The organism is Nicoliella lavandulae (genome assembly GCF_037546185.1).
Lineage (GTDB): Bacteria > Bacillota > Bacilli > Lactobacillales > Lactobacillaceae > Nicoliella > Nicoliella lavandulae.
Map to the genome: position 1 here is coordinate 519,043 of NZ_JAWMWH010000001.1, position 115,343 is coordinate 634,385.

General features: G+C 38.5%; 88 protein-coding genes, 2 tRNA genes and 3 rRNA genes (2 of these 93 only partly in view). 54 read left to right on the top strand and 39 right to left on the bottom strand.

Annotation, left to right across the window (positions count from 1 at the left end):
• Together R4146_RS02415 and R4146_RS02420 are read right to left on the bottom strand one after the other, a co-directional pair.
• Window positions 1-898, bottom strand: the 5' portion of a protein-coding gene (locus tag R4146_RS02415; RefSeq protein ID WP_339959860.1) for an NCS2 family permease. It extends 413 nt beyond the left edge of the window; the window shows 898 of its 1,311 coding nt (coding positions 1-898); the start codon lies at window positions 896-898; its stop codon lies beyond the left edge, outside the window.
• Window positions 899-1,000: 102 nt separating this feature from the next.
• On the bottom strand, window positions 1,001-1,954 hold the full coding sequence (locus R4146_RS02420; protein WP_339959861.1) for an aldo/keto reductase: 954 nt from the start codon (window positions 1,952-1,954) through the stop codon (window positions 1,001-1,003).
• A gap of 161 nt (window positions 1,955-2,115) precedes the next feature.
• Between R4146_RS02420 and R4146_RS02425 the strand changes: the two genes are divergently transcribed.
• Genes R4146_RS02425 through R4146_RS02445 form a run of 5 tightly spaced genes read left to right on the top strand, consistent with a single transcriptional unit; the run spans window position 2,116 to window position 10,914 of the window.
• Entirely contained in the window at window positions 2,116-2,697 is a 582-nt protein-coding gene (locus tag R4146_RS02425) for an NAD(P)H-binding protein (protein WP_339959862.1), read from the top strand.
• On the top strand, window positions 2,697-3,047 hold the full coding sequence (locus tag R4146_RS02430) for a hypothetical protein (RefSeq protein WP_339959863.1): 351 nt from the start codon (window positions 2,697-2,699) through the stop codon (window positions 3,045-3,047). The genes R4146_RS02425 and R4146_RS02430 overlap by 1 nt, the downstream gene beginning before the upstream one ends.
• Before the next feature lie 51 nt (window positions 3,048-3,098).
• Window positions 3,099-6,689, top strand: a complete 3,591-nt coding sequence (locus tag R4146_RS02435; RefSeq protein WP_339959864.1) for a PD-(D/E)XK nuclease family protein — start codon at window positions 3,099-3,101, stop codon at window positions 6,687-6,689.
• A complete protein-coding gene (gene addA / locus R4146_RS02440; RefSeq protein WP_339959865.1) occupies window positions 6,676-10,455 on the top strand; it encodes a helicase-exonuclease AddAB subunit AddA in 3,780 nt (1,259 codons plus the stop codon). The genes R4146_RS02435 and addA overlap by 14 nt, the downstream gene beginning before the upstream one ends.
• Window positions 10,456-10,458: 3 nt before the next feature.
• On the top strand, window positions 10,459-10,914 hold the full coding sequence (locus tag R4146_RS02445) for a hypothetical protein (protein ID WP_339959866.1): 456 nt from the start codon (window positions 10,459-10,461) through the stop codon (window positions 10,912-10,914).
• Window positions 10,915-10,952: 38 nt separating this feature from the next.
• Here R4146_RS02445 and R4146_RS02450 read toward each other — a convergent pair whose 3' ends face one another.
• Entirely contained in the window at window positions 10,953-11,504 is a 552-nt protein-coding gene (locus tag R4146_RS02450) for a biotin transporter BioY (RefSeq protein WP_339959867.1), read from the bottom strand.
• Between the two features lie 101 nt (window positions 11,505-11,605).
• The gene (locus tag R4146_RS02455; protein WP_339959868.1) at window positions 11,606-12,571 is read right to left on the bottom strand and encodes a biotin--[acetyl-CoA-carboxylase] ligase; all 966 of its coding nucleotides are present in this window, start codon (window positions 12,569-12,571) and stop codon (window positions 11,606-11,608) included.
• A gap of 123 nt (window positions 12,572-12,694) precedes the next feature.
• Between R4146_RS02455 and R4146_RS02460 the strand changes: the two genes are divergently transcribed.
• Together R4146_RS02460 and R4146_RS02465 are read left to right on the top strand one after the other, a co-directional pair.
• Complete coding sequence (locus R4146_RS02460; protein WP_339959869.1) at window positions 12,695-14,152, top strand: sucrose-6-phosphate hydrolase; 1,458 nt, start codon at window positions 12,695-12,697, stop codon at window positions 14,150-14,152.
• 179 nt (window positions 14,153-14,331) lie between these two features.
• On the top strand, window positions 14,332-15,303 hold the full coding sequence (locus R4146_RS02465) for an AEC family transporter (protein ID WP_339959870.1): 972 nt from the start codon (window positions 14,332-14,334) through the stop codon (window positions 15,301-15,303).
• 53 nt (window positions 15,304-15,356) lie between these two features.
• Here R4146_RS02465 and R4146_RS02470 read toward each other — a convergent pair whose 3' ends face one another.
• The 5 genes from R4146_RS02470 to R4146_RS02490 form a co-directional block, all read right to left on the bottom strand.
• The gene (locus R4146_RS02470) at window positions 15,357-15,548 is read right to left on the bottom strand and encodes a hypothetical protein (protein ID WP_339959871.1); all 192 of its coding nucleotides are present in this window, start codon (window positions 15,546-15,548) and stop codon (window positions 15,357-15,359) included.
• 11 nt (window positions 15,549-15,559) lie between these two features.
• The gene (locus R4146_RS02475; RefSeq protein WP_339959872.1) at window positions 15,560-16,546 is read right to left on the bottom strand and encodes a Ppx/GppA phosphatase family protein; all 987 of its coding nucleotides are present in this window, start codon (window positions 16,544-16,546) and stop codon (window positions 15,560-15,562) included.
• Window positions 16,547-16,549: 3 nt separating this feature from the next.
• Window positions 16,550-18,694 carry an RNA degradosome polyphosphate kinase gene (locus R4146_RS02480; protein ID WP_339960641.1) on the bottom strand — a complete coding sequence of 715 codons (2,145 nt, stop codon included), beginning with the start codon at window positions 18,692-18,694 and terminating at the stop codon, window positions 16,550-16,552.
• A complete protein-coding gene (locus R4146_RS02485; protein ID WP_339959873.1) occupies window positions 18,682-20,220 on the bottom strand; it encodes a Ppx/GppA phosphatase family protein in 1,539 nt (512 codons plus the stop codon). Before R4146_RS02485 ends, R4146_RS02480 begins: the two co-directional genes overlap by 13 nt.
• Before the next feature lie 124 nt (window positions 20,221-20,344).
• Window positions 20,345-21,514, bottom strand: a complete 1,170-nt coding sequence (locus R4146_RS02490) for an acetyl-CoA C-acetyltransferase (RefSeq protein WP_339959874.1) — start codon at window positions 21,512-21,514, stop codon at window positions 20,345-20,347.
• A 462-nt stretch (window positions 21,515-21,976) separates the two neighbouring features.
• On the opposite strand from R4146_RS02490, the gene R4146_RS02495 reads away from it, so the two are divergent.
• From R4146_RS02495 to R4146_RS02520, 6 genes are all read left to right on the top strand, one after another.
• Window positions 21,977-23,552, top strand: a 16S ribosomal RNA gene (locus R4146_RS02495).
• Between the two features lie 87 nt (window positions 23,553-23,639).
• Window positions 23,640-23,713 (top strand) — tRNA-Ile (locus tag R4146_RS02500).
• 33 nt (window positions 23,714-23,746) lie between these two features.
• Window positions 23,747-23,819: transfer RNA gene (locus tag R4146_RS02505), tRNA-Ala, on the top strand.
• A gap of 172 nt (window positions 23,820-23,991) precedes the next feature.
• Window positions 23,992-26,906: ribosomal RNA gene (locus R4146_RS02510) — 23S ribosomal RNA — on the top strand.
• A 71-nt stretch (window positions 26,907-26,977) separates the two neighbouring features.
• Window positions 26,978-27,094 (top strand): 5S ribosomal RNA (gene rrf / locus R4146_RS02515).
• Together the 16S, 23S and 5S rRNA genes with 2 tRNA genes alongside form the textbook arrangement of a ribosomal RNA operon.
• A gap of 145 nt (window positions 27,095-27,239) precedes the next feature.
• Window positions 27,240-28,514 carry a dicarboxylate/amino acid:cation symporter gene (locus R4146_RS02520; protein ID WP_339959875.1) on the top strand — a complete coding sequence of 425 codons (1,275 nt, stop codon included), beginning with the start codon at window positions 27,240-27,242 and terminating at the stop codon, window positions 28,512-28,514.
• Between the two features lie 613 nt (window positions 28,515-29,127).
• On the opposite strand, the gene R4146_RS02525 is transcribed toward R4146_RS02520, so the two are convergent.
• From R4146_RS02525 to zwf, 3 genes are all read right to left on the bottom strand, one after another.
• Entirely contained in the window at window positions 29,128-30,672 is a 1,545-nt protein-coding gene (locus R4146_RS02525) for a multicopper oxidase family protein (RefSeq protein WP_339959876.1), read from the bottom strand.
• Between the two features lie 166 nt (window positions 30,673-30,838).
• Entirely contained in the window at window positions 30,839-32,263 is a 1,425-nt protein-coding gene (gene gnd / locus R4146_RS02530; protein WP_339959877.1) for an NADP-dependent phosphogluconate dehydrogenase, read from the bottom strand.
• A 127-nt stretch (window positions 32,264-32,390) separates the two neighbouring features.
• Window positions 32,391-33,866 carry a glucose-6-phosphate dehydrogenase gene (gene zwf, locus R4146_RS02535; protein WP_339959878.1) on the bottom strand — a complete coding sequence of 492 codons (1,476 nt, stop codon included), beginning with the start codon at window positions 33,864-33,866 and terminating at the stop codon, window positions 32,391-32,393.
• A gap of 286 nt (window positions 33,867-34,152) precedes the next feature.
• Here zwf and R4146_RS02540 point away from each other — a divergent pair, with 286 nt between their 5' ends.
• From R4146_RS02540 to R4146_RS02550, 3 genes are all read left to right on the top strand, one after another.
• On the top strand, window positions 34,153-34,953 hold the full coding sequence (locus R4146_RS02540; RefSeq protein WP_339959879.1) for an Ig-like domain-containing protein: 801 nt from the start codon (window positions 34,153-34,155) through the stop codon (window positions 34,951-34,953).
• 99 nt (window positions 34,954-35,052) lie between these two features.
• Window positions 35,053-36,225, top strand: a complete 1,173-nt coding sequence (locus R4146_RS02545; protein ID WP_339959880.1) for an MDR family MFS transporter — start codon at window positions 35,053-35,055, stop codon at window positions 36,223-36,225.
• A gap of 64 nt (window positions 36,226-36,289) precedes the next feature.
• Window positions 36,290-37,525, top strand: a complete 1,236-nt coding sequence (locus tag R4146_RS02550) for a zinc ribbon domain-containing protein (protein WP_339959881.1) — start codon at window positions 36,290-36,292, stop codon at window positions 37,523-37,525.
• Window positions 37,526-37,548: 23 nt separating this feature from the next.
• Here the strand turns inward: R4146_RS02550 and nrdI are convergent, their stop codons facing one another.
• Together nrdI and R4146_RS02560 are read right to left on the bottom strand one after the other, a co-directional pair.
• Window positions 37,549-38,010 carry a class Ib ribonucleoside-diphosphate reductase assembly flavoprotein NrdI gene (gene nrdI / locus R4146_RS02555; RefSeq protein ID WP_339959882.1) on the bottom strand — a complete coding sequence of 154 codons (462 nt, stop codon included), beginning with the start codon at window positions 38,008-38,010 and terminating at the stop codon, window positions 37,549-37,551.
• 79 nt (window positions 38,011-38,089) lie between these two features.
• Entirely contained in the window at window positions 38,090-39,460 is a 1,371-nt protein-coding gene (locus R4146_RS02560) for a hemolysin family protein (RefSeq protein ID WP_339959883.1), read from the bottom strand.
• A 243-nt stretch (window positions 39,461-39,703) separates the two neighbouring features.
• Here R4146_RS02560 and R4146_RS02565 point away from each other — a divergent pair, with 243 nt between their 5' ends.
• Together R4146_RS02565 and R4146_RS02570 are read left to right on the top strand one after the other, a co-directional pair.
• Window positions 39,704-40,933: an ammonium transporter gene (locus R4146_RS02565; RefSeq protein WP_339959884.1), complete on the top strand. Its 1,230-nt coding sequence runs from the start codon at window positions 39,704-39,706 to the stop codon at window positions 40,931-40,933.
• A gap of 100 nt (window positions 40,934-41,033) precedes the next feature.
• Window positions 41,034-41,348, top strand: a complete 315-nt coding sequence (locus R4146_RS02570) for a SemiSWEET family transporter (protein WP_339959885.1) — start codon at window positions 41,034-41,036, stop codon at window positions 41,346-41,348.
• A gap of 72 nt (window positions 41,349-41,420) precedes the next feature.
• Here R4146_RS02570 and R4146_RS02575 read toward each other — a convergent pair whose 3' ends face one another.
• Window positions 41,421-42,269, bottom strand: a complete 849-nt coding sequence (locus tag R4146_RS02575) for an aldo/keto reductase (protein ID WP_339959886.1) — start codon at window positions 42,267-42,269, stop codon at window positions 41,421-41,423.
• Window positions 42,270-42,397: 128 nt separating this feature from the next.
• On the opposite strand from R4146_RS02575, the gene R4146_RS02580 reads away from it, so the two are divergent.
• Both R4146_RS02580 and R4146_RS02585 read left to right on the top strand, forming a co-directional pair.
• Window positions 42,398-44,731 (top strand): HAD-IC family P-type ATPase, encoded by a 2,334-nt coding sequence (locus tag R4146_RS02580; RefSeq protein ID WP_339959887.1) that lies wholly within the window; start codon window positions 42,398-42,400, stop codon window positions 44,729-44,731.
• A gap of 135 nt (window positions 44,732-44,866) precedes the next feature.
• A complete protein-coding gene (locus R4146_RS02585) occupies window positions 44,867-45,505 on the top strand; it encodes an HD domain-containing protein (protein WP_339959888.1) in 639 nt (212 codons plus the stop codon).
• Here the strand turns inward: R4146_RS02585 and R4146_RS02590 are convergent.
• Together R4146_RS02590 and ybaK are read right to left on the bottom strand one after the other, a co-directional pair.
• On the bottom strand, window positions 45,502-46,254 hold the full coding sequence (locus R4146_RS02590) for a zinc metalloprotease (protein ID WP_339959889.1): 753 nt from the start codon (window positions 46,252-46,254) through the stop codon (window positions 45,502-45,504). The genes R4146_RS02585 and R4146_RS02590 overlap by 4 nt on opposite strands.
• A 2-nt stretch (window positions 46,255-46,256) precedes the next feature.
• Window positions 46,257-46,757, bottom strand: a complete 501-nt coding sequence (gene ybaK / locus R4146_RS02595) for a Cys-tRNA(Pro) deacylase (RefSeq protein ID WP_339959890.1) — start codon at window positions 46,755-46,757, stop codon at window positions 46,257-46,259.
• 117 nt (window positions 46,758-46,874) lie between these two features.
• Here ybaK and R4146_RS02600 point away from each other — a divergent pair, with 117 nt between their 5' ends.
• Both R4146_RS02600 and R4146_RS02605 read left to right on the top strand, forming a co-directional pair.
• Window positions 46,875-47,597 carry a GntR family transcriptional regulator gene (locus R4146_RS02600; protein ID WP_339959891.1) on the top strand — a complete coding sequence of 241 codons (723 nt, stop codon included), beginning with the start codon at window positions 46,875-46,877 and terminating at the stop codon, window positions 47,595-47,597.
• A gap of 230 nt (window positions 47,598-47,827) precedes the next feature.
• A complete protein-coding gene (locus tag R4146_RS02605) occupies window positions 47,828-50,224 on the top strand; it encodes a phosphoketolase family protein (RefSeq protein ID WP_339959892.1) in 2,397 nt (798 codons plus the stop codon).
• Between the two features lie 69 nt (window positions 50,225-50,293).
• On the opposite strand, the gene R4146_RS02610 is transcribed toward R4146_RS02605, so the two are convergent.
• Window positions 50,294-51,169, bottom strand: a complete 876-nt coding sequence (locus R4146_RS02610) for an RluA family pseudouridine synthase (protein ID WP_373695331.1) — start codon at window positions 51,167-51,169, stop codon at window positions 50,294-50,296.
• 100 nt (window positions 51,170-51,269) lie between these two features.
• Here R4146_RS02610 and R4146_RS02615 point away from each other — a divergent pair, with 100 nt between their 5' ends.
• Both R4146_RS02615 and R4146_RS02620 read left to right on the top strand, forming a co-directional pair.
• Window positions 51,270-51,671, top strand: a complete 402-nt coding sequence (locus tag R4146_RS02615; RefSeq protein WP_339959894.1) for a hypothetical protein — start codon at window positions 51,270-51,272, stop codon at window positions 51,669-51,671.
• Between the two features lie 18 nt (window positions 51,672-51,689).
• Window positions 51,690-52,172 (top strand): hypothetical protein, encoded by a 483-nt coding sequence (locus tag R4146_RS02620; protein ID WP_339959895.1) that lies wholly within the window; start codon window positions 51,690-51,692, stop codon window positions 52,170-52,172.
• A gap of 34 nt (window positions 52,173-52,206) precedes the next feature.
• On the opposite strand, the gene R4146_RS02625 is transcribed toward R4146_RS02620, so the two are convergent.
• Window positions 52,207-53,049 carry an SAM-dependent methyltransferase gene (locus R4146_RS02625; RefSeq protein ID WP_339960642.1) on the bottom strand — a complete coding sequence of 281 codons (843 nt, stop codon included), beginning with the start codon at window positions 53,047-53,049 and terminating at the stop codon, window positions 52,207-52,209.
• 13 nt (window positions 53,050-53,062) lie between these two features.
• Entirely contained in the window at window positions 53,063-53,503 is a 441-nt protein-coding gene (locus R4146_RS02630; protein WP_339959896.1) for a helix-turn-helix domain-containing protein, read from the bottom strand.
• Window positions 53,504-53,640: 137 nt separating this feature from the next.
• Between R4146_RS02630 and R4146_RS02635 the strand changes: the two genes are divergently transcribed.
• Entirely contained in the window at window positions 53,641-54,321 is a 681-nt protein-coding gene (locus R4146_RS02635) for a type 1 glutamine amidotransferase (protein ID WP_339959897.1), read from the top strand.
• Window positions 54,322-54,372: 51 nt separating this feature from the next.
• A complete protein-coding gene (rny, locus tag R4146_RS02640; RefSeq protein WP_339959898.1) occupies window positions 54,373-55,974 on the top strand; it encodes a ribonuclease Y in 1,602 nt (533 codons plus the stop codon).
• Between the two features lie 33 nt (window positions 55,975-56,007).
• Here the strand turns inward: rny and R4146_RS02645 are convergent, their stop codons facing one another.
• A complete protein-coding gene (locus R4146_RS02645; RefSeq protein ID WP_339959899.1) occupies window positions 56,008-57,561 on the bottom strand; it encodes a bifunctional metallophosphatase/5'-nucleotidase in 1,554 nt (517 codons plus the stop codon).
• Window positions 57,562-57,837: 276 nt separating this feature from the next.
• Here R4146_RS02645 and spx point away from each other — a divergent pair, with 276 nt between their 5' ends.
• Together spx and R4146_RS02655 are read left to right on the top strand one after the other, a co-directional pair.
• Window positions 57,838-58,236: a transcriptional regulator Spx gene (gene spx / locus R4146_RS02650; RefSeq protein ID WP_339959900.1), complete on the top strand. Its 399-nt coding sequence runs from the start codon at window positions 57,838-57,840 to the stop codon at window positions 58,234-58,236.
• A 71-nt stretch (window positions 58,237-58,307) separates the two neighbouring features.
• Entirely contained in the window at window positions 58,308-59,111 is an 804-nt protein-coding gene (locus R4146_RS02655) for a Cof-type HAD-IIB family hydrolase (RefSeq protein ID WP_339959901.1), read from the top strand.
• Between the two features lie 41 nt (window positions 59,112-59,152).
• On the opposite strand, the gene R4146_RS02660 is transcribed toward R4146_RS02655, so the two are convergent.
• Window positions 59,153-60,115, bottom strand: coding sequence for a nucleoside hydrolase (locus tag R4146_RS02660; RefSeq protein ID WP_339959903.1), 963 nt, complete (start codon window positions 60,113-60,115; stop codon window positions 59,153-59,155).
• A 118-nt stretch (window positions 60,116-60,233) separates the two neighbouring features.
• Between R4146_RS02660 and R4146_RS02665 the strand changes: the two genes are divergently transcribed.
• Window positions 60,234-61,268: a PrsW family intramembrane metalloprotease gene (locus R4146_RS02665; protein WP_339959904.1), complete on the top strand. Its 1,035-nt coding sequence runs from the start codon at window positions 60,234-60,236 to the stop codon at window positions 61,266-61,268.
• A 48-nt stretch (window positions 61,269-61,316) separates the two neighbouring features.
• Here R4146_RS02665 and R4146_RS02670 read toward each other — a convergent pair whose 3' ends face one another.
• Both R4146_RS02670 and R4146_RS02675 read right to left on the bottom strand, forming a co-directional pair.
• Window positions 61,317-61,583, bottom strand: coding sequence for a hypothetical protein (locus tag R4146_RS02670; protein WP_339959905.1), 267 nt, complete (start codon window positions 61,581-61,583; stop codon window positions 61,317-61,319).
• 113 nt (window positions 61,584-61,696) lie between these two features.
• Window positions 61,697-62,491: an alpha/beta fold hydrolase gene (locus tag R4146_RS02675; RefSeq protein ID WP_339959906.1), complete on the bottom strand. Its 795-nt coding sequence runs from the start codon at window positions 62,489-62,491 to the stop codon at window positions 61,697-61,699.
• A gap of 101 nt (window positions 62,492-62,592) precedes the next feature.
• Between R4146_RS02675 and R4146_RS02680 the strand changes: the two genes are divergently transcribed.
• A complete protein-coding gene (locus R4146_RS02680) occupies window positions 62,593-63,582 on the top strand; it encodes an NAD(P)/FAD-dependent oxidoreductase (RefSeq protein WP_339959907.1) in 990 nt (329 codons plus the stop codon).
• Here R4146_RS02680 and R4146_RS02685 read toward each other — a convergent pair whose 3' ends face one another.
• The gene (locus tag R4146_RS02685; protein WP_339960643.1) at window positions 63,583-64,377 is read right to left on the bottom strand and encodes a potassium channel family protein; all 795 of its coding nucleotides are present in this window, start codon (window positions 64,375-64,377) and stop codon (window positions 63,583-63,585) included.
• A gap of 20 nt (window positions 64,378-64,397) precedes the next feature.
• Entirely contained in the window at window positions 64,398-66,533 is a 2,136-nt protein-coding gene (locus R4146_RS02690; RefSeq protein WP_373695332.1) for an LTA synthase family protein, read from the bottom strand.
• Between the two features lie 185 nt (window positions 66,534-66,718).
• Between R4146_RS02690 and R4146_RS02695 the strand changes: the two genes are divergently transcribed.
• Both R4146_RS02695 and R4146_RS02700 read left to right on the top strand, forming a co-directional pair.
• A complete protein-coding gene (locus R4146_RS02695; RefSeq protein WP_339959909.1) occupies window positions 66,719-67,003 on the top strand; it encodes a hypothetical protein in 285 nt (94 codons plus the stop codon).
• A 35-nt stretch (window positions 67,004-67,038) separates the two neighbouring features.
• Window positions 67,039-67,692 carry a histidine phosphatase family protein gene (locus R4146_RS02700; protein WP_339959910.1) on the top strand — a complete coding sequence of 218 codons (654 nt, stop codon included), beginning with the start codon at window positions 67,039-67,041 and terminating at the stop codon, window positions 67,690-67,692.
• A 68-nt stretch (window positions 67,693-67,760) separates the two neighbouring features.
• Here R4146_RS02700 and R4146_RS02705 read toward each other — a convergent pair whose 3' ends face one another.
• Window positions 67,761-68,231 carry a C40 family peptidase gene (locus tag R4146_RS02705; protein ID WP_339959911.1) on the bottom strand — a complete coding sequence of 157 codons (471 nt, stop codon included), beginning with the start codon at window positions 68,229-68,231 and terminating at the stop codon, window positions 67,761-67,763.
• Between the two features lie 238 nt (window positions 68,232-68,469).
• Between R4146_RS02705 and R4146_RS02710 the strand changes: the two genes are divergently transcribed.
• The gene (locus R4146_RS02710) at window positions 68,470-68,922 is read left to right on the top strand and encodes a MerR family transcriptional regulator (RefSeq protein WP_339959912.1); all 453 of its coding nucleotides are present in this window, start codon (window positions 68,470-68,472) and stop codon (window positions 68,920-68,922) included.
• Between the two features lie 53 nt (window positions 68,923-68,975).
• Here the strand turns inward: R4146_RS02710 and R4146_RS02715 are convergent, their stop codons facing one another.
• Together R4146_RS02715 and R4146_RS02720 are read right to left on the bottom strand one after the other, a co-directional pair.
• Window positions 68,976-71,672: an MMPL family transporter gene (locus R4146_RS02715; RefSeq protein ID WP_339959913.1), complete on the bottom strand. Its 2,697-nt coding sequence runs from the start codon at window positions 71,670-71,672 to the stop codon at window positions 68,976-68,978.
• Window positions 71,673-71,700: 28 nt separating this feature from the next.
• Entirely contained in the window at window positions 71,701-72,609 is a 909-nt protein-coding gene (locus R4146_RS02720) for a magnesium transporter CorA family protein (protein ID WP_339959914.1), read from the bottom strand.
• A gap of 180 nt (window positions 72,610-72,789) precedes the next feature.
• On the opposite strand from R4146_RS02720, the gene R4146_RS02725 reads away from it, so the two are divergent.
• The 4 genes from R4146_RS02725 (at window position 72,790) to nhaC (ending at window position 76,321) form a co-directional block, all read left to right on the top strand.
• Window positions 72,790-73,473 carry a glycoside hydrolase family 73 protein gene (locus R4146_RS02725; protein ID WP_339959915.1) on the top strand — a complete coding sequence of 228 codons (684 nt, stop codon included), beginning with the start codon at window positions 72,790-72,792 and terminating at the stop codon, window positions 73,471-73,473.
• Window positions 73,474-73,548: 75 nt separating this feature from the next.
• Entirely contained in the window at window positions 73,549-74,310 is a 762-nt protein-coding gene (locus tag R4146_RS02730; RefSeq protein WP_339959916.1) for a TerC family protein, read from the top strand.
• Complete coding sequence (gene trxA, locus R4146_RS02735; protein ID WP_339959917.1) at window positions 74,300-74,623, top strand: thioredoxin; 324 nt, start codon at window positions 74,300-74,302, stop codon at window positions 74,621-74,623. The genes R4146_RS02730 and trxA overlap by 11 nt, the downstream gene beginning before the upstream one ends.
• A gap of 312 nt (window positions 74,624-74,935) precedes the next feature.
• Entirely contained in the window at window positions 74,936-76,321 is a 1,386-nt protein-coding gene (nhaC, locus tag R4146_RS02740; protein ID WP_339959918.1) for a Na+/H+ antiporter NhaC, read from the top strand.
• A gap of 58 nt (window positions 76,322-76,379) precedes the next feature.
• Here nhaC and adhP read toward each other — a convergent pair whose 3' ends face one another.
• Complete coding sequence (gene adhP / locus R4146_RS02745; protein WP_339959919.1) at window positions 76,380-77,396, bottom strand: alcohol dehydrogenase AdhP; 1,017 nt, start codon at window positions 77,394-77,396, stop codon at window positions 76,380-76,382.
• Between the two features lie 585 nt (window positions 77,397-77,981).
• Between adhP and apf the strand changes: the two genes are divergently transcribed.
• Window positions 77,982-78,611, top strand: a complete 630-nt coding sequence (gene apf / locus R4146_RS08935; protein ID WP_507237301.1) for an aggregation-promoting factor — start codon at window positions 77,982-77,984, stop codon at window positions 78,609-78,611.
• 153 nt (window positions 78,612-78,764) lie between these two features.
• The gene (locus R4146_RS02755) at window positions 78,765-79,619 is read left to right on the top strand and encodes an NAD(P)H-binding protein (RefSeq protein ID WP_339959920.1); all 855 of its coding nucleotides are present in this window, start codon (window positions 78,765-78,767) and stop codon (window positions 79,617-79,619) included.
• Between the two features lie 63 nt (window positions 79,620-79,682).
• Here the strand turns inward: R4146_RS02755 and R4146_RS02760 are convergent, their stop codons facing one another.
• Window positions 79,683-80,633, bottom strand: a complete 951-nt coding sequence (locus R4146_RS02760) for a GMP reductase (RefSeq protein ID WP_339959921.1) — start codon at window positions 80,631-80,633, stop codon at window positions 79,683-79,685.
• A 44-nt stretch (window positions 80,634-80,677) separates the two neighbouring features.
• Window positions 80,678-81,973, bottom strand: a complete 1,296-nt coding sequence (locus R4146_RS02765; RefSeq protein WP_339959922.1) for an adenylosuccinate synthase — start codon at window positions 81,971-81,973, stop codon at window positions 80,678-80,680.
• Between the two features lie 229 nt (window positions 81,974-82,202).
• Here R4146_RS02765 and purB point away from each other — a divergent pair, with 229 nt between their 5' ends.
• The 3 genes from purB to R4146_RS02780 all read left to right on the top strand — a co-directional run bounded on the left by purB (window position 82,203) and on the right by R4146_RS02780 (window position 88,091).
• Complete coding sequence (gene purB / locus R4146_RS02770) at window positions 82,203-83,501, top strand: adenylosuccinate lyase (RefSeq protein ID WP_339959923.1); 1,299 nt, start codon at window positions 82,203-82,205, stop codon at window positions 83,499-83,501.
• Window positions 83,502-84,057: 556 nt separating this feature from the next.
• Window positions 84,058-86,061 (top strand): glycoside hydrolase family 68 protein, encoded by a 2,004-nt coding sequence (locus tag R4146_RS02775; protein ID WP_339959924.1) that lies wholly within the window; start codon window positions 84,058-84,060, stop codon window positions 86,059-86,061.
• A 20-nt stretch (window positions 86,062-86,081) separates the two neighbouring features.
• On the top strand, window positions 86,082-88,091 hold the full coding sequence (locus R4146_RS02780; protein WP_339959925.1) for a glycoside hydrolase family protein: 2,010 nt from the start codon (window positions 86,082-86,084) through the stop codon (window positions 88,089-88,091).
• Between the two features lie 37 nt (window positions 88,092-88,128).
• Here R4146_RS02780 and R4146_RS02785 read toward each other — a convergent pair whose 3' ends face one another.
• Window positions 88,129-89,067, bottom strand: coding sequence for an alpha/beta hydrolase (locus R4146_RS02785; protein ID WP_339959926.1), 939 nt, complete (start codon window positions 89,065-89,067; stop codon window positions 88,129-88,131).
• 23 nt (window positions 89,068-89,090) lie between these two features.
• Entirely contained in the window at window positions 89,091-89,870 is a 780-nt protein-coding gene (locus tag R4146_RS02790) for a tyrosine-protein phosphatase (RefSeq protein WP_339959927.1), read from the bottom strand.
• A 180-nt stretch (window positions 89,871-90,050) separates the two neighbouring features.
• On the opposite strand from R4146_RS02790, the gene R4146_RS02795 reads away from it, so the two are divergent.
• The 4 genes from R4146_RS02795 to R4146_RS02810 all read left to right on the top strand — a co-directional run bounded on the left by R4146_RS02795 (window position 90,051) and on the right by R4146_RS02810 (window position 92,744).
• The gene (locus R4146_RS02795; RefSeq protein ID WP_339959928.1) at window positions 90,051-90,647 is read left to right on the top strand and encodes a TetR/AcrR family transcriptional regulator; all 597 of its coding nucleotides are present in this window, start codon (window positions 90,051-90,053) and stop codon (window positions 90,645-90,647) included.
• Between the two features lies 1 nt (window position 90,648).
• Entirely contained in the window at window positions 90,649-91,716 is a 1,068-nt protein-coding gene (locus R4146_RS02800) for an ABC transporter permease (protein ID WP_339959929.1), read from the top strand.
• A gap of 2 nt (window positions 91,717-91,718) precedes the next feature.
• Window positions 91,719-92,414, top strand: a complete 696-nt coding sequence (locus tag R4146_RS02805) for an ABC transporter ATP-binding protein (protein ID WP_339959930.1) — start codon at window positions 91,719-91,721, stop codon at window positions 92,412-92,414.
• Between the two features lie 81 nt (window positions 92,415-92,495).
• Window positions 92,496-92,744 (top strand): hypothetical protein, encoded by a 249-nt coding sequence (locus R4146_RS02810; protein ID WP_339959931.1) that lies wholly within the window; start codon window positions 92,496-92,498, stop codon window positions 92,742-92,744.
• A gap of 37 nt (window positions 92,745-92,781) precedes the next feature.
• Here the strand turns inward: R4146_RS02810 and R4146_RS02815 are convergent, their stop codons facing one another.
• Both R4146_RS02815 and rlmD read right to left on the bottom strand, forming a co-directional pair.
• On the bottom strand, window positions 92,782-93,168 hold the full coding sequence (locus R4146_RS02815) for a hypothetical protein (protein WP_339959932.1): 387 nt from the start codon (window positions 93,166-93,168) through the stop codon (window positions 92,782-92,784).
• Window positions 93,169-93,240: 72 nt separating this feature from the next.
• Window positions 93,241-94,638 (bottom strand): 23S rRNA (uracil(1939)-C(5))-methyltransferase RlmD, encoded by a 1,398-nt coding sequence (gene rlmD, locus R4146_RS02820; protein WP_339959933.1) that lies wholly within the window; start codon window positions 94,636-94,638, stop codon window positions 93,241-93,243.
• 133 nt (window positions 94,639-94,771) lie between these two features.
• Here rlmD and R4146_RS02825 point away from each other — a divergent pair, with 133 nt between their 5' ends.
• Window positions 94,772-96,895, top strand: coding sequence for a hypothetical protein (locus tag R4146_RS02825; RefSeq protein ID WP_339959934.1), 2,124 nt, complete (start codon window positions 94,772-94,774; stop codon window positions 96,893-96,895).
• A gap of 57 nt (window positions 96,896-96,952) precedes the next feature.
• Here the strand turns inward: R4146_RS02825 and R4146_RS02830 are convergent, their stop codons facing one another.
• Window positions 96,953-97,396 (bottom strand): GNAT family N-acetyltransferase, encoded by a 444-nt coding sequence (locus R4146_RS02830; protein ID WP_339959935.1) that lies wholly within the window; start codon window positions 97,394-97,396, stop codon window positions 96,953-96,955.
• 269 nt (window positions 97,397-97,665) lie between these two features.
• On the opposite strand from R4146_RS02830, the gene R4146_RS02835 reads away from it, so the two are divergent.
• Complete coding sequence (locus R4146_RS02835; protein WP_339959936.1) at window positions 97,666-99,609, top strand: ABC transporter ATP-binding protein/permease; 1,944 nt, start codon at window positions 97,666-97,668, stop codon at window positions 99,607-99,609.
• Window positions 99,610-99,651: 42 nt separating this feature from the next.
• Here R4146_RS02835 and R4146_RS02840 read toward each other — a convergent pair whose 3' ends face one another.
• Window positions 99,652-100,545 carry a LysR family transcriptional regulator gene (locus R4146_RS02840; RefSeq protein WP_339959937.1) on the bottom strand — a complete coding sequence of 298 codons (894 nt, stop codon included), beginning with the start codon at window positions 100,543-100,545 and terminating at the stop codon, window positions 99,652-99,654.
• A gap of 12 nt (window positions 100,546-100,557) precedes the next feature.
• Window positions 100,558-101,166: an SGNH/GDSL hydrolase family protein gene (locus R4146_RS02845; RefSeq protein ID WP_339959938.1), complete on the bottom strand. Its 609-nt coding sequence runs from the start codon at window positions 101,164-101,166 to the stop codon at window positions 100,558-100,560.
• Between the two features lie 244 nt (window positions 101,167-101,410).
• Between R4146_RS02845 and R4146_RS02850 the strand changes: the two genes are divergently transcribed.
• From R4146_RS02850 to R4146_RS02875, 6 genes are all read left to right on the top strand, one after another.
• Window positions 101,411-102,241 carry an alkaline phosphatase family protein gene (locus R4146_RS02850; protein ID WP_339959939.1) on the top strand — a complete coding sequence of 277 codons (831 nt, stop codon included), beginning with the start codon at window positions 101,411-101,413 and terminating at the stop codon, window positions 102,239-102,241.
• Between the two features lie 103 nt (window positions 102,242-102,344).
• Complete coding sequence (locus tag R4146_RS02855) at window positions 102,345-103,598, top strand: NupC/NupG family nucleoside CNT transporter (protein WP_339959940.1); 1,254 nt, start codon at window positions 102,345-102,347, stop codon at window positions 103,596-103,598.
• A 134-nt stretch (window positions 103,599-103,732) separates the two neighbouring features.
• Window positions 103,733-106,366: a glycoside hydrolase family 70 protein gene (locus tag R4146_RS02860; RefSeq protein ID WP_339959941.1), complete on the top strand. Its 2,634-nt coding sequence runs from the start codon at window positions 103,733-103,735 to the stop codon at window positions 106,364-106,366.
• Window positions 106,367-106,379: 13 nt separating this feature from the next.
• Window positions 106,380-113,810 carry a glycoside hydrolase family 70 protein gene (locus tag R4146_RS02865; RefSeq protein WP_339959942.1) on the top strand — a complete coding sequence of 2,477 codons (7,431 nt, stop codon included), beginning with the start codon at window positions 106,380-106,382 and terminating at the stop codon, window positions 113,808-113,810.
• 335 nt (window positions 113,811-114,145) lie between these two features.
• Entirely contained in the window at window positions 114,146-114,874 is a 729-nt protein-coding gene (gene rsmG / locus R4146_RS02870) for a 16S rRNA (guanine(527)-N(7))-methyltransferase RsmG (protein ID WP_339959943.1), read from the top strand.
• Between the two features lie 14 nt (window positions 114,875-114,888).
• Window positions 114,889-115,343, top strand: partial view of a ParA family protein gene (locus R4146_RS02875; protein WP_339959944.1) — the 5' portion only. The gene runs 325 nt beyond the window's last position; only the first 455 of its 780 coding nucleotides appear in the window; the start codon lies at window positions 114,889-114,891; its stop codon lies off the right edge, out of view.

Here is a 115,343-nt window from a genome sequence, read left to right on the forward strand (position 1 = left end):
ATAGTGAACCGGCTACCATACCAGTTGAATCAGCAAGCAATGCGCCCCCAACTCTTGGAATCTTGTTGTCCTTGATAAAACCAGCTTGTTGAGCTAACCCAACTAAGGTTCCGGCAGTATCGAAGAAACTAACTAATAAGAACGTCAATACAACGATTACTAATTGAGCTGAGTTGATATCAGTAATATGTTTAACTGATTCTAAGAAGATGGGTTTGATACTTGGCACTGATGATACCCATTGACCAGGTACTGGAATTAAATGAGTTACCATCCCCAAGATGGCGGTTACGACCATTCCAATAAAGATTGAAGCTGGAATTCGTGCGGACATTAATACTAACGTCAATACTAATCCAATGATGGTCAACCAAGTGGTTCCAACATGGAACGAACCTAGTTCAACTAGGGTACTCTTACTAGCGGTGATGATACCCCCTTGGTTAAGACCAAGAAAGGCAATGAATAAACCAATCCCACCACTAATGGCACTCTTGAGGTCATTTGGAATTGCATCGATGATGATTTCACGAATCTTAAATAACGTTAAGATCAAGAAAATCAAAGAAGCAATGAATACACCAGCTAACGCTGTTTGCCAAGGAACCTTCATTCCAACACAGACAGAGTAAGCAAAGAATGCATTCATCCCTAAACTAGTGGATAGGGCGATTGGATAATTAGCAATCATTCCCATTAAGAAACAACCAATGGCCGTTGCCAAGGCCGTCGCGGTAAAGACAGCTCCTTTATCCATTCCAGATGCACTCAAGACGTTTGGGTTTACGAATAAGATGTAAACCATCGTAACGAACGTAGTCAGACCAGCAATTGATTCAGTCTTAAAGTTGGTCCCTAATTCGTCAAAGTGAAAAAAGTTAGCTATTTTAGCTCCCATTATAGGCACTCCTTAATAAATATTCGGTTTTTATAAAAAATACAAACGCTATCTTAACATATTCTTAAAAAAATAGCAATTTGACGAACAATATTTTATTGGTTAGGCCTTAAATGCAGCAAAAGCTTGATCAATCTTATCGTATTCAGCATCGGTTAGTGTGACGTCCATTGCCTTCGCGTTACTTGCCACTTGTTCTGGTTGCTTAGCACCTGGGATAACGACTGAGATATTCGGATTCTTGATGTACCATGCTAAGACCAATTGAGCTAACGTAATTTGTTTTTGGTCCGCTAATGGCTTAATTTGGTCAATTGCAGCTAAAATTTTCTTAAACCGATCCCCTTGGAAATCAGGATTTTTACTCCGAGAATCATTTTCAGGAAAATGATCGTTAGTTTGATCGTATTTACCAGTAAGGAGACCAGAAGCAAGTGGAAAGTATGGTACAAAGGAAATATCGTGTTCCTTTAGGTATGGGAATAATTCAGTTTCAGCTTCTCGATGAACAAGGTTGTAACGGTCTTCCACAATATCTACTAGGTCATCTTGGTTGGCTTCCTTTAATTGGTCCAATGAGAAGTTCGAAACCCCAATGGCCTTGATGACGCCTTCAACCTTTAATTCGTTCAATGCCTTGATAGCTTCGTTCTTGGGTGTGTGGTCATCTGGAAAATGAATGTAGAAGATATCAATGTAGTTGGTATGCAAGCGTTTCAAGCTATCGTATACAGCTTGTTTAAGGAACTTAGGGTCGTTGTTCAACTTGATTTGACCGTTAACGACTTCTTGAGCCCCCTTAGTAGCAATGGCGAAACTACCTCGATCATAGCCTTGGATCGCTTTACCCACTAGTTCTTCGGAGTGACCAAGGCCATACATGAATGCGGTATCGATTAATTTAATTCCTGAATCCAAAGCGCTCTTTACTACTTCGATTCCAGTTTCATCGTTTAAATTGGGGAATAAATTAGTTCCCCCTACGGCATTCGCACCTAAGCCAAGTGGCGTACTTAAGACTCCTGATTTACCGATTTGCACATTTTGTTCCTTCATAATGACAACCTCCGTTAAATAAATTTGATACTATCCTTATTATCACGCAAATAAATAATTTTTAAAAATATTTTGATATTGAAGTCGATAGTTAAATGTTGGTCGTAAATTATGTATAATAATAGTAGTAAAACCAAATTAGTTATTGGAGGGGGATTGAATTGAAAACAGTTTTAGTACTAGGTAGTCAAAAGCCAATCGCACGACTAGCAATTCAGTTGCTTAACCAACGGGATGTCCGAGTGGTAGAATTAGATGATGAAGCAGTGGATTTAACTTACGAAAAGACCTATCTACCAATGATTAAAGATGTTAATGTGATTATTTCGTTCTTAGGACCATTGGACGTTGATTTAGCATTTGAAGGATTATTTGATGCAATTCGTGCCACGAATGTTCAAATTGAAGCCTTTGTGATTTTATCAACGGCCGGCATTGATAACGAAGTTGTTGGTAAATTGCACTATCAAGACGTTGATAATGTTCGCGAATACTTTAATCAACAACGATATGCAATCAAGGTTGTCGATGAAGCTGAAATTCCATACACGGTGTTACGCCCAGTTACAATGGTTAATCAAGACTCAACTCCGGTAACGATTTATGATGAAGGTCAATCAATGCCAGCGGGGACTGTTTCACGTGAAACAGTTGCGGAAATTGCAGTGGCTGCTGCCGTTGATGGCAAGTATAAAAACCAGTCCATTGGATTGGTCCAAACTAAAACAGAGGTGAATGAATAATGAACCAAGAACAATTAGATCAAGTCAAAGCACAATTAGAAAAAGCACAACAAGTATCCCATTTTGTAATTTTTGAAACTAAGGATCCCGATTCTGATGACGTGGTTCGGATGATTACGGATTACAACGCATTCCAAAACATGAAGCAAGCTCGGAAGCGAGATATTCCAATGAAGATCATTCGTGATTTTATTCCAATTACGGATGCCATGGCACGTTGGGCAGTAGCCGAACACGATGCTGCTACTGCTAGCATGGGGAATAACCCGAACTTAGATGAATTAGTTCAAACTATGGATGAACGCATTAACGAAGTATTAATTGAAAATAAAATTGAACCAAACAAATAGTCATTGACCGGTCGTCAATGACTTTTTACATACTAAAAAGGAGCGCTGTAAATGGCATTGCAATTTATCTTGGGACCAGCTGGTAAGGATCACGCCCAAACGTTAATCAAACACCTACGCACGAATTTTGATCAACATCCCAATGATCAATTTTTTTATCTAGTCCCCAATCACATTAAGTTTGAATCAGAAGTAAAGACCCTCTCACGGCTAAACCCGAACCAAGATGGCATCTATGCGCAAACCAACGTCCAGGTATTCTCACTAACGCGACTAGCATGGTACTTTTTAAGTCATGAAGCTGCATATCAGATTCCACGGTTAAGCTCTGCTGGGGTCAACATGTTAATTTATCAAATCATCACTGAACACCAAGCTGAACTAACCGTTTTTCGCGGCGAAAGTGGGCAACCTGGATTTATCAATCAAATTGCTAGCCAAATTGCTGAAATGGAAGCCGGACAAGTGACCGTTGATGACTTAGAAGTGATTTATGATGATAACCATGACCACTTAAACGCTAATTTGCGTGATAAATTGCATGATTTTATCGTTATTTATCAAGCCTTTGAAGCTGCGACCCAGGGCCGATTCATTCACCAAAATGATACGTTGAAGATGCTATGTGGTTATTTAGCTGACCATGATTTATCGCATATGCACTTTTACATTAGTGGTTTTTCTCAATTAACCGCCCAAGAACGGGAATTAGTAATGGTCTTAGTAAAACGCGCTGCCAACGTGGTGATTGATTTGAATTTAGACCGTCCTGCCGCTAAGCAGGAGCCAGATGAACCCAATTTATTCTTTCAATCAGCGCATCTATACCATCAGTTATATCAATTTGCCCGCGATAACCAAGTGCCCATCATGACCGACTTATATGCTGATCAAGATCGAGTTAACGCTGATTTATTAGCACTAGGCCGCTATTGGAACCAATCGACGGGGTTAAACCCCATCCAGCCTAGTCAACTACAAGATCCAGATGCAATTCAAGTGTTAAAAGCAGATAATTACTATTCAGAACTAGCATCGGTGGCGATTAAAATTCGGCAGCTGGTCGCTAGTGGGCAATACCATTACCGTGATATTTTGGTGATGACACGGCATTTGGATAAGTACCAAAATATTATTCAACCGATTTTTAATATGCAACAAATTCCATACTTTAACGATGTGCAGCAATCAATGATTGACCATCCGCTGGTTCAATTGATCGATGCATTATTTAAAATTGCGCCAGAAGGAGCGCGGCGGACGTATCGGTATGATGACGTGATGCGGTTGTTAAAAACAGAACTGTTAATTCCGCGGGATGCTGAGGGAAACTTCATGGATCTACAAGAATTCCGTGATGATTTAGCGTTAACGGAAAACGTGATTCTAAAGAATGGGTATGAAGGACGAAAGTGGCTTCAAGATGATGATTGGCAATATGTATGGTTGAACGAAAGTGACTTTGGGATTAAGTCGCAACCAGACGAAGTTATTGATACTAAGATCAATCGCATTCGCCACTACGTAAAGGATATCCTGCCACCATTTTTCAAACGGATGCAACGGGCTAAGACCGTAGCGGAAGGTGCAAAAGTGCTTTATCAATTCTTAGTTGACCAAGGCGTGGTAGCACGAATGCAACAGTGGCGGGATGCCGCAGTTGATTCCGGTGACCTCTCACAAGCGGCCCAGCCAGAACAAGTATGGCAGACCTTTTGTGATTTATTAGATGATTTCGTAACCATTTTGGGGGATCATCAACATTTTAAATCTGATGATTTTTTGGCCCTATTGAAGGCGGGATTCGAAGGCGCTAATTATTCTCAAATTCCATCCACCTTAGATCAAGTGACCATCTCAGAAAGTGGAATCGTTCAGATGCCCGACTATCGGGTCGTTTTTATGGTTGGCTCAACGGATGATGTAATGCCAGATCGAGTTACTAATGATGATTTATTTAATGATAGTGACCGCGATGATTTGACCCAGTATTTCAATGCTGATCAATACTTGCGGGATAATAGTGAGACTCAAATGGCCAATGATCCATACTTAAATTACTTAGCATTTATGACGGGCAGTGAGCGCTTGATTTTTTCGTATTGTTTAGCCAACGATAGTGATAGTGAGACCGGGGTTAAACTTTCACCATACGTTGCCAGAATTCAAAATCACTTTAACATTGATGAGTACCACTATGTGGATACCCCGAATGCGAGTTCGGAAGCGGTTATGGATTATGTAGGGACTAAGCGCACCACGTTACGCCACTTAGTCCAAGCGAGTTATGATAATCAATACCATCAACATCCATTAGCTAAGCACTGGCGGTTTATCTATCAGGAATTAGTAGGCACGAATGATGAACTAAAGGCGCTAACTGAAAAGTTATTGGGTGGGTTAGATTATAATAATACGCCAACTAAGTTAAATGCTGATATTATCACTGGATTATATGGAGATACGATTAACACCTCCATTTCACAACTAGAACAATTTTACGCGAACCCATATGAATACTTCCTAAAGTATGGGCTGAAACTACGGGAACGCGATGTCTTTGAACTATCACCAGCTAGTACTGGTGAATTTTTCCATGCTGCATTAGACCTAATGGTCAAGCGGATGCGTGAAGAACACATTGACATTAGTAAATTGGATGAACAAGCATTGAATGAATTTGTGAATGAAGTCGCCACCCAAATCTTGGATGATCCCGATAATTTCCAATATGCTATTTTACAAAGTTCTTATCGCATGGGCTATTTAAAACAACAATTGATTAAAACGGTTAAGCGCATGGCATTGACAATGCACTGGCAAAGCCAACGGACGCCAATGCGGCCGCGGCAAACGGAAATTTCGTTCGGCCAAAACGGGCAAACGAATAACTTAGCGCCGTTGACGTTTGATGTTTCAGATCAAATTGTGATTCCAGGCTTGCATAAGATTAATGTTCGCGGGCGAATTGATCGAATTGATACAATGGACACTGATGATAAGCGGTACTTAGAGTTAGTTGACTATAAATCAGGTGATAAGAAGATTGACTTTGGCCGGGTTTATGATGGGACATCGATGCAATTAATTACCTATTTAGATGTAATCAAGCATAACTTAGACCGATTTAATGCCGACCAAAAGGCTGAGTTAGCAGGAGCCCTATACTTCCACGTCTTTAATCCGAAACTATCAGCTAAGGATATCGGTTCTGCCGGGTTAAAAGCAGCGATGATGAAAAAACAAAAGTATAGCGGAATTTTAGTTGATGATGCTGAGTTAATTAAATTAATTGATCAAGGAATGCAAGCAGGGGATAGTTCCTTAGTTTATCCAATCGGCTTGAAGAAGGATAATCAGCTGAACCGTTATAGTAAGGTGATTCAGCCGGCTGACCTAGATTTAATTTTGCAACATACTGAGCGTTTAATTCAATCAGCGGGAATCAAAATATTTAGTGGAAATGTTGATTTAACGCCGGTTAAGGAACAAAACTTTACCGCATTACAATATTCACCATATAAGTCAATCATGCAATTTGATCCGTTGTTAACTGAAAATAACTATCGCAACGTCCAGTCAATGGATATGCAAACGGTAATTAAAAAGCTAAAGGAGGAACGGGAAAATGGACTACACTAAAGCACAGTCTGACGCGGTTTATGGTAACTTTGCGGGCAACGTGTTGGTATCAGCATCAGCTGGCTCTGGAAAAACGCGGGTGCTAGTCGATCGGGTGATCAACAAGTTGATTCATGGTGAAACCATTGATCAAATGCTGATTGTGACGTTTACACGGGCAGCAGCCAAGGAAATGAAGGACCGGATTTTGGTGGCATTGCAGGAACAAGTGCGAAAAACTAGCGATAAGCAACTAAAAAATCACCTCAACTTACAGATTCGTAAACTGCCGGTCGCAGACATTAGTACGCTAGATTCCTTCTGTCAAAAAATGGTGCAACGTTACTACTACATCATTAATTTAGACCCTGATTTTCGGATTCTAACGGACCGCACGGAAACGGAAATGCTGCGGGATTTAGTATGGGATAATGTGCGTGAAGATGAGTATGCTGATGACCAAGATGGGCGCTTTGCCCAGTTAACAGAGAACTTCTCTGATGACCGTTCTGATGATGGATTAACGGATTTAGTTTACCATCTCTATGACTATGCAAATGTTAATCGCGATCCCAAAGCATGGCTGGAAAACCTGCCAACGTTGTATCAAATTAACGACACAATTGTGAACAGTCCATTTTATCAACACCATTTAAAGCCCACCCTAGTGGATCAGTTGAATCAAGCTCGGTTGAATTTTCAAGCGGCATTCGATTTTGCGAATGAACATCAATTAGAAAAAGAAATGGCGTTTGAAAGCGATGAAGTTAAACTCGTTAATGATTTGATTGCCGCCCTTGATACGGATTCATGGGATGATTTACGCAAGCGGTTTGCCACCAAGCTAAATAAATTCCCCAGTGTTAAACGGGGGGCAGAGCCGTTAGAAAAACAACTGCATAATCAAGTTAAAGACCTAAGAGAAATGGGGAAGAAAAAACTAGGCACAATTTCAGATAATTATTTTGCGAACGATGAAGCGACCAATGTGGCCACCATGCGGGCTTCAGAACAGTTGATCGAGAAGCTAGTCACGGTAGTGCAAACGTTCAGTCAGAAGTACCAAGAACTAAAGCGAACGCGTCACGTAATGGAATTCATCGACATCGAGCATGCGGCTTATGATATTTTTACCCATCCTAATAGCGAAAAGAGCGTTCAAGCAGAGCTACAAAAGCAATACGCCGAAATTATGGTGGATGAGTATCAGGATAATAACCGGCTGCAAGATGCAATTTTAACTACAATTGCCCGGCGGGATGCTGATGGTGCAACGCAAAATATGTTTATGGTTGGGGATGTGAAGCAATCAATTTATCGGTTTCGACTAGCGGCCCCCGAGATGTTTTTAAATCGGATGGACCACTATCAATTAGCCGACAACGATGATTGCGATATCTTGTTAAAAGAAAATTTCCGTTCCATGCCTAACATTGACCACTTCGTGAATTTAATTTTTAATCAGATCATGAGTAGATCCGTGGGAAAGATTGAGTACCAGGATGATAATAATTTAGTTGCCGGAGCGAAATATTATCCAGCTGATTTACCATCCAACGTCAATATTTTGTTGTACCGTAATCAAAATGACCAAGCTGCTGATGATCAAGAACCAGTCGATGAACAATTTCAAATTGAAGATAGTGCCCACGGCCAAGTTGAACTAGTGGCCCAAAAGATTAAACAATTAATAAAGCAGGGGCAAATGATTTTTGACCGGCACTTAGGCAAATTACGGCCAATGAAGTATTCTGACGTTGCGTTAATTTCAGCCACACGGAACAACAACCTAGTAATCTCTGATGTTTTTTCAAGACACTCGATTCCAGTAACCATTAATGGGACCCAAAGCTATTTTAAGACCACTGAAATTCAAATCATGATGGCATTATTGACGATTATTGATAACCCGTATCAAGACATTCCACTGGTTGCGGTGCTGCGGTCACCCATCGTGGGGTTGAACGAAAATCAGCTGGCCTATCTGCGGATTAATTCGAAGACGGGTGATTACTATCAAGCGGTGCAAAATTTTATCAAACAGTATCCAACACAACAACCGACTGAATTTGGGAACCAGGTATTTGCTAGGGTCAACCGGTTCTTGGAACAACTAGTGCGGTTTAGAGATATTGCACAACAAAAAGAGTTGGTCAGCTTAATTTGGTCCATTTATGAAACGACTGGCTTTTTAGACTATGTCGGGGGGATGCCAGCTGGAAAACAACGCCAAGCGAACCTGCATGCGCTATACGACCGAGCAGCCCAGTATGAAAAGAGTAGCTTTAAAGGGTTATTCCAATTCATTCGGTTTATCGAACGGATGCAAGATGGTGATAATGATTTAGCCGAACCAGCAACGAATCCCGATGATGACACCGTTTCAGTCATGACTATTCATGGAAGTAAGGGATTGGAATATCCAGTTGTATTCCTGTTGGATGCGAACCATCAATTTAACCTGCAGGATTCAAAGGGTGAATACGTCCTAGATGATCAACTCGGCCTCGGGATTACCTACTTTAATTCGGCTAACCGAGAAAAAGTGGACACCTTACAAAAGCAAATCGTTAAAACCAGTATTGATAATGCCACGTTAGATGAAGAAATGCGGAAACTATACGTTGCTTTAACGCGGACTGAACAACAATTATTTATTGTTGGGGCGATTAAGGATGCCAAACATAGTGATGAAGATATCATTGAAACATGGGGGAATAAAGCCACCCAAAGTAACCAGTTATTATTGGATCCAGCTTTACGGCGTAGCGCTAAGAGCTATCTGGACTGGATTTTACCAGCAGTGGCTCGGCATCCCAAAATGCAATCGGTATTTACTAGCATCGATGCCTTAAAAGCGTTAGCTGATGATCCTACCCAGTTGACGCTTCGTTTCTACCATCCAGATGATTTATTACTAAATCTGCCTGAATCAGCACCCACTAAGGACCATGCTTATATTGACCAGTTAAGCGCTTCACTTGATACGGATTTAAATGTTGATGATGCCGATCAAATTAAAGCACTCATGAACTATGAATATCCCAACCAAGTTGCTACAACAACGACTGCCTATCAAGCGGTTTCTGAAATCAAGCGGGTCTTCGATGATCCTGATGCAGTGCAGATGGGGCAATTCGAAGGGTTGGACGACAGTGACCGGCAACGCAATCGATACGTTGCTGCTGACTTTGCCCAACCAGAATTCTTACAGACAGTGGCAAAACCACAACCAGCAGAGATTGGGACGGCGACGCATTTAGTTTTACAACAACTAGCACTAACGACGCCACCGACCAAGGATACGATTGATGCTAAGATTGCAGAGTTAGTGGCTGATCACATCATTACTGAAGGGGTAGCCAATCAAATTAACCGGTCAGCAATTTTAAAGTTCTTTGCCAGTCAATTAGGCCAATTAATTTTACAACATCCAAACCAACTCCATCGCGAAGCGCCATTTTCACTAATTATGGACGCCAACAAGCTATTTAAGGGCTTTAGTCCGAATGCAACTGAACAAATTCTGATTCATGGGATTATTGATGGATATTTAAATTTAGATGATGAAGTGGTATTATTCGATTATAAAACTGACTACGTGGGTTCCCGTAACCAAGATCAACAGGTTGCCAAATTAGTGGATAAGTATCAAGGCCAAATAAACTTATATGCATTAGCCCTAAGTCGGATTTTAAATCGACCGGTGACCAAGCGGTTCTTATACCTACTTTCAATCGATCGATTAGTACCGATTCATGATTCAAAGACCACTGAGGAGGAATAGTTCGTGTTATTTTATTTAATTTTGTTGTCATTAGCATTTGTATGCCCCATCATTGCGATAGTAGTATTTGCACTGCTAGCCATGAAGTATTTTCAATTGACCAGGGCCCTTAAGATCAAGGCGCAACGGTTACCAATGGATGATAATCAGTATCAAAAGTGGGCGTGGATTCAACTAGTACTATTAATTTTATTAATAGTTGGCCTCACATTTGTGAAGCTTAGTGGCACATTTGGGTTAATTATCATTGGATTGCTAGTGGTGATTGAAGTGGCCGTGGCCATTAAAACCTACTTAACGGTTGATCCATCCCTAGTTGATTGGGATGCATTACATGATCGCTATGCATTAGCAGATGACGATTTAGAAATGCTGGTTGAAAAACGAGCAATGATGGTCAGAGCAATCGTGATATTAATTATGTTCCTTAGCATTTCACAGACCCTAGTTCGAATCTAAAAAAGACATCGCCGTAAGTCGGCGATGTCTTTTTTACGTTAGTTATTAATGGGAATGATTTTGCGCAACCGTTTAGCAACCGTTACCGCGATAATAATTTTGATGACGTCTCCTGGAATGAAAAGGAGATTAGCTGAAAGTGCAGTACTAAATGGCATGTGACTTTGCACGGCTAGCCAGCTGCATGCAATTAGGTAAATAAAAACGATCCCGACCACTAGCGTTACAGCCGTGGTTGAGAACCAGTTTAGTGGCCGCCCTAAGATTCGCTGGGTCAGTTGAGTTAACCCGGCTAACACGCTGGGGGTAAGTAGCCATGCTAGTAAATAACCACCGGTGGGACCTAAGAATACTGCTAGGCCACCGCGAAAGCCTGATAAAATGGGGAGTCCAATGGCAGCTAAAAATAAGAAGATGGCAATGGTGATGGTTCCCTTTTTACCACCTAATAATAGACTAGCAAGAATAATCCCAAAGTTTTGGAGAACGATTGGGACGGGGATAATGCCAATTGGAATCCCAGGAATGGCCCCCAAGACGATTAGTAGGGCAATCATTAATGCAATTTGCGTTAAATTTTTGTTTTTCATAGTTCCTCCACGAAGTAGTTAACCATTATTTATATAACAGTTAACTATTATACATAAGGTTAACCATAAAAGCAAAAACGGTTAACCACCTGTAAAAGTGATTAACCGTGATTTAATCTGACCTTGGTAACTTCACCGGTCATGACGTGATGGCGCTTGCCATCATTAGTTTTTAAAACTAGTGCTCCATTATCATCAATGGTTTCAACTATGCCGACCAAGGGCGCGTGATTAGTGCTAATGGTGACTTCGTGGCCAATAACAACCGATAATTTGCGGTATTCATCCATGCGCTTACCATCTTGATAGTGGGGATATTCAGCTAGAAATTGGTTAATAATATCCGCAGCAATTTGGTTACGGTCTATTTGCTGGGAGCTAATGGAGCCGACCGGTTGATTAATGGACGCTGGAAATTCAGCGGTCTGCAGGTTGATACCAATGCCAACAATGATGGCAGATGGCTGCATCAACTCAACGTTCATAATGGATTCAGTCATGATGCCGGCCACCTTATTGCCATTGACCCAGATGTCGTTGATCCACTTTAATTTAAAATCAGTGGTGGGATAACTCTGCTTAAGTGCATTGACCACGGCGACTGCGGTGGTGGTGGTTAATAGACCGGGGTTTAGAGGATGATCGTGATTAACCGGCACGGCGATGGTCATGTATAACCCAGAATTAGCTGGTGAGTAGAATTGCCGGCCCCGTCGACCATAACCAGCGGTTTGTTGATTAGCGATTACTACAATCGGATGGTCAATAATCCGTTGGTTAACCAAGTCTTTAGCATATTTGTTCGTGGAATCCACGGTGGATAGGCATTCGATGTCAATGGGGGTGTGAACAAGATGCTTAATGTTATCAGCATTCAAATTTAAGCTACCTAAGTACCGATAGCCTAGGTTGTGCTTCCCCTCGATTTGGTGTCCAGCAGCCTTCAAGGCGTTAATGCGTTTCCATACCATGGTCCGACTAACTGCTAATTTTTCGGCTAATTGGTTTCCTGATAACCATTCATTTTGATGATTTAAGAATATTTTTAATAATTCGTGATGCGGCATGATAAGCCCTCTTTGTAAGTTTTAATTACCATTATCCTATCATATTTATATGATTACTAGGGACTTAAAGTATAATTATGGTAAAATATAATTAAATTTATTTTTTATAAAGGAGCTTAAAACATGGATAAAGAATACTGGACAACAGAACGTCTCAATCGTTTATATAAAGATTGGCCAGCTGAAACCATCGATAACTTAAAAGCTAAGATTGCTAAGTCTGACTGGCGGATGGGGTATCACATTCAAACAGAAACTGGTTTGTTAAATGATCCCAATGGCTTTTCATATTTCAATGGACAATGGCACTTATTTTATCAAGCATTTCCCTTTGGGGGCATTCACGGCTTAAAGAGCTGGACGCACTTAGTATCGGATGACTTAGTACATTGGTCAAATACTCACAAACCAATGGTACCTGATAACGAATACGACCGGCATGGTTGTTATTCCGGATCAGCAATTAACGTTGATGACAAGTTATTCCTCATGTACACCGGAAACGTTTGGGAAAAGATGAATGAAGTTCGTCACCCATACCAAGTCGGCGCATGGATGGATAAGGAAAACAACATTACTAAGTTAGACCAGCCATTGATTGCGAACCCACCTAAGGGGGTTACCGGGCACTTCCGTGATCCACAAGTTATCAAACATGGTGATTATTACTATGCCTTTCTAGGGGCGCAAACCACTGATAAACAAGGTGAAATTGTTGTTTACCGTTCTAATCATGTTGACCGTGATTGGGAATTCTACAGCAAACTTGATATTGGCAACGATAACTTGGGCTACATGGCTGAATGTCCAAACCTATTATTTGTTGATGGGCATCCAGTATTGATCTTCTGTCCACAAGGAGCCGATAAAGATTCCTTTAGCTATGATAATGTGCATCCAAATGCCTACATTATCGCTGATGATATTAATTGGGACACTATGAAATTAGTTAACCCTTCTAAGATGCGTCAATTGGATGAAGGATTTGATTTCTATGCGACCCAAGGATTGAATGCGCCTGATGGTCGGGCATTGATCTCAGCTTGGTTAGGGCTTCCAGATACCACTTATCCTTCAGATGATGAAGGCTGGGAAGGTGGCTTATCCTTAGTTCGTGAATTACGAGTAGTTGATGGAAATTTAGTTCAACAACCCGTTCAAGAAACGAAGTCATTATTCTTGGATACTGAAAGCACGTTCAATGGGATGGAATTACCTAAGCAAAGCCTAATTGAATTCGATGTTAATCATGATAGTGATAATCAAATCGCAATTACTTCTGGCAACACCCACTTAGTAATTGATATTGATAACGATTGCCAAAAACTAACGCTACATCGGAAAGACGTTGAAAACGATGGTAAGGATGAAACCAGAAGCATTCGTTTAAATGATGGTAAGATTAACAACTGTCATCTATACTTTGATAACACTGTTTTTGAATTATTCATTAACGATGGTTACCAAACAATGACTGGCTTCTTCTTCCATGAAGATACGCACCTAAACTTAAATTGGACCGATGTTGAAGACATTAAAGTTACTAAATTAGCAAATATTAATGCTCCTGAAACTAAATAAATAACTGCTAACAAAAAATAAGCACCCGTAATGATTGATAAATCAATGATTATTGGGTGCTTATAATTTTTATTTATTAATGAGTGATGCTTTGACTATACCGCAATGATGGAATTATAGTATTCGAAAGTGGTTTAAGAATACCTTAATAATTTTATTTTAATAGGAGGTTGAATTTAATGGGTGTCTTATGGAGCTCGATTCAAAGTGTCCTAGTTGTGGTATTAATCATGGCATTAGGATACATTTTAAGAAACACTGGTTGGTTCGCCGATTCATTTGGAAAAAACATTTCCAAGTTTATTAAGAATATTGCGCTACCAGCTTCCATCTTTGTGTCAGTTTTAACGCGATTAACTCGGGATAAACTAATTAGCTTCTCCAGTTATTTAATTTGGGGAATTGTCTCGGTGGTAATTGGTTACATTATTTCGTTTATTCTGGTCAAAGTCTTAAAAGTACGGCCAGGCCGGCGGGGAATTTTTATTAATGCGATCGTCAATGCGAATACCATTTTCATCGGATTACCATTGAACATTGCGTTGTTTGGAAACGATAGTATGACTTACTTCTTGGTCTACTACATTATTAACACGGTTTCCACTTGGGCCTTTGGGGTCTTCTTGATTAGTAACGATGATCCAACTAAGCAGGATCAACCAAAGGGACATAACAAGATTAACTGGAAGCAAGTTCTTCCAATGCCATTAGTTGGTTTTATCGTGGCATTAGTCTTCTTGTTATTAAATATCCCAATTTTACAAATTAACTTTATTTCCCAATCATTAACCTATGTGGGGAACTTAGTAACGCCACTATCACTAATCTATATCGGAATTGTGTTAGCCGATGCCGGATTGAAGAGTATTAACTTCGATCGGGATACCGTGGTTGCATTATTAGGGCGGTTCGTATTATCACCAGTCGTTATGATTATCTTGATGATGATTGCTAAGGACTATGCTAACGTGCCAGCAATGTTATCACAAACCATGATTGTGCAAGCTGCGACCCCGATGCTAGCCGTATTGCCGGTGTTAGCTTCTGAATCACATGGGGATGTGAAGTACGCTACGAACATCGTAACGACTTCAACGGTATTGTTTATTGTAGTTGTTCCGATCTTAATGACGATTATTCAATACATCTAATTTAATTAAAAAAGCCATCCATACGCCTTAAGCGGCGTTGGATGGCTTTTTATTTATGATAGTCTAGTAACGGTAATTAGCATGTATAACATGATCAAGCCTACCACCATTAGGGGCGCGGTGAACTTCGTTAATATTTGTTTATGCTTATAAATTAAATAACCAATTAACGAAAGGACCACGATTAGGCCGACAACGTACATAATAATTAGCTTAACTTGAACGTCAAAATCTGAAGCAATCATCATATCACTTCCTATTCATCAGATTCAGGGGCTTCGAAGTTTTCCAAGTTAATTGAAGTTGATTTGCCATTGTTTCTTAACTCAGAAATGTGTTCGTATAGGACTCCGAACCGGAGGCCTTGTTTAGAAAAAATCATCCGGTCAGAATTGAGGCGCCAGATAAGCGACATTGCTGGTGCCAGACCACCAACGATAATGTCAGCCCGTTCTTTAGAAAGGCCGGGGATGTTCTTACGTTCTTCTAGGGTGGAGTCAATGATCTTTAAGAAGATATCCTTAACTTCTTGAGCACTAAGGTGGAATCCATGGATATCATCCCAATGTTTTCGATCTGGATCGTTTCGGCGCTTGATTTTAGCTAGCGTCCGGTTAGAACCACCTAACCCAATGATGGGTAGGTTAGTGCCCCGGTATAGCCACCAAATGTTATTGTAGATTTCATTTAATTGGTCAAATACCTTATACATTTGACCTGCAGAAGGGCGATCTTCAATGACGTCGGATTCGGATAGGGTCACGGAACCAATCGGAAGACTAATTAAGTTGATGATCCGCTTATTTTGCACCAAGATTAATTCAGTACTAGCGCCACCGGTATCCATGATGATTCCGTTAACGATGGGAAGTGAATTAATGACTCCTAGGTAGTCATAGTAAGCTTCCTTTGTTCCAGGAATCACTTCTAAATCAATGCCGGTTTCAGCCTTTACTTCCGCTAAGAAATCTTTTTGGTTGGTCGCCATTCTAGTGGCAGCCGTGGCAACTGCTTTTACGGTTACGTTTGGAAGGTCTTCAAAGTTCTCCTTAAACGACTTAAGTGCATTGATCGTCCGATCGATTGCTGGTTGTTTAAGGACTTTTTCTGGCCCCATATTTTCAGAGAGGCGGACGGCTTCTTTACGTTCAACCACGTTTTCAAAAGTTCCGTCATCCATGATCTTAGTTACGGCAAGCCGAGCCGAGTTAGATCCTAAATCAATTACAGCGTAATGTTCCATAAATTAATGCTTCCTTTCGTTCTGGTTGCGAATCGGTGTAAACTTATTAGCCTTCTTAGGCTTTACCTTGGGAAAATCATGATTAAATAGCTTATCGGCAATTTTCTTTCGGTGTTCAATTAAGAATGATTGAGCATTTAGCCGTTGCTTGTTTTCATGGTGGATGTGATGCCAAGTATCGTCAGGGTGTAATTGACGAGTCTTTACATTATCACGCCACATGATATTAAAGATGTGAATAATGTGTTCACGAATATCATTTTGTAAAACTGGGAAGAGGAGTTCGACCCGCCGGCTTAAATTCCGCTTCATTAAATCAGCACTGGATAGGAAGACCTTTTCTTCACCATCCGCATAGAAGTAATAGATCCGGCTGTGTTCAAGTAATTGACCAACAATGGAGTGGACAGTGATGTTATCACTAACGCCCTTGATGCCAACCCGAAGGTTACAAATGCCCCGTACGATTAGGTTGATCTTAACCCCAGCGGCACTAGCTTCATAGAGCTTTTTAATCATTGCGGTATCAGAAAGCGAATTCATCTTCATTTGAATGAATCCCTTTTTACCAGCCTGCACGTTTTTAATTTCTTCATCTATTTTTTCCATTAAATGGTTACGAATTCCATATGGTGAGATGGTAAGCTCATTAAAGTAAGGTGGTTCTGAAAATCCAGATAACATATTAAAGATGTTAGTGGCATCCACACCCATTTCTTGGTTATCAGTGAAGATTCCCATATCTGTATATAATTTGGCGGTTAAGTCGTTATAATTACCAGTTCCCATGTGCATGTAACGCTTGATTCCATCAGCTTCTTTTCTCACGATTAGGGTTAGTTTACAGTGGACCTTTAGACCAACTAATCCATAGATAACGTGACAACCAGCCCGTTCCAATTCATCAGCCCAGTGCAGGTTATTAGCTTCATCGAAGCGAGCCTTTAATTCAACCAATGCCGTGACTTGTTTACCGTTTTGAGCAGCCCGTTTCAATGATTTAATAATTGGTGAATTAGGTGAAACTCGGTATAGCGTCATCTTAATGGCTAACGTATCTGGATCGTTTGCTGCTTGATCGATGAAGTTTAGCACGGGAGCGAAGGAATCGTAGGGATGGTGCACAAAAACATCACTCTTACTAATGGCTTCGAACATGGTTTCATCCTGGAGTGGTTTAGGTAGGTATGGCGTAAACTTCTTGAATAATAAGTCTTGATGACCACTCACTTGTTTAATTAGCTTATTAACTAATGTTAGGTCAATTGGCCCCCTTACCACATATAAGGCATCGTCATTTAATTTATATTCATCGACTAAGCGGTTGCGAAGTTGATTGTTCATCCCCGATTCAATTTCGAGCCGCATTACTTGTCCACGTTCCCGTTCTCTTAACTCATGCTTGATTTCACGCATTAAATCAGAGGTATCTTCGTCAGCTTCGATATCCATGTCCCGCGTTACTCTGAAACATGCCATATCATGTGCCGTGTAGCCCACGAATAATTCGCCGATGAAGTATTTGATAACTTCTTCTAATAGGATGAAATCATTATCAGCGTTCGGCAGCTTAATTACTCTTGGAAATACTTCTGGCACTTGCACCGTTGCAAATGATTCTTGACTCGTATTACCATGCTTAGTAATGATCAATGCAATATTCAACGTGTTATTTGCAATGAATGGAAATGGTCTGGAAACATCGACAGCAAGGGGCGTCAGCACTGGATATAACTTTTGGTGAAAATAGTCATCCAAGAATTCCATTTGTTGGTCGTTAACTTGATTGATCTTTAACAGATTAATGGATTGGTCCTTTAGCTTAGGTAGAATCTTGTCAAACAAGAGGTCATATTGATGATTAACTAGTTGGTGGGCCTTTTTAGCAACCCCTGCCAATTGTTGGGCGGGCGTTAAGCCAGCAGCATCTGGTTTTTCATAGTTGACGGAGACCATCTTATGGAGTGAAGCAACCCGGATGTTGAAGAATTCGTCAAGGTTACTTTGGGTAATACCGAGGAACCGAAGTCGTTCTAATAGTGGATTGCCACTATCATTTGCTTCTTCTAGGACCCGTGAGTCGAAGTCAATCCAACTTAGTTCACGACTATTAAAGTATTTTGGATTATCGAACTTCATAGTTTTAATCTTCCTTTCAATTTAGGTTTTACACCAAATACGGATTCAAAGAATGCACCCTTACGAAGGAAATTATTCTTTTCCAGCGAAATATCTTGGTCTGCCGTAGCATTAATCGTAATTTGCGTGGGGTCATCGGTATCCACGTCAATTGATTTGATCTTTTGCTTCCGGCTTGCATCGAGTGCATCTGCAATGCGCAGAATCGAGGCTAGTTTCATGATACGCATTCGGCGATCGAGACTTAGATTATCAAGCCGCTTTAAGGCCGATGAGGTGGCTTTGTGACTGTGATATCTAGAAATGGCTGCCACCATGCGGAGTTCAGATTCAGAAAGGCCTAATATTTCAGAGTTCTTAATGATGTATTCAGAGTGAACATAGTGATTATGATTATTAATGAACGAACCCACGTCATCAACGATGGTCGCAATCTCTAGTAATAACCGATCCCGTTTGCCTAGCCCATGTAGGTATTGTAAGTCATCAAATAGTTGTAAGCCAAAGTGTTCAACGAACTGTTGGTGCTTGGGTTCGACTTTGTATTGCTTAGCAAGGTTGTTAGCAGAAATCAAAATCTGGCGATTTAGAATTTGCTCTTTCCCATTACCATGGCTACTTGCGATGAGGTCATAGCTAAGACCATCAATAAACTTAAGGTCTGAAACCCACATGTGTTTGATGCTAAAGTTTTTCAATAGTTCTCTTAAAAGCATCATTAATGGTAGCAATTGTGGCACGTCTGATTCATCGATGTCATATTTCTTCGTTAATAATTGATTGTTGCTAGCTTTAACCATTTTGAAGATGTCATTGAACTCATCAATTGAAATCTTTAGTGTTTTATGCAAATCACTAATTAATGGTTTGATAATGGATACTGATGATCCCATTAGCACGACATTTTCAATTGCTTCAATATTTGGCAGGAGTCGAATGAAGTCAACGAGTCGACTGTCAACATAATCGCGTAAAATAGCAGCATAGTTAGGCGCCGTTTCCTTAATATCACGCATTACTTCATACACCCGTAGCGGACCTAACTTTAAGGTCCTAGAAGAAGTGAACTTACCGTGTTTATAAGCAATCAGTTCGACACTTCCTGAACTAATATCAATTAACAAGGTGTTCTTTTGGGTGATTTTATCGAAGTCTTTTAAATAAGTATTAGTCGCTAGATTGCGATAAAGCGCTTCTTGGCTTTGACTAATCCATTTAATATCAAAATGACTACGTTCTTCCAATTGTTCACGAACGAATTCTGAATTCTTGGCTTCATGGAATGCATGAGTGGCGTAGAATTGGTAGTTTTTAACTTGATATTCATCAAGTAGGTTTTGAATTACGCCCAGGGCAATTGCAATTTCATTAACGGTGTCACTATGGACGACCCGTTCTGAAAAGACATCTTCCCCGAGGTCAATATCGTAACGAGTATTCTCAACAATTTCTGAATGTTCAATATCAATTACTTGAACATAGATATTTTGAGCTCCCATTACAATTATGGCGGAAAAATTATTATTGATTGGCATGCAGATAATCACCTCGCAAAAAATTTACCAAGCACTGTTACTAATTTAATTTTACCATGCAAAAAGTCGACTTAACAGCAACAAAAGGGACAAAAAAACCACTTGGCAAAGTGGTTTTAATTCTTTATTGAACTTCGATGTCCATGGCCATTCCCATTCCGCCACCGATGCACAATGTAGCTAGTCCACGATGCTGATGGTTTCGTTTTAAATTGTTGATTAGGGTCACTACGATTCGAGATCCTGAATCACCTAAGGGATGTCCTAAGGCAATGGCACCACCCGTTAAGTTAACTCGATTAATATCAATGTTTAAGTTATTGATGATTGGCAGTGCTTGGGCGGCAAACGCTTCGTTTAGTTCTACTTGTTCGAAGTCATCAATCTGAATGCCGGATTGGTCGGTCAAAGCTTTGATGGCTTTGTAAGGGGCGTATCCCATCATGTTTGGATCAATGCCTGCTTCACGGTATCCTTTAATGGTAGCAAGTGGCGTAATCCCAAGTTGATTGGCTTTGGATTTAGTCATTAGAATTAATGCAGATGCACCATCATTTAAACTAGCCGCGTTCCCAGCAGTAACGGTGCCGTCCTTTTTGAAAGCAGGTCTGAGCCGACTTAATTTTTCAAGTGTTGTATCACGACGGACGCTTTCATCGGTAGTCATCATTGATCCATCTGATAATGGTACGGGAGTGATTTCATCATCAAAGTAGTTTTGGTCCTGGGCGTCAATTGCTTTAGCGTATGAATGGAATGCAAATTGATCCTGTTGTTCACGAGTAATGTTGAATTGATTAGCAACGTTTTCTGCAGTAAGCCCCATTGGTTGATTGGAAAATGCATCTTGGAGCGCATCAACTAAGATGGTATCTTCTAGTTCAACTGAACCGAGTTTATTACCAAAGCGAATTGAACGATTAATGAATGGAGCGTTGGACATACTTTCTGTTCCACCCACTACTACGATTTCAGCGTCACCCATCGCAATTGCTGCTTGTCCGGAACGAATGGCACGTAATCCGGATCCACATACTTGATTAACGGTGAAGGCAGTATTTGTATTTGGAATTCCTGCGTTGATTTCAATTTGACGTGCGATGTTTTGTCCAGCGCCGGCCGATAATACGTTCCCGAAAATGACTTGATCGATTTGAGTTGGATCAAGGTGGGCTTGTTCGATCACTGATTTAGTAACGATGGTTCCTAAATCAACAGCTGATAGTTTACTTAAAGCACCACCAAATTTTCCAATAGGGGTTCTAGTGGCACTTGCAATAACGATCTCTTCCATTAAAGATTCTCCTTTGATTGTTAATTAATTTCTATAGTATACCTTATTTTGAATGGTTAAATATAAATTCAAGAATAAGTTTGCAAAAAGTTAATTTGAAGAATATAATAGTAAAAATAATTTAATTACAGTTCATTTCAAAATAAATTAAAAAAAGTTGTTGACTTATTTTGAAGTAGTTGGTATTATATTAATCGTTGTCAATTTGGTAAACGCAAACGCGTTACTTAAGTTGCTTCGAAAATTTAATTTTAAAAAGTTGTTGACATTGAGTTATCAATTTGTTATTATTAAATAGTTATCGTTACGAACGACACACTCAAGTAGATCTTTGAAAACTGAACAAAATTATGACAAAGATGTGTAAGGAACTTCATAATTAATTATGAAGACAAAATCTTATGCGAAGTCAATTCGCTTAAAAGTAACAATATTAGAAGAGCTAAGTTAAGCTTTTCATCTTAAGATGAGAGTTTGATCCTGGCTCAGGACGAACGTTGGCGGCGTGCCTAATACATGCAAGTCGAACGAGTTTCCGTTAATGATAGTTGATGCTTGCATTAACTTGACTTAACATCGAAACGAGTGGCGAACTGGTGAGTAACACGTAGATAACTTGCCCTAAAGCGGGGGATAACATTTGGAAACAAGTGCTAATACCGCATAACAACAAAAACCGCATGGTTTTTGTTTGAAAGATGCGTTTGCATCACTTTAGGATGGATCTGCGGCGTATTAGCTTGTTGGTGGGGTAATGGCCTACCAAGGCAATGATACGTAGCCGACCTGAGAGGGTAATCGGCCACAATGGGACTGAGACACGGCCCATACTCCTACGGGAGGCAGCAGTAGGGAATCTTCCACAATGGACGCAAGTCTGATGGAGCAACGCCGCGTGAGTGAAGAAGGGTTTCGGCTCGTAAAACTCTGTTGTTAAAGAAGAACGGGTATGATAGGAAATGATCATATCGTGACGGTATTTAACCAGAAAGTCACGGCTAACTACGTGCCAGCAGCCGCGGTAATACGTAGGTGGCAAACGTTGTCCGGATTTATTGGGCGTAAAGCGAGCGCAGGCGGTTTCTTAAGTCTGATGTGAAAGCCTTCGGCTTAACCGAAGAAGTGCATCGGAAACTGGGAAACTTGAGTGCAGAAGAGGACAGTGGAACTCCATGTGTAGCGGTGAAATGCGTAGATATATGGAAGAACACCAGTGGCGAAGGCGGCTGTCTGGTCTGTAACTGACGCTGAGGCTCGAAAGCATGGGTAGCAAACAGGATTAGATACCCTGGTAGTCCATGCCGTAAACGATGAATGCTAGGTGTTAGAGGGTTTCCGCCCTTTAGTGCCGCAGCTAACGCATTAAGCATTCCGCCTGGGGAGTACGACCGCAAGGTTGAAACTCAAAGGAATTGACGGGGACCCGCACAAGTGGTGGAGCATGTGGTTTAATTCGATGCTACGCGAAGAACCTTACCAGGCCTTGACATCTCCTGCAAAGCTAAGAGATTAGCCGTTCCCTTCGGGGACAGGATGACAGGTGGTGCATGGTTGTCGTCAGCTCGTGTCGTGAGATGTTGGGTTAAGTCCCGCAACGAGCGCAACCCCTATTATTAGTTGCCAGCATTAAGTTGGGCACTCTAGTGAGACTGCCGGTGACAAACCGGAGGAAGGTGGGGACGACGTCAAATCATCATGCCCCTTATGGCCTGGGCTACACACGTGCTACAATGGACGGTACAACGAGTCGCAAAACCGCGAGGTTAAGCTAATCTCTTAAAGCCGTTCTCAGTTCGGATTGTAGGCTGCAACTCGCCTACATGAAGTTGGAATCACTAGTAATCGTGGATCAGCATGCCACGGTGAATACGTTCCCGGGTCTTGTACACACCGCCCGTCACACCATGAGAGTTAGTAATACCCAAAGTCGGTGTAGTAACCTCTTTTGAGGAGCAAGCCGCCTAAGGTAGGACTGATGATTAGGGTGAAGTCGTAACAAGGTAGCCGTAGGAGAACCTGCGGCTGGATCACCTCCTTTCTAAGGAATAATTCGGAACCTTATACAGTCATAGTTTTGTTTAGTTTTGAGAGGTCTACTTCTCAAACTATAGAACCACGCTTCTTTGGGCCTATAGCTCAGTTGGTGAGAGCGCACGCCTGATAAGCGTGAGGTCGATGGTTCGAGTCCATTTAGGCCCATTGCTAATCTTAGTGATTAGATTTAAATGGTATGGGGAATTAGCTCAGCTGGGAGAGCACCTGCTTTGCAAGCAGGAGGTCAGCGGTTCGATCCCGCTATTCTCCATTGACACGTAAGTGTCATAATACTTGGTTCTTTGAAAACTAGATAATATTTTAATTTTTCCAAATTGAATTGTATTAAATACAATTTCAACCGAGAACACCGCGTTATTTTGAGTTTTTTAAATAGTTTATTCGTATTTACTCAATTAACCAAATACCACTTCGTGGTAATAGGTTAAGTTATTAAGGGCGCATGGTGGATGCCTTGGTACTAGGAGCCGATGAAGGACGGGACTAACGCCGATATGCTTCGGGGAGCTGTACGTAAGCTTTGATCCGGAGATTTCCGAATGGGGAAACCCAATAATCTTTATCGATTATTACTTAATGACGAATTCATACTCATTAAGAGGCAGACGTGGGGAACTGAAACATCTAAGTACCCACAGGAAGAGAAAGAAAATTCGATTCCCTCAGTAGCGGCGAGCGAACGGGGATCAGCCCAAACCATTGAGTTTACTCGATGGGGTTGTAGGACTGAACATTTGAGTTACCAAAGGATTAGATAGTCGAAAGATCTGGGAAGTTCTGCGACACAAGGTGATAGCCCTGTAGACGAAATCTAATCCCCTCAGTTCAGGATCCTGAGTACGGCAATACACGTGAAACGTTGCCGGAATCCGGGAGGACCATCTCCCAAGGCTAAATACTCCCTAGTGACCGATAGTGAACCAGTACCGTGAGGGAAAGGTGAAAAGCACCCCGGAAGGGGAGTGAAATAGTTCCTGAAACCATGTGCCTACAAGCAGTTAGAGCCCGTTAATGGGTGATAGCGTGCCTCTTGCAGAATGAACCGGCGAGTTATGATAACATGCAAGGTTAAGACGAAAAATCGGAGCCGTAGCGAAAGCGAGTCTGAATAGGGCGTTTTAGTATGTTGTGATAGACCCGAAACCAGGTGATCTACCCATGTCCAGGCTGAAAGTGTGGTAAAACACACCGGAGGGCCGAACCCGTGTACGTTGAAAAGTGCTGGGATGAGGTGTGGGTAGCGGTGAAATTCCAAACGAACTTGGAGATAGCTGGTTCTCTCCGAAATAGCTTTAGGGTTAGCCTTGGAGTCGAGAATCATGGAGGTAGAGCACTGTTTGGATGAGGGGCCCGTCTTGGGTTACTGAATTCAGATAAACTCCGAATGCCATTGATTTATATCCAGGAGTCAGACGATGAGTGATAAGATCCACCGTCGAAAGGGGAACAGCCCAGACCACCAATTAAGGTCCCTAAATATATGCTGAGTGGAAAAGGATGTGGAGTTGCATAGACAACTAGGATGTTGGCTCAGAAGCAGCCACCATTTAAAGAGTGCGTAATAGCTCACTAGTCGAGTGATCCTGCGCCGAAAATTTACCGGGGCTAAGCATATTACCGAGATTGTGGACGTAACTTTGTTACGTGATAGGAGAGCGTTCTAAGGGCAATGAAGTCAGACCGTAAGGACTGGTGGAGCGCTTAGAAGTGAGAATGCCGGTATGAGTAGCGAAAGATCAGTGAGAATCTGATCCACCGAATGACTAAGGTTTCCTGGGGAAGGCTCGTCCTCCCAGGGTTAGTCGGGACCTAAGCCGAGGCTGAGAAGCGTAGGCGATGGATAACAGGTTGAGATTCCTGTACTAGTTAACTATGTTTGAACGATGGAAGGACGTAGGAGGCTAAACGTAGCATCCTGTTGGATATGGATGTTCAAGCACTAAGTCAGGTATTGAGTCAAATGCTTAATACCGGGTTGACAAGGTGTGATGAGGACCGAAATTTAGTAGGGAAGTCGTTGACGTCACACTACCGAGAAAAGTTTCTAGTTAGTAGTTAACTACCCGTACCGCAAACCGACACAGGTAGTCGAGGAGAGTATCCTAAGGTGAGCGAGTGAACTCTCGTTAAGGAACTCGGCAAAATGACCCCGTAACTTCGGGAGAAGGGGTGCTGCACTATGTGCAGCCGCAGTGAAAAAGCTCAGGCGACTGTTTATCAAAAACACAGGTTTCTGCAAAATCGTAAGATGAAGTATAGGGGCTGACGCCTGCCCGGTGCTGGAAGGTTAAGTGGATGAGTTAGCTTCGGCGAAGCTCAGAAACGAAGCCCCAGTAAACGGCGGCCGTAACTATAACGGTCCTAAGGTAGCGAAATTCCTTGTCGGGTAAGTTCCGACCCGCACGAAAGGCGTAACGATCTGAGCACTGTCTCAACGAGAGACTCGGTGAAATTGAGATACCTGTGAAGAAGCAGGTTACCCGCGACAGGACGGAAAGACCCCATGGAGCTTTACTGTAACTTGATATTGGGTGTTTGTATAGCTTGTACAGGATAGGTAGGAGCCATAGAAGTCGGAACGCTAGTTTCGATGGAGGCATTGGTGGGATACTACCCTCGCTGTATGAACACTCTAACCCGCACCACTCATCGTGGTGGGAGACAGTGTCTGGTTGGCAGTTTGACTGGGGCGGTCGCCTCCTAAACAGTAACGGAGGCGCCCAAAGGTTCCCTCAGAATGGTTGGAAATCATTCGACGAGTGTAAAGGCAGAAGGGAGCTTGACTGCGAGACATACAGGTCGAGCAGGGACGAAAGTCGGGCTTAGTGATCCGGTGGTACCGTATGGAAGGGCCATCGCTCAACGGATAAAAGCTACCCTGGGGATAACAGGCTTATCTCCCCCAAGAGTTCACATCGACGGGGAGGTTTGGCACCTCGATGTCGGCTCATCGCATCCTGGGGCTGTAGTTGGTCCCAAGGGTTGGGCTGTTCGCCCATTAAAGCGGTACGCGAGCTGGGTTCAGAACGTCGTGAGACAGTTCGGTCCCTATCCGTCGCGGGCGTAGGAAATTTGAGAGGAGCTGCTCTTAGTACGAGAGGACCGGAGTGGACATACCGCTGGTGTACCAGTTGTGCCGCCAGGCGCATCGCTGGGTAGCTATGTATGGATGAGATAAACGCTGAAAGCATCTAAGTGTGAAACCCACCTCGAGATGAGATTTCCCATTCCTTTATGGAAGTAAGACCCCTGAGAGATGATCAGGTAAATAGGTTGGAAGTGGAAGTGCAGTGATGCATGGAGCGGACCAATACTAATCGGTCGAGGACTTAACCAAGTAAGGTAGTTCTCACGGAAGAATAAAATATTATCTAGTTTTGAGAGAACGAAGTTCTCACAGTTAAATAGTGTGGTGATGATTGCCAGAAGGATACACCTGTTCCCATGTCGAACACAGCAGTTAAGCTTCTGTACGCCAAAAGTAGTTGGGGGATCGCCCCCTGCGAGGATAGGACGTTGCCACGCCAATAATGACCTTCGTATTTGATACGAGGGTCTTTTTGCATATAAAAGTAAGTAATGATGAATAACCATGCTAAATTATGATAGAATGGAGTATGAATCATTTATAAATATCCAAATGGATACATAATATGAGAAGAGGATTAGTATGAAAAGATTTAAGTTAACAATTGGTTGGCAAATCATGATTGGTCTGGTATTAGGAATCATATTAGGAATCGTATTCTATCAAAATAAAACTGCGATTACTGCAATGTCTAATATTGGAACTATGTTCATTAATTTAATTCAAATGATTGTGTTACCAATTGTATTATCATGTTTAACTGTTGGAATTGCTAGCATTGGTGATATCAAGAAGTTAGGACGAATTGGTGGAAAAACCATTGTTTACTTCGAAGTAATGACTACCATTGCAATTGCATTGGGGTTATTAGTTGCTAATTTAGCTCATCCTGGTGACTTTATTAATATTCATGCATTAAAGGGTGAAGATATTAGTAAGTATGTTTCTACCGCTAATGCCGCAAAAGAAAGTGGTGGTTGGGGTACTATTATGAACTTAATCCCAACAAACATTTTCAAGTCACTAAGTGATGGTAATATGATGCCAGTAATTGTGTTCTCAGTCTTCTTTGGATTAGGAACCGCCGCTATTGGTGAACGAGGTAAGATCATCGTTGATTTCCTAACGGCAGTTTCTGAAGTAATGTTTAAAGTAACCAATTGGGTAATGAGTTTAGCGCCAATCGGGGTATGTGCATTGATTGGTGCTACATTAGCTCAAATGGGAGTGGGAGCACTTGCGCCACTTAGTTACTTTGTATTCTTAGCATATGCAACGATGGTTGTATTTATCATTGTCTTTATGGGCATTGCTGCTAGAATCTTTGGATTCAGTTTGAAGAACTTATTATGGGTAATTAAAGATGAAATTGTGCTAGCTTTTTCAACTGCTAGTTCTGAAGCAACATTGCCACGTTTGATTGATAAGATGCAACGGTTTGGGGTTAGCAAATCAATTGTGTCATTTGTAATTCCAACCGGATACACATTTAACTTAGATGGATCTGCAATTTATCAATCATTAGCCGTGATTTTCTTAGCCCAAGCTTACAATATTCACCTATCAATTGGTCAACAGGTAATGGTCTTATTGGTATTGGTAATTACTTCTAAAGGAATGGCTGGGGTACCAGGAGCATCATTTGTGGTACTATTAGCAACTGTTTCAACCGTTGGAATTCCAGTAACTGGACTCGCATTTATTGCCGGAATTGATCGGATTGTTGATATGGGTAGAACTGCGGTTAACGTGGTTGGAAATTCATTAGCTACGGTAATTATTGGTAAATCAGAAAAAGAATTTAATGCTGATCAATCAAGACAATATGTTAGAGAGTTTTTACCTAATTCAAAATAAAGTAAAAAAACGTCTATGAATAATAACATTCATAGGCGTTTTTATTATATAAAAATAGCGTCCTCAGTAACTATTACTAAGAACGCTATTTTAGTGGGCCAATGATGGCCATTAATCATCAGATTTAAATGTCGAATTTATACTTAAATATGACTTAATTATAATTAGAATGTTGTTCAGTACCTCCCCAAGTGGTTCCCCACGAAGTAAAGCATCATAAGCAACTTGATTACCTTTTCAATTATAAGTACGTCAATACCTGGAATAATTGAAGATACCGAGATAATCAACAACAACTAATTTTCCTATATTACACGCTTCAAAATTATTTTAACCAACGATTGCTTGGTATCAACTTTCTCAAAGTGAAAAAGATTTATTAGATTAAAATAATTCATAATTAGTTTTACGGGAAAATCGGTCGTCATTAATTATCTACCATGAAAACTCCTTGGTGATTTACTAAATGACTGCAATTTTCCCATCATCGACTCACTCGTCGCTCCAGGATCAAATGTTAATTCTGTCATTTTTGCCACCTCCGATATGTTATCTTCTTCTGTTCCATACATTATAAATTTTATGCTAATTCTAAATGATTGTCAAACAATTATTACATTTTCATGTTCATTTTATGATATGATTCCATCCCACCAAGATGTAAATCTTCCATCTTTACGCCACGTTCCTTAGCAAAGGCACTCATTAATGTGTGATGATCCATTAATGGTTGGGGAAGTTCATCTGGATGTTTAGGATCAGGAACTTCGTATTGAAGCATCATTCCACCATCTTCGTGTTCAATGATGTGGCAGTGGTACATAAAGACTCCAACACATGGGAACCATACTTTCAATCGAACCGTTTCACCAGGTTGAACTTCAACGGTATCCTTTAGACCTAGTTCGTTAGGGTAAGGGGCCTTGCCGTTACGAGAAATAACTTTAAATACACAACCGTGCATATGGTAAGGATGTAACATACCGCCTTCCATATCATTAGAGTTAGTAACGTCCCAATATTCAACATTATTAAGCTTCGTCTTGGTATCAATTCTGCTCATATCGAACTTCTTACCGTTAATTTCAACTGATTCATCCATTCCAGACATTACAATCTTACGGATTGGAGCATCTGGCGTTACTTCAGGATCTGGTAGGGTATCAGTTAATGTTTCTGGAATTTGAGAATCATCCTTAGCAAATTCATGAATTCTGAAATGAACGATTGGCGTATCGTCTGAGTACAATACGACTTCATCACCAGGCTTGTACTTGCCAAAATCAACCACAATTTCCATTCTTTCAGCACATCCAATTAACAACTTGGTGAAGTCTACTGGATGGGGAAGAAGGCTGCCATCACCCGCAATTTGCGTGAATTTTAAATCATCACTAAAGTGGAGACGCCATTCACGACGGTTAGCACCATCTAAGATTCTAAATCTTACCTTTTGGGTCGTAACATCAAAATAAGGATTAATGGTTCCGTTAATCATTGCAGTTGGTCCCATTACACCATCAGGATCATAATCAGATTGATAATCCCATTGGTTATCTTCATGGAAACGACGGTCTTGAAGAATCAATGGAATATCATCGACACCATAGTTACGTGGTAATGGTAATTTAGCTTCTTCTTCATCTTTAACTACGACTGCGGTTGCAAGCCCATGCCAAACTTGTTCAGCGGTAGATGGACATGGATGAGCGTGCATCCAAAGGGTAGCAGCTGGTTGATCAATATCAAAATCAATATGCTTAGTTTCGCCAGGATAAACTGGAGTGTGACAACCACCATCGGCAACTCCTGGGATTACTGAACCATGCCAGTGATAAGTCGTTAGTTCTGGTAATTCATTTTTTAAAGTGATATGGATATGCTTACCACGTTTAAAAATAATGGTCTTACCAAGGAGGGGCGCATTGTATCCCCAAGTTTTAGTCTTACGACCAGGCATTAATTGGACTTCACCAGTTCTTGAAACAACTGTGTAGTAAATATCAGTGTCAGTTTCCTTATCAGGAGCGAGAATTTCTGGAATGTTTAATTTTTGTTGTGGTACGTCAGGAGCGACTAACGGAACGTAGCCACCATCTTGGGTATCATAATCTTCTTGGTTGTAAAAATAATCAGTAAATAGTTGTCTTTCACTCATTTTGATCATCCTTTCGATTATTATCAACTTTAATGATACGCTACTAATTATGATAATCAACTTATAATGCTTATAATTTAATAAAAAATTTAGGTTAGCAGAAATTTAGTTTATAAAAAAGAAGAAACCAAAAAATGGTTTCTTCTTGAAAATTAAATGTTTAATTTTATTGTTCTTTGTACCATGGGTAATGGAAAGTACCTGGACGGTCAACACGCTTGTAAGTGTGAGCACCGAAGTAGTCACGTTGAGCTTGTAACAAGTTAGCTGGAAGAACTTCAGTTCTGTATGAATCGTAGTATGCGATTGCAGCTGAAAGGGTAGGTACTGGAATACCAACCTTAGTAGCAAGGGCAACAACTTCACGAGCAGAATCTTGGTACTTCTTAGCAATGTCAGTGAAGTAAGGGTCTAATAATAAGTTAGTTAACTTAGGATCCTTTTCAAAGGCATCAGTAATGTTTTGTAAGAATTGTGCACGAATGATACAACCTTCACGCCAGATTTGAGCTAATTGACCAAACTTAAGGTCCCAGTCGTATTCTTCGGAAGCGAAACGTAATTGTTCGAAACCTTGTGCGTAACTCATAACCTTACCAAAGTATAGGGCTTCACGTACCTTTTCAACAAGTTCTTTCTTGTCGAAGTCAACAGTAAGTGATGGCTTAGGTAATACCTTAGAAGCAGCAACTCTTTCATCCTTAAGCATGGAGATGAAACGAGCATAAACTGATTCAGTAATAACTGATTGTGGAACACCAAGAGCTAATGCATCTTCTGAACTCCACTTACCAGTACCCTTGTTAGCACCTTCATCTAAGATTAAGTCAACGATAGGCTTACCTGAACCAAGGTCATCCTTACGGCTTAAGATATCACCAGTGATATCGATTAAGTAACTGTTAAGTTCACCCTTGTTCCATTCCTTAAAGATGTTGGAAAGTTCATCAACATCGATTCCAGCAACCCGACGTAAAATGTCGTAACTTTCATCGATTAATTGTTCATCACCGTATTCAATACCGTTATGAACCATCTTTACGTAGTGACCAGCACCGTTAGGTCCGATGTAAGCAACACATGGCTTGCCATCTTCAGCCTTAGCAGCAATCTTTTCTAAGATTGGGGCAACTAAGTCATAAGCTGACTTTTGACCACCAGGCATTAATGATGGACCGTGTAATGCACCAAGTTCACCACCAGAAACACCCATACCGATAAAGTTAATACCGGACTTGTCTAAACGAGCGTTACGAGCCATAGTATCGTGGAAGTTAGTGTTACCACCATCAATTAAAACATCACCCTTGTCAAGCAATGGTAATAATTCATCGATAACAGCGTCAGTAGCCTTACCAGCTTTAACCATGATAAGAATCCGACGAGGAGTTTCAAGTGATTTAACGAAGTCTTCTACAGAGTAACTTGGAACTAACTTCTTGTCACTGTGATCCTTCATAACAGTTTCTGTTTTTTCTGCAGTACGGTTGTAGATACCTACAGTGTAGCCGCGGCTTTCAATGTTAAGGGCAAGGTTTTTACCCATAACAGCCATCCCAACAACACCAATATTTGCTTTTTGATCAGCCATTGAAATAAACCTTCCTTTATAAAAGAGTAATCTAATAGTACATTCATACTTTAGATAGAATTATTTATTTAAATACACTTCTATTTTAACATTTAGTGCATTAAAAGTGAATTAATTATACGAAACCTTAATCTTGAGCTCTGAATGCCCACTTACGACCAGAACGAGCTAATAAATCATCAGCTGCCTTAGGACCCATTGATCCTGGAGTGTAGTTAGGGAAATCAGGCTTAGTAGTGTTCCAAACCTTTTCGATTTGGTCAACGAATTTCCAAGCTTGAGCAACTTCAGCCCAACTAGCAAAGTTAGTGTGGTCACCCTTCATGGCATCATTGATCAACCGTTCGTATGGAAGTGGAACTTCCTTCATTTCTTCGGTGGTTAAGTCGTGAGTAAATTGGAAACTGTCAGTAGTGTAACCTTGACCAACGTGTTTCTTGTTTAACTTCATTTCAAAACCAGAATCTGGTTCGATCTTAATTGAAATGCGGTTTGGCACTAATTGAGGATCAGTACCATTAGCACGAGCAAAGTCATCCAAAGCAGGTTGCTTGAAGACAACATCAATTCGAGCGAACTTATCAGCTAGTAGCTTACCAGTCCGAACATAGAAAGGTACGCCAGCCCAACGGTTATTTTCAAATTCTAACTTACCGGCAACAAAAGTTTCGGTATTAGAATCTTCTGGAACATTGTCTTCATGACGGTAATCCTTTTGGTTATCAGCAGCACCATATTGGCCACGAACGAAGTTTTCAGCAACTTCGTCTTCATTATAAATATGAAGGGCTTGTAATGCCTTTACCTTTTGAGCACGGATTTCAACGTCCTTGTACTTATTAGGTTCATCCATTGCTAGTAGACTAACAATTTGCATGATGTGGTTTTGCACCATATCACGAAGGGCACCAGAAGTATCGTAGTATCCAGCTCGTTCACCAACCCCCATGTTTTCAGCAAGGGTTACTTGAACGTTATCGATAAATTTATTGTTCCATACGGATTCGATCATTGGGTTTCCAAAACGTAGGGCAGCAATGTTTTGAACCATTTCCTTACCTAAGTAGTGGTCAATTCTGAAGACTTGGTCTTCACTAAATGCTGCACTTAATGAATTGTTCAATGCTTCAGCAGATTCGAAGTCATGACCAAATGGCTTTTCAATGATTAAGCGGTTGAAGCCGTTTTCTGAAAAGACTTGTTGTTCCTTCAAGTTATTAGCAACCAAGCTGAAGAAGCGAGGGGCTAATGAAATGTAGAAAATACGGTTACCATTAAGGTCGTATTTAGCATCTAATTCGTCTGCTAATCCCTTTAACACCTTGTAGTGTTCAGGATTAGTAACATCGTGTGACTTGTAGTAGAAATGACTTACGAAGTCATTTACTTGTTGATCACTTTCGGCAGCATCTTTAACGGATTCGGAGACAACGGAACGGAATTTATCATCGTCCCATTCACGTCTACCAGTACCAATCAATGCAAAATGTTCCTTGATTTCTCCCTTTTTGTACAAATTAAAAAGGGCAGGATACAACTTACGTGAGGCTAAGTCACCAGTTGCACCAAAAAGCGTTAGCAAAGCAGTTTGTTCAGTTGCCAATACTGTCACACTCCCTAAAGTTAAATTATTAATTCAAAATTCATATACATACTTACACGTTGCTTATTATATACCACATGCAAAATCAAAGAAAGTGTTTACATTAATTTATGTAAACGCTATCTTTATGGCTCTCGACAAAACTATTAAAGGTAATTTTAAATTGATTAAAATTGCTTAATTCGTCTAATGATTTATCACAATTTTATTGCTATTAACATAAAAAATGTTTAATATAAGATATGTTTAATATTTAATTTTATTGATGTTGAAAGGAAGCCATTTCATGAAAAAATCAATTTTTTATACGCTAGGCGTATTATTACTAACTTTTGTTACACTCGGAGTTAGTGCTGATGCAGCCAAAGTCGATACTCACGGACTCTCATTAACGATTCCAACTGTAACGAACAAACAAACAGAAATTTCTGGAACTGCAACGAAGAATACACCCGTTTACGTTAAGTTAGACAATAAGAAAACGGTTGCTACTACCACTGCATCTAGTGATGGTAAATATACCCTTAAGTTACCAAAGAAGTATGCTGCAAACACGAACTTATATGTATATGTTCAACCAAGTAAAGCTAATTACTACTTCTACAAAATCATAACGGTTAAGAGTAATGATACTAGCAGTAGCAGTTCAAGTAACTCTGCTAGCAGCACTAGTAGTAGCAGCAGTAGCAGTAGTAGCAAAACCAGTACAACTAGTAGTTCCAGTTCATCTAGTACTAAAACCGTAGCTAAGGTCAGCGACTTAGCTGGTAACTGGAAGTCTAGCGCTAGTGGTAAATATACTCAACTATGGACATTTAATAATGATACTGGGTTAAACCAAACTCAATATAAAAACAAGAAATATGATAGTAAGATTCTTAGTAACGCCGTATATAACGTTAAAAACGTTAACGGAAACGTCATTACGATGACTTACCGTGGTAAGGGTGTTAAGAAGACTAGTACTATGTACATCCGCTTAGTAAGTAGTAAGAAGTTCTACTTAGTTGATAAGAACAATAAATTATTAAAACTTAAAGTCGGCAATGCACCAACTGCCACTTATTCATTCACTAAAATTAAATAATTAAATAATAAAAGATTTAAACCGCTCTGGTGTGTCCTAGAGCGGTTTTTTTGTTAGAATGGTTTTAAATTGTAACTAAAAATAGAAGGGGTGTTTAAAATGGCAAAAGTAAAAGCAAAGGAAATTGGCATGAAGCCAGTTTTGATTTACACAACGTTGTTGAACGCTGGGTCATCATGTTTATGGCCACTTACAACAATGTATATGCATGATTACTTGCATCGTTCATTAACGGAGTCAGGATTAATTTTATTTATTATGTCATTATTCATGATTGCTGGAAACTATACTGGAGGCTATCTATTTGATCACTGGTCAGCTTATAAAACGGCGTTGATTAGTATTTTGATCTCAACGGTTTCAATCATTGCATTAACGTTTCTACATAGTTGGCCATATTTTGCAATTTTACTGATTATCCATGGGTTTGGGGATGGGGTTAGTTTAACTTTGATCAATTCCTATGCATCTACGATTAAAAGTAAGAGCCCCCGGTATGTGTTTAATACGTTATATGTAGGATTAAACATTGGGGTTGTAATCGGAACGGCAATGGTGGGATATCTACTAAAGTTTGGGGTCACAACCGTTTTTGCAGTTACCGCTGCATTTTATCTAGTACTATTAGTAATGGCAATAAAACTATTTGATATTGATTTTTCAGAGTATGACTACAATCGCCAAGTTAAATCATCTGACTCTAGTGATTTTCATAGTTTGAAGTTACTCTTAGCAATTTGCTTTCTAATTTTCAGTATTTATTTAAGTTATGCAATTTGGGAAAGTGTGATGCCAATTCATATGACTCAATTAGGAATGTCATTTGAACAGTACAGTACGATTTGGACGGTCAACGGATTGATGATTGTTTTTGGCCAAAGCTTGGTTAGTAAAATTGGCCGGCGATTTGAAATTAGCAAGCAAGTATCGTTTGGGGTCTTTTTATTTGCCGTTTCATTTCTATTCTTAGTATTTGACCACGAATATAGTACGTTTATCTTAACGATTATTTTTCTAACGGTGGGTGAAATGATTGGACTGCCAGATTTACCAGCATGGATTGATTCACTGGCTAGTGATTCACAAAAGGGGATGTATCAAGCCTTTTTCAGCATTTCAATGTCATTAGGCCGCGCAGTCGGGCCACTTTATGCGGGCGCATTTGTAGAATACTTTAATTATAATTCGTTATTTATATTCTCATTTGCATTAATAATGGTTGCCATTATGTTGGTGTTGATTCGTAACCATTATTTGAAACAAAGTAAGTAATTTGTCGTAAATCATAGTATAATAATTTACGATAGTTCAATTTTTAGCGAAGGGGGGAATCAAAATGGCAGAACCAACTACCATCCAATGTCCAAGATGTCACCATGATAATGATGCGACAAATGAGTTTTGTGATTATTGTGGATTGGATTTAGCCAAGTACTTTGATGATGGCGAAGAAGTTCAGCCTACATTGACTGTTGCTGATTCATATACGATTCCCAATTACCAATCGCGATTAAAAAAATACAGCAAGAAAGATTCGATTGATCGTAGTAAGCTAGATTTACGTAAGTTTAAGCTAACATTTCATAGCTTTAAGCATCGGAAACGATGGGCATTTTCTGCTGCAGCTTTAATCTTTGTGGTTGGTGGATATACTTATGGACAATTTTATTATTCCAAGTCCATTACATTGAATCGGGTTGATAGCAGTGTTGCTAAGGATCAACTGGACGATTATTTTGTTACCAAGCACAATGAACCCCAAGCTACTAAAGTCATTGCAGAGTATTTTAAAGCGAATCCAGCAGCTGCTGATCGGTTAAAGCGTGAATTAAAATCAAACGGCCATACTAGTGATGGCTTCTTTACATATCAAAAGACTGGGACTCATTTTGGGATATTTCCTAAATATCAAGTTGTATTAAACAATCAAGAACTTGAACAACAGACCTATTCGATCAAGATAAAGACGAAGCCGTATGCTTTGATTTTATTAAATGGCAAGTTAATGAGTTATGCCGATGAAAACGGAAACTATGAGTTAACCCATTTAACAACTGATCATTTTGAACTGAATGCTAAGTACCACGTTGATGACCATGGTGTTACTACCGAGCCGATTAAAGTTAATAAGAATGATAACGGACGTACAATTACTTTAATTCGGAATGAAAGTGGCTTTGATCAAAATCAAGCGCAAGCTACTTTGAATCAAGTTTACACTGGAATTCAATCATTAACGAACCAACGAAAAACTGATATGGACTTAGGTAATTACTTCTTATATGGGAATAATAATCATTATTATCAAAGCATGAAGAAGTTAGCATTGATATTTAACCAATATCAATTTAAAGCGAAGTATACGCCGCAAATTACGACCTTTAAGCGCGATGGACAACATCGTTATCATATTGTTTATAATTTGAAATATGAATTTGATAGTGGCGATCAGGTCCATGTGCAAATTTTCCGGACAATTGCAGAAGTTCAACAAGATCATGAACATCACTATAAAGTTGCATCTGTGATTTCAGATGCTACGCCGATTAAAGATAAATATTATCACAAATAAAAAAGAACGCATTGCGTTCTTTTTTATTTGGTATTAACGCGGTCAACCATGTGTTGATAAATGCGTTTAACATCTGCAGTGGTTCCGCGTAGTTCATAGTTATCTAAATATGGAAATCCGTATTGATCAGCATAGCGTCTAGCGGTTAAACAATACTGTTCGTTAAAGTTTTTATTACCGCTACCAATGACGCCTAAACAGAGGTTACGGTTGTTTTCATAACCAATGTATTCACCAAGTGTATTGGTCATTAGTTCTTTGACCCCGTTATCAATTCCATTACCACCATCTAAATAGGTAGGAACGAAAGCAAAATATGGGCTGGTTTCGACTTCAAAATCACTGGCATCACTAATTTCAGTTGGTTCAATGGTTGGCAGCGTGTGATTAGCTGCATGTTGTTGATAAGCATATTCGACCAAATCATTAATAAAGCTACGCGTATTCCCACTAATTGAAATAAACAAAGCCCGCATCGAATTCATAAAATCACCTTCTTAGTACTTATATTTTACAGTGGTTGAATCCAAATAAAAAGGCTGGTGTTAAACAACACCAACCAGTCTATTTAGATTTTCCTTGCTTAGCTAAATCAAGCGTTGATGCTTTGATTTTAGGCTTAGCTTCATTTAAGTTAGTTACTTCGAACCAGTTAATAAATGAATTTTCATAATCCAAAATCTTAAATTCAAAATTCATAATTTTAATGACTTTACCAACTTTCAAGTCATCATAATTGTCGATAATGTAACCAGCAATGGTTACGATATCGGAGTTATCAAAGGCTTTGATATCAGTATTAAAGTACCGTTCAAAGTCATAAGTGGTTAACTTACCATTAACTTGATAAGTTCCCTTTGGTTGCTTGAAGATGTATTCATTCGTAGCAGGGTCAATTTCATCCCGAACCGTTCCAAATAATTCTTCATAGATATCCTTATCGGTAATAATTCCAGAGGTACCACCATATTCATCCACGACCACGACGATTGGAGCCCGGTTCTTGATCATTTGTTGAAGGACTTCAGTAATCGGTGTGGTTTCAGACGTGGTTGTGATATCACGTAGCAACCGATCGATTCCGATGTTTGGATCAACTCGAGATTGACGAACAATATCGTAGTTATAAACATACCCTAAAATGCGATCCTTATCATTATTGGCAACTACTGGGATTCGGCTAAATTTCTTTTGTAAGTAAAGCTTCATTGCATCCTTAACGGTAGCGTTAATGTCTAATACGACTAATTGAGTCCGGTCGATCATAATATCCTTTGCAACCTTATCATTTAAGTCAAATGCTCGTTGCATATATAGGTAATCATTTTTTTCAAGTTCACCGGATTGAACGGCATTTTTAGATAGCATTAAAATTTCATTTTGTGAATATGAATCATCATTTTCGTCTGCCATCTTAATTCCCATCATTTTAACCACCGCACCGGCAGAAATGTTTAGTAGCCATACGAATGGATAGAATAAGGTGTGAAGATAGTGAAGGGGACTAGAAACAATATCTAACATTTGTCTTGGCTTATCAGTACTAAGGTTTTTTGGTACTACTTCAGTAAAGACCACTTCCAAGTAGGTCAATAATCCAACCCCGATAATTACACTAATTCCACGTGCGGATGCTTGGCCAATATTTACCAAGTTAAGTACGTCGGATAATAGATGGTCGATGAATGGTTCACCAATCCAACCTAAAATAATTCCAGCTAATGAAACTCCCACCTGGGTAGTGGATAAGTAATCGTTTAAATGGGTAACCATGTAAATCTGTCGATCTAATTTTTTGGGATTACCATTCCCATTGGCTTTGTCGTCCTCTAATGAACTTAATCGCGTTTGGACTAACGCAAATTCACTCCCAACGGAGAAGGCAGCGAAGAAGAATGTGATTAGAATAATTATTAATTGTATTCCACTAGACAATAAAGTTCCCTCATTTCTGAATCTACTATATTTAAAGTTAATACTACTATTATAACGCTAAGATATTAAGATTAAAATAAATATAGCCCCACCAAAATGACTTTTTTATGAACTTAATGCTGTTATTAAAACATCACATGTTATTTCTTATAACATAAAATTGAAAAAAACGGTAAAAACAGTGGTAAATAATTATTCTGGTGTTATAATATCTTACATAAAGATTAAAAGGATGTGGCGATGATGAGTTTAGGGAGTACGGTGTTTGTTTTAATTTCTGCAATTTTAGTATTATTGATGACTCCTGGATTAGCATTTTTCTATGGAGGCCTAGTTTCAAAGAAAAACGTGGTTAATACCATGTTTTTGGTCTTCTTAATGACTGGGATGGTTGCGTTAATGTGGATTTTGTTCGGGTATGGTTTTTCCTTTGTTGGGAATGGGGCCTTTATTGGTGACTTTAAACATTTCTTCTTAAATGGAATTGATTTGAACTCACTTCAACCTACTAAGATTCCAACTGGCGTTTACATGCTATTTCAGATGATGTTCGCAATCATTACCCCCGGGTTATTCATTGGGGCGATTGTTGGTCGGACTAAATTAAAGTTTATTCTATTGTTCATCTTTATTTGGTCCATTGTTGTTTATTATCCAATGGTACATATGGTTTGGAGCACGACTGGTTTTCTAGCTAAAATGGGTACTCTAGATTTCGCTGGAGGAACCGTTATTCATATTAATGCTGGGGTAACCGCCTTTGTGTTAGCAAAATTAATCGGCAAACGACTTAATTATGGTAAGAAAGTTCAAGCATATAGCGTTCCACTAGTTTTGATTGGGACTACGTTACTTTGGATCGGTTGGTATGGTTTCAATGCCGGTTCAGCCTTAGCAATTAACAATATTGCAATGCAAGCAGCTGTAACCACTACGGTAGCTACTGCTGCGTCAATGATGACATGGTTTGGATTAGATACATTCTTCAATCGTAAGCCAAGCTTAATGGGCGTTTGTACTGGAACTCTATGTGGACTAGTTGGGATTACGCCGGCCGCAGGATATGTAACGGTTGCGGGTGCCTTTTGGATCGGAATCATTGCTACGATTGCTAGTTATTGCTTTGTTAACTACATTAAACCGCGGATTCAATTAGACGATACCCTAGATGCATTCGGATGCCACGGAGTTAGTGGAATGGTTGGTAGTGTTGCTACTGGGTTATTTGCAACCAAATTAGCTAACCCAACGATTGCTAACAATGGCTTATTCTATGGTGGTGGTTTGCACCAAGTGTTGATTCAACTAGGCGCAACTATTTTTACGGTTGTTTTCGTTGCTGTAGCAGCATTTGCAATTGCTAAGTTAGTGGGTATGATTACGCCAATGCGGGCTTCACGGCAGGAAGAAGAAGAAGGAATGGACCTTTCAGAACACAGCGAAGTGGTTGATGATGCTGTGCACATTAAATAATTGTTAATTTAGTTAACAGTGATTTAAATGCGTCCTTTTATTTATGTTATAATTATCTTATATAGATTTAGAAATTATTTCTGAATAGGAGGGTGCTTAAGTGAAGGTAGATAACTATGTTCCAAAGGACAAACGTAAACAAGTTCCTGAAAAACGAGTAAAAAGTTTAAAGAAATTAAGTAAGGTAGCGATTGTGACATGTTCATTAATGTACATCTTTTATTTCCCACAAATCATCGCTAACTTCCGTGGTGAAACTGGTTCACCAATTCAATATGCAATTGCGACGATCAATGCGTCCCTTTGGGTATACTATGGTTGGGCTAAGACGTACCGGGATTGGCCACTAATTATTTCTAATATTCCTGGAGTTATTTTCGGGTTAATTACATTTATCACAATTTATATTCATTAATATTAACGATTAAAAAATAGGTCGATTGATGCTGCATTTAAGTAGCTTCAATCGACCTATTTCTTTAATTTTTTAGTGGTATTGATGTTCTAATTCATAAACTAGTTCAGGATCATCACCATTACGTTTATTTTGATTCAATGCATTAATTGCTTGCATTTCAGTATCTGATAGCTTGAAATCATAAACATCAGTATTTTGTTGAACTCGTTCAGGCGTGTTGGACTTAGGGATGATTGCCACTCCCCGTTGTAAGTGCCATCTTAAAATAACTTGGGCGACTGATTTACCATGTGCGTCAGCGATTTTTTGGATGGTTTCATCTTTTAACGCTGCTCCCCGACCAAATGGGCTCCAAGCTTGGGTTAGGATGCCTGCTTGTTGGTCGAAGTCGACCATCGTAGGTTGGCTAAGGTAGGGATGCAATTCAATTTGATTTACAACTGGCATTTCACGAGCCTTAGTTTTGAGCAGTTCTAAATGCGCCCGGTGGTAGTTGCTGACCCCAATGGATTTGATCTTACCGGCGGCCTTGGCATCTTCTAGGGCCCGCCAAGTATTGAAAAACTCAGAGTGAATTGGCCAGTGAATTAGCACTAAGTCAAGGTAGTCAGTTTGGAGTCGTTGTAGTGATTCATCAACGGCTTTTAGCGTTGATTCATAACCTTGCTTATTTTCTGGAATCTTAGTGGTAATAAAGATGTCATTACGGTTGATGTGGTTATTTTTAATGGCTTGGCCCAAAACCGCCTCGTTATTATATAGTTGAGCGGTATCAAAAAGCCGATAACCATTTTCGTAAGCCGTTTTAATTGCTGCATCCATATCAGCTTGTTCGGTAATTTTATAAGTTCCAAAGCCTTCCATTGGAATTTCATTACCATCCCGTAATTTAAAAGTATCTTGAATTGAATTGAGCATTTAATTTCCTCCTTACACTTTATAAGAATATGATAAGACATGTGGTTTTATGACTGCAAACATTATCACTTTTAAGCTAAAATATTATACAATAGGTATTAAAGTATACATTTAGGAAGGGTGGTCGTATGGCTATCGATTGGCGAAAAGTTGATGCTGATCGTGGATTGACTGAAAAAGAGGTTCAATCTAGGATTAAGGCAGATGAAATTAATCATTCGCCGAAAACGTTGACCAAAAGTGTTGGTCAAATTATTAAAATCAATACGTTTACATTATTTAATTTAATTAACGTTGTGCTTGCGGCATTTGTTATTTACACCGGCAGTTATAAGAACTTGTTGTTCTTAGTGGTGGCAGTCATCAATACGGTCATTGGTTCGTTTCAAGAGATTCGTTCCAAGCGCCAAATCGATAAGATGACCTTGTTATCGCGTGATAAAACAACTGTAATTCGCGATGGTAAAGAACTTACGATTGATCCGAATCAAATTGTAGTGGGCGATGTGATTCAACTAAAACGTGGTAGCCAGGTTCCAGTTGATGGAATCGTGTTGACCAATGGGGCACTAGAAGTTGATGAATCGCAAATTACCGGTGAATCAGACTCAATTTCAAAACAAGCCGGCGATGAAATAACGTCTGCTAGTTCGGTCGTTAGTGGTAGCGCTAAGATGGTCGCAGTTAAAGTCGGTGCGGCTTCATTTGTGAATAAGATTTCAGCCGTGGCTAAAGATGATGGAGATTCCAATGGTAAAATGTTGAAACTCATTAATAAAATTATCCAAATTTTGACGTTTATCATCATTCCATTAGGGATTATTCTCTTTACTTCTAAGATTTTACGGGGAAGCGATGTTAACAACGCGATTTTAGGAACAGTTGCATCTGCCACGGGGATGATTCCAGAAGGATTAGTATTACTTTCATCGATGACATTAGCAGTATCCGCAATGAAATTAGCTCGTAAACGGGTGTTGGTACGTAATTTACCAGTTATTGAAACCCTAGCGCGGGTGGATACCATCTGTTTAGATAAAACGGGAACGATTACAAGTGGTGAATTAGCCTTTAAGAAGGTGGTTCCGTTTGCTAATCATTCAGTAGAGCAATTGGACACCATTATTGGTGCTGCCGTTCATCAAATTGGTGATGACAATGAAACCGCGATGGCATTAAAGGAAGCATTGCCAGATCCTGGATGGCAGGCGACTGAAATTCACCCCTTTTCATCCGCTCGTAAATGGAGTGGGGCCACTTTTGATAATGGTAGCTACATGATCGGAGCTCCGCAGTTTGTAGTCGATCAACTAGATGCCCATCAACAAGCAACTGTTAAGGAATACGCAGCTGCCGGCAATCGGGTCTTAGCAGTTGCTAAAGCGGACCGCTTCGATGGAGAACATCCCGTTAATGCTGAACTATTAGGATTAATTTTAATTTCAGATGTTATTCGACCAAATGCTGAAAGCACATTGAAATTTTTTGCATCCCAAGGCGTTGATATCAACGTGATTTCTGGGGATGATCCAGTAACGGTATCTAGCATCGCCAAACGGGTGGCAATTAAGGATGCTGATAAGTACATTGATATGTCGACCGTTGGTGATAATCCAGATTATGATCAACTGGTTCGTGACTACACCGTGTTCGGCCGCGTTACACCCAACCAAAAGCGTGAGTTGATCAAGGGGTACCAAGATAATGGCCACACCGTTGCCATGACTGGGGATGGGGTCAATGATATGCCAGCATTAAAACAATCTGATTGTGGAATTGTAATGGCGTCTGGAAGCGAAAGTGCTAAGAGTATTGCCAACTTCGTGTTAATTGATTCTAACTTTGACTCAATGATCGATGTTTTAAAGGAAGGACGCCGGGTCATTAATAACATCGGGAGCGTGGCTTCGCTATACCTAGTAAAAACCATCTACTCCACGATTTTGACGATTCTATTTATTTTTGCGACGCATGACTATCCATTCTTGCCGATTCAATTAACCCCAATTTCTACATTTATGGTGGGAATTCCATCGTTCGTCTTGGCATTTGAACCTAACTACCAACGGGTTACTAACCAATTCATTACTAAGATTATTGAAGTGGCCGTTCCAGTTGCGTTAAGCATTGTATTTTACGTCTTAGCCATTTTATTTGCGGCTCGCTACTGGCCAATGAGTTATGCACAAACTTCGACTCTAAGTGTTTTGGCTACTGGGATTTGTTGTTGGATCGCGTTAATTATGGTCTCTAAGCCGTTGAATCCGTTCAAGATTTCAGTAGTAGTTGTTACGGGTCTAATTTTTCTATTTACGTTCTTTGTAGTAGGGAACTTCTTCTCGTTAGTATCAATATTTGTCAGCCCATTATGGATTGTAGCACTATTGATTGCACTGAGTGCTTATCCGTTGATTATCGGCTTTCAAAAGATTGAGCATCAATTGATGCAATTAAGGAAATAATTAAAAAAGCAATTTTTACTGTTCAACGACCGTAAAAATTGCTTTTGTTTTGGAATGCGTTTACCTTATAAAATAATAATTGTAATCATGGTAAACTAGTAAGTATTTATTATGCACAGAAGGAATGATCAAAATATGGAAATCGCATTTGACCAGGTCGAACCTTACGTAAAGGCCCGAATGCAAAATGACAGCACTGGCCATAACTATGATCACGTTGAGCGAGTAGTAAATAACGTTCAAGCCATCATTGTTAATGAATCCAAGGCCAATGCACTAGTCGCATTAACCGCGGCTTATCTCCACGACTTAATTGATGATAAGTTAGTTGATGACCCCGAACAACAAATTGCGGTTGTAAAGCAACAGCTTGCTAAATGGCATTATTCAGAAGATAAGATTGACCAAATTATGGATATTATTGAACACATGTCATTTAGTAAGAATTTAGATCACCAGTATCACTTATCGATTGAAGGGCAAATTGTTCAAGACGCTGATCGCCTAGATGCGATTGGTGCAATTGGAATTGCGCGGGCCTTTTATTATGGCGGCCACTTTGGTGAAAGCATGTATGACCCCATGATAAAACCCCGCCAGCAATTAACTCCTGAAACGTATCGTCAACCGACTACGATCGTTAATCATTTTTACGAAAAGTTATTGCGGATTAAGGACACGTTAAATACTGATACCGCCAAAGAAATGGCCCGGGTCCGGCAACGAGTGATGCAAGAATTTTTAACTGAATTTAAGGTTGAGTGGGGGAGTTAGTAGTTAGTGATCAGGCGAATGACACCATTACTAATTAAAACCACCACTAATGAGAAGAATAAAATTCCATTGACCGTTGTACTGAAAAGATGTAGCCAATTAATGTAAATACTCCCCACCCCTAGGAGAGTTGCAAAGGAAGTAGCAACGATAATTAGGCCAATGATGATAATTAGCCCAAATTTAATGTGGGTTAAATCAGCATCGCTTAAATCAAACCCACCAATTGAGATGTTACCAGCAATAATGATTAGGACCGGGAGTTTCCAAATGCGATCCAGTTTAAATATTTGCCAATCCATTTGAAAGTTGGGAAGGGCATGCATTTGTTGAAGCAACGATGGGGTTAGTAGGGAAGTAGCGATAATTAGAGCAATTGCACAACCAAAGATGGGGGCAATCCCGATAAATAGATTTCCGGTGCGTTGATAACTGCTTTTGGCATTATAGGAATGATTGACGTAGCCTAATTTATTATCGCCGTCACCATTAGGCACATGAAGGAGGCGAAATCCGGTAATCTTGTGGCCGAACAGGAGCGCTACAATTAAGTGGCTAAACTCGTGGATGACCACCCCGAACCAGCCAAAGAAGATCTGGCCCCGTAGCCCGTAGCGATTAGCAATTAGTTGCTTGCAGCTATGGCTGATCCGTCTTAAACAAATGATGAATAGGATTGGGAAAACAATGACTTCAATGATGGCGGTTAGATTATTTTGAATTAATAGTGAACCAATATTTTCCATCATGATTAGTTATCCGTGGCAATGTCTGCAAATTCAGCATGCACTAATTGTTTTAAGTCTTCTGCATTAACTTCCACGGACCGCCCGATTTTACCAGAAGAAACTAAGATATTACCCTGCTTTTGGGCAGAAGTATCAATGTAGATTGGGTATTGGAATTTTTCCCAAATGCCAATGGGGGTATTGGCACCATGTTCGTAACCAGTAGTCTTTTCGAGCTCCTTTAGTGGGACCATATTCACCTTTTTATTGCCAGAAACACGGGCGAGTTCTTTTTCGTCCAAATGCTTATCAATTGGCACCACGCCAACGACAGGGCCGGTGGCCTTACCACTTAACACTAGGGTCTTATAGACCTTGTGTTCATCCACATCGCCATGCTGGACGTCCATTTGAGCAACGTCACCCTTCATGTGGGTTTCAAAGACAAATTGTTTATAATCCACTTTGGCCTTGTCTAAGATTTTTTCAACTAGCGTTTTTTTAATTTTATTTTTTTTCGACATATTTAATAACCACCTTTTATTTATATTTTAGCATATCCCAATTTTGGTTTTTAAAAAGCCAACTAGATTCTGTTATACTAGAATAAATTATAATATGAACGTTTTGAGGAGTGTAAAATGGCAGATTTAGTTTATCATAAAGTGATGCAAGATTTAAAAGCCAGAATTAGCCGGAACGAATTTCCCAACAACCGCTTGCCAGATGAACGTTCTTTAAGTGAGTCTTATGGCGTTAGTAGAAGTTCAGTTAAACGGGCATTAGCTTTTTTGGCTGATCAAGGAATTATATTTAAAAAGCGGGGGTCGGGGACCTTCGTTAATCCATTGTATATGAAATCTAAAACCATCTTTCATTATGATGGTTCCAATATCGGTATTACCGATAGTATGGAAAGTAAAGGGGAGACCCCCCAGATTAAACTGTTGGATTTTAAAGTGGTGCCAGCAAGTGCTGATCTGCAACAGGACTTGTTTTTACAACCAGATGAATTTGTTTATGAAATTAAACGGTTGCGGTCGTTTGGCGACCAACCATTTATGATTGAAACGGGATATATTCCAATTCAAATTACCCCTAAGCTGACCAAACAGATTGTGTCAGGTTCAATTTTTAATTATTTAGAATCAGAAGTTGGTAAAACGGTGACACGGTCATTTATGTCGATCATGGCTGAACCTTCAACTGCAGACGATCAAAAACTATTGGGGTTGAAACCAACGGAACCAGTTGGGGTAATGGAAGGCATTTTCTTTTTAGATGACGGGACGCCGTTTGAAGTATCGAACATGCGCTTACATTATAAGTATTTGAAGTATAATACGTTTGTGCAAATTAGTTAAAAAAGGTTAATTATTCCCATAAAATGTTGGACTATTTAACCGTTTTCATTCATAATATAAGCAACGATTAATAGTGAGCTGAGCAATTGGTGCGTATCAATTTGCAAAAAGGTTGACTTTTAATCAAAATCTATTATCATAGTGTTTGTAAATAAAATTAGTCCTTTGTGATTAATTTTATGAATGACGTTATTAATCTATGTATTTAAATTACTAAAGGAGTGTTATTAATGGCAGAAAATTTCGATTCCAAAGAATATTTGGAAGAAGTTGACAAGTACTGGCGTGCTGCTAACTACTTATCAGTAGGTCAACTTTACTTGCGTGCCAATCCATTATTAAAGAAGCCTTTGACTTCTGATGATGTTAAAGTTAAACCTATCGGACATTGGGGTACTATTACTTCCCAAACTTTCATTTACGCACATTTAAACCGTGCAATTAAGAAGTACAACCTTAACATGTTCTACATTGAAGGTTCCGGTCATGGTGGCCAAGTTATGGTTTCCAACTCATACCTTGATGGTAGTTACTCAGAAATCTACCCTAACATCTCACAAGATGAAGAAGGTATGGCTAAATTATTCAAGCAATTCTCATTCCCAGGTGGGGTTGCTTCACATGCTGCTCCTGAAACTCCAGGTTCAATTCACGAAGGTGGAGAACTTGGTTACTCATTATCACACGGTGTTGGTGCTATCTTAGATAACCCAGACGTTATCGCTGCTACTGAAATCGGTGATGGTGAATTCGAAACTGGTCCATTAGCTGCAGGTTGGTTCTCAAGCAAGTTTATCAACCCAATCACTGATGGTGCCGTATTACCAATCATTAACTTAAATGGTTTCAAGATTTCTAACCCAACTCTATTAAACCGTATGTCAGATGAAGAAATTTCTGATTACTTCAAGGGATTAGGCTGGAAGGCTTACTTCGTTGAAAACGGAAATGACTTCGATGATCACATGGCTTACCACGAAAAGATGGCTAAGACTTTAGATACTGTTGTTGAAGAAATCAAGGCTATCCAAAAGAACGCTCGTGAAAACGAAACTCCAGATAACGTTAAGGAACCAATCTGGCCAGTTATTGTTCTTCGTACTCCTAAGGGTTGGACTGGTCCTAAGAAGAACCTTGAAGGCGAACCAATCGAAAACTCATTCCGTGCTCACCAAGTTCCACTACCTATTGATGCCAATGATATGGAACATGCTGACATGCTTGTTGACTGGTTGAAGTCATACAAGCCAGAAGACTTCTTAAACGATGATGGTACTATCAAGCAAGAAGTTATCGACATGGCACCTAAGGGTGACCAACGGATGGCTATGAACCCTATTACTAATGGTGGTCTTAAGCCAGAACCATTGAAGTTACCAGACTACCGCGACTTCGCTGTTGATATTGCAGCTGAAGGTCACGGAAAGCCAGTTGCTCAAGACATGGTTGTATGGTCAAACTGGTTAGGTGAAGTTGTTAAGTTAAACCCAACTAACTTCCGTGCATTTGGTCCTGATGAATCAATGTCAAACCGTCTTTACGGTGTGTTCGAAAACACTAACCGTCAATGGATGGAAGAAATTGAAGAACCAAACGATGCTTACATGGCTAACCATGGTCAATTAATTGATTCTCAATTATCAGAACACCAAGCTGAAGGTTGGTTAGAAGGTTACGTTCTAACTGGTCGTCATGGATTCTTTGCTACTTACGAATCATTCGGTCGTGTTGTTGACTCAATGTTAACTCAACACTTCAAGTGGTTACGTAAGGCTGCTGAACAACCATGGCGTAAGCAATACCCATCATTGAACTTTGTTGATACTTCCACTGTATTCCAACAAGATCACAATGGTTACACTCACCAAGATCCAGGTATGCTTACTCACTTAGCTGAAAAGAAGCCAGAATTCATTCGTGAATACTTGCCAGCCGATGCTAATACTTTATTAGCTGTTGGTGACGTTGCATTTAGAAGTTACGAAAAGATTAACTTAATCGTTACTTCCAAGCACCCACGTCCACAATGGTTCTCAATTGAAGAAGCTACTAACCTTGTTCACAATGGTTTAGGTTACGTAGACTGGGCTTCAACTGACCAAGGTCAAGAACCTGACGTAGTTATCGCTGCTGCTGGCACTGAACCTACTTGGGAATCATTAGCTGCAATTTCATTATTGCACGACCAATTCCCAGAAATGAAGATTCGTTTTATCAACGTTGTTGATATCTTGAGACTTCGTTCACCTAAGTTGGATCCTCGTGCTATTAGCGACGAAAAATTTGATCAATTATTTACTACTGATAAGCCAGTTGTATTCGCATTCCACGGCTTTGAAGACATGGTCAAAGGATTCTTCTTCGATCGTCATAACCACAACTTACACGTACACGGTTACCGTGAAAATGGTGATATTACTACTCCATTTGACATGCGTGTTCTTAACCAACTTGACCGTTTCAGTCTTGCTAAGGAAGTTGTTAATGACATCCCAGAATACTCAATCAAGGGTCAATCATTCGTACAACACATGGACGATATGATTGCTAAGCACAATGCCTTTATCCGTGATGAAGGTACTGACTTACCAGAAGTTAACGACTGGACTTGGAAGCCTTTAAAGTAATTTCATCTCGATAATTACAATTAAAGCATAATTAAAAAGTTCCGGACCATTTATGGTTCGGAACTTTTTTTACATAATGAAGTCATCAGGCAGCGGGGCGGTGATAAACTTAGTTTGCATGTAAAAGGGGCGAATTAAAGTTAATTCAGCTGAATGTAATTGGAGTGGGGCCGGACTACCTTCGTTGTACAACGGATCGCCAACTAATGGATGACCAATGGATGCAAAATGGACTCTAATTTGATGCGTCCGCCCGGTTTCTAGTTCAATTTTAACTAGGGTGCGATTTACGTCGCGTTTTTGAACTGTAAAATGAGTAACCGCTGGGGCAGCATTGGGTCCGTTGATCTGACGTTTGCGTTGGTCGGTTGGATCGATTCCGATTGGCTGGTCAATGGTTCCACGATCTTGATTGATAATCCCTGTAACCCATGCTAGATAAGTGCGTTTAATTTGTTTAGTACTAATCAAGCGCGTTAGAATGGGGACAACTGATGGATTCTTACCGAAAATAATGGCTCCAGATGTTTGTTGATCTAATCGGTGAATTATATATGGAACTTGGCCTTGTGGCTTTAGATAGGCAGCAACATGGTTAATGGTAGCGCCTAATTCACCCGGTTGATTAGGGTGGGTTTTATCACCTCGTCGTTTATTAACGACAATCAGGTCGTTGGTTTCATAAAGGGGTTCAACGCTTTGCGCATCATCTGGAGTTGGGATTTGAACCTGGTGAAAGTCCTGCGCTTCAAACGTTAAGTCGATGCTGGCACCTTGTTCCACTGTAAAATTCATGGGTAAGTAATGTTGGTTGATTTGAACGCGCTTTGCTTTGCGCAGTTGATAAATGAGATGTTTAGGGATTAAAAGTTGTTGCTTTAAGATAGTGCGGACATCACCAGATTTAGTAGCGGTGAGGTGGTAGTGCCAACTCAATTGAATCACGCTCCTTAATTTTTAACTGAAAAAATGAAAAATAGTTGTTTATCACCGTAGAATGTGGCAAAGTTATTATCAGATAAACTTTTTAGAATGGATGGACAAAATGCAAAATAAAAATTTAAATATCGGTGCTAGTTGCTCGTTACTAGTGTTTGTACTAATTAACGTTATGATGTGGTTAGGCTCATCTTTAATTACTGGTGCTGGGTTGCTACGGGCGATTATCATTGCGGCGGTGTTATACTTTATCCCCATGTTATTAGCATATTGGCGAGTGCAAGTGGCATACCATATTTTAGGGCTAATTATGATTTTTTATACCCTAAGCTTTATTACATCAGTTACGTTAATTACCGATGGGTCCATTAGTTTATGGCTGCGGATCGTTAATTTATGCCTGGGAATATTTGGTATTTTTATTAACGTAGTTTGGTTCCGATTGGTCTTTAATAATTCTAAACGACGGGTTGCTGAAAAACTAAAGCAACAACAAAAAGATAAATAGAAATTGGTGGGATATTAAATGGAAATTGATGCACAAAAATTTATTGATCAAATAACCGATGAAGACTTTAAATCAACCAACTTTACGGTTGAACGCGCAAACTTAGAACAAGATATTAAACAAAGCGTAGGCCCAATGGTGCAATTTATTGCTGAACAAATTCAATCTGGTGCTATTGCCCAGGCGCGCTTAGAAGTTGCTGATGCTGATACTCAATTTAGATTAGAAACTAGCATCATTAACTTACCATTGCGTTACGCTAAGGCAATCAGCAAAATTATGTCTGGTGATGGTCAACAACCGGTTAATGTTTACATGATTGTTGAATCTCCAGATGTGAACCGTTCCAAATTACGCATTGATGAAGTAGCAACTGCAGACGAATTTGTTGCCCAACAAGCTGCTGCGGTAACTCGCATTGCAGATTGGATGCATGAACAATTAGCCAAAATTGATGCTAGTTTAGCGGCAGGGACCGAAGAAGCTGAAGAAACTGAATAGTTCAAAAAAGACTTGTCTACCCAGACAAGTCTTTTTATTCAGCAATTAACAACTGATCATGAATTAAATCAAATGGTTGGTGATGACGGTTTAGGCGCTTAACTTCATCATTATCAATAAATTTAGCGTTCTGCCAAAAGGCTTTTGAATTAGTGGCACCATTTGGTTCACCAATGACGATCAAGCGAATATGGTGGTTAGATTTCCGGATGGCTTGTAGTAACTCCCAGTCAACGGGCACGCCATCAGGGGACCAACACATAATAATGTCGTCAATTTGATCTTCATACTTATGGAATGCGTCAATGGCACTTAGTTGCTCCACGTTAGTGACTAGGTGCTTACCGGTTTCATTTTCATTGACCCATTCTAGGCTATCGGTAGCAATAACATCGACATTATTATTGCGCAGGCCCTTTGAAATGTAGCCGTTGCCAGCCATTACTTCTAAAACCTTGTCATTACCTACAAAGTCAGCAATGTCTTTGACGAATGGAGCTGAAATGTAGGCCCACATTCCATATTGCTTTTCTAAGTAGTCACGGTAGGAACGTAAAAGTTGGTCTAGCTTAGGTAATGCTGCTGAATATTGATTCCAAAGTTGATCGCCCTTTGGATCATTGGCTGGATATTGTTCGTTAACCTTCTTAAAGATTTGGTCTTGAATGTCGTCAGGTAACAATAGGTTAGGTAGATCTTGGGGTAAATTACCTTCGCTAAGCAATCGATTACTAACTAACACATTGTTAATTAAAAACTTAATTTCACCAAAATCACTAAATAAGTTGGTATATTGTTTTAATTCTTCAATATAGCCTGGTGTTTGTTTAATTTGATTATTTTTCTTAAGCTTTTTAATTAATTTTTTGCGATTAATTGTGAGTGCCTCCTTAATCTTTTGAGTCTAAGTCTAGGGATAACTCTTCTTGCATACTTTTTGGTTGTTCGCTTGGTTTACGACCAGCCTTACCCTTCATGAATGCAGTGATTAATTCGAAGATTTGACTTTTATCGTCCTGGGTTAGGGGTTGGTTATTAAATTTAAGTTCGTTCGTGCTAACGAGAATGGTAGATAATTCAACCACATTGGCATCGTTTTCAGTCCGGTCGACTAAGAAATCAATGCTAACGTTGAAAAAGGTTGCTAACTTAATTAATTCAGGGATTGATGGGGAACGTAATCCTAATTCCCATTTGCCCAATTGAGCTACACTATTTGCACGTGGGTGGGTACCAAATTGTTCATTTAAAGCCGCAGCTAACTTAGCTTGGGTTAGATGCCGACCACGTCTTAGCGTCCGGAGTCGCTTACCAAAGTTTTTTAACATCATATAAAATCACTCCTTAACTTTATTATACCGTCAATTTGTCACTATGAATACTATAAAGAGTATAAGTAATCGACCTATTAACATAATTTAGTTATAATTAAGTTAGTCGATACAAAATTAAAAGAGGGTTAATTAAAATGAAAATGTTAGTATTACAACACAATGAAGTAGAAGGGCCAGCAATGATTGCTGACTGGGCAGATGATCATGACTATGATATTGAAATCTTACGTCCTGATTTAGGGGTAAATATTGCCAAGATTCGACCTGATCAATTTGATTTACTAGTCATTATGGGTGGTGGCAATAGTGCCGAAGATACGCTCGATTGGTTAGCAGACGAACGAGACTTAATTCACCGAGCTCATAATGCGCATAAACCTATTTTTGGGGTATGTTTAGGTGCACAACAAATTGCGTTAGCTTTTGGGGCGTTAGTTGATAACTTGATTACTACGGAAATTGGTTGGATGCCGGTTCAATCAACTAATTCATCAATTGAATTACCAGATGAATTAAATGTATTACATTGGCATAATCAACAATTTACGATTCCAGCAGATGGCGTACGGTTATTCAAAGATGATTTAGATCGTAACCAAGGGTTCATGCTTGGTGATAACATTATCGGTCTACAATTCCATTTTGAAATTGGACAAGATGATTTAAACCGGTTGATTGATTTTGATCGTGACTTTATTGATGCGACCGATGCACCAAATGAAGTCCAACAAACGGCTGAACAAATTAGTAATGGTAAGGGCAGTGATGAAAATCGGGCCGTGCTATACCAACTATTGGATTCCATCACTAAATAAATGTGTTATCATATTATTAATTGACTAATCATGGAAGGGAGGTCGTAATTAGTGTTTCCATTATTTGGAATCGTAATGGTATTCGTCGGCATTGCGGGTGGAGTAGTTGCCAGTAATAAGCAAACCAGCAAGAAGTTGGCTCAAGCTAAGCGGGATGCAGATGATTATTTAGCAACCAAATTAGCGCATATCGAAAATAAAAAGCAACGAATTATTAAGAAGAACCACCGGAGTACCGCTGAATATCAACAAACGATTCTAGAAGATTTAAATACGCAAAGAGCGGATAATGTTACGCGAGAAACCCGCATTCGCCAACATGATGAGTATTTACGTCAATTAGCTAATCGCATTGATGATGATGAAATCCGCTTTAATGAAATTAAAGCTACCAATGCTCAAAACAAACAACACGTGAAGGAAACGTTAGCGCACGCTGATCAGTTGATTGTTGATCGACACGCAGTGTTAAACCAACGAAGTTTACTAGATGATGAAACGGTCAAACAAATGGTCCTAGATGATACCAAGACCGAATTAGATCGTGAACGAGATGTTGAAGTTAAATACATGACTGAATCAACGGAAACATACGCAAATCGAATCGCTGATAATGTTATTATTGAAGCGATTCAACGGGGTCCTGAAGACGTTCCGCGTAGTCACATTGAACGAACGGTGAATGTGCCCAATGCTGAAACTAGAAATCGGTTATTGAGTCATGACGAACAACACTTACGCTTGATTGAGACGTTAACCGGAACCCAATTAATGTTTGATCCTGATGAATATCTATTACTTCATATTGTTACCCACGATCCTATCCGCCGTGAAATTGTTCGGCGGGCTTTAAATGCATTGATTGTTTCGCGGCAAATTAATAATGCTAATATTGAAACGCAAGTTAATAATGCGCGACACAATGTAAACGATGAACTAAGGGAAACGGGTGAAGACGTTGTCCTATCACTGCACTTAGGTGCAATGCATCCCGACCTAATGAAAATCATTGGGCGGCTCAAGTTTAGAACTAGCTATGGCCAAAACGTTTTATACCATTCCATTGAAGTTGCTCAAATTGCTGGCGTGTTAGCTAGTGAATTAGGCCTAGATGCAAGAATGGCACGGCGTGCTGGAATGTTACATGATATCGGAAAAGCAATTGACCATGAAGTCGAAGGCACTCACGTTGAACTAGGGGTTAAAATTGCGGAAACCTACCATGAAAACCCAATTGTGGTTAATGCAATTGCTGCGCACCACGGTGACGTAGAGCCAATTAGTTTAATTGCCACCTTGATATCTACTTCGGATGCCATCTCTGGAGCTCGTCCAGGGGCACGAAGTGAATCAGTGGAAGAATACGTTAGTCGCCTTAAGAACTTAGAAAAGATTGCTGATGCTCAAAAGGGTGTTAAAGAAAGCTATGCAATCCAAGCTGGTCGTGAAATTAGAATCATTGTTAATCCAAAGGAATTAAACGATGAAGAAATGTCTAAGATGACCCAAAAAGTTCGCGACCAAATCGAACAGGACTTAACTTACCCTGGTAAGATTAAAGTCACTTCAATTCGAAAATTAAGTGCAGTTCAATATGTAGGGTATAACCCTAATCATCCTAAGCGACGGCGATATGCAAATGCCGCTAACTAAAAAATCAGCCTGTAGATCAGGCTGATTTTTTCTTTATTTAATGACTTTGAAATTATGGTTATTAGTAGCTTTAATATGGGGATGGTTGCGTAAGTAATTGGCGATTAATTGACTCATCATCACTGAATCCTTTGCAATGACCTTATCGTTACTAAACATGGGGAAGTGTCCGCCACCAGAAGCCCGATACTGATTCAAAACAATCTTTAGCTTCTGGTCTGGGCGAACCGGTTCACCATGATATGTTAAATCAATGATGCGTTGGCCTTCTGGATTACCCACCTTAATGGTGTAATTGACACCTTCATACATATCATAATTATAATGCCGAGCTTTCGGATAGATGAATGCCTCGTTTACCACGATTTGACCATCTTTTAGTGCAAAATACTTAGCACTAATTTCCATTGCGGCTTTTAAATCGGCGCCAGTAATTTCCAAGACCGCCAATTTATTGGGATACACGTAGTTTGTCATAATATTACGCATGGTAATTGGATTTTCAAACCCATGAGCTTCATTATTAAATAAGGCAGTGGCCGAAATATCCACACCCATTGTTTCCATTTGAACCTTTTGAATGAACTCAATAAAGCTAGTTTTATGCACCCGTGCTTCGAACGCATCATCAAAGTAAAGGGAACCATCAATTTTAGAAAGGGGTTCATCTAGCCATCGATTAACCTGTTGACTAAGGGGCTTAATGTAATTTTTGATTGCTGGGTCGGGAGCATAGTCAGCGGTTTTGACCAGTTCAGCATCACTGCTAGTCACTCGATATTTGCCATCCACTTTTTCAATGTTTAAATCAATTTTACCAACAAATTCACCGCGATGACCAGGTTGGGTGATAGGAACGTTAAACAGTTTACTAGCAATCTTACGATGTTGATGGCCCGTTACAAGTGCATCAATCCCAGGAACGTCTTTTAGCATCGCATAACTTTCATTTTCAGAACCTTCGAGTGGTTCGGTCGCGACGCCTTCACTATTCCGTTCGAATCCGCCATGATAGGCAATAACAACGACATCGGCCTGTTGTCTAACGATTGGAACGTATTTACTTGCGGTTTCGGCAACGGAGAGAAATTGTAAGCCAATAATGTTTTCAGATGACTCCCACTTGGTAGCACCACGGGTCGTCATTCCAATAATGCCAACTTTAACGCCATCAATTTCTTTAATCGCATACGGTGCACCTAACACGTGGTCGCCATTTTGGTCCACAATGTTTGCGCATAAATCCTGACGGTGCGTATGCTTAATTGAATTTTGTAAGTATGGTAATCCATAATTAAACTCGTGGTTACCTAAGACGCCATAGTCATAATTGATCATGTTGAACGATGCATCAATCTGGTCTGGACCGGATTGATCTTTAATTTTAGCTATGTAATAAGCTAGTGGTGATCCTTCAAGATAATCACCATTATCAATTGTAATGGTGTTTTTACATTCGGATTGTAAATGTTTGATGCATGAAGCGGCTCGTTCTAGACCAAAGGGTTTATCATTTTGAGCACTAACGTAATTAGTTGGTTCAATGAACCCATGAGTATCACTGGTGGATAGAATCGTTAATTTCATACATACACCTCCGTTGCATTAATTTTAGTTATCTAAAATTATAGTCGTTATTAACTTTAATGTAAATTTTAATATTCTTAATAAATTAAGGAATTGTTAATTATAAAGATTATAATTTAAGAACTTCTATCTTTTTTTAATTAATTTGAACTTTGTATTGACTATCTATTTAACTATGATACTATAAAAATGATTATAAGTGAAAATGTATCACACTTTATATGTTTTTGTCCTATAATCTCGATATATCCAATACACTTAAAGGAGTGGATGTTCATGTTAAATCTTTATGTCGCACCAAGTAGTGCATCAAGTCGGAAGGCACGGGCTTGGCTTAAGGAACATGATATTGCATTCAAGGAACGCAATATCAACTCCAACCCATTGAATGCTAATGAAGTAAAGCAAATTCTTCGCTTGACTGAAAATGGTAGTGAAGATATTATCTCTACTCGTTCTAACATTTTTAAGAAGCTAAACCTTAACCTAGACGACTTATCAGTTTCACAACTAATTAAGTTGGTTGTGAAATACCCTGATTTAATTAGACGTCCAATCATCTTTGATGATAAACGCCTAGAAGTTGGTTATAATGAAGAAGAAATTCGTCGCTTCTTACCACGTAAAGTCAGAGAAGCAGAATTACGTCAATTAGAATCTCAATTGGGTGCATAATTCCGTAATTAAAACTAAGGCATTAATTTCTGTATGGGAATTAATGCCTTTTTTGTAGAATGGAGACCACAATGGAAATTAAAATGATTGCGTTGGACTTAGATGCCACGCTCTTAACTAGTGATAAAACAATTAGTGCCGCCAATACACAAATATTAAAACAATTGCATGCGGCTGGGCTGAAAATTGTCATTTGTACCGGCCGCCCGATTAATGTAATTCAAGACTACATAAATCAACTGGGGTTAACTGGTGTTAATGATTATACGATTACCTTTAACGGTTCGTTGGTTATTAATAATGCTACGCGGGCAGCCATTTTTAAACACGGGCTTACTAAGGAAGACTTCGTTCCGTTAATGCAATTTGTCCAGGCTAATAACGATCCGTTAAACATTTTAGATTTTGATTCAATTTACGAATTAACGGAGTTAGCACCTTCGCAATATCACCAAATTATGAAGGCGGATGTTCAGTTCATTCCCACAACTTTTGCTGATTTATCAGACCAGATTGAGTATAGTAAGGCCATTATGTCGACTGATCCAAGTCGTTTAGATCAAGCCCGGGCAGCATTTGATTCAGCTGGTAAGTACCATGTAGTTCGCTCCCAGCCAAACATCTTAGAGTTTTTAGCACCGCATATGAACAAGGCAGTCGGACTCAAAGCATTATTAACTCACTTTGGCTGGACCTTTAATAACTTAATGGCATTTGGTGATGCTGAAAATGATTTAGAAATGCTTAAGCAGGCTGGCATGGGCGTTGCAATGCAAAATGGTAGTCCGGAAGCTAAAGCCGTTTCAAATGCCACTACGACCTTTGATAATGATCATGATGGTGTTGCTGAATTTTTAACTAGATATTTTAAATAATTAAAAAAGCTGCTAGGCTTTAACTTAGCAGCTTTTCCAATTTATTGATTGTTCTTAAATAAATTAGTAAGGTAGTTCATAAATGTTTCTAAGTACCGATCAGCATCAACTTCGATTGCAGCACTGACGGAAGGGTTTGGATCATCTAATCTAGTATTATCACCAATCGTCCGACCGTACTTTTCCTTATCGGTATTTACGATCATATCGATATCTAACGTCCGGACAAATGATGGATCTTCAGCCACCCCAACCGCGAGGGGATCATGAAGTGAACAGCCATCTAAGTGTGGATATAGTTCGGCATAGATATCAATGTAATAATCAACGATATCAGCGAACTTAGCCCCAGCGTTAGTACCTAGATCACGCCATTGTTGAGTTTCCTTTTTAGTGAGTAGGGTCCGTAATGTCACGTCTAAGCCCACCATTGTATCATGAAGGGGGCTAGTGAATACTTCGTTTGCAGCTTCTGCATCTTGGCTGATGTTGGCTTCTGCAAATGGGGACACGTTACCTTGGACGGTCAAAGCACCACCCATTAAAGTCACGTTACCGATTAAATCAACGATGGCTGGATCCTTTTTAATCGCAGCTGCAACGTTGGTAAGCGCACCGGTTGGGATGATAATTAAATCCTTACCATATTTATGGGCGGATTCAATCATAAAGTCAACTGCGCCTTGCTTTTCGGGTTTACGCTTTGGCGTTGGTAGTTCAACATCCCCAATTCCGTTTTCACCATGGATATGAGCACTCACTGGCAATCTATCAAAATGATCAGAAGTAGAAGGATGCGTTTCGCCCACGTATACTGGAATGTCAGTGTGGCCAACTAATTCTAAAATTTTTAACGAATTTTCAGCAGCCCCTTCAGCAACTAGGTTTCCATAGGAACTAGCTACCCCAATCAAATCTAAACCTGGTGCAGCAACAGCATAGGCGAGGGCCATGGCATCATCAATTCCTGTATCTAGATCTAAAATCACTTTTTTATTTGTCATTTTTAAACTCCCCGTAATTTAATAATTAAAACTAGTTATTTAATGTAATAATACTTTAAAATGGCCTTAAACACAAACGAAAAATGAAGTAGGTGGAAAATTGTTAGTAAAAAGCACAATGATAAATTTATGGCGGCGAATTACAGCTTCCACTTCATTATTAGGGGTGCAGCGTAATTATGCTCGAATTAAGGATGAAGCAACTAAGGGAAATCAATTCGTGGAAATTCATGTTTTCCGAATTTTTCAGCGGGTGTTTGAACGTCATTCTAGTGACGAAGCTGATCGAATTATGATTGCCGGGACGAAAACAACGACGCCAGCCTTAACGAAGGTTTCATCAGCCCCAGTCGAACCATGGTTGTTTTCCCGTTTCTTTTCATTACTGGGCTTTACATTCGCATTATTAACGGCCCTATACCTGGTTTTTGGGAGTGATAAGGCAGTCCCAGGAATGATGGTGGTCGGGGCATTGGTAGTTCCATTTTCAATTCTGATCATGTTTTTTGAAATGAATGTGTACCGCAATATTTCGTTAATGACGGTCTTTACCGTATTTCTGGTTGGTGGGGTGGCATCATTAGTCGCTACCATGATCCTATACGATATTGTTCCATCGGGAAACGGAATCTCATTAGGTTCTGCAATCTTAGTGGGGTTGATTGAAGAAACTGCTAAAACAATCATTATTGTGATTTTTATCAATCGACTAAAGCTAAATTATATTTTGAATGGGATGTTAATTGGGGCTGCCATTGGTGCTGGCTTTGCTGTGTTTGAAACATCCGGCTATACTAATGAATACGGGTTGGTAACGATATTCGTTCGAAGCTGGCAAGCAATTGGTACGCATACGATTTGGTCAGCAATTGTGGGGGCAGCTGTTATTCTTGGTAAGCAACGGTTTAAACAGTTTAAATTCCGCAATGCATTGACCAATATTCACTTTATGACCTATTATTTAGTGGCCGTTTTTTTACATTCCATGTGGGACTGGAATCTGCCAATTGGGTGGGTCGATGATTTCTATCTACAGAAAATCTTTTTGATCTTAGTTGGTTGGATCGTTATCTTTATTTTGATTGATGCCGGACTACGGGAAGTCCGGACGCTTCAAGGACAAGTGATTCGGCGGCACTATCGACGTAAATAAAAGGCATCTCATCATCTGTTTGATGGTGAGATGCCTTTTTGAATTTAATTATCTAATAAAGCGATTAATATGGCGTTGTGGTTTTACACCAAGTTTAGTAAAGCCCCGTTGTTGAGCTTGTTGTAATGGAATGCGATATACTTTACCATTACCATCAGCTTGATTACGATTAGGTGAGTAGTGAAAGCCGTCTTTACGAATATATACACACTTGTTATTCATACCATCAGCTTTTACAGGTTGGATTGCAGTTAAGCCACTAATGAAACCAATCGTTGCTACTGAAATAGCTAAGCTAGTTCTTAATTTAAACATTATTTATCTCCTTATGATACGTAACCATTCTTGTGTATTCGATAAAAACATTATAACACAGGGCGTTTAAGCATACAAAAAACGGTCAGTGATTTTCACTAACCGTTTAATAATTACTTTTTAAAACCGAATAAGAATCCAGCAATGTGTTTATCAATGACTGGGTTTTCGTGGAGCATTGAATGTTCAGCACTTAGTGGATCACTACGATAGAGCCAGAATTGATATGATTTAACATGGGGTTGAACTAACTTACCCATTGGTTTTACAATGTCGACAGCTTCTTCGGCATCACTTTTTAGATTCCAAATTTCACCGGCGATGTTTAAAATTTCAAGATTCTTTGGTAGGTTGGCAGGGCCACCCTTAGCATATGGATCATTAGTTGGATAATCCGCAGCAATCGATACGAACTTAGATACCGTTGGAACGTCTTTTAGATGGGGATGGTTAACCATGTAGTAATAAGCGATATTACCACCAGAAGAGTGCCCTAATAGGTTCACGTGGGTAATATTGTAATTATTCTTCAAATACCGCATTACGTTCACCATTTGGTTACTTTCTTTATATGGATGGGTATTATCTTGGAACACCAGTTGAACAAGGGGATTGTCACTTTCCACTTGTTTATACTGTTCCTTGGTCGAGACCTTACCATTCTTAGAAATGTAAATTTTTAAAGTCCGACTAGCGATATTGTGTTCACTGAACTGTTGAATAAAGTCATCAGTAGAAACGGCATTTCCAGCAAATCCTGGAATAAAAACGGTCGCAGTACGTGTTTTATTCACTTGCACGTTATTTAAAACATTGCCACGGAACTGCCAATTAATTGTAAAACAGAAAATAATTGCTTCAATCACCAGGACAATTCCAATCCCGATGTGTCTTTTACGAATACGCATGGATAAACTTCCTTTACTTTAATCGTAGGTTTTACACCTATGTTAATATAATATTAACATGATATTATAAAACATTATGAAAGAAAAGTGGGAATAATAAAATGAAAGATAATCTTTACGATATTACAATCATTGGTGGCGGTCCCGTTGGGATGTTCGCGGGCTTTTACGCTGGATTACGTAATTTAAAAGTTCAATTAATCGAAAGCTTGGATGAATTAGGTGGCCAAGTCAACGCTATCTATCCGGAAAAAACAATTTTGGATGTGGCTGGCTTTACCGGATTAACTGGCAAGCAACTAGTTGACCACCTCGATGATCAAATGAATACCATGGATATCGACATTAAAACGGGCCAAGCCGTTACTGATATTGACCAGGCTGATGGTGAATTTACCATCACTACCCCGATTGAAACAACCCGTTCTAAATCAGTATTAATTGCTACTGGTGGTGGTTCGTTTGAACCACGGAAGTTAGCAGTAAAGGATATTGAACCTCTTGAGGGCAGTCACATTGTTTATAGCATTCAGGATTTAGCTGATTTTGAAGGTAAAACGGTGGTAGTTGCTGGTGGTGGTAACTCTGCTGTTGATAATGCCTTATTATTGGAAAAGGTGGCTAAGCAGGTCTATTTGATTCATCGTCGCGCAGAGTTTCGGGGCTTAGAACACATGGTTGATGTTTTAAATCAATCCTCCGTTGAATTAGTGACTCCATATTTGATTAAAAAAATATCCGCTAAGCGTGACCAGGTATTAGTAACTGCCAAAAAGATGCGGACAGCTGATGATACCGTGGATATCTTAGCGGATAAGGTATTGGTTAACTATGGTTTTATTGCCAGTAATAAGGTGTCGAAGACATGGTCAATTGACTTAGCTGAAAATCATCACATGTTTGAAACTGGGGTGGGGATGCAAACGAACGTAACTGGTGTTTATGCCGTTGGGGATGGGGCCACATACGCTGGCAAGGATACTTTAATTGCCACTGGCTTTGGTGAGGTACCATTGGCAATCAATCACATTGTTAAAACGCTGTACCCCGACCGTCATGATCCCGTTCATAGTACTTCCATTAAACGATAATTATTTTTTAGACCGCCGTTGCTTAGGCTTTTTGCTGGCAGCGGTGGTTTTTTGTTTTTGATTTAACTCTTTGCGCATGTAACGAACCTCTTGATTTAACAAGTCAACTTCGCGCATTAACTTATCTAATTTATCTGAAGTATCATCATTGGCCGCATTATTCTTAGTGAAGAAGTCGGTAATCGATGAGGTTAACAAACCGATAAAACCAACCCCACCAATCATTAAGACGGCGGCGTCCAAACGGCCACCAGCGGTTTGGGGAGCAATATCACCATATCCAACGGTTGTGGCAGTGGTAATGGCCCACCACATGGCCGTTTTAAGTGGATAGTGTTCAAAGTGCGAGAAGATAAGGGCACTAATGATTAAAATGATGATACTGACTGAAAAGATGTATATAAAACCAGTATCATAAATAAATTGATGGATCTTTTTGGTTAATTTACCGTCCCATCCTAGGTGCCAAAAAATATGATAACCACGAATGATTCGAATTACTCGATAAATTCGAAAGAACACAAAGACGGGATGCCCAGGAATTAGCGACACCAGATCCAAACACGTTGAAATTAAAAAGTGGCGCTTGTTATGACTAAAAATTAAGTTACAGACATAATCAACAATAAATGTAATCCAAATCCCATAGTAGATGAATTGAATCCAGCCACGGTATAGATAAATTACATGGACGTAGTCTAAGACTACCATCACGATTGAGGTGACAGCTAGGATAACAATTACAATGTTATAAAGGAGCTGCCATTTTTGTTTAGTTGACTTAGTAATGGGAATTCACCTCTTAATGATGATTGCTATTTGTTAGCATCTTGATTAGTGACCTTAAGTCGATTGGAGTCAGTAGAACTGTGACCAACTTCAGGCGCATTAGTCTTGTATAGATTAGTGGTTGATTTACCACCGTCCTTAGACAATAAACTAGTCGATTTTTTACCGAGTTGCTTTTCAATTGCCTGGGCTTTTTTCAAACCATCAGAATAGTTATAATCGTCAGCATTAACGGCTTTAAATCCCTTTGGTTTATAGAACTTCAATAGATTTTGTTCATTTAAGGTATCCGATAGGGATAGCTCTTGGGCCACTTGCTTTTTAATCTTAGCAATTTGTTGTTTCTGTTGCTTAGATAGTTTAGCAACTTTACCAGTGTGATTACTGTAAATAGTACCACTAACTGATGTGTATTCGGGACTGACCCAGTCTCGATTCCGAAATGCAACCACTTGGTCGTGCTTACTGGAAAAGAGGTCGGTTCCAAATTGAACGAATGGCTTTGAATTAACGCCTAGTAAATGAAGTAGGGTTGGTAAGACATCAATTTCACCACCATATTTATGACTAATGTAACCATGCTTTTCACCTGGAATGTTAAACATCAGCGGAACCCGTTGCATTTGGGCATTATCATAGTCATTCCAATCATTTGGATTCTTACCTAGGAGTTTAGCTAAGTTTTGGTTTTCAGTATCAGAAATTCCGTAATGATCACCGTACAACATGATCAGTGAGTTCTTTAGTAATCCAGCTTTCTTTAGGTAAGCGTAGAATTCTTTGATGGATTGGTCTAGATAATGAGCTGTTTCGAAGTAATTATTAACCACGGAGTCATCGGTATCAGCAGTCTTGAAATTCTTATCTTCATCTTCTGAATCAAGGGTGTATGGAAAATGGTTAGTAACCGTAATGTATTTAACATAGAATGGTTGTTGTAAGTTTTCGAGATATTTCACTGAGTCATTGAATAACAGCTTGTCCTTTAACCCATATCCAGTGGATTTATCGCCAGAAACATCATAGTAACTAGCATCAAAGAAGTATTGATAACCCATATTTTTATACGTATTATTCCGATTCCAAAAACTAGCAACATTACCATGAAAAACAGCACTAGTATAGTTACCATTTTGTTTTAGAATGGCTGGGGCAGCTTGGAAGGTATTATCATTCCCCAATTGGGCAAATAGTGAACCTTGGGGGAGACCATACGTACTAGTCTCTAACATATTTTCAGCATCGGAGGTCTTTCCCTGACCAACTTGATGGAAGAAATTATTAAATGCATAGGTGGACTTGCTGTGATAGAGCTTATTTAAGAATGGAGTAACTTCTTTTCCATTGACTTTTTTATCGATCAGAAATTGTTGGAAACTTTCCAAGTGGATCACAATTACATTCCGGCCTTTAGCAATCCCTTCCATCTTAGGATTAGCCGGGGCGTAGTGATTGCGTGTAAATTTAAGTACGGTCTTTAGTTCTGACTTAGTAGCCATTGCACGCAGGTCCTTAGTATGTTGTGATTTGGCAGCATCATATGCCGTAAAAGCATCGAGGCCCAGATACTTAACGATGTAAGTCCGATCGAACGTTCTAGTAATTAATTGGGGACGATCCATTTCACCTAACGTTAAGTTAAATGCTAGTGCTAACGCTCCAATCGAGGTAATGGTAAAGCCCATTTTGCGTTTTAGTGGGCGTTTATCGATCTTGATTAACTTAAATAGAACGAATAGTAATACTAAGATGATATCAAGCCAATAAATGACGTCATGCGGCTTGGTTAATGCTAATGAACTACCACTAAGTCCCTGATTAACTTTTGAATATCCGGTCATGGTACTGATGGTCATAAAATCAGTAAATTCACGGTAGTAAATGACGTTTAAATATAATAGTAGGGTATTTAAAACGTCTAAAATGAAAATTAACGGGTAAAAAAAGCGCGCTTTTTTAAAGTATAGTGCAATCCCAAATATTAAGATGGTAGTTGCAGCAGGATTAATAAGCGCTACAAACATTTCAAATCCACCACTAATGCCTAATTTGAAGTCAATAAAATAAGCAGCAATGGTTTTAATCCAGAATAAGCCGACTAATAACCAAAACAGGCCTAAACGAGTGCTAAGTTTTTGAAAAAGTCGTTTCACGATTCGCAAGATAGAAGATCTCCTTTTGTGCTTTTAACTTATTTAATATTATCAAAATCTGTCTAAAATAGCATGAAATGTTTCGAATTATTAAAAAAATTAATCTTATCAGTGCTTTAAATACTATATATTGTTATAATTAGAGATGAAATACCCATATATGGAAAGAATCGAATGGAAGGGAGGGGTTATCCGTGGATTTAGCTAAATCAATTACTGATGCTAAGCTAAAAGTCGTCCAAAATGATGGTAGTGCAGTTGAATTTCACCCGGATCAATTACGGGCAACATTGTACGAATTCACAGATAATCCCGATGTTGTTAAACGTTCCGAAATCCTTATTTTTGCTCAGTTACTGTCATATAGTACGATTAAGCTGTTTGACTTAAAGTGTATTATTTATCGCACCCTTCGGCAACTGCGCTATTCTAAAATTGCCAATCAATATTATCGCAAGATGTTATCACATGAATTATAATCAAGGATAGACTGATAATTTGAGGGGATGAACCAATGGCTATTAATGTATATATTGTGCGCCATGGACAAACTTACTACAACATTTATAATAAGTTACAGGGATGGAGCAACTCTCCATTGACTCAAAAGGGAATCGATGGAGCCAAACAAACTGCTGATAAATTGGCGCAAGTTGAGTTTAGCGCTGCTTATTGTAGTGATACTACACGGGCTGAACAAACTGCGAATATTATTTTATCAGCCAATCAACGGAATCATCCGGAATTAACCGTTTCGCCATTCTTTCGAGAAGAATTTTACGGTTACTTCGAAGGAACTGATATGAACCAAGCTTGGTATTTAGCGGGAGCGCCACATGGCAAGCCTACGTTTAAAGACATTGTCGAAAGTGATTCCATTGGGACTGCTAAGGATTATCTTAAGGAAGCCGACCCATTTCATCAAGCTGAAAACAATGCAGAGTATTGGCAACGTTTAGATCAAGGGTTAGATTTAATTAAAAATAACCCTAAGCTAAAAGATGGCGATAATGTTTTAATGATTAGCCATGGTAATACGGTGCTTAGTATTGTAGAACGTTTTGGAAATGGTAAATATGACGTTACCGAACGACCTGCAAATGGCAGTATTACTAAGTTAAGCATTAGTGATTCAGGGACTGAAGTTACTGATTATAATATTCAATAAGTTAAAAAGCCTAACGCATTTAATTGCGCTAGGCTTTTTAATAGTCATTTTAAATTTATAATTATGAATTAGTCACCAACACGTGCGGCACCAACAAGGTTCCACCATGATGAGTAAATACTTTCTTTGATCACACCACGGTTTTGGGCATCGATCATCTTACCATCACCAATGTACATTCCAACGTGAGAAATGCTACGAGCACTTGATCCGAAGAATACAAGGTCACCCTTCTTAAGTGAATTTACTGATACCTTTTTGTTAGAGTTATATTGAGCTTGAGCAGTGCGTTGTAAGTTAACACCTAAAGCTTGCTTGTAAACATATTTAGTGAATCCTGAACAATCAAATGAAGAAGGACCAGTAGCACCATATACGTATCTTACACCCATGTGATCATTAGCTTCATCAATTAATGAAGCTGCTTCGTCACTAGTAGCAGCATGTGCGCTTTGGTTAGCGACGATTGCTGATCCAGTGGTAAATAATGTAAATGCGGTTGCGATGCTTACGATTGCTTTTTTCAAATGACTATTCATAATATAAATTAATTCCTTTCGATTTTTAAAATTTATTTTTTGGTTTTTGATTTATTTTTTAATTTATTTTTAATTCGTTTAAACAACAGTTATAAGATTACCAATTTTATGTTACAGAAAGATAACATAGGCGTTGCAAGTCAGTTAAATCATATAACAGGCTGTAATTTAAATTTTTAGTTTTATTTTAAGGATAATGTGATAGAGTATGTTTATACACGAATAGTGGGTGAATAATATGGATGAAGATAAGTTGAAATTAGCCCCGATTGATGTCCATAAAATTATTTTCCGAATTGGCGAAGTCAGTAAAATGACGGGTGTTTCACCACGCCAATTACGTTATTGGGATCAAAAGGGCTTTATTAAATCACAGCGTCATGATACAAGTAGTTCACGAGTTTATACATTGTTAAATCTTTTTCGGGTCGGCTTAATTAAAAAGTATCTAGACAACGGCTATACTTTAAAGGCCGCTGTTCAAAAAACAAATGAACGCCAAGATATGATGGAAACAATGCATCATTTCATTTACCATTCAGTTAGTGGCATTGAAAACATTGATGGTAAATTAATGATTAACATGGGCTACTTTGATAAAGCCAAAACTAGTTATTTGTATGGGCGTTTGGATGAAAATGATGAAACTGAATATAAAGTGATCCCGGTTGATAAACTGGATCACAACTAAAAAACACCTCATTGGTAATCGACCAATGAAGTGTTTTTTTAGTGGTTATTTAATTAATCATTCTTGTGAAGTGGTAGTCTAACGGCTAGTTTATTTAATGCCACAGCAATCAATGGGAAGACAATGTTAAAGATTACGATGGTGTAAGCAATGACTAGGCCGGATTGTTTAATAACTTGGTTATCAACAGTAACCATCCCAATTGCAATGATGATTGTAAATGCGATGATATAACGAATGATTTGACCAAATTGACTCATGACACCTGCTAAGAAGTCATAAGATGGATCGAGCCGCTTCCGATACTTAGTTGCAATCATTAATAATTCAGTGAATGCAACGGCTCCGGCAATACTCAAACTAATGATGATCGTTGACCAACTAGTTTTAGCAATTCCCAATGCGAAACTAGTGGTTAGATTAGTTAGTTGTAATCCAGTAATGACACTGAAGCTAAATGCAGCGAGCCAATAAATAGGATGCAAGATTGAACGACTGGCAATAAAAAGCGTTAATAGGGCAATCAAACCAATTAATGCTAAGCTGATTAAGCCGTCCTTAAAGAATTGATTCTTTAAGGTGTTTTGTTGTGCTGGTTGGCCGGTAATTGCCACTTCTGAATTAGCAATAGCAGTTCCTTGTAACATAACGTCAACGTCCTTTTGGATGTTATTGAGCACCTTACTAGTTGCTTGAGCATTTGTTGGATCGCCTTGGAGAATAACGCTAATTTGAGTGGTCTTATTATCGGCACTATTGTAGTTATATAGTGATTGTTGGAAATCAGTATCAGCTAGTTGGTCAGGCGTAATGTAATAAACAGCACCGACACTACTCTTGGAAAGCCCATCTAAGTAATCATAAATGGAATTTAACTTACTGTTAACGGCTTTTGTAACGGTGCTAATTTCTGCAAAGATGGCCTTAGCTTGTTCTAGCTTAGCAGCATATTTACTGATTTTAGTACTTAGTCGATCAGATGAATCCGCAATCGTTTGACCCTGTGACTGAATTGAATTTAATCCATTTGCAGCACTCTTTAGTGTTGAATTTAAGTTATTAAGTTCTGATTGGTAGTTCTTAATATTATTCGAGGTCGTCTTTTGATTGCCAAAGCTAGAATGAGTCGTTGCGTTTGATAATTGACTAGCTAGTTTACTATTCTCACTAACTAAGCTGTTAGCGGTTGATTGTAATTCACTAACGGTACTAATTTCACTATTTAATCCGGATGGATCAATGTTCTTTTGACCTACTTTTGCTTGTTTTAAGGTCGTGTCTAAGTTAATTTGAGCAGCATCAATTTTCTTGGTAATGCTGTTTAATTGGCTTTGAACATAGTATTTATTGATTGGAATCCCGCTTGGTTGGGTAACGGAGTAGACAGCATCAACTCCATTTAGTGATTTAAGCTTAGTCGTAAGAGCATCAATTTTTTCTAGGTTACTTTGTTGATTAAGCGGTTGTTGATTATGAATGTAAATGGTAATTGGCGTTGCCTTACCTTGACTAAAGTGTGCTTGTAAGACCCGGGCCCCCACAACCGCTTGGTTGGTACTCTTAGCGTTGTCTAAGTCGGTATAAGTAACGTTATTGCGGTATGAATAAGCGAATGGGCCTAAAATGTAAGCCACTAGGATAATTCCTGCCAATGGTTGCCATAATGATAACCGAATTAACTGATACCAACCACGGTGACCATCAACGTTAATCGGATTGTGACGGGGCCAAATAATTTCTGGGCCTAATAAACTAGTAAAGATTGGATTTAAAGTTAATGTTGCAATCATTAAGATAACGAAAACGATTGCTAGTGAAGCCAATGCTCTAAGTGAGTAAAATGATGTAAAGTAAAGGCTGGCAAAACTAATTGCTAAGACTAAATTAACTGCCATAATCGGATACATTACTTTACGCATCCCACTGTTTGTAGCACTAAATGAGTCGCGATATTGACCCATTTCATCGCTAATTGCTTTAATAATGATAAAGTTGAAAATACTACCTAAAATAATGGTAATTAGTGTTACTAATAACGGGGTGAATTCTGAAAATGCAAAGTTACGATGTACAGTGAGGTTGCTGATTAAACTAAGTGATGTGATATAGGTAACGACTAACGTTATAGCTGAAACTAGTGGTGCAATGATTGACCGGAAATAAATGGCCATTAGGACAATTGCGATCACGAAGGCAATCATCGTCACCGTCTTAGTTACTTTTGCGACCTGTTGAGCATTGATGTTTTGAATGATGCTAGGACTAGTAACATAGGTATTTAGTCCCGATACATTCATTTGCTCTTGTAATTTATTAACCAATGATCCGTTGGTATTATAAGCCTTGCTAACATTCAAACTAACGATTTGAGTGGTTTGGTCATTAGAAAATAACTGTAATTTACCATTTGGATTATTATTAATAGTGCTAATTTTTTGAATCCCTAAACTACGATTCTTTTGTAGATTCGTAACAGCTTGATTGATCTTAGTTTGTTGCTGACTGGTAATTTTACCTTGTGGATTATTGTAAACCACGTTCAAACTAGTGGAACCTGAAATCCCCCGGCCCCAATTATTTTGGAGCTGATCAGCCTTAATGATTTGGGATGTATTATTATATTGTGGTTGACCGTAATTAGTAATTAAGTTAGTTACATTAGGTAACTTTGTAATCGCAAAGAAAATTGCGACGATCCATAATACAATTACGATTAACCAATTAGTACTAATGCGTTTTAGTAAGTGCATATAAAGACTCCTTTAAAATAGATTAAACTTATGAAAAATGGCGATGGTAGAAAATCCAAACAATGATACATAGAATAATTGAGATGAAGAGAGTAATTACCCATCCCATATGTGAGCTTGCAAATGGCAGGTTCACGTTCATTCCATAAAAGGCAAATACGATATTAGGCACCGACAAGATTAGTGAGAAAATTGTTAAAAATTTCATGGTGGAGTTTAGGTTGCTATCTAATAAATTAGAATAAGCATCAGCAACTTCACGGGTCACACTACTTGATACTTGAGCCATTGAAAGTCCTTGGTTAGCTTCAATGATGATGTCTTCGATTCGAGCTGCTTGAAAATCAGTGAATTGATTTTTAAATAAACGTTGAACAGTCGATAGCATTTCAGAGTTAGCAGTTAATGCCGTTAAGAAGTAAACCGTCTTAGTTTGTAACCCTAGTAGCTGGTTAATCGAGTCACGGTTGGCTTGATGGGTCAAGTGCGTTTGAATGTCAGTTCGTTCACGATTGGCATTGTTAATGAAATCAAAGAACTTAGTGGTAATTTGAAATAACGTCTCTAGGATTAAATCAAAAATGAAAGTTGGATCTTTGATATTAGGATTTTGTAAAATGCCATTAATCAGTGGAACTACGTACGCGGTTCGCTTTCTAGTGAACGTAAATAGTGTATCGTCAGTAATTAATAGGCCGATTGGCTCAACACTGATATCACCTTTAAAACGGGGGTGAATAGGCGCATCGTAAATAAATAAGCGATAGTTTTTTTCCTCATCAACTTCGATCCGCGGCCGTTCATGGATATCCATCGCATAATCTAGGATATCTTGACGAATTTGATAGTTATTCCTTAGTTTAGCACGGTCTTTCTCATCTGGATTTTCAACTTTGATCCAGTTGAATTTGTTGTTGACTAATTGAGTGTTTATCAAAATGATCTATCCTTTATATATATAATTAACTATCATTATAGATTATAACGGCGTGTTTTGCGTATGAAATTTATAAAAAAGTTGAAAAAATCTAAAAATATTGTTTCGTTTTGTAAATTTCTTACTATAATTAAATATATTGTATATAAAATTGACCGTATGATGAATCGAGGATAACTAATGAATAATAAAAGATCTAAAAAAGATAATTTCTCACCCCGGCAAAACCCACTAAATAAAAAGAAGCACAGTCATTGGATTGCAATTTTAATCATTGTCGTTGTTTTGGCAGTATTAGTGTTTGGGTTTGCAATCCGTAAAATTAGTAACCGATTGGAAAGCGCCCAGCCGCAATCGCAGTCTAGTAGCCAATTAACTTCAGAAGAAATTCAACAAATTAAACAACGACGGGCCTTCGTTAAACAAGTTGCTGAACCATCCATTCGGGTTTATCAAAATGATTTTCATGTATTGCCTAGTATCGTAATTGCGCAAGCCATCTTGGAATCTGACTGGGGAAATTCTAAACTATATCAAGTTGCTAAAAACCCATTCGGGATTAAGGGTGAATACCAAGGCCAATCAGTATCATATGACACTGCTGAATATGTTAACGGCAAGAAAATTACCGTTGCAGCTAAGTTTAGAAAGTATCCAAGCCTAGAAGCTGCAATTAAGGACCACGATAAATCAATTAAGACCCACTTTATTAAAGATGATAATGTAACGAGTTATGTGGAAGCAGCTAACTTACTACAAAAGAATGTATATGCCACTGATCCTAAGTATGCTGAAAAACTCATTAAGGTCATTAAAGTTTATAATTTGAGTCGGTATGATATTCAAGCGCTAAATAAAAATTAGTCTAACACTAGCAATTTATACGCAAGGTATAATATAATTTAATTGTTAAATTATTATTTTTAGAAGGGAAGATCGATGCTGGAAATTTTATCTAAAATGTATGGTCCATTCTTTGACCCCCACAACTGGGCAACGGTGGTTACGTCAGGGAATGATTGGCTAATTATTCTTTCGTTGGTGTTAATTGAATGTTTGTTATCTGTTGATAATGCGGTGGTATTAGCTGCTCAAACACAGTCCTTACCGACTAAGAAACTTCAAGAAGAATCATTATTTTATGGAATTTGGGGTTCCTATGTCTTCAGATTTATCGTAATTGGATTGGGGACGTTCCTAATTCACTTATGGGAAATTAAAGTAATTGGGAGTCTTTACTTAGCTTATCTAGTTTATAAACACTTCTTTAGTCGAAAGAAGTCAAAACAACAGGTTAAAAAGACAAAATCAACTGATCCAAAGCACCATCGGAAGTTATTTTGGATGACAGTGTTACAAATTGAAATGATGGATATCGTCTTTTCAGTGGACTCTGTATTGGCGTCATTAGCAGTATCGCCCAACCCCGTAATTGTTTTAATTGGTGGGATGATTGGAATTCTGTCAATGCGTGGGGTTGCCGAAGTTATCATGATATTAATGAAGAAAATTCCAGAATTAAAATCCATGGCATATGTATTAATTGGCTTTATTGCAATTAAACTATTCATATCAATTCCAGCCATTGATATTGAATTGCCACCGCTTTTATTCAGTGGAGTGGTATTTGCAACGGTGATTATTACATTGATTATTCATATGATTAGAAAAAAGAAGGGGACGAATCCTAATGACCACTAAAGTAACGAGGGATACATTAGATCAATTTGTTGATAATCCACTAACGATTATTGATTTTTGGGCCCCATGGTGTGGACCATGTAAAATTATGGATCGAATTATTAAGAATTTAGAAGCCGAATATGGTGACCAGGTACAATTTGGTAAGTTCAATGTGGATGATAATCAAGATATTGCAGAGCAGTATAAGGTGTTTAGTATCCCTAGTCTAGTTGTATTTAAAGACGGTAAGGGTGTTGAAAAGGTGTCTGGCATTTTTCCAGAACCTAAATTAGCTGAATTTATCGAACAAAAAATTGCGGAAATAGATTAAATCTTAAATTGACATTGAGATTAAGAAATGCTAATATTTTTAATAATCAATTAAGAAATGTTTACATTCCATTTAAGTAGAGCATTATCTGGGCGTCAGGAAGTCGGTGGTTGCTGCGAACCGATCAGGATAATGAATTCGAAATACCGGAATTATTTTCATGCATGAAACGGATATAGACCCGTTATCGTCTAGTAGAGTGAACAGCCTTTTGTGCTGTTAAACTGGGTGGTACCACGGTATTAAAAGTCGTCCCAATTACATTAATTTGTAATTGGGACTTTTTGTTTTTTAAGAAAGGATTTGGCAATTATGAATAAGCAACGACCAAAGATTAGTTTACAAGAGGGGATTATCGTTCTCTTGACGTTATTATCAATTATGGCCGCCGGAATTATTGGACTTGGAATCACTCCTGAAGTGCCCATTTTATTTGGCATTATGTTATTAATTTTTTGGGCCTGGTTACGCGGGTTCTCTTGGGATGATATCCACGAAAGTTTTTCGATTGGGATTAAAAATGGGATTGTTCCATTATTTATCTTCCTATTAATTGGAGCATTGATTGGGGTTTGGATTGCAACTGGAATCATTCCTAGTCTGATGGTGTTTGGATTTAAATTAATTAGTATTCGATGGTTCTTACCGTCAGTATTTGTGGTTTGTGCAATTGTTGGTTCGATCATTGGAAGTGCCTTTACAATCATTTCCACCTTAGGAATTGCATTCATGGGGATTGGATTAACCATGGGCATCAATCCAGCAATGGTTGCTGGAGCGGTATTATCTGGAGCAGTATTTGGGGATAAGTCTTCTCCATTATCTGCAACCAATAACCTATCTGCAGCAGTTGCTGATGCAGATTTGATTGATCATATTAAAAATATTATGTGGTCCACATTACCGGCCAGTGTAGTGGCGTTTATCCTATACGCATTGATGAGCCAAGGAAATGGGCATGCTGATTTACATCGCATCCAAGGAACGATTCAAACTTTGCATCAAAACTTCAATATTACACCATGGGCAATCATTCCAGTCATCTTATTATTCATCTGTGCATGGTCTAAAATTCCAACGATTCCAACGTTATTTATTAACATTGTGGTGTCATCTGGAATTGGAATGATTCAAGACCATCGATTAAACTTAGTTCGTTTGAACGACGTAATTCAAAATGGATACGTTGCTAGAACTCACAACCCACAAGTTGATACATTACTTACTAGAGGGGGAATTGCAGGGATGATGGGAACCATGTCCTTAATCTTTGTTGCCCTTGCGTTAGGTGGAATTTTAATGCATCTAGGAATTGTGGATGCAGTGATTAGTCCGCTTACCAAACGTTTGAAATCAGATGGTAATTTAATTACGACAGTAATTGCCACTTGTATTGGTGTAAATATCTTCATTGGTGAACAATACTTATCAATTATCTTGCCAGCAAATGCATTCAAGAAAACATTTGCTGAAAATAATTTAGCCCCAGTGGCCTTAAGTCGGGCCTTAGAAGATGGGGGAACTGTAATTAACTACTTAGTACCATGGGGAGTTGCTGGTGCGTTTGTTACGAATGCGTTGGGCGTTCCAACAATTCATTACCTCCCATTTGTGTTCGTTAGTTTGTTCTCACCAGTCTTTTCCATTATTAGTGCTTACACTGGAATTGGTATCAAACACTTAAAACCAGTTAAATAACGAAAAAACACGCTAAGTCAATTTAGATTTAGCGTGTTTTTTCATTACTAATTATTATTTATTTTGTAAAATCAATGACCATCCGACCAACAATTTTACCATTTTTCATTTCATCGATAACATCGTTAATTTCTGATAATTTTCTAGTATGAACAATTGGCTTAACCTTACCTTCAGCTCCGAATTGGAACGTTTCGCGGAGGTCTTCACGAGTTCCAACTAATGACCCTTCAACGTGGATTCCATCTAATACGGTTTTAGCAATGTTTAGATCCATGTTACCCTTTGGTAATGCTACTGCGACCAAGTGGCCGTCTGGTCTTAGGGCATTAATGGCTTGGTTAAATGCGACTGGGGTAACGGCAGTGATGACGGATACATGAGCACCACCATCGGTTTGGGCTTTAACTTCACCTGCTAAATCATCATCCCGATAGTCAATGCCAATCTTGGCGCCCACTTTTTTAGCTTCATCTAGGTTTTTGCCACGTGCAATTGCAACTACGTTAGCGCCAAATACGTTATTAGCGAATTGGACCCCGAGGTTACCGAGTCCACCAGCTCCAACAATTTCGACCCATTGACCTGGTTTAGTTTGACCCACCTTTAATGCTTTGTACATTGTTACTCCAGCACAGGTGAGGGAAGTCGCTTCCACTGGATCAAGGCCGTCTGGAACTTTAACGGCGTAATTAGCATCAACGATTACTTCTTCAGCCATGGCTCCATCAACTGTAAATCCAGCGTTTAAGACGTTACGACAGAGCGTTTCACGACCAGTTAAACAATATTCACAGTGTCCACAACCTTTGAAGAACCAGGCAATTGAGACACGATCGCCAATCTTAAGGCTATCAACATCATCTGCGACTTGAATGACTTTTCCCACTCCTTCGTGGCCAATGATTCGGCCAGGTTGATCACCAAAGTCGCCATTGGCAACGTGAAGATCAGTGTGACAAAGGCCACAGTATTCAACTTTTACTAATGCTTCACCGTTTTTAATAGGACGAAGCGTAACATCCTTAATATCAACATATCCATCTGAGTTTGGTCTTACGACAGCTGCTTTCATGAGCGTAGCCTCCTATAAAATTCAATACATTGTTAATACATTCACAATATATCATCTTTTAGATCATAAATAAACCATAATTGTTAATAAATAAAGTATCGTGTACTTGTGAATATTTCCCAATCAATGTTTTTTAAGTCAATAGGTAAATGATTGATTTTGATTCGAATTGTTTGAACTGAATGGAATCAGAGTAAAATATACAGTTTTGCAAGACCGATGCCTGATTAAAAACTGATTAAATAAGCATTTTAAATCATTAATTTCTGAGAAATATTACAAAATATGCAGAAATGAGACAATATTTTGTATATTTTAGGCTTTTAAATAATCAGTAATACCGGCTTACTAAGTTTAAATTATTACAGAACTGTTACAATTTTACAAAAACCCCGTATTTATTTAATATACACGATATTTTGGTGTAATAACTCGTAGGTAGAATACTCACAGTTAATCAATTTGGATTAACGTTTTTCAAGCGAACGAACTAGAAAACGATATCAAGGAAACGATATCCAGTGATTATGTTTTGTTATTTACAAAGGAGAGATTTTTATCTTACGGAATAAGAACTTAAAGAGAATTTTAGCTTCAACTACTGTTGCTGCCGGATTATTTGTTGCTGGTGTTGGTGCCGCTAAGGCAGATGCATCAACTAAGGTTACTATTAAGTCAGGTGATACGCTCTGGGGTATTTCACGTCAATACAACGTTGACTTAAAGGCTTTACAAAGTGCAAATAACTTAAATGACAATTCTGTTATTTACGTTGGTGAAACTTTAGTATTACCAGATAACGGCAATACCACTGTTACTAATTCAGCTGCTCCTCAAAGCAGCTTTGCAGCACAAAGTAGTAATGCTAGCAACTACCAACCAAATGTAGCTACTAGTTCTTCATACAACAACACTACTACTAGCTCATACAGCACTACTAGTGCTAACACTACTGCTAACACAGCTACTACCAATACTAGTACTACTACTGGTGATGATGCTTCTGCTAAGGCTTGGATTGCTAACCAAGAATCTGGTGGTTCATACTCAGCTACTAATGGTCAATACGTTGGTAAGTATCAATTATCATCATCATACTTAAATGGTGATTACTCTGCTGCTAACCAAGAAAAGGTTGCTGATTCATACGTAGCTTCACGTTACGGTTCATGGTCTGCTGCTAAGTCATTCTGGCAAAGCCACGGTTGGTACTAAGATTTAGGATCAAACCAATTAATTAAAAAATACATTTTATGAAACGACGAATTTAATTTCGTCGTTTTTTTATTGGCTTTTTACTTGATTGCTTACAAAAAGTAAGCTAAACTATAGGTAGTTAATCTTAATCAATAAAGGAGCGAATTAATTATGAAATACGGAATTACTGCTACGACCGGTCACTTTGGCCAAACTGCTTTTGCAGAATTAGCTAAATTAGTGCCATCATCAGACATTGTTGCCTTAGTTAGAAATGTTGATAAGGCTAAGCAAATGCTACCTGCTGGCACTGAAATTAGACCAGCTGATTACACTCAATTAGACCAACTAAACGATTCATTTAAGGGCATTGATAAGCTATTATTTGTATCATCTCAACCGGGACCTGGCATGCCTAGAAGCGAACAACACCACAACGTTGTTGAAGCTGCTAAACAAGCCGGAGTTCAATTTATCGCATATACTAGTTTCCCAGATGCTGATCATGCTAAGTCATTCTTAGCTGAAGACCATAAAAAAACTGAACAATGGATTAAGGAATCAGGAATTAAGCACTCATTTATGCGTAATAACTGGTACTTACAAAATGAACTTAGTACCATTAAATTAGCAGTTCAAACTGGTAATTTCCCATATTCTGCAGAAGATGGAAAAGCAGGCTGGACACGTGAGGAAAACTACGCTAAGGCGGGCGCAAAGGTCTTAACGTTAGATAACCCTAAGGACGTTTATGAATTCGGTGGTAAGCCGGTTTCATACCCAGAATTGATTGAAGAATTGACAGCAGCTAGTGGTCAAGAAATTTCACCAGTACCATTAACTGATGCTGATTATCGGGATCAATTATTAAAGGGTGGTTTGGATGAACAAACTGCTGGCTTTATCATTGGGGTTCAAGATTTAATTAAAGATGGTGAATTAGACGTCCCATCAAATGATTTAAATGATGTCTTAGACGGTAAATTAGAAGCTTTATCCGAAGGCATGGCTAAGCTATTAAAATAGTTTCACTAAACTAAAAAACCTCGTTAGCATGATGATATGCTAACGAGGTTTTTTAGTTTTTAATTAGTGTAAAATTACATAATCCACAGTCTTAATGGCAGAAACATCCTTACCACCAGCGTATGAAATGGATGATTGTAAGTCTTCTTGCATTTCGCGAAGGGTATCCTTAATGTCACCACGGTATGGGATTAACATTTGCTTACCTTCAACGTTTTTGTATTCACCCTTTTGGGTATCTGAAGCAGAGCCCCAGTATTGCTTGTATTGCTTACCTTCAATGGTAAGTACGCTACCAGGTGATTGTTCATGACCAGCGAACATGGAACCGATCATTGTCATCGTAGCACCAAAGCGAATGGACTTAGCGATATCACCGTTAGTCCGTAAACCACCATCGGCAATGATTGGTTTACGAGCAGCTTTGGAACACCAGTTAAGGGCAGCTAATTGCCAACCACCAGTTCCAAAACCAGTTTTAAGCTTAGTGATACATGCCTTACCGGGTCCAATTCCAATCTTAGTAGCATCAGCACCGGCATTTTCAATTTCGCGGACTGCATCAGGAGTTCCAAGGTTACCAGCAATTAAGAAACTTTCTGGTAATTTGGCCTTGATGTATTTGATCATTTTAATTACAAAGTCTGAATGACCATGTGCTACATCAATAGTGATGTATTCTGGCTTCAAACCGTCTTCAACTAGTTCATCGATAAAGTCATATTCGCTGTCTTTGATTCCAACACTAATGGATGCGAATAAACCTTTTGATTGCATGTCTTTGATAAAGTCAACCCGCTTTTCAGGTTGGAAACGGTGCATTACGTAGAAGTAGTCATTAGATGCTAGCCATTCAGCTAATTCTTCGTTAATTACCGTTTGCATGTTAGCAGGCACGACTGGTAACTTAAATGTCTTGGGACCAAGAGTTACAGTCGTGTCAGCTTCCTTACGACTCTTAATAATACACTTACTTGGGATTAATTGGATATCTTCGTAGTCAAATACTTTCATTTTGTACGCCTCCGTTAAATAAAAAACAATAATAACAATGGGGGTTACTTGTCAGCAGTGTCCCATGCGTTAATCATGATGTTAGTAGCATCACGATCTGGACCAACCGCGAAGGTATCAAGTTTGATACCAACTAGTTCGCTAACACGCTTTAAATAATTTTGTGCATTGACTGGTAATTCGTCAACCGTCTTACACTTAGTGATATCTTCGTCCCAACCAGGTAGTTCTTCGTATACTGGTTCGCAACGTTCAAGCACTGAATTATTAGCGGGGTAGTTTTCAATGATTTCACCATCAACTTTGTACTTAGTAGCAATTTTAATGGTCTTCAATCCTGAAAGAACGTCTAAACAGTTTAATGATAGGTAAGTTAATCCAGATACACGCTTAGCATGGCGTAAAACCACTGCATCAAGCCAACCAATTCTCCGTGGTCGCTTAGTAACTACACCGTATTCATGAGCAATATCACGAATCCGATCAGCTACTTCATCGTGAAGTTCAGTTGGGAATGGACCATCTCCAACTCTAGAAGTATATGCTTTACATACTCCGATGACTTCATTGATCCGACTAGGACCCACACCTACACCAACTGCGGCACCACCGGCAATTGGGTTTGAGGATGTAACGAATGGGTAAGTCCCATGATCGACATCTAACATTACACCTTGAGCACCTTCAAATAAGACATGCTTGCCTTCATCTAAGGCATCGTTAATTAATAATGAAGTATCAGTAACGTACTTCTTGATTTGTTGACCATATTCATAGTATTCATCGAAAATGTCTTCAAATTTTAAAGGTTCTTCGTCGAATAATTTGGTTAAAAATTGGTTCTTAATCTTGAGGGCTTGGCGTAATTTTTCAGCAAAAGTGTCCTTATCAATTAAGTCAGCAACTCTAATTCCGATTCGTTCCAACTTATCCATGTAAGCAGGACCGATTCCCTTATTAGTAGTTCCAATTTTTTCATCCTTTAGCTTTTCTTGTAAGCCGTCGAATAAAATGTGATAAGGCATAATTACGTGACTTCTACTGGAGATGCGAAGGTTATCAGTATCAATTCCATTATCATTTAGATACTTCAATTCACTAAGGAGTGATTTAGGGTTAACAACAACCCCGTTTCCAATCACACTTAGCTTGTCATTAAAGAAGATTCCAGAAGGAATTAAGGAAAGATGTAATTCTTTCCCGTCGATAACGATCGTATGACCGGCATTGTCCCCACCAGAGTAGCGAACAATCATGTCGGCACGCTGACTTAAAAAGTCAGTAATTTTTCCCTTTCCTTCGTCTCCCCATTGGCTTCCAACGATAACAATTGATGACATATAAACACCTCGTAGAATTTTTTGAGTTGCTTAAAATTAAGCAACCTATAAGATTTTACCATTAAAAAATAAAAAATCAAGAACAATGGAGGTTTTTTAAAAAATAAAGTTCGGATTTAAAACAATTTTAAGAGCTTGAATAATAAATATTCACTTTTTTCCGAAAATTAACGTGGTTTTGTGTTATAATAATTGCGTAAATGAAATTTAAATAAAAGGTGATTAGCTAATGATAGATCGATATACACGAAGTGAAATGGGCCAAATTTGGTCTAAGCACAATCAATTTAAAGCTTGGTTAGAAGTAGAAATTGCGATTGACGAAGCTTGGTCAAAATTAGGCCATATTCCGGCTGAAGATGTTGAGAAGATTAAAAAGAATGCTAAGTTTGATGAAAATCGAATTGCTGAAATTGAATCAGTTACGCATCATGATGTTGTCGCGTTTACCAGAAATGTATCAGAATCATTAGGACCTGAAAAGAAATGGGTTCACTTTGGGGTTACTAGTACTGATGTTGTTGATACCTCATATGGACTTCGTTTCAAACAAGCAAACGAAATTTTAAGAAAAGATATTCAAGAATTAATCGATGTGATTGCTAAACAAGCAGTTAAGTACAAAGATACGGTAATGATTGGTCGGACTCATGGGGTCCAAGCCGAACCAACGACCTTTGGACTAAAGATTGCTCGTTGGTATTCAGAAATGAAACGCAACCAAAAACGGTTTGAAGAAACTTCTAAAGAAGTAGAAGCTGGTAAGATTTCGGGTGCAGTGGGAACTTTTGCTAATATTCCTCCATTTGTGGAAGAATACGTTTGTAAAAAGTTAGGCATTCGTGCTCAAGAAATTTCTAGCCAAATTCTACCCCGTGATCTACATGCTGATTACGTTGGCACATTGGCATTGATTGCTACTAGTTTGGAAGAATTTGCGACTGAAATTCGGGGTCTTCAACGTTCTGAAGTTCACGAAGTGGAAGAACACTTTAATGCTGGTCAAAAGGGTTCATCTGCAATGCCACATAAGCGGAATCCAGTTGGTTCAGAAAACATCTGTGGACTAGCACGGGTAGTTCGTGGTCACATGGTTACTGCATTTGAAGATGTTCCACTATGGCACGAACGGGATATTTCCCATTCATCCGCTGAACGGATTATTATGCCAGATACCACCATCCTATTAGACTACATGCTCCATCGGTTTACTGGTATCTTGAGAGACTTAACTGTATTCCCAGATCGGATGAAATCCAACATGCAAATTACCCACGGCTTAATTTATAGCCAACGAGTAATGTTGAAATTAATCGATAGTGGAATGACTCGTGAAGCTGCTTATGACTTAGTTCAACCATTAACTGCTAAGTCATGGGATGAAAGTCTTCCATTTAAAGAACTAGTTGAAAACAATAAGGAAATCACTAGTCATCTTTCTAAAGCTGATATTGAAGATGCCTTTGATTATCATTATCACATTCGTCGTGCGGATGAAGTAATGAAACGAATTGGTTTATTAAAATAATTAGTTAATTTAAAAACACTTGTATTATATGATACAAGTGTTTTTTTACATAAATAAATAATGATTCAGTAGTTAGTATACTAAACCTGTGAATTAAAATATGTTACAATTAGGTTGTAGTAAATATCGATTTAATTGGATACACATAGTAAACATATTGATAAAGGGGAAGGCGGCTATGAAATACTTAATTAAAATTATTGATAACAGCAGTATGGCATTAACATGTGCCCTTGTGCTTTTGCTAGCGGGTAAATTACAGTCTTTATCTTTGGCATGGGCGTTTATACTGGTTCTGGTATTAATTATCGTTATGTTCATTAGATTTGCAATGATTTCTGGTGAACCCACTTGTAAACAAAACATGCTTTTCAATTCAGCCGTCTTAATTATGATTATTGTAACGATATGTTCATACTTATTTGTACAAAATGCATAGTGATTAGCTGTCCGATTTATTAAGATTAACGACTTTTCTCATTAAACCGAGATGAGTCGTTTTTTCTATGGTAATATTAATTATTGAAAAGTTTAATGATTACGGAGATGAATTAATTTGCAAAAGAGAACCCAACGAAAGCGTCACTTAAAGTATTGGATTAGTGGCGGAATCGTTTTAGCAGCCGTTGTGATTGGTGGGGCATTTGGCTATTATCATTTAAAGTATTCAGTGAATACTTACTACGTTAACAGTTCAGCGATTTTATATGCAAAAGAAGACACGAACAGTAAACCATTATCCTATCTTGGACGTAATTCAGCAGTGACACGGCAAGGAAAGGGATATTCCAAATGGATGAAAGTTACATACAAGGGTGCCTATGGAACGAAGCATGGGTATATTCTTGGTACGAAACTTTCAAAAGTTGGCTTTAAATATGCTCAAAAGGGCACTGCTTATTATAAGAGTGCTGATGCAACTAGCACTGCCGGTAAGATTACTGATCATAACGTGTTAGTTCACACCGATGCAACTTCCGGAAAAGTGGCTACCGATTATGATGGGAATAAAATATATGTAGATGCTAGTAAGCTAACTGCTAAGCCGGTGACGTTTAGTGATAGTTATGGGACTAATCACTATACTCGTTATAATATGAAGAAAATTGCTGCTGCTGCTAAGCAGAAGAAGTATCAAGTGCCTAGTTTTAAGGGAATGAGTATTTCAGATATTACCAACGCCCGTGGAATTAATCGGCATCACCCTAGTAAAACTGATCAACTGGATGTTTGGGACAGTTGGCCCCTACAGGATAAAAATGGTAATTTAGTTAATTACCACGGTTATCATGTGGTCTTTGCAATGGCCGGTGATCCAGTGACTAACTTTAATGATAGTGGTGCTGAATGGGGAGCTTCCATTTACATGTTCTACCAAAGTGTGAATAGCGATACCAGTGATATTTCATCCTGGAAGAATGCTGGAAAGGTATTTAACACACGGACTGAAGGTAGTACTGGCTCTAAGTATTTGAAGGAAGAAACGGAAGAATGGTCCGGATCAAGTATTCAAACTGGTAATAACACCATGCGACTCTTCTATACTGCCTTTTCTGGTGCTAAAAAGTACGGCGGAAATGGTCAAAACCAACAAGTGCTTTCGACGGCTCAATTAACGGTTAATGCAACTAGCAATGGATTAGTAATTGATCACAGTAAGACGACTGATCATAAACCAATTTTCTATGGTGATGGAAAGTACTATCAAAACATGAAGCAAACCCAAGGTGAAGCCATGCGCTTCACTGCTGATGACCATACATTACGTGATCCACACTTTATTGAAGACAATGGTCACAAGTACTTAGTCTTTGAAGGAAATACTGGAACTAAGTTTAGTGGCGCAGCATATAGTGACAATAATAACTATAATTATGCTAATATTGGTGGCAGTAAGAAGTACCAAAAGAAGGTTCAAAAACAATTAGTTAAGAATCGGAATACTTGGAACGGAATTCGGAACCAATATGCGAATGGTGCACTGGGAATTATTGAGTTAAATAATGATTATACCGTTAAGAAAATTATGAAGCCGCTAGTGACATTTAACGGGGTTGATGATGAAGCCGAACGCCCAAACGTCTTTAAGAAGGATGGCAAGTGGTATCTCTTTACCGACACGCGAGGAAGCCGTCTCTTAAAGAAGACAGCTAATAAAAGAGGTATTTATATGTTAGGATTTGTGGCTGATAAGCTAACCGGCCCATACAAACCATTGAATAATGGTAGCGGCGTGGTCTTATCATCGACTGATTTAAACCAACGCAGTCGGACGTATACTTATTCTTACTTTGTAATTAATAACCAAGATAGTAATAATCTCGTGGTCACTAGTTATATGACCCATGCCGGAAATGCTAAACGGTACGGTGGTCACTCAACGTTTGCCCCTAGTTTCTTGATCAATATTAATGGTGATAAAACTAGTGTTGTAGCTAATTCAATCTTGCCACAAGGGGCATTAACTGCTGGGGTATTTGCTAATACCAGTGGCACCACTGGGACAACTACAAATACAATGGCGAACACCACAAGTCCATTTACACAAAATCAGAACTAAAATGGAAGGGTGGTAATTGGATGAAATTTAAATATCATTTTAAACGGCACCATCACTTTAACTTAAATTGGTTAATCGCATCCACAACGGCGATGGCAATTCTAACGTTTTATAATTCAGAGCTAAATGCACATTCATCTGCATCAGCAGATATTTTTCCAACCATTAATTTAGGTGAAAACGCAGTACAACTAGCTCAAAGTCAAGTAAGCAGTGTAGCAGGCCTTAGTACTCAGGTAGTTGGCCAAGTTGATAAACGTCAACAAAGCCAGTTTGCAATTTCTGCTAATGCTGCGAATAACGTGATTGCCACGGACCCGTTAAATGCAGTTCCATTGGGTGAGAATGCCTCCAATTCAATTATTCAAACCGCTACTAACATTGTGAATCGAGTAGTTTTGAATAAGCAGTTTAACGATGCCTATATTAATACTGATGCTAAACTATATAACAACCCAGTTGATAGTGATATTAGTGATTCGGTAGTGGCTGATAATGCGCAAGTTCAAACAGCAAATTACTTGGTTAAAAATAAGGTTCCAACCATGTACAATAATAATTTATACTACGTTAACCAAGACCAAGTGAAGACTCAAGAAACATCGACCCCCCTGAATAACAATACGTTTACTCAGCGCTATCACTATAATATTCCAACTGGATTTATGAATGATATTCAGTCCATCATTAAAATTGGTGATACATGGAACATCTATTACCTTTCAAATGATCAAAAGGATACGGGGAGTAATACCGAATGGGCATTGGTTCAAACTAAGGATTTTAAATCCTTTCGCAATGTAGGGATTGCAATTCCCCGCAACACTGGCGGTTGGGAATCAGCAGCCACTGGTTCCATTATTATGAATAATCAAAATGGACACATTATTAATAATAACGTGCCTGATAATGCACTCTTGGCCTTCTTTACTGGTTTTTCAAACGGATTGCAAAATGTGTATGAAGCATACTCTACCGATGGTGGAGTTACGTTTAAACCAGCCCAAGATGGTGCATTAATGACCCAGTATAATCAAGGGGGTGCCTTTCGGGACCCTAAAGTATTGTGGGATGCTAAAAATAATCAGTTAATTATGTATATTGCACAGGGGAACACTAATTCTGGTGGGAATCAAATTGCGACCTTTACGAGTCCAACGGGGATGCCAAACACTTGGAAGAATGTTGGTAACAGTGCTTCCTTTACCCCATCAATGAGTGACGATGCTCCTAGTATGCTAGAATGTCCAGTTGTTATCCCTAAGGTTTATGACCATGCAACTGGGCAGGAAAAAGCCGTCCTCTTTTTTAGTGGGGATGGCGGTAATGGTGGCAAGGGTGTCTTCTATCAAGTGGGTCACGTTGATGATAACGGATTATTTGTAGCGGATAGTAAAACAGTGCGCCGAATCGATAATGGTGCTGATGATTATGCTGCCAATTATGCTCCGCTGGATGATGAAGGCAAACAACTAATGATGATTGGTTGGATCGGGAATTGGAATCGGGATTATGGTGATTTCATGAAGGCGAATAATAACTATCACATTGGTTCATTCACATTACCACGGACGCTTACCCTAAATAATGGCGTTTTAAATGAACAGTTAGTGGCGCCAGCCAGTCAACGGTACTTCCATAAGAAGAATACCCATGGACTAACATTGAAGGGGACCAAGACCAGTAGTAAGATTGTGGTCACGTTTAAAAAGCCAGTGAAACAAAACGTATTTGCGATGATTCAAAGTGATACGACAACGAACGTCAATGTCTTTTCGAACGGGAAAAATAATCAACAAACAAACGTAACAATCTCACAACCATTTAGTCAACTTGGTGGTGCTGAGGACCTTTCGAACTTGTTAGACCGACCGGCAAAGAAGTTTATTTTCTACATTGATAAGAGTTCAATTGAAGTTTCGATTCCTGAATTAGGAAAGGTTTATACTATTTTGAAACTTTCCACTGATTCACAATTAAAATTTAATACGGAACATAAAGCGACTGTTTCAGCGTATCGCTTTAACTAAAAAATGTGAACTGAGCAGATACTCAGTTCACATTTTTTTAATTAAAGTAGGTTTTTAAGAAGTTACTAACTCGTTGTCGGTATTCCTTTGGTTTGAACCAGAAACTTTCAGCGTGCTTAGCACCCTTAACGATCCAAAGTTGCTTTGGTGAATCGGAAGCCCGATAATTTTCGTATGCCATATAAGTTGGTACATACGTATCTTCACTGCCATGGATGATTAGAATTGGCAAGTGGTTTTTCTTTAATTGCTTCGTGGTAGAGGCATCGTTCAGATAGTAGCCCAACCGCCGTTTGTTAATCGAACTAACCATCGCTTCGAACGGGTACTTCGGTAAGTTGTAGCGGAACTTGAGCAGGTAACCAAGTTCTTCACGCACGCTAGAGTACCCACAATCAGCAATAATGGCTTCGACTTGAACGGGGAGCTTAGTCCCGCTAAGCATGGAAACAATACCAGCTCCCATACTAACCCCGAATAATAGGATTCGACAGTCACTACCAAGCCGATCAACTAATTTATTGAACCATGATTGGTAGTCCTTTTGGTCTAACCAGCCAAAACTAACGTATTTACCAGCACTTTCACCATGTCCACGATCATCGGGCATTAAAATATTGAAGCCCATTTCGTAAAACATTTTAGCGTAGCCAGACATGGTCTCACGAGTTCCGTTATAACCATGGGCAATTACAACGGTCTTCTTTGTCTTGTTTTCATTTGGAATGTAAGTGGCTACCATCGTTTCACCAGTGGCAGGCTCAAAATTATGCCAGGTTTCTTTATGAATGTGTTTGTACCACTTTAAACCATGGTAGTATTCCTTAGCATATGGCAATAGCGTTTTGGATGGACGGGGTTTTTTAGTCCGCCGAGCCATCCCAATTTTGAAAAAGTACTCACTGAGGGCAAAGCTACCAGCGGCAGCTGCAATCGGTAGTCCTAAAACTAATGGTAGTTTAGAGTGTTTAGCCATAATAATCCCTCCCAAAATAGAAATTAGTCTAAGTATTCAGCCCGTAATTTTTGGACGTCTGAATCACTTAGGTTGAGATATTCATGAATAAAGTTATCCATGTTACCGTAAAGCTCCTTAATTTTATTCATAGCAGCATTGTAATAATCAATGGAGACGGTGTAAAGAGCATTTACGTTTTCCTTAAAAATATTATTAATATTGTAACGTTCATAGTGTTGAATTTGTTTTTGCACATATGGTTTCATTTGTTCAGCAGACGCTAAGTAATCTTTTTTAATGTCTTCTTCCTTAACCCCTAATACAAATAGTAGCATTACAATACCCATTCCAGTTCGGTCTTTACCTTGGGAACAATGCATTAATGAGCATCCGTTAGGATCCTTCAATAATCTTTGGAAAAGGTTGCGGTATGAATTACGCGCAATTGGACTTTCAATTAGGTTTTCGTAAACGTGTTTCATGTGTAATTTACCAATTGTAGGATCTTCGGAATAGCGTTGCAACATTACATCTGCTGTGCGTCGTTCTTTTTGTTCAAAAATTGGGTTTTGTGAGTATTTAACGCCATCAGGCACTAAGTCGGGTTCTGAATCACGTTCCATTTTAGAACGTAAGTCAATATCATTAGTAATACCATAGTTTTTTAAGTATGCCTGGTCTTTAGCATCTAGCTCCGCTAAATTACCGGAACGAATGATCTTATGCCACTTGGTAGTGTGACCATCATTGGTTGGATAACCACCGATGTCACGGAAGTTATAACCATTCTTAATATCTAATAACCGTTTATTCTCTGTCATTATTATTCACTCTTTCGTAATCATCTAAAATTCTTCTAATTCCATTTTAAAAGAAATACATTAAATAAGATACTAATATTATTCATAAAATAAAAAAGGTTAAATATTGACACCGTGTCACCAGGATGATAAACTTTAAATTAACATATGACATAGTGTCACCACGAAAGGAAGTTACTTATGCCAACTAAAACATTTACTAATTTAAATCAAACGAAACAAGACGCAGTGTTCAACGCATTGTTAAATGAATTTTCTCAGTACAAACTATCCGAAGCCCAAGTGGCTAGAATAATTAAAGATTGTGATATCGCTCGTGGTTCATTTTATAAGTATTTTGGAGATATTACTGATAGTTATAATTACACACTCAAGCGTGTGTTGGATAAAGTCCATTTTGATGTTTTCACAATGATTAAACATGAAACAAATAATACCCTAGATAGTTTTTATCAAGCTACAGCTAATTTTATTGATGAAATTAATCATTCTAAGTATCGTGAATTTTACCGAATGTACGTTGCTTACAATCAGTATGATTTAAAAGCACCATCTTTTGATTATCATCAATTAGCTAAGGATGCATTGATAATGTACGTTAATGGTCAGCAAATCGATGACCTAAATAGCATTGCGGTAATTTATAAGACAGCGACTGATGCTAGTCATAACGTCATTAGAGCTGTTTTATTAGGTGCTGATCAATCAGAGGAATTAAATGATTTGAAGACCCTCTTTAAGGTCTTGAGCTTAGGAGTAGTGAAGGAGTCGGTTTAACATGTTTTTAGCAATTCGTGAAATTAGAAAATATAAATTACGTTATAGTTTAATTGGCGTGGTATTAGTATTGATTGCTTACTTGATTTTTGTTTTAACGGGATTGGCGAATGGATTAGCCGCTTCTAATCGGACGGCGATTGACTCGTGGGATGCAAACCAAATTGTATTAAACGAAGATGCTAATGGTTCACTAACTCAATCAACGCTAAATCAACAACAGGCGGATCATTTTAATCAATCTAATCAAGCCGCCCTCGTGCAATTAAATGCTAATGTTAATCGAGTTGGCCACCAGGAAAAGACAGGCGCTCAGATCTTAGGAATTAAAGCCAACCAGTTCATTAGCCGAAAGATGAAGATTGAACAGGGACGAAAATTTAGAAACAATCACGAAGTGGTGGTAGACGATAGCTTGTTGAAAAATGATGGCTATCGAATTGGCGATTTTATTAAAATTGCCAGTCATCGGCAAAAATATCAAATTGTAGGTAGCGTTAGTAACAATCAGCTTAGTGTTGCTCCAGTAATCTATGGTTCACTAACGGCTGTCCAACAAATGAAGTTTGGTACGACCAGCCAAGCACCGATTAGTGCAGTAGTTATAAAAGATAATGCGCATCATAAAGCGGTTAATGGGACAACAACTTTAGCAATGAATGATTTCATTAATAAACTACCTGGTTATACAGCTCAAAATAATACGTTTAACTTTATGATTGGTTTCTTACTAGTAATTACATTATTCATTGTTGCCATCTTCTTGTATGTATTGACCATTCAAAAGATTCCATACTTAGCAGTAATGAAGGTACAGGGAATTAGTAATGGATACTTGGTTAGGAGCATCATTGGGCAAGCAGCAATTTTAGGTGTAATTGGTGTCCTTATCAGTGGGGGACTAACGGCTATTACAGTTATTGCAATACCAAGTAGTGTTCCAATTCAATTTAACTATCTATTGATGGGATCGATTGCCGTGCTGTTGGTCATAATGACCATTGTTGGGGCGTTAATTCCAATTCGTACCGTAACTAAGATCGATCCAGCAACAGTAATTGGAGGTTAATTATGACAACCATTAAATTAGATCAAATTCAAAAAATTTATAATCCAGGGGCTAATGAAACGGTCGCTTTGGACAATATTAATTTTAATGCCAATGCAGGGGAATTAGTATCGATTACTGGTCCATCAGGTTCTGGAAAGAGTACCTTTTTAAAAATTATTGGGGGAATCTTATCGCCAACTAGTGGGACGTTAACTATTGATGGGCATAATTATAGCCAGATGAATCAAAAGCAACAAAGTCAATTTCGACTAGATCAAATTGGTTTTATTTTGCAGGCATATAATTTAGTCCCATATCTCAAGGTTCGTGAACAATTTGAATTAGTAGATCACGTTAAGCCAAAGCACAATTTATCTAAAGAAGCGTTTCACCAGTTGATCGATGAATTAGCAATTGGTGATTTAATGGACCAATATCCAGATGAATTATCCGGTGGACAAAAACAACGGGTGGCGATTGCTCGGGCAATGTATACGGACCCGAGCATCATTTTAGCGGATGAACCCACTGCAGCACTAGATGGAAACCGGGCAGCACAAGTAATGCGGATATTTCAAAAGCTAGCCCATGATAATCATAAGACGGTGTTGTTAATTACGCATGATGCTAGGTTGATTCAATACGTAGATCGTAACTATCAAATTGTGGATGGTAAGGGTCAATTTGTTAGGACCACCGATGCCAAGTTAGTTTAATTTGTAGGACGTTTTACTTTCTAAATTATGATTAACCGATTACAATTAAGGGTATAACATTGAATAAGAGGGTATTTGATTATGGAAAATTCAGAACGTAAATTAATTCAAGAAATTTTGAATACAGTAGATGTATTATATGATTTTGAACACACTGATGATGATAATAAAGAATATACATTAGTGTTACGGCGTCAAGATAATGATGAACGCCCACTAGAACAAATCAATAAGGAAATTAAGCACTACTTCCAAGAAGCTAACTTCACTTATAATGAACAATTAAACCCAAACGTTGATGTTGACATTCGTGTTGAAATCAAGCGTTAATTGAAATAAAAAAAGCTCGCCAACAGGCGCGCTTTTTTTATGGTTTCATATATTTATTTTTTACTAATAAATCTTTTGAACGTTGGTCAGTGGGGACAAAGCCAATGTTTGTAATGTGCTTACAGTACATCCGGTTATATAAAAAGCCCCACATAATTTGCGTTAATGGCTCAGTGTATTGATAAATGGTTTGAAGTGGTTGATTAAACAGCACTGATCCTAGCATTGCAACTCCAGCATCAACTAAAATAATGCAGAAGAAGTTGTACCAATCACCTCTAAAAATCGCTGGGACGAATGAAAAAATTAGGGCGGTAAATGAGAACCCAACCTTACTTAACTTTAGTTCACCAGTTTTAGGATTCTTGAAGGTTGCATAATTAGGTGGAATTGGAATCATGCCATTACCAAATGGATTTTGCAATTCGATGCCTACTTTCTTTTTAATATCTTAGAATAGATTAACACCAAATGGGTAATTTTAAAAACATTGCGCTTATCTTTTCGTAAACTTAACGACCGCTTCGACCCTAGCAGTTTGTGGCATCATATCAATTGGTTGGATGAAGTCAATGTGATAAACCTTGCTTAAATCGACTAAGTCCCGTGCCATCGTTGCTGGATTACATGAAACGTAAACGAATTTTTCAGGAGCCACATCTAAAATAGCATCTAATAATGGTTCTGCTAAGCCAGTACGTGGTGGATCCACAATTAATGCGTCCGGTTCCCAACCTTCATCAATCCATTCAGGAATGATGTCTTCGGCTTTACCTACATAATATTGGGCATTTTTAATACCATTGATATCAGCATTTTGATTAGCATCTTCAACGGCTTCAGCAATGGTATCCATCCCCCGGACTTCCTTAACGTATTTAGCTAATGGTAATCCGATGGTTCCCACTCCAGAATAAGCATCGACTAGCCGTTCGTTTCCAGATAGGTTTAATGCATTGATGGCAACTTCGTATAGTTGGGGAGTCATAAATGGATTGAGTTGTAAGAAGGCACGGGCGGATAATTCAAATTCTAGGCCTCCAATTTTTTCCACAATGAATGGATCCCCAGCTAATAAGATGGTTTCATCGCCCCAAATTAATGAAGTTTCACCAGGATTAATGTTTTGCATGACTGAAGTTACTTCTGGTAATTGGAGTGCAATTTTACTTAAAATCCGGTGTTGCTTAACAAATTTAGGGGTATTCGTAATGAACACAACTTGAACATCATTTGTATGAAGCGCAGCCCGGACTACAATTGTTTTAATGATTCCAGAGTGATTGGATTCATCATACACAGGAATCCCTAATTCTTGAATCATATCGACTACGGCTCGCATTACTTTCATCGTAACAGGATATTGAACCGAACAGGTTTTTAAGTCCACGAGGTCATGACTACGGGTCTTGTATAAACCGGCAATCACCTTACCATCGCGTTGGCGGACCTGAAATTGGGCCTTATTGCGGTAGCCGTATGGATCTTTCATTCCCATGGTGTTGTGGATTTTGTAGTTTTCAAATCCATATGGTTGGTACTTATTAATCGATTGGCGAACGAGTTCTTTTTTATATCTTAATTGAGCGGAATATTCCATCGCTTCTAACTCAAAGCCACCAACTGATTCAGCGTAGTCATCCCGAGGATTTACGCGATATGGACTAGGGGTAACGACGTTGACTACCTTAGCCCTTAAATAATGGTGATAGGTGTCTGTAATTTCAATAGTAACGCGTTCCTTAGGCAGCGCCCCTTGGATGAATACCAGCGTGCGGTCAATATAACCAACAGCTTCACCATTAACGCCCATCCGATCAAATTCGGGTTTGGTATTTAAAGTGAACTGTTGACCAACTTGAAACTGGTCATTTGTGTTTTGGTATCGTTTCATTATGATTCCTTTCTTACTAACCTTACTTAATTGTTACTATATTATAACATTTGCTGGCAAATCAGGATATTTAATAAAATATGATGTAAAATATATAATAAGATTTATATACAGAATAGGAGAGTTACTAGTAATGAATAAATGGGTCCGGATTGGTGCAATTTCAGCAGTCACAATGGGAATGTTAGTGTTGGGATATCGCTCTGACATTAAGGTTTCTGCTGCTGAACAATTCTACAGCGTGCCAACTACTAATACTAATATCCAACAAGAAAGTAATGCCACTAATGGAATGAGTGACTTTAGCGATGACAGGATTCAAAATGTGAATACAGTAGCGCCAGCAGTCCAACCGCCAGCAAAGTATGTCCGGACTTCATTAAGTGTTACTGCTGATAATCCTGCTAATACTTACACTTCTCGGGATGGCAGTAATACATTTAGTACTTACTACTACTTACCAGAAGGCTTTCATGTTAAGAATACTGAACATGGTAACTACCAAAGTTCCGTTCAAGTAGGTGATAACATTTACTTAGTTGAATCAATGGGAACTGGGACTAACCAAGGGGCCATTGTGAGATATAACCTTAATGATTTAAAGCAATTAGGGGTAATCACTGATAGTGGTGAAGGCCGTGACTTGGTATGGAAAGCTTTAAAGTACGTTTCACCATACACTAAGACTGGAAATACCCACTCTGCTCAATACAATAACTACAATACTTATATGCAAAATGCGGTTAATCAATTAAATGCAAGCCAAAGTTCCGTTAAGGCTGCTCAAGATCAAAGTAAGAGTGATCAAGAAGAAGTTGATGATTACCAAAAGACTTTGGATAATACGATGCAAAAGTTAAATGTTTACGTTAGCCAAGTGCAAAAAGAAATAAATGCTCAATATAAGCAAGACAAGAAGATGAAGAAGCAAGTTACCAAACCTGATAAATTAACAATTGATAACTTCACGGACTATTTTAATTCGTTAAATGATGATTACAGTAAAAAGATTCAAAAAAATACTGATAAACAATCACAAGTTAAACAACAAATTCAAGATTTGAAGTTAATATACGCTGGTAAAAAGATTAAATCAGCTGACGATACTAGCGATAGTTCAGCAGCATCAGATGCAACGACTAGCGATGCAGCTTCATCGGCTAGTGATAGCAGTTCTAAGGCTGCATCGGCTAGTGCTGATGCTACTAGTGATGCCAAAACTTCAAAAGCTGCTAGCAAGGACGCTAAGTCTGATAATCAATCTTCAAAGGCTGATAGTAAGGATACCAAGTCCGATAGCCAAACTAAAAAGTCTGATGATAGTCAAGATCAGACCACTAAAAAGATGACTAAGCAACAATACACCAAGAAATTAGCATCATTGCAAAAGAAATTGGCTAATCTAAAATCACAAAAAACTGATTATAAGACAGCTAAGGCTACTGGATTGAATTACATCAAGACGTTTACTAACAATAAATACTACAAGAAGATGGCAACTGATAAACAAAATGTTTCAGATGCTAAGGATTTAGTCGATCAAGATAATGAGGACATTGAAAGTGCTCAACAAGATGTAGTGACTGCCCAAAAGGCAATTGATAACTTAAAACAAAATCAAGTTGACTATGGTAAGTATTCTGCAATTGCCCACGTGGCTCAAATTAGTCCATTAATTAATATTGGACATGGCCAAACCCTTTCATATAATTATGTAACTAAGAACCTTTACTTAGCTCAAGATGATAGTGGTGGCGACTTAGGCACTAATGATTACAATGTTGTGACCGAGTTAGATTCTAATTCATTACAACCAATTAAACAATTTAATTTCCAACTATGGCATGATAATAAGAACTACGGTTTGCATACCCTAACCTTTGATAGTCAAGGGAATGCTTACTTTGGCCGGAAGTCTGGTAGCAAATATCAAATCTTTAAGGGAACCTTTGATGAAAATTCAGGTCAAGTTTCATTTGCACCAGTGCCACAAACAATTAACTGGGGTGGTAAGCACAACCAAGGATTGACTTATAATCCAGTTAATAACCGGCTTTACATTGTCTCAGATGATATTATTACTTCAGTCCCAGCTGATAAGCTAGGTGCAGGAACGGTGGATCCTAGTGATGTTCACTACCTTGCGTTTAATAGTGGCCGGGAATTTGAAGATATTACTTTTGACTCCCAAGGATATGGCTACTTACTATCCCTTTGGAAGCCAGAAATTCTTAAATCTAGCAATCCAATGAATTAAACTAATCAAAAAAACGATTTCGACAATTAACTGTCGGAATCGTTTTTTTAGTCCTCATTATTTTTCTTTTACCATGAAGATATGCGGAGTATGAATATGGGTATATTCGTCACCATAAGCAACGAAGCCGAATTTTTCGTAGAAAAGCTTTTTATCAGCTTGTGCATGAATCTTAACTGGTTCACCAGGATAATTTTCTTCAATGGCCTTTAAAACGTGGTTCATTAATTCCTTACCCATTCCAGTTCCACGGGTATCAGGAGTTGTTAAAACCCGACCAAAGGAGATGTAATCTTTTTCGCGATAAATTCGAGCATAAGCAACGACCTTGTTGTTTTCGTCAGTTGCCCAAAGATGGAAGGCATGCTTATCCAATTTATCAATTTCTTGGAATGCACGGTCTTGTTCAACCACGAACACTTGAATTCGTCGGGCATAGATCTGCCAAATTTCGTCGTTCATTAAGTGTTCGAATGATTCTAAGTGCCATTTAATTTCCATGTTACTCGCTCCTTTACAGATTATCTAATTATAATTTATTTTAAGATGATTCTGATGCTTTGTAAATTACAAAGCAAAACGTGAAATGCACGATTTTTATATGGTACACTGTTATGCTAACTTTTACAAACAAAATATTTAATTTTTTACACTTTGAACTTTCTTAAACATTTTTATGTGTAATATTACTTTCAATGAATTATAGGTTATGCTATACTGTTGTAAACAAAGTTAACAAATGATATATTTAAGCCGAGAGGAGCAAGACAATGGCGTTATTAGAATTAAAAGACATTCAAAAGTCCTATTACTTGGGCAAAGAAGAGTTCAAAGTTTTAAAGGGCATTAGTTTGAAATTCAACCATGGTGAATTTGTCTCCCTACTAGGAGAATCTGGTGGTGGGAAATCGACTTTAATGAACATTATTGGTGGTCTTGATAGTAATTATCAAGGGGACGTGTTCTTAAATGGTAAATCATTAAAGCATGATACTGATAAGCAATTAGATGAATACCGTCGAAAGACAATTGGATTCATTTTCCAAAACTTTAATTTGATTGGACACATGACTATTTTGGGCAATGTGCAAGTTGCACTTGAAATGAGTGATTTATCACATGCCGAACAAGTTAAGCGGGCAACTCAATTACTAGAACGAGTTGGCTTAGGTGAACATATCCATAAGCACCCGAACCAACTATCTGGTGGTCAAAAGCAACGGGTTGCCATTGCACGTGCATTAGCATCTGATCCTGACATCATCATCGCTGATGAACCTACCGGAGCATTGGATGCCCAAAATACTGATGAAATTTTGAAGTTATTAGATGAAATTGCTTCAGAAGGTAAATTAGTATTAACGGTTACCCACTCTGATAAGGTGGCTGCATATGGAACCCGTGTGGTTCATATGGCCAATGGGCAAATCGATAGTGATAAAAAACTTCGTGATTCATACGATAAGGAACCATCTAATGGGATGAAATTACATCCGCTTCGGATGATCGATACCTTTAAGATGGCGTTCCAACAAATGTCATATAACTTGAAGCGTAACCTCTTGATTATTTTCGGGGGTGCCATTGGAATCTTCAGTGTGATTTTTATGCTGGGGCTTGGAAATGGAATTAAGGGCTATATTAACCACCAAATTTATAGTCAAATTAATCCTAATTCGGTTCAAGTCACTAAGGGGAAAAATGGTAGTGGTACTGATACTAGTGCCATGCTGAAATCCAACGTTACTGATAAGGATATCAGCAAGTTAAAGGACGTTAAAAACGTTAAACAAGTGGAAAAGGGTGCCATGGCTGTTTCCCCACAATTAACTTATAACGGTAAGACCACTCAAGGACAAATCTTACAAACTTATAACTCAACAATTTTAAGTAACACCATTAAGCAAGGTACGAAACCAACTGCATTGAATACGGTCTTACTACCTAAGAGTGTAGCTCAAAAGATTAAGAGTAATTACAAGTCACTAGTTGGTAAGAACATCAAGCTTTCCTTTGCATTTCTTGGCAATAATGGGCAACAAAGTCTAATGACGAAATCTGTTAAGGTGAGTGGAATTTACGACAGTGCCTCCCCAATTATTTCAGTTAGTTACGATACCTTAAAGGGAATCTACAAAGACAATAAGCAAACGCTTAAGACTAACTTTGTGACTGCTGATATTAAGGGTGGTGTTGCTAACGTTAACCCAACTCAAGACAAGATTAAGGCCTTGAAGTCATCAAATGGTAAGAAGGACTTCCAAATTACTGGTGCCGGTTCAATCGTTTCTACATTAAATACCTACATTAGTTTAGCAGTGAATGTATTGGCTGCCATTGCCGGAATTTCACTATTAGTTTCTGCCATTATGATTATCGTAGTGCTATACATTAGTGTTGCTGAACGGACTAAGGAAATTGGAATATTACGGGCCCTTGGAGTTACCAAGGGGAACGTACGGGGATTATTCTTCAGTGAAGCATTACTCCTCGGTTTATTCTCCTCCATTTCAGCTACGATCGTAGCATATCTAATTCAATGGGGAATTAATTCTGCTGCTAGCGGTGCAATTGATTATTCGATTATTCAAATTACGCCGGGCAATGCCATTTTTGGAATTGTGATTGCAGTGATTATTAACCTCTTAGCCGCATTACTACCAGCTGGTCGGGCTGCTAAATTAGATCCAATCGAAAGTTTAAGTGCTGAATAGAATATTACGCAAAAAAGACTGCTCAAAATCGAGCAGTCTTTTTTAGTCTAAAATGCCATTAGGATACTTAGCCTGGATAAATGCTTTTACGTGGTCTAACATTCGCCGCGTAGCAGGGGTTTTAATTTGAACTGAGTTGATGACTAAGTAAATGGTCCGGTAGTATTTTTGGTCGAATGGATAAATCGAAACCCCATCAGGAATATCGGATAACGCTAGTTTGGGCAAGATTCCCATACCAAGCTTACTTTTCACCATTGCCAGCATTGATTGATCATCAATACTGAATTGTAATGCGGCATTGGTAACGTTATAACGGTCCAATACCTTTTTGGTATCTCCATAGTAGTCGCTTCGTTGTAAAATAAAGCTTTGGTGTTCAACGTCATCCACAGTAATGGTTTTACCGTTTAGTGGCTGAAATGACTCTGGTGTTATGCAATAGATTTGATCTCGCAGTAATGGCACCTTGATTAGTTTTTCAATGATGGGATCACAGGTAAATCCGATATCAATGGTACCGATTTTAGCATCGGTTCCAATATTATCGTATGAATTTTGGTCCACGCTAAGTAAAATATCTGGATACTGTTCCCGAAATGAGCTAATGATTTGAGGTAACCAGTTAATGCAGACGCTACTGAAAGCACCAATGCGAACTGAACCTGCATTAAGTCCAGTAATATTAGCAGCTTCTTGTTCAAGCCGGTGTTGATTATTAATGATATCTTGAATAATGGGGAGAATCGCATTACCATCAGCGGTTAATTTTACTCCAGCCCGGTTACGAATAAATACTGAAAAACCCAAGAACTTTTCCAACTGGTTAATGGCATGACTAACAGCTGAGGGGGTCACATCTAAGGCCTTAGCTGCTTTATAGAAACTTTTTTCCTGGACGACAGTACTGAATGCACGATAAGCAAACGAAATCATAACGACCCTCCCTTAAATTAAATCATGACTTTGAATGAATTTGGCAATAATCTCGGCCATCATGGCATATGTTTTGGCATTGGGATGCAAATGAGCATCATGAAGCCGCTCTTGATAGTTTTCATCAGTTAGTAAATCAGGAGCAACAATGCGCCAATCAAGGCATGCAACCTTATTTTGACGATAGGTATCGGCAATACCAGATTGCAAATCACGGAATGTGTAACCCCCGGCCCGTTTTATTTGGTCCGCATTGTGATTAAAGTCCCAGCGATTCATTGGGACGATTCCTAACAACTTAATTTGTGGATTGTGCTTGCGAATGATTGCAATATCGGCACTTAATTCTTGTTTAATTTCGGACAATGATGTGGTTAAGTGAGCATAATCATTGGTGCCATAGAAGATAATGACCAAGTCGTATTGCTTAAAGTCAACTGAATTGACCCGTGGAGTTAAGTCACCATCTTGGTGGCGCGTAATCATCGCATTGTTGACGCCGTAGTTATCAACGGGGCAATGCAGTAATTTACTTAATACTTGTGGATATGTACCTGATGTTAAGTCACGATCACCATCGTAACCATTGGTAATTGAATCACCTAGTGCTAAAATTTTCAAAATAATGCCTCCCAAATTAGTAGATTGTTTCTATTATATATGAAGCTCGTTTAAAATAACATAATTGCACATGCTATAATATAGTTCCTTGGCAGGGGCCACGTTATTTCGGTCATGACCAACTAGCAATTAAGCTAGTTGGTTTTTTATTTAGGAGTGATTAATGCTATTTACTAACTTTTAATACGCTGCTATAATTATTTTAAAGATTTTAAGAATTTTTAAAGGTTAAGGAGAACGGCAAATGAACTTTCGCAGAATTATCATTATCGATATTGCCTCGCTCGGAATGGGTGAAGCAGGTGATGCTAATCGTTATCATTCCATTGGTGCTGATACCATCGGTCATTTGGACGAACAATTTTCAGAAATGTTGAAATTACCAACATTAGAGTCACTTGGCTTTGGAAATATTCGTTGGGACCATCAGTTGCAAACAGTGCCCATGGTTGAGCATCCCAAAGGTTTTTACGGCAAGATGCACGCTAGAGTAAATGCTAGCCATGCTTCATCAACATTACGTGAAATGTTTGATTATTCTGAACCGCTTCGGGTGGTCAGTATCTTTAATAACTTAGCGCGGCAGGGGTTTTCAAACGTTTTAATATCGCGGTTCGTGAATTACTTAGAAACGCAAGATGTTTGTAAGCAAGTCCAATGTGCGAATGATGATTTGTCGTTTATTGAAGTTCTCAACCACTTAAAGAAGGTTGGTGAAGGAATCATTTATAATCAAGTTCCAGAGCTAGCCATTGCAGCGCGTAAGCACCATGCTAAAGAGTATGCATCGCGTTTAATGATCATTGACAAACAAATTCAATTATTAATGGATACAATGTTAGATACAGACTTATTGATGATTACTTCCAGTTTTGCTAAGGATGTTGACTTTGATCAACCCACCACGCGGGAATACTTACCAATTATTCTGTACACTAAACAAATTGAACAGGGGCACTCGCTTGGCATTCGTAGAACGCTAGGGGATGTGGCTACTACCATTATGGATAATTTCACTAATCCAATAAATAAGAATGATTTTAAACATAGCTTATTAAATGAATTAACCAAATAATACTTCAATTTGAAGGGAGTGATGTGTGACAAATTGGTGATTTGTTGCGATGTTACTTGTTTTTATCACAATTCTTATTTATTTAACGGAAAGGGTTAGATTAATGTATCTCTTAATTAATATCTTAGGAATCTTAGTGTTCCTAGCGATTGCGGTTCTATTCTCAAAGAACCGGAAAAAGATTAACTGGCGTTCAGTTGTTACTGTTTTAATTTTGAACCTAGTAATTGCCTTCCTATTGACTGAATTTTCATGGGGTCGTGAAGCAGTTAAAGCGGCTGCCGATGGATTTAGTGGATTAGTAGAAGTTGCAAATGCTGGGATTGGTTTTGCGTTACCTAGTTGGCTTGCATTGAAGACACCTGACTTTGTCACTAGTGCATTACTTCCAATCCTCTTGATCGTTCCAGTGTTTGATATTTTAACTTACATTGGGGTATTACCATTCTTGATCAAGTGGATTGGCCGGGGGCTTTCTTTCGTTACTGGTCAACCAAAGTTCGAATCATTTTTCTCAGTTGAAATGATGTTCTTAGGTAACACCGAAGCGCTTGCCGTTTCACAATTACAATTAAAGCAAATGAAGGCTAATCGTGATTTAACGATTGCGATGATGTCCATGTCCTGTGTGACGGCTTCTATTTTAGGAGCATACGTCCAACTAGTACCAGGACAATTTGTTTTGACTGCGGTTCCATTGAATATTTTAAACGCCGTTATTGTTACTAGTATTTTAAACCCAATCGAAGTCTCACCAGAAGAAGATACGATTGCTAAGATGGGTTCCAGTTCTTCAGTTGCTGAAGAAGCTGCTGAAAAGGATAATGGGGATTCAGAAAATGGTCGCGAACCATTCTTCTCATTCTTAGGTGATTCCATCTTAGGTGCTGGTAAATTGATCTTAATTATCACTGCTAACGTGATTGCATTCGTTGCTTTAGCAGCATTGATTGATAAGTTATTAGGATATATTAATCCATGGATTTCACTTGAACATCTCTTGGGAATCGTAATGTTCCCATTCGCATGGTTAATGGGTCTTGACACTCACCATGCCTTTGAATTTGCTCAATTAATGGGTAAAAAATTAGTTACGAACGAATTCGTAATTATGCAACAAATCACTAAGAACATTAATAATCACAGTATTTTCCCTCCTCACTACCAAGCTCAATTAGTTGTATTTATTACTTCATTTGCGAACTTAAGTACTGTTGGAATGATCATTGGAGCATTTAAGGGAATTGTTGGTAAGGCCCACAACGACTTAATCAGTAAGAACGTTGGGTACCTATTACTATCAGGAATTCTAGTTTCTCTAATGTCAGCAGGAATTGTTGGATTATTTGTTTGGTAAAATTACATTTAATCACTAACGAAGGCAGCCATTTGGCGGCCTTTTTATTTTATGAAAAATTGCAATTATATTTACAATAAGATATTATTAAAAATAAGTTAAGATGACACGATTTAATAAGATAGGATCCTTTCATGATAAATAAAAAAATTACCTGGTTCCTTACCGCTGCTACTTTGTTTGTAACTAGTGGCATGATTAATTCATCACCAGTAAGAGCCGCTCGAATTAGTTTCACCCAAATAAAAAAATACAATCGCGCTTATAACCATACTGCCAAGTCATTTACCACAGTAGATGGCTTTTTAACTGCTGATTCATGGTATCGGCCTAAGAAAATTTTAAATAATGGAAAACAGTGGGTAAATTCTACGCACCACGATAAGCGGCCGTTATTAATGAGTTGGTGGCCAAATAAGCAGACTCAAATTAACTATTTGAATTTTATGAATAATAATGGTTTTGGTCCTAATTTTTCATTACATAATAATGATGACTCTCAAAATGATTTAAACGTTGCGAGTCGTCAAGTTCAAGTAGCAATTGAGCAAAAAATTACTAGTGAAAATGGTGATACCAGTTGGTTAAAAAAGTTAATTACAACGTTTGTTAACTCACAACCACAATGGAACATTAAAAGTGAAAATTATAACTATAATGATGGATTCCAAGGCGGTTCACTTCTGTATGGCAATAGTAAATTGACCCCTGCTGCTAATTCTAAGTACCGCATTATCAATCGTTATCCAAATATGCAGACTGGTAAAATTGGCTATGATGATGAAGGTCAATCCGATGGCAATGAATTTTTATTGGGTAACGATGTTGATAATTCGAATCCGGTGGTTCAGTCTGAAGACTTGAACTGGGTTTATTATTTAACTCATTTTGGTGATATTACCCAGCATGATTCAAATGCAAACTTTGATGGCATTCGGTTTGATGCAGTTGACAATGTCGATGCTGATTTATTGAATATTACCGCTAACTACTTTAAGCAGGAGTACCATGTTAACCAAAGTGATCAAAATGCTAACAATCACATGTCTATTTTGGAAGATTGGGCTGGTAAGGATCCTAACTATATTGAAGACCATGGCAATAACCAATTGACGATGGATGGGGATCAACATTTTGCAATGATTAATTCATTAGCGTTGCCATTGAAACAGCGATTAAGCATGAAGCATTTAAATGAATATACGATTGTTGATAATCGTAGTAATGATACGACTCAAAATCGGGCAATTCCTAATTATTCATTTATGCGGGCCCATGATAGTGGGGTGCAAGAGCTCCTATTTCAAATTATTAAAGATAAATATGATGCTAAGTTTAACGGGGGTAAGATCAATCCAACTTATCTTCGTAAGGCGTTAAAAATTTATGATGCTGACGAAAAGGCAACTAACAAAAAGTATACCTATTACAATATTCCTGCCAGTTATGCGTTTATGTTAACTAATAAGGATACCGTCCCACGGATTTATTATGGTGATATGTATACTGATGATGGCCAATTTATGGCCCATAAGTCACCATATTATGATGCGATTGAAGCGATGCTAATGGCCAGAATTAAGTATGTGGCTGGTGGTCAACGAATGCGGGTCCAATCAGGATTATTGACTTCCGTTCGCTTTGGGAGTGGTGCGAATACAGTAAAGGCTACTGGAAATGCCAAAACACGGACTTCTGGGATTGGGGTCATAGTTGGCAATCGACCGAACCTAAAGTTAAAAGCTAATGATAAGATCGTATTGAACATGGGCGCTGCCCATAAGAATCAAGACTATCGTTCTGTAATTACACCCACTAGTAATGGATTAGCAACTTACTCGAATGATGATGCCGCTTTAGTTGATAATCAATCGATAAAGACAAATCAAAAGGGACAATTAATTCTTACTGGTAAGCAATTAAAGGGTTATAGTAATCCTCAGTTATCAGGCTATCTTTCGGTTTGGGTCCCGGTTGGCGCCAGCGCTAATCAGGATGTTCGAACGAATAGCAGCAATGCCCAGCGCAGTCGCAAGCAAACATTTCGGTCCAATGCAGCATTAGACTCTCAAGTGATTTTTGAGGCTTTTTCAAATTTCCAATCAATGCCTAAAAATCACAGTCAATATGAAAATGTGGTGTTAGCGAATCGAGTTGCTGACTTCAAAAAGTGGGGCATTACGTATATGCAACTACCACCTCAATATCGTTCGGTTAGCGGGAATTCATTTGTTGATGCGACGACCCAAAATGGATACGCATTTAATGATCGGTATGATCTAGGATTTAACAGTCCGACTAAGTATGGGACGGCAGATGAGTTAGCCAACGTGATTAAAACCTTTCATAATAATGGCATTAAATCATTAGCTGATTTTGTGCCCAACCAACTTTATAATCTCCCCGGGCAGCAAGTTGTTTCCGCTACCAGGGTGGATATGAATGGTAAGCCAATTAAGGGTGCTAACATTAACAAACGCCTATACGTAGCAAATGCAATTAGTAGTAAAAATAACTATCAATTTAAATATGGTGGGGCATTTTTAGGTGAATTAAAGCAACAACATCCCCAATTATTTAAAACGAAACAAATTTCGAATGGGCAACGGTTAGTTGCTAATCAACCATTGAAACAGTGGAGTGCTAAGTATTTAAACGGAAGTAATATTCAAGGACGTGGAGCCGACTATGTATTACAAAATCCTGCTGATAAACGTTACTATATGGTTAACCATCAACATATTTACTTACCTTCATCAATTAAGTAGGGAGTTTCATTGAATGAAAGAGAATCAATCTAAATCACGATATAAATTATATAAATCTGGTAAAAATTGGGTGATTGCATCCTTAATGACGATTTCACTAGGGATTGGATACCAAATTAATCATCAATTACTTGTAAGTGCTGCTGATGATCAACCATCAACAAGTGCTAGTTTAAATAGTGATAGCAGTGCCAGTGATTCAAGCAGTAGTGCAAGTGCAGCTACTTCAACTAGTGCCGATTCTATGGTTGCTAGTAGCGCAACTAGCAGTGAATCATCAGCTAATACTAATCATGCTGATTCCAGTGCTGTTACTAGTTCGAGTGCTGATTCAAATAGCAGTAGTAATTCAACTAGTAGTGATTCAACTAGTAGTGATTCAACTAGTAGTGACTCGGCTAGCAGCAGTGTTAACGAAAGTAGTTCTAGTGCAATGGCTAGTAGTGCTTCTGAAAATATCAATGTGAAGTCCAAGCCCGTGGTCGGAATTAGTGCTAAGAATACCAAACTAGTTAAACAGTTAATTAAGCAAAATAATGTTGATAATATTAAGCAAATTAATGGTAAATATTACTATGTTGATTCATTTGGTGATCCGCATACGAATGTGACGGTCCAACTAGGTAAATATGTGCTTAGCTTTACTGGTAAAAACGGTGCGTTAGTTGATAGTAACCAAAATGATATTGAGTATGGTTTGAATCAGTTAAATAATGAATATACTGAACATAATTCATTTGATAGTGTTGATTCAAATAGTATTACAACAACGGACGGTTTCTTAACGTCTAATTCTTGGTATCGACCAAAGGATATTTTAAAAGATGGTAAGACTTGGACGGCCTCAACGAATACTGATATGCGGCCACTATTAATGACTTGGTGGCCAAATAAACAAATTGAGGTTAACTATCTAAACTACATGAATCAACATGGGATTGGACCTAATTTCTCATTACATGAAATTAATGATGAGCAAACTTTATTAGATTCATCTGCCCAGGATGTTCAAAAGGCAATTGAACAAAAAATCACTCAAAATAATGGTGATACAACATGGTTAAAGAATTTAATCAATACGTTTGTGGATTCGCAATCATTATGGAATATTAATAGTGAAAATAAAGGAACTGACTCCCTGCAAGGTGGATCACTGTTATTTAATAACAGCGCCTATACCCCAAGTGCTAATTCAAATTATCGATTGATTAATCGAGCCCCAGCTAATCAAACGGGAGTGCAATTATACAATTATGATTTATGGAATGGTTCCGAATTCTTACTAGCTAATGATGTTGATAACTCTAATCCAGTCGTTCAGGCTGAAGACTTGAACTGGCTTTATTACATGATGAACATTGGGTCCATTGCTAAAAATGATCCAGATGCTAATTTTGATGGATTACGAATTGATGCAGTTGATAATATGGATGCTGATTTACTTCAGATTACGGCTGACTACTTTAAGGATGCCTATAAGACCAATCAAAATGATGCTAATGCGAATAGCCATCTATCCATTTTAGAAGATTGGAGTAAAAATGATGCTTACTACTTACAAAAGCATGGTCAAAATCAATTAACAATTGATGATTTACTCCACTTTAACATGATGTCAGCATTGAACGGTAAGCCAGGCCAACGGTTAGGCCTTGATACCCTAATTAATGGTAGTTTAGTAGATCGAACGAATGACAGTACTCAAAATCAAGCAATTCCAAATTACTTTTTTGTTAGAGCTCATGATAGTGGAGTGCAAGATATTTTATTCCAAATTATTAAGGATAAAATTAACCCTAATTCAGATGGGGCTCACTTTACGACCGATGAAATTAACCGGGCGTTAGCCTACTATGATCAAGACACTAATGCAACGAATAAACAGTATACTTACTACAATATTCCAGCTTCTTATGCATTAATGTTAACGAATAAAGATACAGTCCCTAGAATTTATTATGGTGATATGTATACAGACGACGGCCAATATATGGCTACTAAGTCGCCGTATTTTGATTCAATCCAATCAATGTTAACTGCGCGAGTTAAATATGTAGCTGGTGGTCAATCCATGGCAATGAACAATGGTGTTTTGACTTCGGTTAGATATGGTAAGGGTGCTGATACAGCTACTGAAGTAGGGGATGCTACTACCCGGAATTCAGGAATTGCAGTTGTGGAAAGCAATAACCCGAATTTATCGAACACTAGCGTAACGATTAAAATGGGGGCCAGCCATAAGAATCAAGCTTACCGACCATTAATGTTAACAACTAATAATGGAATTCAAGAGTTCAATAGTGATGCTGAAGCTAGCAATAATGTCATCTATACAGATGCCAATGGGAACTTAACTTTAAATGCCGATCAAGTGAAAGGATATAGCAATCCACAAGTATCAGGATATCTATCAATGTGGGTCCCAGTAGGAGCTAGTGACAATCAAGACGTTAGAACCCAGTCAAGCACTACTAATAGTACTGATGGGAATACCCTTCATTCTAATGATGCTTTGGACTCAAACGTTATCTTTGAAAGTTTTTCTAATTTCCAAGCAATGCCCCAAAATAATAATCAGTATTTAAATGCAGTGGTAGCTAAAATGGCACCAACTTTTAAGCAGTGGGGAATTACTTCCGTTCAGTTGCCACCACAATATCGTTCCGTTACTGGGAATGACTTTTTAGATTCACTTGTTCAAAATGGGTATGCATTTAGTTATCGTTATGATATGGGTTATGGGACGCCAACTAAGTATGGTACGATTGATCAATTAACGACAGCCATTAAATCTTTGCACACGCAAGGAATTCAAGCGATTGCTGACTTTGTGCCAGACCAACTATATAGTCTAAATGGTGAACAGGTCGTTTCAGCTACTCGAGTGGATCAAAGTGGTAACTATATTCACGGTGACTCCATTTATAAAAAATTATACGTTGCTAAAACGATCAGCAATGGAACTGATTACCAATCTAAGTTTGGTGGTAAGTTCTTAGCACAGCTACAACAAGCATATCCATCATTATTTACAACTAATCAATTATCAACGGGGCAACCAATTGATGCTAGCCAAAAGATAACTCAGTGGTCAGCTAAGTATATGAATGGGACCAACATTCAAGGTCGTGGGTCCGATTATGTTTTAACCAACGGCGTTAATAATCAATACTTCAGTATTAATGGAATTAATTACTTACCAAAACAGTTATTGTCCGGTAGTGCAACTAGCGGGTTTGTTAAGGTTGGCAAAAATACTAATTATTACTCGACTAGTGGATATAAAGTCACTAATTCATTTGTAAAGGATAATCATGGCAACTTATATTATTTTGATAACAATGGCAATATGGTCCTTGGTAAACAAAAGATTAACCAATCTTATTACTTCTTTTTACCAAATGGAAAGGCATTAACGAACTCCGTTTTCCGTGCTAAGAATGGTGATCAATATTATTATGGGGCTAATGGTGCTGCTTATCAAAATGGTTATTATGATAATCCAGAGACTAATAATAATCGTTACTTCAATAATAAAGGAGTAATGGCGACTGGAAGAGTTAAAGTTAACGGCATTTATCAGTATTTTGATACTGAAAATGGTGATCAAGCATTCGGCGAGTGGGTCGGTAAACGCTACTACGATGCTGATACAGGTAATGAAGATACTAGTCAATTTGCAACGATTAACAATAATTGGTACTACTTTGATAAAAACGGTAAATATGTAACAGGTCGGGTTAAAATTAATGGTAAGTATTACTACTTTGGTTCAAATGGAATTCAAGTAAAGGGTAATTTTGGCATTAGTAACGGTCAAAAGCATTATTACAGTGGCACTGATGGGAGTTTAGTTACTAATGACTATATAACCGTTAATGGCCTTTGGTATTATGTTGATCAAAAAGGTAATATCGTGACGGGATTACGAACTGTTAATGGCAATAAACTTTACTTTGATCAAAATGGAGTTCAAGTAAAGGGTAAGACAATTAAAGTGAATGGTAAAAAGTACTTTACCGATAGTAAATCTGGCATTGTTTATTCGCTAAAGAATAAGAATCAAGAAACCAAAAAAGCCACTGAGATTGCAAACGCTAATACAGGCTCAATCCAGCAGAGTACGTTATCGTTGGTTCCCCATGATTTAGAAATTAAATCATTACCAGATGGTGGCCATTATACATCTGATGATGGTGGTAAAACGCAAAAGTATATTTATCAAGATAAACCAATTAAGGGTTTATACAGTAGTAATGGTAATTTATATTACTTTAACTATGATGATGGGACCGAGGCAAAGAGCCAAGTCGTAGATGTTAATGGTAATTATTATTACTTTAATAGTAATGATGGCCAAGGAAATTTAATCAATTCAGTTAGTGGTGGTCAATACATTGAGACTAAGTCAAATGGCAAAAATACTAATGACTCAAGCCAATGGTTGTATGAAACGAATGACGGCAATGTCTTAAAGGGCATTCAAGTTGTTGATGGCAATTTACGCTATTTTGATGCGGTTGATGGTGAGCAGCTAAAGGGTGGCACAGCCAATATTGGAGGTACTTATTATTACTTCGAGCCGCAAAATGGTGATTTAGTAGGGACCGTAAATAATAATTTGAGCAACGGTAAGTATATAACTGAACATGGGAATACCCAGTACGTTGATAGTCATTCGAATATAATTAAAGGATTAAGTTTTATTAATGGTAAACTTCAATACTTTGATTTAAATACTGGTCACTTAGTTAAGAACAAACAAGTTTACACTAATGGTGCAACCTATTTCTTTGATGCAAAGGGGAATGGACAGTATTTATTTACTAACACTGATAAATCAGGTACAACTGATTTCGCCTCAAATAATGCCGTTAATAGCACTAGTCCTAGTGACTATAAAAATACGGTGGATGGCTTCTTAACTGCTGACTCGTGGTATCGACCTAAGGCCATCTTAGATGGTGGCAATACTTGGCGAGCATCTACTAGCAATGACTTCCGCCCCATTATTATGAATTGGTGGCCAAATAAAAATGTGCAAGTTAACTATTTGAAGCTAATGCAGGCCAATGGATTGTTATCAACACAAACTCAATATAGTTTGTTTACAGATCAAACGATCTTAAACCAAGCTGCTCAGTTAGCCCAGGTAGAAATTGAACGTAAAATTAAGCAAGAACGGGGAACCAGTTGGTTGAATGATTTATTGTTCAAGGGTAATGGCAAAACGCCATCGTTTGTTCAACAACAATTTATTTGGAATCGCAATTCAGAATATCAAGGCCAAGGGGATGCATGGTTCCAGGGTGGATACTTAAAATATGGTAATAGTCCGTTAACGCCAACCACTAATTCTAAGTATCGTAAGGCAGATAATAGTTTTGACTTCTTATTAGCCAATGATATTGATAATTCGAATCCGGCTGTTCAAGCAGAAGATTTGAATTGGCTATATTATATGTTGAATTTTGGAAACATCAGTACCAATGGTAAGACCAAAGATGCGAACTTTGATGGGATTAGAATTGATGCGGTGGACTTTATCAGTAATGAGACGATTCAACGGATTTATGATTATTTACGGGATGCATATGGTGTTGCTAAAAGTGATCAAAAGGCTAATAGTCACTTATCACTAGTTGAAGCTGGGATTGATGCTGGAACTACGTTTACTAATAGCGATGCGTTAATTGAATCCAATTTTAGAAATGCAATTACGACAGCGTTAAATAATGCACCTGGTAAGAATGAATCGCTAAGTGAATTAATTAAGGATGCTGATAGTGGGGTTACTATTGCTAATCATGCCAACAATGAATCTGATGGTGGGGTGCCTAACTATTCAATCGTTCATGCTCATGACAAGGGAATTCAGGAAAATGTTGGTGCTGCAATTACTGATGCGACTGGTGCTAATTGGACTAACTTTACGCCTGCCCAATTACTGACTGGATTAAAGGCATACTATCAAGATCAACGTTCGACCATTAAAAAATACAATAGCTATAATATTCCAAGTTCCTATGCATTAATGCTAACTAATAAGGGGACGGTTCCGCGAATCTATTATGGTGATATGTATCAAGATGATGGTCAGTATATGCAAACGCCTAGTTTATACTACGATGCAATTGATACGTTAATGACAGCTAGAAAACGGTATGTTGGTGGCGGTCAAACAATGAGCGTTGACAAATATGGTTTATTGAAAAGCGTTAGATTTGGTAAGGGAATTATGAATGCTAATGCTAAGGGAAATCGAACTTCAAGGACTGAAGGGATTGGCGTGATTGTTGGCAATAATCCTAAGCTAAATTTAGATAATAATGATGTGGTTACATTAAATATGGGATTAGCTCACCGTAATCAGAAATATCGGGCCTTAATGTTAACCACTAATGACGGTTTAAAAACTTATTCATTGGATCAAGATGCACCAGTTGTGCAAACTGATGATAAAGGAATCTTAAGGTTTAGTCAAAAGGATATCAATGGACAAAGCAATACCTCAATTCATGGTTTTTCAAATCCACAGGTGACGGGATATCTAGCTGCGTGGGTTCCGGTTGGGGCTAAAGATAGCCAAGATGCAAGGACAAAGCCATCTGATAAGCTAAATAATGATGGCAAAGTCTTTCATTCTAATGCGGCATTGGATTCTAATCTTATTTATGAAGGTTTTTCTAATTTCCAGCCAATGCCAACTAATCATGCTGAGAACACAGACGTAGTAATTGCTAAAAATGCTAAGCAATTTAAAAAGTGGGGCGTTACTAGTTTTGAAATGGCACCGCCATACCGTTCTAGTAATGACCATAGTTTTATTGACTCTACCGTTAGTAATGGATATGCATTTTCTGATCGATATGATTTAGGTTATGGGTCCCCAACTAAGTACGGTAATGATGCTGATTTAAGAAAGGCAATTGTTAAGTTACATCACCAAGGCATTCAAGTAATGGCTGATATGGTATATAACCAACTTTATGACTTAAAGGGACAAGAAGTCGTATCGACCACTAGAGCTGGGGTGACTGGTAATTCAGTTCCACTAGGCTTTGGTAAACAACTATACGTTGTTAATTCAGTTGGTGGTGGTAAGTATCAAAAGCAATATGGTGGCGCTTTCTTAAAGACGATTAAACAAAAGTATCCAGATCTATTTAAGGCTAAGCAATATGATTATTATGTTCAAAAATATGCTGATAATGGTGATGGCGATGCATATTTAGCTAAAGCTAAATCAACAAGAACTAAAATCCCTGATAATGTTCCAATTAAACAATGGAAAGCCAAATACATGAATGGAACTAATGTATTAGGATTAGGGATGGGATATGTTTTAAAGGATTGGAATACTGGTGAATACTTTAAATTAGATGGTGATCATTCTGTTGTTCCTAGTTCTTTAACTGATCAAGATAATTCAAATAATGAATAGATACAATGAATAGAAAAAATCATCCTGCGGGATGATTTTTTTATTAATTTTTAAAAAACGTATTTAAATATTTAGATTTTGTGTTACAATACTATTCGTGTCGTGATTGGAGTCACCTTTTGATGGATTAGGTGCTCGTGTCATGAATTTGCTTTGTGCGGTGGCTTGCTTAAACTGCATATACATAGTTGATCATTACAAGCTTTTAACCTTTTTGTTGGAAGCTTATTTTTTTTGGTTAAACCACCACATGAATTTATCTATACGGGTTGATTTATGATAAAATAAGAGTTGACTATCTATTCAGAATTGAAAATAAATAACGGAGTAATTACATGAATCCAGAAGAATTTAAAGCGCGTTTAGCTGACCAGGGCATTACAGTTACTGCCACCCAAATGAAACAATTTGATACATACTACCAACTATTGGTAGCCACTAATGAACACGTCAATCTCACGACCATCGTTGACCGAGATGATGTGTATTTAAAGCACTTCTATGATTCAATTACCCCCGCATTTTATTTCAAGGCATTACAAAGTGAACCGCTAACCCTATGTGATGTAGGTGCTGGGGCTGGATTTCCATCATTACCGATGAAGATTTTATTTCCGCAATTAAAAATTACCATTGTGGATTCACTAAATAAGCGAATTAACTTTTTAAATGACTTAGTGACGGCCCTGGGATTAACCGATGTTCAGACCGTTCATGCCCGAGCAGAAGAATTTGGTGGAAAAAAATCAAAGGCACGCGAATCTTTTGATGTCGTGACCGCCAGAGCAGTGGCTCGAATGAGCGTATTAGCTGAATTATGTTTACCACTAGTGAAAGTAGGCGGTCATTTAATTGCACTTAAAGCTGCCAAGGCTGCTAGTGAGTTAACCGTCGGAGAACATGCAATTACGATCCTCGGGGGAAAATTAATTGCTGATCATGAATTTGAATTACCAGTTTCACGTGATGAGCGAAATATCGTAGTTGTGAAAAAAACGAAGCAAACGCCAAAACAATATCCACGTAAAGCAGGAACACCAAATAAAAAGCCAATTGGTGAATAAAAGGAGGGGTTAAAATGGCATATGTAATTGCACTTGCAAATCAAAAGGGTGGGGTTGGTAAAACGACCACAGCTGTGAACTTAGGTGCTGACTTAGCCACTTTAGGCAAACGAGTGTTATTGATTGATGCCGATGCACAGGGAAACGCTACCAGTGGAGTTAATATTGAAAAACGGATGATCAAGCAGGACAATCTACCAACGATGTATGATATTTTGGCAGAAGATGCACCAATCAAAGATGCCATCGTCCACACAGAACACGCGGGACTCGATGCAGTACCAGCGACCATTGATCTATCGGGGGCTGATATTCAACTAGTTTCCAAGATGGCACGAGAAACAATTCTTAGAACAGCAATTGCGGAAGTCGAAGATGATTATGATTACATTATTATTGATTGTCCACCTTCATTAGGATTGATTACGGTGAATGCATTTACGGCTAGCGATTCCATTTTGATTCCAGT

Excerpts from the sequence above, each read along its gene's own strand:
- R4146_RS02615 (WP_339959894.1), top strand. The coding sequence starts at position 51,270 with ATGCAAAATAAAAATTTAAATATCGGTGCTAGTTGCTCGTTACTAGTG.
- R4146_RS02800 (WP_339959929.1), top strand. The coding sequence starts at position 90,649 with ATGTTTTTAGCAATTCGTGAAATTAGAAAATATAAATTACGTTATAGT.
- addA (WP_339959865.1), top strand. The coding sequence starts at position 6,676 with ATGGACTACACTAAAGCACAGTCTGACGCGGTTTATGGTAACTTTGCG.
- R4146_RS02835 (WP_339959936.1), top strand. The coding sequence starts at position 97,666 with ATGGCGTTATTAGAATTAAAAGACATTCAAAAGTCCTATTACTTGGGC.
- R4146_RS02575 (WP_339959886.1), bottom strand. The coding sequence starts at position 42,269 with ATGCTCAATTCAATTCAAGATACTTTTAAATTACGGGATGGTAATGAA.
- spx (WP_339959900.1), top strand. The coding sequence starts at position 57,838 with ATGTTAAATCTTTATGTCGCACCAAGTAGTGCATCAAGTCGGAAGGCA.
- R4146_RS02730 (WP_339959916.1), top strand. The coding sequence starts at position 73,549 with ATGCTGGAAATTTTATCTAAAATGTATGGTCCATTCTTTGACCCCCAC.
- ybaK (WP_339959890.1), bottom strand. The coding sequence starts at position 46,757 with ATGTCGAAAAAAAATAAAATTAAAAAAACGCTAGTTGAAAAAATCTTA.
- R4146_RS02660 (WP_339959903.1), bottom strand. The coding sequence starts at position 60,115 with ATGACAAATAAAAAAGTGATTTTAGATCTAGATACAGGAATTGATGAT.
- R4146_RS02450 (WP_339959867.1), bottom strand. The coding sequence starts at position 11,504 with ATGAAAAACAAAAATTTAACGCAAATTGCATTAATGATTGCCCTACTA.
- R4146_RS02460 (WP_339959869.1), top strand. The coding sequence starts at position 12,695 with ATGGATAAAGAATACTGGACAACAGAACGTCTCAATCGTTTATATAAA.
- R4146_RS02475 (WP_339959872.1), bottom strand. The coding sequence starts at position 16,546 with ATGGAACATTACGCTGTAATTGATTTAGGATCTAACTCGGCTCGGCTT.
- gnd (WP_339959877.1), bottom strand. The coding sequence starts at position 32,263 with ATGGCTGATCAAAAAGCAAATATTGGTGTTGTTGGGATGGCTGTTATG.
- nhaC (WP_339959918.1), top strand. The coding sequence starts at position 74,936 with ATGAATAAGCAACGACCAAAGATTAGTTTACAAGAGGGGATTATCGTT.
- R4146_RS02645 (WP_339959899.1), bottom strand. The coding sequence starts at position 57,561 with ATGAAATTAACGATTCTATCCACCAGTGATACTCATGGGTTCATTGAA.
- R4146_RS02585 (WP_339959888.1), top strand. The coding sequence starts at position 44,867 with ATGGAAATCGCATTTGACCAGGTCGAACCTTACGTAAAGGCCCGAATG.
- R4146_RS02860 (WP_339959941.1), top strand. The coding sequence starts at position 103,733 with ATGATAAATAAAAAAATTACCTGGTTCCTTACCGCTGCTACTTTGTTT.
- R4146_RS02550 (WP_339959881.1), top strand. The coding sequence starts at position 36,290 with ATGGCAGAACCAACTACCATCCAATGTCCAAGATGTCACCATGATAAT.
- R4146_RS02790 (WP_339959927.1), bottom strand. The coding sequence starts at position 89,870 with ATGACAGAGAATAAACGGTTATTAGATATTAAGAATGGTTATAACTTC.
- R4146_RS02780 (WP_339959925.1), top strand. The coding sequence starts at position 86,082 with ATGAAATTTAAATATCATTTTAAACGGCACCATCACTTTAACTTAAAT.
- R4146_RS02805 (WP_339959930.1), top strand. The coding sequence starts at position 91,719 with ATGACAACCATTAAATTAGATCAAATTCAAAAAATTTATAATCCAGGG.
- R4146_RS02855 (WP_339959940.1), top strand. The coding sequence starts at position 102,345 with ATGTATCTCTTAATTAATATCTTAGGAATCTTAGTGTTCCTAGCGATT.
- R4146_RS02850 (WP_339959939.1), top strand. The coding sequence starts at position 101,411 with ATGAACTTTCGCAGAATTATCATTATCGATATTGCCTCGCTCGGAATG.
- R4146_RS02715 (WP_339959913.1), bottom strand. The coding sequence starts at position 71,672 with ATGCACTTACTAAAACGCATTAGTACTAATTGGTTAATCGTAATTGTA.
- R4146_RS02700 (WP_339959910.1), top strand. The coding sequence starts at position 67,039 with ATGGCTATTAATGTATATATTGTGCGCCATGGACAAACTTACTACAAC.
- R4146_RS02580 (WP_339959887.1), top strand. The coding sequence starts at position 42,398 with ATGGCTATCGATTGGCGAAAAGTTGATGCTGATCGTGGATTGACTGAA.
- R4146_RS02680 (WP_339959907.1), top strand. The coding sequence starts at position 62,593 with ATGAAAGATAATCTTTACGATATTACAATCATTGGTGGCGGTCCCGTT.
- R4146_RS02435 (WP_339959864.1), top strand. The coding sequence starts at position 3,099 with ATGGCATTGCAATTTATCTTGGGACCAGCTGGTAAGGATCACGCCCAA.
- R4146_RS02620 (WP_339959895.1), top strand. The coding sequence starts at position 51,690 with ATGGAAATTGATGCACAAAAATTTATTGATCAAATAACCGATGAAGAC.
- R4146_RS02830 (WP_339959935.1), bottom strand. The coding sequence starts at position 97,396 with ATGGAAATTAAATGGCACTTAGAATCATTCGAACACTTAATGAACGAC.
- R4146_RS02705 (WP_339959911.1), bottom strand. The coding sequence starts at position 68,231 with ATGAATAGTCATTTGAAAAAAGCAATCGTAAGCATCGCAACCGCATTT.
- R4146_RS02605 (WP_339959892.1), top strand. The coding sequence starts at position 47,828 with ATGGCAGAAAATTTCGATTCCAAAGAATATTTGGAAGAAGTTGACAAG.
- R4146_RS02540 (WP_339959879.1), top strand. The coding sequence starts at position 34,153 with ATGAAAAAATCAATTTTTTATACGCTAGGCGTATTATTACTAACTTTT.
- R4146_RS02420 (WP_339959861.1), bottom strand. The coding sequence starts at position 1,954 with ATGAAGGAACAAAATGTGCAAATCGGTAAATCAGGAGTCTTAAGTACG.
- R4146_RS02465 (WP_339959870.1), top strand. The coding sequence starts at position 14,332 with ATGGGTGTCTTATGGAGCTCGATTCAAAGTGTCCTAGTTGTGGTATTA.
- R4146_RS02665 (WP_339959904.1), top strand. The coding sequence starts at position 60,234 with ATGATAAATTTATGGCGGCGAATTACAGCTTCCACTTCATTATTAGGG.
- R4146_RS02635 (WP_339959897.1), top strand. The coding sequence starts at position 53,641 with ATGAAAATGTTAGTATTACAACACAATGAAGTAGAAGGGCCAGCAATG.
- R4146_RS02725 (WP_339959915.1), top strand. The coding sequence starts at position 72,790 with ATGAATAATAAAAGATCTAAAAAAGATAATTTCTCACCCCGGCAAAAC.
- R4146_RS02865 (WP_339959942.1), top strand. The coding sequence starts at position 106,380 with ATGAAAGAGAATCAATCTAAATCACGATATAAATTATATAAATCTGGT.
- R4146_RS02455 (WP_339959868.1), bottom strand. The coding sequence starts at position 12,571 with ATGCCGCATCACGAATTATTAAAAATATTCTTAAATCATCAAAATGAA.
- R4146_RS02630 (WP_339959896.1), bottom strand. The coding sequence starts at position 53,503 with ATGATGTTAAAAAACTTTGGTAAGCGACTCCGGACGCTAAGACGTGGT.
- R4146_RS02520 (WP_339959875.1), top strand. The coding sequence starts at position 27,240 with ATGAAAAGATTTAAGTTAACAATTGGTTGGCAAATCATGATTGGTCTG.
- adhP (WP_339959919.1), bottom strand. The coding sequence starts at position 77,396 with ATGAAAGCAGCTGTCGTAAGACCAAACTCAGATGGATATGTTGATATT.
- R4146_RS02785 (WP_339959926.1), bottom strand. The coding sequence starts at position 89,067 with ATGGCTAAACACTCTAAACTACCATTAGTTTTAGGACTACCGATTGCA.
- R4146_RS02675 (WP_339959906.1), bottom strand. The coding sequence starts at position 62,491 with ATGCGTATTCGTAAAAGACACATCGGGATTGGAATTGTCCTGGTGATT.
- R4146_RS02600 (WP_339959891.1), top strand. The coding sequence starts at position 46,875 with ATGGCAGATTTAGTTTATCATAAAGTGATGCAAGATTTAAAAGCCAGA.
- R4146_RS02470 (WP_339959871.1), bottom strand. The coding sequence starts at position 15,548 with ATGATTGCTTCAGATTTTGACGTTCAAGTTAAGCTAATTATTATGTAC.
- R4146_RS02670 (WP_339959905.1), bottom strand. The coding sequence starts at position 61,583 with ATGTTTAAATTAAGAACTAGCTTAGCTATTTCAGTAGCAACGATTGGT.
- R4146_RS02525 (WP_339959876.1), bottom strand. The coding sequence starts at position 30,672 with ATGAGTGAAAGACAACTATTTACTGATTATTTTTACAACCAAGAAGAT.
- purB (WP_339959923.1), top strand. The coding sequence starts at position 82,203 with ATGATAGATCGATATACACGAAGTGAAATGGGCCAAATTTGGTCTAAG.
- R4146_RS02765 (WP_339959922.1), bottom strand. The coding sequence starts at position 81,973 with ATGTCATCAATTGTTATCGTTGGAAGCCAATGGGGAGACGAAGGAAAG.
- R4146_RS02810 (WP_339959931.1), top strand. The coding sequence starts at position 92,496 with ATGGAAAATTCAGAACGTAAATTAATTCAAGAAATTTTGAATACAGTA.
- rlmD (WP_339959933.1), bottom strand. The coding sequence starts at position 94,638 with ATGAAACGATACCAAAACACAAATGACCAGTTTCAAGTTGGTCAACAG.
- R4146_RS02710 (WP_339959912.1), top strand. The coding sequence starts at position 68,470 with ATGGATGAAGATAAGTTGAAATTAGCCCCGATTGATGTCCATAAAATT.
- R4146_RS02825 (WP_339959934.1), top strand. The coding sequence starts at position 94,772 with ATGAATAAATGGGTCCGGATTGGTGCAATTTCAGCAGTCACAATGGGA.
- R4146_RS02430 (WP_339959863.1), top strand. The coding sequence starts at position 2,697 with ATGAACCAAGAACAATTAGATCAAGTCAAAGCACAATTAGAAAAAGCA.
- R4146_RS02760 (WP_339959921.1), bottom strand. The coding sequence starts at position 80,633 with ATGAAAGTATTTGACTACGAAGATATCCAATTAATCCCAAGTAAGTGT.
- R4146_RS02840 (WP_339959937.1), bottom strand. The coding sequence starts at position 100,545 with ATGATTTCGTTTGCTTATCGTGCATTCAGTACTGTCGTCCAGGAAAAA.
- nrdI (WP_339959882.1), bottom strand. The coding sequence starts at position 38,010 with ATGAATTCGATGCGGGCTTTGTTTATTTCAATTAGTGGGAATACGCGT.
- R4146_RS02490 (WP_339959874.1), bottom strand. The coding sequence starts at position 21,514 with ATGGAAGAGATCGTTATTGCAAGTGCCACTAGAACCCCTATTGGAAAA.
- rsmG (WP_339959943.1), top strand. The coding sequence starts at position 114,146 with ATGAATCCAGAAGAATTTAAAGCGCGTTTAGCTGACCAGGGCATTACA.
- R4146_RS02795 (WP_339959928.1), top strand. The coding sequence starts at position 90,051 with ATGCCAACTAAAACATTTACTAATTTAAATCAAACGAAACAAGACGCA.
- R4146_RS02485 (WP_339959873.1), bottom strand. The coding sequence starts at position 20,220 with ATGCCAATCAATAATAATTTTTCCGCCATAATTGTAATGGGAGCTCAA.
- R4146_RS02545 (WP_339959880.1), top strand. The coding sequence starts at position 35,053 with ATGGCAAAAGTAAAAGCAAAGGAAATTGGCATGAAGCCAGTTTTGATT.
- R4146_RS02755 (WP_339959920.1), top strand. The coding sequence starts at position 78,765 with ATGAAATACGGAATTACTGCTACGACCGGTCACTTTGGCCAAACTGCT.
- R4146_RS02655 (WP_339959901.1), top strand. The coding sequence starts at position 58,308 with ATGGAAATTAAAATGATTGCGTTGGACTTAGATGCCACGCTCTTAACT.
- trxA (WP_339959917.1), top strand. The coding sequence starts at position 74,300 with ATGACCACTAAAGTAACGAGGGATACATTAGATCAATTTGTTGATAAT.
- R4146_RS02565 (WP_339959884.1), top strand. The coding sequence starts at position 39,704 with ATGAGTTTAGGGAGTACGGTGTTTGTTTTAATTTCTGCAATTTTAGTA.
- R4146_RS02590 (WP_339959889.1), bottom strand. The coding sequence starts at position 46,254 with ATGATGGAAAATATTGGTTCACTATTAATTCAAAATAATCTAACCGCC.